Here is a 112220-nt window from a genome sequence, read left to right as displayed (position 1 = left end):
GCAGGCGCGCTACGCACGCTACCTTCTCCCGGCCCCTGGGCCTACACCGACGTACGCGCCGCCCCGCCGGGCCCCTCTTCGCGCGGCCGCCCGCGAGGACACCGCGGCACGGCTCACAGCGGGTATCCGTACTAGTAGGGCCCCCAAGGGGGCACTATGACGGGGTGGCCCGCACCAGGTCGACGTCCGTGGAAACCGTCTCGCCGGGACCGGCGCGACGGACCGCGCGTGCGCTGGGGCGGGCGCTGCACCTCCCCTTCACCGGCACGGCCCGCGGCATCCGAAAAGCGACCCATGCCCACGGCGCGGGCGAGTCGGGCCTCGGCAAGCTGATCGAGCTGCACGCGGTGAACGGCGCGGGCGATGTCATGGTCACCGTCGCACTCGCCTCCACCGTCTTCTTCTCCGTGCCGACGGACGAGGCGCGCGGCCGCGTCGCGCTCTACCTCGCCATCACGATGGCGCCCTTCACACTGCTCGCCCCCGTCATCGGCCCGCTCCTGGACCGCGTCCCGCACGGCCGCCGCGCCGCGATGGCGGGCGCGATGCTGGCCCGCGCCCTGCTCGCGCTGGTGCTCTCGGGTGCCGTCGCCACCGGCAGCGTGGAGCTGTATCCGGCGGCGCTCGGCGTCCTGGTGGCCTCGAAGGCGTACGGCGTGGTGCGAAGCGCTGTCGTGCCGCGTCTGCTGCCCCCCGGGTTCTCCCTGGTGAAGGCGAACTCCCGGGTGACCCTCGGCGGTCTCCTCGCGACGGCCGTGGCGGCGCCGGCCGGCGCCGGGCTCCAGGCCCTCGGCCCGCGCTGGCCGCTGTACGGCGCGTTCGTGATCTTCGTGTCGGGGATGTTCCTGTCGTTCTCGCTGCCCCGCAAGGTCGACTCGGCCAAGGGGGAGAGCAAGGCGCTGCTCGCCGCCGACGAGGAGCACCTGCATCTGCACGCCCGTGCCGAGGCCGCCGCCGACACCACCCGCAAGGGGCTCCTCGGGCTGCGTACGGTCGGCCCGGCCGTCACCCACGCCCTGGCCGTGAACGCCGCGCTGCGCTGTCTGTCGGGCTTCCTCATCTTCTTCCTTGCGTTCCTGCTGCGCGAGCATCCGCTGGGCGGGCAGAGCGCCGCCGTCTCGCTCGGGATAGTGGGCGTCGCGGCGGGCGCGGGCAACGCGCTCGGCACGGCCGTCGGGGCCTGGCTGAAGACACGGGCCCCTGAACTGATCATCGTGACCGTCGTCGCGGTGGTGCTGGGCGTGGCGATCACCTCCGCGGTGTTCTTCAGCCCGGTGGCGGTCGCCTGTCTCGGCGCGTGCGCGGGCTTCGCGCAGGCCCTCTCCAAGCTGTCGCTGGACGCGCTGATCCAGCGGGACGTCCCGGAGCAGGTCCGCACCTCCGCCTTCGCCCGCTCCGAGACGCTGCTCCAGGTCGCCTGGGTGATCGGCGGCGGCGTCGGCATCGCCCTGCCGCTCAACGGCTCGCTCGGCCTGACGGTGGCCGCGGGGATCGTGGCGCTCGGCTGGCTCTCGACGGTGCGGGGACTCCTCGCGACGGCCCGGCGCGGCGGGCCCCGCGGCGCCCGGGTCGTGTGAGCGCGCGGGCGGGTGCGCGCCGCGCCCACGACCCCCGCGTAACAGCACCCCCCGGCGTGCCCGATAGCCTTCGCCCATGACCTCCCAGCGTTCCTCGGCGCGTCGGCGCCGCTCCGTCGCCGCCCTTGGCGCCGTCTCCGCCGGACTCCTCGTCCTCTCGGCCTGTGACAAGCCGACGCCGCTGGCCACCGTGACGGTCGGCAGCGACTCGGTGCACACGGAAGCCTCCTGCTACAACGACGGCAAGGAGCTCAAGCAGTCGCAGCTGAAGTCCTGCCTCCAGGACAAGGACGTGAAGACCGTCAAGGTCGACCCCGACGAGAAGGTCCGCTTCGGCGTCGACCCGGAGGTCGCCGAGAAGGGCTGGACCCTGCTCATGAACGGCCAGCCGCTGACCGAGGCCAGCAAGAAGACGTACGTGGTCATCCCCGGCAGCGTCTTCTTCAACCAGCAGTACGGCGGCGGCGGCGACAAGTCGACCGTCAGCCTCCTCGAAGGCGGCAAGGGCGGTACGCAGAAGGCCACGGGCCTGTGGTCGTTCAAGTTCAAGAAGGACTCCTGACCTCCGGTCCGGTGCTCCACCCGCGTGTCCTGGTGGCCACCGCCGTCCCCGCCGAACGGGACGCGGTGGCCCGCGCGCTGTCCGCCCCCTGCGCCGTGGACGCCGTGGCCGTGGGCGTGGGCCCGGCGGCCGCCGCGGCGGGCACGGCCACCGCGCTCGCCCGGGCCGCAGCCGAGGGCCGGCCCTACCGCCTGGTCGTCTCGGCGGGCATCGGCGGCGGTTTCCCGCCGGACGCCCCCGTGGGCTCCCTGGTCGTCGCCGACGCCATCACCGTCGCCGACCTGGGCGCGCAGACCCCGGACGGCTTCGCGCCCGTCACGGAACTCGGCTTCGGCGCCGTCACCCATCTCCCGCCGCGTTCCCTCGTACGGGAGACCGCCGAGGCCTGCGGTGCCGCGACCGGCACCGTCCTGACCGTCTCCACCGTCACCGGCACCGCCGAGCGCGCCGCCGAGCTGCGGCTGCGCCACCCGCGCGCCCTCGCCGAGGCGATGGAGGGTTTCGGTGTCGCCGAGGCGGCCGTCGTGCACGGCCTGCCGGTCCTGGAGGTCCGCGCGGTCTCCAACCCCGTCGGCCCGCGGGACCGCGCGGCGTGGCGGATCGGCGACGCGCTGGCCGCGCTGAGCGACGCGTTCGGGAAGTTCGCGCCGGTACTGGAGAGTTGGAACCCCCATGACCACACCCATGACTGAGACCGGGTCGTCGCCGCTGCGCATCGCGTACTCGCCCTGCCCCAACGACACGTTCGTCTTTGACGCGTGGGCGCACGGCCGGGTGCCGGGCGCCCCCGAGCTGGACGTGACGTTCGCGGACATCGACATCACGAACGGCATCGCCGAGCGCGCGGCGACCTCGGCGCCGGCCGCCTCCGACGCGGACCTGGACGTCCTGAAGGTCTCGTACGCCGTCCTGCCCTACGTCCTCGACACGTACGCGCTGCTGCCCTGCGGCGGCGCGCTCGGCCGGGGCTGCGGGCCCCTGGTCCTGACCCGGGAGCCCGGGGTGGACCTGACGGGCAGGACGGTCGCCGTGCCGAGCGAGAAGTCGACGGCGTACCTGCTCTTCCGGCTCTGGGCGGCGGACACGCTCGGCGGCGCGGGCGTCGGCGAGATCGTCGTCCTGCCGTTCGACCAGATCATGCCCGCGGTGCGGGACGGCAAGGTGGACGCGGGCCTGGTCATCCACGAGGCCCGCTTCACCTATCAGAACTACGGCCTGCACCGCCTCGCCGACATGGGCGAGCACTGGGAGGCGACGACGGGCCTGCCGATCCCGCTGGGCGCGATCATCGCGAAGCGGAGCCTCGGCCCGGCGGTCCTCGAGCGGCTCGCGGGGGCGGCCCGCGCATCGGTCCGCATGGCCTGGGACGACCCGGAGGCGTCCCGCCCCTACGTCCTCGAGCACGCGCAGGAGATGGACCCGGCGGTCGCGGACCAGCACATCGGCCTGTACGTCAATGAGTTCACGGCGGACCTGGGCGAGGACGGCTACGCGGCCGTGCGGGGCCTGCTGACGCGGGCCGCGGCCGAGGGACTCGTACCGGCCCTGCGGCCGGACGCCCTGGCGTTTCCGTGAGACGCCGGGCGGGCCGCGAAGCCCGCCCGGCACACAGGGGTGCGGCTACACGTCCAACTGGTCGGCGACCGCCCGCAGCAGGCCGGCGATCTTCGCGCCCGACGCCTTGTCGGGGTAGCGGCCCTTCTCCAGCATCGGCGTGATGTTCTCCAGGAGCGTCGTCAGGTCCTGGACGATCGACGCCAGTTCGTCCGGCTTGCGGCGCTGCGCGGCCGCGACCGACGGGGTCGGGTCGAGAACCGTGACGGAGAGTGCCTGGTCGCCGCGCTGCCCCGCGACCACACCGAATTCCACGCGCTGGCCGGGCTTGAGTGTGTCGACGCCGGCGGGCAGTACGGAGGAGTGCACGAAGACGTCGCCGCCGTCGTCGCGGGAGAGAAAGCCGAAGCCCTTCTCGCTGTTGAACCACTTGACCTTGCCGGTAGGCACGTGAAGTCCTCGTCCTCGTACTCGTCGTACTCGTCTATGCCGGCCCGCCCCATCGGGAGACGACAGGGCGAAAACGGCTCTGGATAGCACTACAGCGGGTCGCCCGACCCGCCGGGACCAAGACTATTGGTCCGGGAGCCGGTGACAAGACGTCCCCGATCTCTTCCTTCGGCTTCCTCCTTCGGGCTGGGAACTACCCTGGTGGGGTGCGTGACAAAACCCAAACGAATTCGGCCGGGCCCGGCGACGGAATGGTCCGGATCGGAGCGATCGTCTTCTTCGTCGGCGCCGTGGCCACACTGGTCACGGTGGCCCCGCTGTTCCTCGGCACCGATCCCTTCCCGCCCCTCGCCTACGCGGTGTGCATGTTGATGGGCGTCGGCTTCCTCATCGCGGCCGCGGGCGTCCTGCGCGGCATCGCCGTGCAGCGGCGCCAGGCCAGGTCGGCGGCCGGCTAACCGCGCCCGGTGGCGTACGCGTCGAACCAGGCCCCGAACTCCGTCAGCCCGCCGAGGACCACGTCGGCGCCCGCCGCGCGCAGTTCCGCTGCGTCACACGGCCCCGTCGCCACCGCGACGGACAGCGCGCCCGCCGTACGCGCGCCGCGTACATCGCCGGTGTGATCGCCGACGTACACGGCCGCCTCGTGCTCACGCAGCGCCACGGCCTTCGCCTCCGCCCAGAGCCAGCCGATGACGGCGTCGGCCTCGATGCCGAGGTGCGCCAGGTGCAGCTTCGCGTTCGGCTCGTGCTTGGCGGTCACCACGATCGCGCGGCCGCCGCGCGCGCGGACCGCGGCCACCGCCTCGCGGGCGCCGGGCATCGCGAGCGTCGGCGCGATGGCGTATGTGGGATAGATCTCACGGTAGCGGTCGCCCATCTCCTGGATCTTCTCCTCGGGGAACCAGTACCGCAGCTCCTGCTCCAGCGGCGGTCCGAGGCGCGTGATGGCCAGCTCCGCGTCGATGTACGTTCCCGTCTCCGCGGAGAGCGCCTGGTAGGCGGCCTTGATGCCGGGCCGGGAGTCGATCAGGGTCATGTCGAGGTCGAAGCCGACGGTCAGCGCGCGTGAGGTCATGGTTCCCATTCTGCCGAGGCGGCCTCCCGCCCCACCTAGACTTAGCCAAGCCTTACCAACATTCCGCTTCCGCACTCCGAAACGAGCTCAGCCGATGCGTGTGCCCGTCCGACGTGCCGCCGTGCTCACGGCGGCCGTCGTGGCCCTGCTGCTCGCCGTCCTGCTCAGCCTCGCCGTCGGCGCCCGCGCCATCGCACCCTCCGCGGTGTTCGACGCGCTGCTGCACGGCGGGCAGAGCGACTCCGCCGAAGTGGTCCGTGAGATGCGGGTGCCGCGCACCGTGATCGGCCTGCTGGTCGGGGCGGCGCTCGCGCTGGCCGGGACGGTGCTCCAGGGCATCACCCGCAACCCCATCGCCGACCCCGGCATCCTCGGCATCAGCCAGGGCGCCTCGGTGGGCGTGGTCATGGCCATCGCCTTCGCCGGTGTCCACACGCTGACCGGCTACGTCTGGTACGCGTTCGTGGGCGCCGGCCTCGCGTCGGTCGCCGTGTACGCGATCGCGTCCGGCGGGCGGGGCGGGGCGACACCCGTGAAGCTGGCGCTCGGCGGCGCCGCCGTCAACGCCCTGCTGGTCTCGGTGACCACGGCGATCCTCACCACCAGGGCGTCGGCGCTCGACGAGTTCCGGTTCTGGCAGGTGGGGTCGCTCTCCGGGCGCGACTCCGAGATCGTCGGCCAGATCTGGCCGTTCCTGCTCGTGGGCCTGGTGCTCGTCCTCGCGGTCGCGCGGGGCCTCGACGCGCTGGCGCTCGGCGAGGACGTGGCCAAGGGCCTCGGCCAGAACGTGGCGGTGGTACGGATCGTGGGCGGCCTCGGCGCGACGGTCCTCACCGGCGCGGGAGTCGCCGCCGCCGGCCCCATCGCCTTCATCGGCCTCGCCGTCCCGCACATCGCCCGCGCGATCGTGGGCAGCGACCACCGCTGGGTGCTGCCGATGGCGGCGGTACTCGGCCCCGTGATGCTGCTCGTCTCCGACACCGTGGGGCGGGTGATCTTCCCGCCCAGCGAGGTGCCGGCCGGAGTGATGACCGCGCTGATCGGTGTGCCGTTCCTCGTGACGCTGGTGCGCCGGAAGGCGGTGGCGGCGTGAGCCTCGTGTCGACCCCGATCAGGCCGGCCGGATACGCCGTCGTACGCCTGGGCAAGGCGGCCTTCCTCCTGCACCGGCGCGCCGCCCTCGTCGCCCTCGGCCTCGGTGTTCTGCTCGCCGCGAGCTGTCTGGCGTACCTCTGCGTCGGCGAGTCGTACGTCCATCCCGTCGAGGCCCTGAAGGTCGTCCTCGGACAGCCCTCCGCGGACGAACTGGTGGTCGGCACGCTCCGTGAGCCCCGCATGGTCGTCGGCCTCCTGGTCGGCGCCGCGTTCGGCGTGGCGGGCGGGCTCATCCAGACCGTCGCCCGCAACCCGCTGGCCAGCCCCGACATCATCGGCATCAGCCAGGGCGCGAGCGCGCTGACCGTCGGCGCGATGACCTTCGGGATCACCTCGTACACGGTCCTGCCCTACCTCTCCGTGATCGGCGGCATCGCGGCGGCCGCCCTCGTGTACGTCTTCGCGTGGCGCGGCGGCCTGCACGCCACCCGCTTCGTGCTCATCGGCATCGGCTTCGCCATCGCCCTGCGCTCGGTGACGACGCTCTTCATGACCAAGGGCGACTACCTCGTCGCCCAGCAGGCACAGATCTGGATGACGGGCTCCCTCAACGGCCGCGGCTGGGCGGAGGCCGACCCCCTCGCGCTGACGTTGCTCGCACTCCTCCCCTTCATGTTCTGGGCGGCCCGCGCGCAGCGCTCGGTCACCATGGACGACGACACGGCGACGGCCCTCGGGGTGCGCCTGGGACACGTACGCCTCGGCCTCGTCCTGCTCGGTGTCGTCCTCGCCTCGGTGGCGACCAGCGCCGCGGGCCCCGTCGACTTCGTGGCGCTCCTGGCCCCGCAGATCGCCCGCCGCCTCACCCGCACCGCCCAGATCCCGCTGCTGTGCTCGGCGCTGACGGGCGCGCTGATCGTGGTCCTCGCCGACCTCCTCGCCCGCCGCGTCTTCTCGCCCACGGAGCTGCCGGTGGGCGTCCTGACGGCGGCGGTCGGCGCCCCGTACCTGATCTGGCTGATCGTCCGCAGCCGTTCCGTCCGCAATGGAGGCACCTCGTGACTGCCCGCCTTACGGCCCGCGAGCTGACCCTCGCCTACGAGGACCGCACGGTCGTCGACCGCCTCGACCTGGCGGTCCCCGACGGCGAGGTCACGGTGATCGTCGGCCCCAACGCCTGCGGCAAGTCGACGACACTGAGGGCGCTCGGCCGCCTCCTGAAACCGAGGACCGGCGCGGTCCTGCTCGACGGCGAATCCCTGGCCAAGCTCCCCACCAAGAGGATCGCCCAACAGATCGGCCTGCTCCCCCAGACACCCGTCGCACCCGAGGCGATCACGGTCGCCGACCTCGTCGCACGCGGTCGGCAGCCGCACCAGCACTGGTGGCAGCAGTGGTCCGACGAGGACGAGAAGGCGGTCACCGAGGCGATGGAGCGCACCGACGTGTCCGCACTCGCCGAACGCTCCGTCGACGAACTCTCCGGCGGCCAGCGCCAGCGCGTGTGGATCGCGATGGCCCTCGCCCAGGACACCGACCTGCTCCTCCTGGACGAGCCGACGACCTACCTGGACATCTCCCACCAGGTCGAGGTCCTCGACCTGGTACGCCAGCTCAACCACGACCGGGGCCGCACGGTCGTCGTCGTCCTGCACGACCTCAACCAGGCCGCGCGGTACGCCGACCACCTCGTCGCCATGAAGAGCGGCGAGGTCGTCGCCGAGGGCCCCCCGTCCCAGATCGTCACCGAGGAGCTCGTGCGCGAGGTCTTCGGCCTCCAATGCGTGGTGGTTCCCGACCCCGTGACCGGCTCCCCCCTGGTGGTCCCCGGGGCCCCGTGGTCCGCGCCCACGCCCGCCCGCACCACAACCTCCGCATAGCCGCACGAAAGGCATCCCATGAACCGCTCCCACTCCCCCTCCGCGCCCTCCCCACTGCGCCGCCGCGCGCTCCTCACCGGCTCCCTGGCCCTGACCGGGGCGCTCGCGCTCAGCGCCTGCGGATCCTCGGACTCCGGCTCCGGCGAAAGCTCGGGCAAGACGCACACCGTCAAGACGGCCATGGGTGACGTGCGGGTGCCCGTCAGCCCGAAGCGGGTCGTCGTCCTCGACACCGCCGAGCTGGACTCCGCGATCTCGCTCGGCGTCAAGCCGGTCGGCTCCACGCACGTCGAGGCGGAGTCGGGCTTCCTGAACTACCTGCCGAAGGACAAGGTCAGCGGCATCAAGGACGTCGGCGAGATGCTGAACCCCAACATGGAGGCCATCGCCGCGCTCGACCCGGACCTGATCCTCACCTCGAAGATCCGGCACGCCGCCAAGTACGACCAGCTCAAGAAGATCGCGCCGACCGTCATGACGGAGACGACCGGCTACCCCTGGAAGGAGAACTTCCAGGTACACGCCGACGCGCTGGGCAAGAAGGCCGAGGCGGAGAAGGTCGTCTCCGACTACCGGGCGCACGCCGGGAAGGTCACCGAGGCCATCGGCGGCCCCGCGAAGGCCAAGGCGACGAAGGTCAACGTCATCCGCTTCATGGAGGGCGCCGACATCCGCCTCTACGGCGAGCAGAGCTACATCGCCACGATCCTCAAGGACGTCGGCCTCGGCCGCGCGCCGATCTCCGCGAAGGCGAAGGACGGCTTCTCCTACGACCTCTCCCCCGAGAAGATCGACCTCGCGGACACGGACGTCATCTTCCGGTCGACGTACGGCGACCCGAAGAAGGCCAAGCAGACGCAGACCGTGGGCAGCGGCCTGTGGAAGAACATGAAGGCGGTGAAGTCGGGCAACGTCCACACCGTCGAGGACGAGCTGTGGATCCAGGGCATCGGCTACACGGCGGCGGACAGGATCCTGGACGAGCTGCAGGCGGACCTGACGAAGAAGAGGTAGGACCCGTTCCCTGTCCGTCACGGCCGTCGCCGCTGCGACCTCCACACCAGGAAGAGCGCGGAGGCGACGGCCGCGCCACGCAGCACCCAGGGCCACGCCTCGCCGATGGCATCGCTCATGTGCCCGTCCGGGATCGACTCGCCCCACTTGTCCGCCGTACGCCCCCACAGCCAGGTGAGTCCGCCGGCCACCGCGAGCCCCGGCATCCCGAACACGGCCCACTTGACCTCGGCGCGGGTGAGCCGGCGCGACAGGTAGGCGATGAGCCAGCCGCCGCCGAGGGCGGGCAGGCTGCCGAGGACGGCGCCCGCGAGGAGCAGGGCCGCGGCGAGCAGGAGCAGGGGGTTGGTGAATCCGGCGCCGTCGCCGCGGGCGGGCAGCCGGGGCAGCCAACGCCGCCGGTGCGCTTCCTCGACGGACTCCTCGGTGAACTCCTCCCGCGCCGGTGCGGCTTCGTCGCCGGGGGTGTCGTCGTCGGGGGAGGGCGGGGGCTTCAGTATCTCGGGGATCTCCACGCCGCCGACGAAGCCGGGGACGGTGTCGCCGCCGCCGAACGGACTGCTGTCCAGGCGCCACCAGTCGGGCTCGGAGCCGCTGGGTCCCAGTTCGTCGGAGCCGGCGAGGTGGGGTGGCGAGGGCCTTTCCACGAGGTCCTGCGGCACGTCCTTGGGGGCGCGCCGAGGCCGGGGCACGAGCCGCCACCCGTCCTTGCCGCCGGGCTGCCGCGGGGTGCGCTGCGTGGGGACGGCCGGGCGGGGCTTGGGGGGCTCCTGTACGTCCGCGTCACCGGGGGCGGCGCCGTCCGCCCCGTCCACGATCTCCTCCGGGGTGCCGAGGCCGGCGAGGATGCGGCGGATGGCGGCGGGGCTGTCGGCCGCGGCGGCGCGGCTGCGGTCGATCCGGGCGCGGAGGTCTGCGACCAGGCGCATGCGGGCGGCCGAGGGCAACTGCCGCTGCTGGGCCAGGTCTCCGACCCGGCTCAGATAGTCGTAGACCAGCTGGTCGCTCTCGATCCCCACGAAGTCCCCTCCGGGGCGGCTGCGTTGCCCTCCGACGTTACCGGTTCCGCGGGGGTGCCCCGCAACACGCCCCGTCACCCGGCGGCATCCCCCACCCCGCCGCTCCGCGCCGGATATCTCCCACCCACCCGCCCGTTACTCGGCGTCGAGATGTCGGGGTAGGGGCAAGGAGGGATGGGGCGCCGTCCACAGTCGAATGCGACCCCGAGGGAAGCAGGGAAACAAGGGCCGATGACGCCCCGCAGCGACTCGCGCGCGGCCGAGGGAGACGCGAGCCGACAACGCCCCACAATCACCCACACACCCCGGGGAAATGGGGGAACGACGACGGCCCGCAGTCACCCACACACCCCGAGGAAGTGGGGGAACGACGACGGCCCGCAGCCGCGAGCGCACCGGAGGGGACGTGGGGGTATGTGCGCGCGGAGCACAGTGGTGGTCATCAGGGCGAGCGAAGCAGCAAAGGCCCCGCGCCAAGATGGCGAGCACGGACATACCCCCACGGCCCCGCCCCCACAGACGCACCCCAGGCGCCCAGCACCGGCACCCCGACACCCCCGAAAACGGACATTCCGCGTACGCCACCCACTAGGGTCCCCACCCGTGAAGCCACGCCCCGCCGCGCTCTCCCCCCTCGCCCTCGCCCTCTCCCTAGCTCTCTCCCTCGCCGCGCTCGCCACCCTCTGCGCCACCCAGCACATCCCCATGGCCGACACCCTCGTCTACCGCGCCGAAGGCGAAGCCGTGGCCGCCGGCAGCGATCTCTACGGGTTCACCGTCACGGAGTGGGAACTCCCCGCCACCTACCCCCCGTTCGCCGCGATCCTCTTCGTACCGACGACCTGGCTCCCCCTCCCCGCCCTCAAGCTCACCTTCCTCCTCGGCAACACCGCCCTCCTGGCCCTCCTCGTCCACCTCTCCTGCCGCCTCACCGGCCTGCGCCCACGCGCCCATCACCTCTGCGCCGCCACCGCCGCCGCCCTCTGGCTGGAGCCCGTCTTCCAGACCATCGTCTTCGGGCAGATCAACCTCGCCCTGGCATGCCTGATCCTCTGGGACCTGACGAGGCCGAGGGACGCGCCCGGCAAGGGCTTCGCGGTGGGCGTGGCCGCCGGGATCAAGCTGACGCCGGCGGTCTTCATCGCGTACCTCTTCCTCACCGGCCGCGTCCGCGAGGCAGCCACGGCCCTGGCGGGCTTCGCCTCGACCGTGCTGCTGGGCGCGCTCGTCCTGCCCACCGCCAGCACCGACTTCTGGACGCGCCGCGTCTTCGAGACGGCCCGCGTGGGCAAGGCGTGGATCGTGGACAACCAGTCGCTCCAGGGCCTGATCGCCCGCGCCCTGCACGAGACGGACCCGGGCCTGGCCTGGTCACTCCCCGCGGCGGCGACGGCGACGGCCGCGGGCCTGCTCCTCACCCGCCGTACGCCCGCCCACGCCCTTCACGCCCCGCACGCCGTACTCCTGACCGCACTCACGACCCTGCTGATCTCCCCCATCAGCTGGTCCCACCACTGGGTGTGGTGCGTACCGCTCCTGGCCCTCCTGATCGCCGAGGGCAGACCCCGCCTGGCCGCGGCCGTGGCCGTACTCTTCACGGCCCGCACCTTCTGGCTGCTCCCGCACCAGGGCGACCTGGACCTCGCCCTGCCCTGGTGGCAGCAGCCGCTGGCGTCGCCGTACCCCCTCCTGGCCCTGGCGCTGCTGCCCCTGCTCAGGAAACCCCCGCAGCCCCCTCAGCTCCCGGCCAGCAGCTCATCAGCGTCGACGATCCGATACGCGTACCCCTGCTCCGCGAGGAACCGCTGCCGGTGCGCGGCGAAGTCCTGGTCGATGGTGTCGCGCGCCACGACGGAGTAGAACCGCGCCTCGTGCCCGTCGGCCTTGGGCCGCAGCACGCGCCCGAGCCGCTGCGCCTCCTCCTGCCGCGACCCGAACGTGCCGGACACCTGGATGGCGACGGTGGCCTCGGGCAGGTCGATGGAGAAGTTGGCGACCTTGGACACGACGAGGACCGAGATCTCGCCCTGCCGGAAGGCGTCGAAGAGCTTCTCGCGCTGCGCGTTGGTGGTCTCGCCCTTGATGACGGGCGCGTCGAGATGTTCGCCCAGCTCGTCCAGCTGGTCGATGTACTGCCCGATGACGAGGGTCTGCTCACCGGCGTGCTTCTTGACCAGCGCCTCCGTCACCTTCCGCTTCGTCGCGGTCGTGGCGCAGAAGCGGTACTTCTCCTCGGCCTCGGCGGTGGCGTACGCGAGCCGCTCGGTGTCGGTGAGGTTGACCCGGACCTCCACGCAGTCGGCGGGCGCGATGTAGCCCTGCGCCTCGATCTCCTTCCACGGGGCGTCGAACCGCTTGGGCCCGATGAGGGAGAACACGTCGGACTCCCGCCCGTCCTCCCGCACCAGCGTCGCGGTGAGGCCGAGCCGCCGCCGCGCCTGGAGGTCGGCGGTGAACTTGAAGACGGGCGCGGGCAGCAGATGCACCTCGTCGTAGATGACGAGGCCCCAGTCCCTGGAATCGAAGAGCTCCAGATGCGGATAGATGCCCTTCCGCTTCGTCGTAAGCACCTGATACGTGGCGATGGTGACGGGCCGGATCTCCTTCCGGGTCCCGCTGTACTCGCCGATCTCGTCCTCGGTGAGCGACGTCCGCTTGACCAGCTCGTGCTTCCACTGCCGCGCGGAGACGGTGTTGGTGACGAGGATCAGGGTCGTCGCCTTGGCCTGCGCCATGGCCCCGGCGCCGACGAGGGTCTTCCCGGCCCCGCAGGGCAGCACGACGACTCCGCTGCCGCCGTGCCAGAACCCTTCGACGGCCTGCTGCTGATAGGGCCGCAGCGCCCAGCCGTCCTCGGCCAGGTCGATCTTGTGTGCCTCGCCGTCGACGTACCCGGCGAGGTCCTCGGCGGGCCAGCCCAGCTTCAGCAGCGTCTGCTTGACCTGCCCGCGCTCGGAGGGGTGCACGGCGACGGTGTCGGGGTCGATCCGCTCGCCGACCAGCGGCTGGACCTTCTTGGACCGCAGGATCTCTTCGAGGACCGGCCGGTCGGTGGTCGTCAGGACGAGCCCGTGCGTGGGGTGCTTGGAGAGCGTGAGGCGGCCGTACCTCGCCATCGTCTCGGCGACGTCGACGAGCAGCGCGTGTGGCACGGGGTAGCGGGAGAACTCCACGAGCGCGTCCACGACCTGCTCGGCGTCGTGCCCGGCGGCGCGGGCGTTCCACAGCCCGAGCGGGGTGACGCGGTAGGTGTGGATGTGCTCGGGCGCCCGCTCCAGCTCCGCGAAGGGAGCGATGGCACGGCGGCAGGCGTCGGCCTGCTCGTGGTCGACCTCGAGCAGGAGAGTCTTGTCCGACTGGACGATGAGGGGACCGTTCACGCGCGTGCCCTTTCCTTAGGCCAAACGTCCAGTGTGCCTCATGCGCCAGTGATCAAGCGGTCCGTGCGACAGCACCGTGCCGCCTCCGCACTTGTTCGACGAGGGAGACCATCTCGGCGGTCCGCTCAGTGTCCCCGGTCTGGTGATACAGGTCCGCAGCGAGCTCCAGGTTCTCCAGAGCCTCACTGTTGCAGCCCTGCTGTAGAAGCGCTTCCGCCAGGCTCCTCAGCTCGTGTGCCAGACGATGATCGTCCTTGCTCTCCAGAAGCGCCTCCAGAGCCAATGTGTGCAATCGCACCGCCTTGCCCCACTTGCTCTGCCACTGGCGTACGAGGGCCATGCCCCCTAGGGCCGTCGCCTCACCATGCCGCTCCCCCAGGCGCCGGAAAGTGTCCAGCGCTTCCTGCTGTGCGGTGAGGGCGGCGTCCAGCTCTCCAGCGGCGGCCAGCGTGCCGGCGTAATTGCACAGCTCGACCGCCCTGTCATGGGGCAGGAGCAGACCGTCGGACATGTCCATCACGCGCTTGTGCAGTTCAAGGGCCTGTTCGGCTTTTCCCGCGTCGCGCGTCGCGCGGGCGAGACCAGCCAGGGCCTGGGCGTAACCGCGCAGGTCGCCCTGTTTCCGAAAGATCTTCGCTGCCTTCCGGAGAGTACGGGCGGCCTTCTTCCGGCTGCCCAGCTCGGTCAGCGTCTCTCCGATGTTGCTCAGAGCCCGCGCCACTCCGATCCGGTCACCGGCGCTCTCGGACAGCTGTGCCGCTTCGGTGTGGGCGGCCACCGCCTCTTCGAATCTGCGCTGTTCGTAGAGTGTTAGCCCCAGGTTGTCCAGCGCTCCGCCCAAGGCTCGGTGCTGCCGCAACCTCCGGAAGGTCTTGATGGCCTTGTGGTGGGTGCGAACGGATTTTCCCAGCCGGCGCTGGTTCATCAGCACCGCGCCGAGGGAGCTGAGCAGAGCGGCCCTGTGCCAACTGTCCTGACTACGTCGGCTTGACTGGATACCCGTGCTCAGTACCTTTTCGGCGTCCTCCAGATATCGCATCTCTGTCAGGAAGTGGGCGGCCGGGGCCGCGAGGGCCGTGCACACCAGGTCGTCGCCGACTTCGTGGGCCCAGGCGACCATCGCGACCAGGCCCCGTCTCTCGGCTTCCAGCCATCGCAGCGCCTCAGCGCGATTGCCGAAGCGGGACCCAGCCCTGGGTTGTGGAGTTGCGGGATCGAAGAGCCTCTCGCATGCCAGGGTGGCCATCTCATAGAAGTGCGCGAGCAAGCGCCCGAGACCTTCGTCCCACGAGTCGCCGTGCGACCTGAGCTGCTCCCAGGCATACAGGTGCACGAGGCTGTGCAGCTGCCAACGGCCGTACGGCTCTCGTGGCTCGACCAGGTTCCTGCGTACGAGGTCCTCCAGGAGCCGCTCCGATACCTTGCGGCCCTCGCCGTACAACCGCGCCGCGGCCTCGGTGGAGAAGTCCGGTCCAGGATGTAGGCACAGCAGCCGGAAGAACCTGGCCTGTTCAGGGGTGAGTCTTCTATAGGACAGCTCGAAAGCAGCGGCCACGGCGCGCTCCTCCCTGCTCAGCAGGGAGAGTCGGGAGTGCGTGTCCTCGATCTCGCGACGGAGGTGGGAAAGGGACCGGGCCGGCACGTCCACGAGCAGGGAGGCCAGGATGCGCAGAGCCAGCGGCAGGCCGCCGCACAGCGCGACAAGCCGCTCGGCGTCATCGGGCTCGTCGCCCACGCGCGAGTCCTCGGGCAGGGCTGTACGCAGGGCTTTGCCGAGCAGGTCCCGCCCCTCGTCTGCGGGCAGTGCCCGCAAGGTCAGGGCGAGCGCGTCCAACTCTGCGAGGGAGTGCCGCGCGGACACGAGCGTGGCCGTGCGCCCGTCGCTCGGCAGAAGGTGGCGGATCTTGTCCGTGGCAGGGACATCGTCCAGAACCACCAGGACCCGTCGTCCGGCGTCGGCCAGCGCGCCGAGCGCGGAACGGTAGGCGTTGGCACGTTCTTCGATCCGGGAGGGTATGTGTTGTGGAGGGATGCCGAGCGCGCGCAGCAGAGTGCCGAGTGCACGTTTCGGCGACAGCTTGCTCTCTGTGTCGTAGCCGTGCAGATCGGCGTAGAGCACCCCGCCGGGGAACCAGCCCTCTTCCCGCAGCGCCCGATGGGCTGCCTGGAGCAGTAGTTCGGTCTTGCCCGTCCCGGCGAGTCCCGTCACTGCCACGGTTGCGGTCATATCGATCAGCGCCGCCGGGTCCAGAGCCGCCAGGACCTGGTCCACTTGGCTGCGGCGGCCCGTGAACGTGGCGGATGCCGTCGGGAGTCCGGCGAGCATGGGATCGGGACGGTCCGGGAGCGTCATAGTGACGTACTGGCCCTGGACGACGAAGCCGAAGAGGACGCCTCCGTCGATGTGGTTGTCGACGCTGTGGATGATGCGGGTCATTCCCCGTCCTGTCGGAGGCGGGCGACAGCCCGGCTGTAGGCGAGAACCTCGGCCTTGGTGAACATGTCCTGGTTCTCTTCGGTGACCATGTAACCGACCTCACGGCCTGCGTGGAAGAAGACAGGGTCGATCCCCAACTCCTCCGCCATGCCTGCCATGTCCAGCATCATGCGGTCGATGTCCTCCCTGGTGATGGGAGTGGGTTCAGAAGCGTCGAGGTCGAAGATCAGCGGATCACCCGGGCCCGGCTCTCGGCCGAATTTCTGCCGAAACGAGTCCACCTGAAGTTCCAGAAGCTTCCGGGTGCCGGCCGACAACCGTGTCACGGAACTGCCGTCCGCGTTCCAGATGGTCTCGGCCGGTCCGTCGCCCCGGTGTGGCGCGCCCCCCGACCTGTCGCACTTGCCCCGCACCTTGCGCTGCACTGCCTCACGCACGGCCTCACGCCGCTCGGCCCATCGTTCGTCCGGCTCCCCTCGTACCCATTCTGGATCTTCCGAGCCATCCATCTGCTCGATGTCGTCCTCCGCGCCCCGGGCGGCGCAACTGATGTGCATCCGGGCCTGCGTGCCGGCTCGGTCCAGCATGTCCGGAGTGATCGATCCTGCTCGTGTGTCCACTACGGCCACACCCAGCTCGAAAGCCATGCGCGGCAGGGCGAGTCCGGGGGAACTGGTCCAGAGCAGCGTCTCAGACGGGATCGGCCGGGTGAACGCGGGGACGGTGAAGAGGCATCCAAGAGTGTCTGACACGGACATCCCGAGCTCGGGGGCGACAAGCAGGATGTCGAGCACCGGCACCAACGGCGATTTCTCGTCCAGGGAGAGCGCCCAGGCCCAGGCGTGTTTGCCGATGTCGTCCAAAGGCTCGCCGGGGTTCGCCAGAAGTGCCGCGTACAGCGCCGGCAACAGCGCGCCGGATTCCTTTCTCACCGGTAGCCCAGCGTCGTGGAACCGCCGTAGCCCGGCGCGGAGAATGGCCTGTGGAGTGTCCTCGCCCCACCAGGCATCGTCCTTGGACTTCCAGAACCGCTTGATCCGCTCTTCGGCCTCCGCCGGTGGGTCGGGAAGCCGCATGTCCGGGGAAGGACCGGAGATCACGCGGCTTCCCCGGAGGGCAACCTCGGGCAGGAGGCGCTTGGGCAGACGGCGCCGGTCGAGTCCCGCGGCTTCCAGCCGACCGACGAGCGCCAGCATCAGCTTCCCGTTGTCCAGCGGCAGCCCGAGCTCCGCACTCAGCGCGACGGCCTCACGGACGAAACGCTCGATCGCCTTGCCGTGCACGGTCCCCCGTAAGAGGCGCAACCAGGCGTCGCGCGCGTTGGCGAACAACAATTCGTCCGCGAATGTCTCCCTTGAGTGCATCGCCCCCAGGAACAGCGCGTCCAACGGGTCGATCTGCTGGTACCAGTACGGGGCCGTGCCCTCCTGCTGAGTGAGGCCCAGAACTCCGTAACCACACGCATATGCGGCGGCCAGACTGAAGTTGTCGGGGTCGTTCACACACAGCAGGCGGGCGATCGCCGCGTCACCGAGCGCCTGCGGGTCGTCACCGCCCGGCACACCCTTCGAGCCATCCGAGGCCACCCGTCGTGCCCGTTGCTCGCGCTTCTTCCTGGATGCTTTGCCCACTCCGCCCTCCCTGGTGCAAGGATGGCGCATCGCGGTCGACGCTATGTCGAAATCCCGGTAGGCGAGCCTCCGAGGTCAGGAGCCAGCCGCATCCGAGGGAGATTCGGCCCCGTCTCCAGCGAACAAGTCGTCGATACTCTCGGCATGGACCGACCGGTCCAGCCAGCGGTTGAGCGTGTCGAGGTCGGTGCAGGTGCTGACGTGCTCCCGGGCACCCTCGGGAATGTCGACTCCACGCACCTCCAGGACACGAAGGATGGCCTTGGCCTCGCCTCTGGCCACGCCTTCTTGCTTCCCTTCTTCCCTGCCCTCTTCCTTGCCCTCGAGGTAGGCGGTCTCGCGGACCGTACCGCGTCCGGGGAAGTAGGTGACGAAGGTCATCAATTCTCTCCATTTCTCTCCGGCACGGGAGTTCCCCAGGCCGACGTCCAGAAGGTCGTTGTAGTAGGTGGCGGACTTCTTGTCGGACGCCTGCACGGCATGGGCCAGCACTTCCAGTATGGCGGTGATGCCCGGGCTGCTGCTATGCGTCAAGGCCGCGAAGGTGGCCATAGCCAGGTTCTCTTCCACGGCTCTCGGTTCGGTGATCATCGGTACGTTGTCCGGGCCGACAACCAAGGGATAAGTGCTCTGGGCGGTCCAGCCGCGTGCTCCACAACTGAATGGCCCCACAGCCCACTTCGCGGTGGCGCGGCTCTTGCACACCACGAGCAGGAGGACCGGCAGACGGAACTTCGCCCGGAGGTAGGACACGTAGTACGGCCAGCTCGTCTCCTTGTCCGTGTCGTGGCGTCCCTGTGCCTCGATGGCGAGGAGGAAGTCGTCGCCATCGGAGGGCTGGACGCGCAGCACGCTGTCCACGCGGCGCTCCAACGGCAGGAGTTCCGTCGCATCAGGGGTGAGGACGTCCACGGCCGCCTTCTCCGGGAAAGGCAGGTTGAGCGCGTTGAAGACCGGGACGAGGATCTCGGGCCGGTCCTGGAAGATCCGGTGCGACGCCTCGTGGGCTGATGTGACCATGAGAGGAACCTTCGCGGGAGGTGGGGCACGATGTCCTGGCATTCGGGGGCGTTCACCCTTTCGGGAGTGGGAGGGGTGTTCGCTTGGGAGCGCGGCTATGCGCGGAGCGAAAGGACGGGGCAGGGGCTGGGCACCATGGTGGGTTCGTCCGCCTCGCGCACGGCCGCATGGTGGACAACCCCGACAGCGTCGGCATGCCTACGGGAGGGCGGAGACCCGCTGGGCGCTTGGGCCCCGGCATCGAGCTGCGGACCACGGAGTACGACATCGAGGCCACCGTCGCCCACGTGAGCAGGGAGTGCGGCTAACGGGGCCGTCGAGTAGGCCGACCACTATCTGCTGGTCCGGGCCACCGACGCCGACGCCCTCGCGGCGTTCGGGCCGCAGGACGGGCGGCGGGCGGACAGGCCGGGTGGCTCGGTAGGGGCGTGAGGGCGGATGTGGGGGTGGTCGACCCGCTAACGTGAACCGGATGAGCACCGACGAGTCGCAGCCCACGGACAGCGCCACCGCGAGCGCATCGGCGCGCCCGGCGGACACACCACGCTCCCTCGCCGAAGCGCTCCGCTCCCGCGCGGACGACGCTCTGGCGGGGCTGCTGCACGCCCGCCCGGACCTGCTCAACCCGGTTCCCACCGATCTGACGCAGCTCGCGACGCGGGCCGGCACACGGGCCTCGGTGGTGCGCGCCCTGGAGCGGCTCGACCGGTTCGCGCAGCAGGTGGCGCAGACCCTGGCGGTGGCCCCGGAGCCCACGACGTACGACGAGGTGCTCGCTCTCCTCGCCGGTGACGACGGGGACCCGGCCGTGGCGAAGGCCCTGCCCGGCGCGCTCGGCACCCTCCACGAGCAGGCGCTGGTCTGGGGCCCCGACGACCGTCTGCGCCTGGTGCGCACCGCCCGCGAGCTGCTCGCCCCGGGCCCGCAGCACCCCTCCCCCACGGGTCTCGGCCCGACCGTGGCGGAGGCCACGGCCGGCATGTCGCCCACCCGCATCCAGGAGATCGTGGCGGCGGCGGGCCTGCCCACCACCCACGATCCGGTGTCGGCGGTGGAGTCCCTCACCGCGCTCTTCACGGACCGCGCCCGCATGTCGGCGCTGCTCGACCAGGCCCCCGCCGAGTCGGTGGAGGTGCTGTCCCGCCTGGTGTGGGGGCCGCCGTACGGGCAGGTCACCGCCGATCCGGCCCGTCACCTGCGGTGGCTCCTGGACCGGGGGCTGCTGCTGCCGACCGCGCCGGGCACGGTCGTCCTGCCCCGCGAGGCCGCCCTGCACCTGCGCGCGGGCCGCGCGCACCGCGCGCCCGAGCCGACGCCGCCGCCGGTCGTGGCGGCGCGCGACCACCGTCCACAGGTTGTGGACGCGACGGCGGCGGGCCAGGCGTACACGGCGCTCGCCACCGTCGAGGAGCTGCTGAAGGAGTGGGACGAGGGCGGCCCCGCCGTGCTGCGCGCGGGCGGCCTGAGCGTGCGCGACCTGAAGCGGACGGCGGTGGCGCTCGACCTGCCGGAGCCGCTGGCCGCGTTCTGGGTCGAACTGGCCTACGCGGCGGGCCTGATCGCCTCCGACGGCGAGGCCGACGAGCGGTACGCGGCGACGCCCGCCTACGACGAGTGGCAGGAGCTGCCCGCCCCCGAGCGCTGGGCGGCCCTCGCCACGGCCTGGCTGTCGGCGACCCGCACGGCGGGTCTGATCGGCGGCCGGGACGGCAAGGACCGCACGCTGTCGGCGCTCGGCCCGCACCTGGACCGCTCGGCGGCCCCGGAGGTACGCCGCCGGGTCCTCGCGCTGCTCGCCGGGCTCCCCGAGGGCGCGGAGCCCGACGCGGACTCGCTGCTGGCCCGGCTGCGCTGGGAGCGGCCGTCCCCGGCCGCGCAGGACCTGCGTTCCCGTATCGCGGGATGGACGCTGAACGAGGCGGAGCTGCTGGGCGTGACGGGGCGCGGGGCGCTGTCGACGCACGGCAGGGCGCTGCTGGGCGTTGACGACACCGAGGCCCCCGGCGGCGACGTGCCCGCCCGGGCCGCGGCGGCATCCCGCCACCTCGCCCCGCTCCTGCCCCAACCGCTCGACCACGTCCTCCTCCAGGCCGACCTCACCGCCGTGGCCCCTGGCCCGCTGGAGCGGCCGCTCGCCGAGGCCCTCGCCGTCCTCGCCGACGTGGAATCGAAGGGCGGCGCCACGGTCTACCGCTTCACGCCCGGCTCGGTGCGCCGCGCGCTGGACGCGGGGCAGTCCGCCTCGGACCTGCACGCGTTCCTCGCCGCCCACTCCCGTACGCCGGTTCCGCAGCCCCTCGCGTATCTGATCGACGACGTGGCGCGCCGCCACGGCCATCTGCGCATCGGCGCCGCCTCCGCCTACGTACGCTGCGACGACGAGGCGCTGCTCAACGAGATCCTGGCCGACAAGCGCTCCCAGGGCCTGCGGCTGCGCCGCCTCGCGCCGACCGTGCTGGCCGCCCAGGCGGACCCCGGGGCGCTCCTCGAAGGCCTGCGGTCGATGGGCTTCGCGCCCGCCGCGGAGTCCGCGGAGGGCGACGTCCTGATCACCCGGGCGCACGCCCACCGCACGCCGCCCCGCTCGGCGCCCGAGCCGGTGCCGGAGGGGCCGCCGGTGCCCGACGACACCCTCATCGCGGCGGCGGTGCGGGCGATCCGCGCGGGTGACCTGGCCTCGACCGCGCCGCGCAAGGAGGTCCACGAGACGCCGAGCGGTTCGCTGCCCCGCACGACGTCCGCGGAGACCCTCGCCACGATGCAGGCCGCCGTGATGACGGGGGAAGCGGTGTGGATCGGTTACGTCAACGCCGAGGGCGCCGCGAGCCAGCGGGTGATCGCGCCGGTGCGGGTGGAGGGCGGTTTCGTCACGGCGTACGACCACACGGCGGACGAGGTCCGCACGTTCGCCCTCCACCGGATCACGGGCGTGGCGGAGCTGGCGGACGACGAGTGACCATCGGGGCCATTCAGGTGCGGCTGGACGGGGGCTGAGCGCGCAGTCCCCCGCGCCCCTGACGGGACGCACAACGCCCCGTCCGTCAGGGGCGCGGGGCCGCCCGCGCCCCTGACGGGGCGCCCACCAACGCCCCTGAAAGGGGCGCGGGGAACTGCGCGACCAGCCCCCACACACCCGCACCCCGAAAACCACGTGCACCGCCCTCCACCCCCCGCCTAAGATGCCCCCTTCCCCGGCCTCCCCCGCGGAGCGCCGCCGCCCGGACGGAAACCGGCCGGCAGCAGCAGCACCAGACCCACCCCGCTGAACCGCCGGAGGCACCCGTGCAGGCGCACGACCACACCGACCCCCTCGCCCACGAGCGCGCGCACCTCACCGCGTCCCGCGCCGCCCTGCGCGCCATGCGCGAGGACGCCGAGGCCCTCGACATCCGTGACGTCACCGCGAACTGGGTGAACGCCGCGGTCCTCGAACGGCAGCTCGACGACCGCATCAAGTCCCTCGCCGACCTCGCCCACACCCCCCTCTTCTTCGGCCGGCTCGACTACCTGCACGCCCCCGGCGCCCAGCAGGCGGAGGGCGCCGAGGGCGAGCGGTTCTACATCGGGCGGCGGCACGTGCACGACGCCGACGGGGACCCGATGGTCATCGACTGGCGCGCGCCGGTCTCGCAGCCGTTCTACCGGGCCTCCAAGAAGGACCCGATGGACATCGCGCTGCGCCGCCGCTTCGGGTACACGGCCGGCGACCTCACGGCGTACGAGGACGAGCACCTCAGCGACGCCACCGAGGACGAGCGGGCCAGCGAGCTGCTCCAGCGGGAGATCGAGCGGCCCCGCGTCGGCCCCATGCGGGACATCGTCGCGACGATCCAGCCCGAGCAGGACGAGATCGTCCGCAGCGGGCTCGGCGGCAGCGTGTGCGTGCAGGGCGGGCCGGGGACGGGCAAGACCGCCGTCGGCCTGCACCGCGTCGCCTATCTGCTGTACGCCCACCGGGAACGCCTCGCCCGCACCGGCACCCTCGTCATCGGTCCGAACGCCTCCTTCCTGCACTACATCGAGCAAGTGCTGCCCGCGCTCGGTGAGTTGGAGGTCAAGCAGGCCACGGTCGACGACCTCGTCGCCCACGTGGAGGTGCGCGGCACGGACGACACCGCCGCCGCCCTCGTCAAGGGCGACGCCCGCATGGCCGAGGTGCTGCGCAAGGCCGTGCGCTCACACGTCACCCTGCCGACCGAGCCCGTCATGGTCGTACGCGGGTCCCGCCGGTGGCGCGTACCCGCGTACGAAGTCGAGGAGATCGTCCGGGAGTTGCTCGCGCGCGACATTCGGTACGGGGCCGCCCGTGACGCCCTGCCGCAGCGCATCGCCCACGCGGTGCTCGTCCGCATGGAGCAGTCGGGCGAGGCCCCGGACGACCGCGTGCAGGACGCCGTGGCGCGCAACCCCGCGGTGAAGGCGGCCGTGAAGGCCCTGTGGCCGCCGGTCGATCCGGCGAAGCTGGTGCTGCGGCTGCTGTCCGACGCGGAGTTCCTCGCGGAGCACGCCGAGGGGATCCTGGACGCGGACGAGCAGAAGGCACTGCTGTGGACGAAGCCGCCGAGGAGCGTGAAGTCCGCCAAGTGGTCGGCCGCCGACGCGGTGCTGATCGACGAGGCCCAGGATCTCGTCTCGCGCACGCATTCGCTCGGGCATGTCGTGCTCGACGAGGCGCAGGACCTCTCCCCCATGCAGTACCGCGCGGTGGGGCGGCGGTGCACGACCGGTTCGGCGACGGTCCTCGGCGACCTGGCGCAGGGCACCACGCCGTGGGCGACGCGGAGTTGGGCCGAGGCGCTCGGCCACCTCGGCAAGGGCGACGCGGTCGTGGAGGAGCTGACGGCCGGTTTCCGTGTGCCGCGCGAGGTCATCGCGTACGCGTCGCGGCTGCTGCCCGCCATCGCGCCGGGGCTCACGGAGGTCGCCTCGGTGCGGGAGTCGCCCGGCTCGCTCGCGGTGCGGGAGGTGGCGGATCTGGACGCGGCCTGCCTGGAGGCCTGCGCCGAGTCGCTGCGGCGGGAGGGGTCCATCGGGCTCATCGCGGCGGACGCGCGGGTGCCGGCGCTGGGCGAGGCGCTGACGGCGGCCGGGGTCACGTACCTCTCCCCCGGCGAGGAGACCACGCCCGACACCCGGCTGACCCTGGTGCCCGCGTCCCTCGCCAAGGGTCTTGAGTACGACTATGTGGTGCTGGACGAGCCCGCCGCCGTGGTCGACGGCGAGCCCGACGAGCGGACGGGGCTGCGCCGCCTGTACGTGGCGCTGACCCGTGCCGTGTCCGGTCTGATCGTGGTGCACGCGGCGCCGCTGCCGGATCAGCTGGCCTAGGGCCTGTCTGACAATTCCCGCCTGCCTCGCGACGCCATGCACGCACTCTCGCCGCACCGGGCGCAGAGCCAAGTACATCCAGTACGAGGCCCTACGCCCGGCACGCCGAGAGCACGCACCTGACGCCGCGAGGCCGCCCTCCGGGCGACGACGGGAATGGTCAGACAGGCCCTAGCGGGGCCTTTCTTCGGCCTGGGTGCCGGGCAGGTGGGTGACGATCAGCACGAGCCCCGCCAGCGTCACGACACGGGTGGCGGCGTCCAGGCCGTTCCAGGCCTCGGACTGCCACATGGCGAACCACTCGCCGCCGACGCCGATGAATCCGGCGCCGAAGAGCAGCAGGACCATCAGCAGGCCGGCGGTACCGAGGCGCCGCGCGGCCCGGTAACCGGCGCGGTGGCGCAGGGCCTTGGCCCACAGCACGGTCGCGGCGGCGAGGACGAGCGCGGCGACGGTTTCCCAGACGATGATGGCGACGTACGCGGCGTCCTGGAGCGCGGCGGACTCCACCGCGCGCCACATCAGGTCGTCGTCCTTGAAGGTGGTGTCCATCGCGAGGACGTGGCGCACGAACTGCTGGTTGGTGCCGAAGTCCGTGATGTTCCCGAACGCGACGAGTGCCATGTAGAGCGCGACGGTTCCGGTGAGCGCGGCGGCGGCGACGGGCAAGGCGCGACTGCTGGATACGTTCATGAACTCCCCTCCCTCTCCCCCCAGTTGTACCGCAGCCCCCACCGAAGCCCCGCAAGGGCCACGGCCCGCCCCCACCGAAGCCCCCCAAGGGGCGCGGGGAACTGCGCGAGCAACCCCCACCGACCCGCACCAAAAGAACGGCCGCATCTCGCCTGCGACCGCGACATGGCCGATCGCGCAGTTCCCCGCGCCCCTGACGGGGCCCGAGACGCCCCCCCGCCGCCGAAGCCCCCGGCAGGGGGGCGCGGGGAACTGCGCGACCAGCCCCCACCCACCCGCACCCGGCGGACAAGTAACCGCTACGCGTCAACCGCCGCCCGCCACTCCGCCACCGCCCCCGCAGAGACCCCCGCCCCCCAGCCACCCGGCCTCGCCGCGCCCCCGATGTGGAACGCGTCGAGTCCCGCCGCCTTCAGCCCCGGCAGATGCTCAAGCCGCAGCCCGCCCCCCACCAGGAGCCGCGGCTCATATCCCGGTTCACCCCGCCGCGCCGCCTCGGCGACCAGCGTCGGCATCCCCTCGTCGACGCCACCCGCGGCTCCCGCCGTGAGGTACGTGTCGAGGCCCGGCAGCTCCGCCAGCTGCTTGCGCAGGGCGTCACGGTCGGCGGCCCGGTCGATCGCCCGGTGGAACGTCCAGCGGCAGCCGTCGAGCGCGGCCACCAGCGTCTCGACCGCGGCGAGGTCGGGCCCGCCCGCCTCGTCGAGGAAGCCGAGGACGAACTCGTCGGCGCCCTCCGCCCGCAGCTCACGGGCACGGCGTACGAGCGCGTCGACGTCCCCGGCGGCGAACCCGTCGGCGAGCCGCAGCATGACGCGCAGCGAGATGTCGACGCTGGACCGGATCGCGGCGAAGGTCTCACGCGACGGCGTGAGCCCGTCCGCGGCCATGTCGGTCACGAGTTCGAGGCGGTCCGCGCCTCCCGCCTGGGCGGCGACGGCGTCCTCGGCGTCGAGGGCGATCACCTCCAGGACTGCACGCTTGCTCATGGATGTCTCTTCCTTCTCGGCCCGCACAGGTCTAGTCCAATTGATGTCCACCCTACGCGCAGAACACCCCGGCGCGAGCGGAGTCACTCGCGCCGGGGTGAACAAAAGTCAGCGGAACACGTCAGGACAGCGGCTTGAACCCCCTCAGCCGCAGGCTGTTGCCGACCACGAAGACCGAGGAGAAGGCCATGGCCGCGCCCGCGATCATCGGGTTGAGCAGCCCCGACGCGGCCAGCGGCAGCGCGCCGACGTTGTAGGCGAAGGCCCAGAACAGGTTCGACTTGATCGTGCCGAGGGTGCGCCGCGAGAGCCGGATCGCGTCCGCCGCGGCCCGCAGGTCACCGCGTACGAGCGTCAGGTCTCCCGCCTCGATCGCCGCGTCCGTACCCGTGCCCATCGCGAGACCCAGGTCTGCCTGGGCGAGCGCCGCGGCGTCGTTCACGCCGTCGCCGACCATGGCCACCGAGCGGCCCTCGGCCTGGAGCCGCTTGACCACGTCGACCTTGTCCTGCGGCATGACCTCGGCGATCACGTGCTCCGGCGAGATGCCGACCTCCGCGGCCACCGACGCCGCGACCGCCTTGTTGTCACCGGTCAGGAGGATCGGGGTCAGGCCGAGCGCCCGCAGCCGGCTGATCGCCTCCGCGCTGGTGTCCTTCACCGCGTCGGCGACCTCGAGGACCGCTCGCGCCTCGCCGTCCCAGGCCACCGCGATGGCCGTACGCCCGGCCGCCTCGGCCTCGGCCTTGGCCCGCTCCAGCTCGACGGGCAGGTGGATGGCCCACTCCGCCAGCAGCGCCGCACGCCCCACCAGGACCGCGTGGCCCTCCACGACGCCCTGCACACCGAGCCCCGCCACGTTCGCGAAGTCCTCGGGGGTGGGCAGCGGACCCGCCTGCTCGGCGGCTCCGGCCGCGACGGCCCGGGCGATGGGGTGCTCGGAGGAGTGCTCCAGGGCGCCCGCGAGCCGCAGGACCTCGGAGACCTGGGTGCCGGAGGCCGTGTGCGTGGCGAGCAGCTTCATCTTGCCGGTGGTGACCGTGCCGGTCTTGTCCAGGACGATGGTGTCGACCTTGCGGGTGGACTCCAGGACCTCCGGGCCCTTGATCAGGATGCCGAGCTGGGCGCCGCGCCCGGTGCCGACCATGAGCGCGGTCGGGGTGGCGAGCCCGAGGGCGCAGGGGCAGGCGATGATCAGGACGGCCACGGCCGCGGTGAAGGCGGCGGTGAGACCGGCGCCGTTGCCGAGCCAGAAGCCGAGGGTGGCGAGCGCGAGGCCGATGACGACCGGCACGAAGACCGCGGAGATCTTGTCGGCGAGGCGCTGGGCGGCGGCCTTGCCGTTCTGCGCGTCCTCCACCAGCTTGGCCATGCGGGCGAGCTGGGTGTCGGCGCCGACGCGGGTGGCCTCGACGACCAGGCGTCCGCCGACGTTGAGGGTGGCGCCGGTGACCGTGTCGCCCTCGCCGACCTCGACGGGCACGGACTCGCCGGTGAGCATGGAGGCGTCCACGGCCGAGGCGCCCTCGACGACCTTGCCGTCCGTGGCGATCTTCTCGCCGGGCCGCACCAGGAAGCGGTCGCCGGTCCTCAGGTCGCCCACCGGGATGATCTCTTCGCGGCCGCCGTCCCGCAGCACGGTGACGTCCTTGGCGCCGAGCTGGAGCAGCGCCTTGAGCGCGGCGCCGGCCTTCCGCTTGGAGCGGGCCTCGAAGTAGCGCCCGGCCAGGATGAAGGCGGTGACGCCGGCCGCGGCCTCCAGGTAGATGTTCCCGGCGCCGTCGCTGCGCGCGATGGTCAGCTCGAAGGGGTGGGTCATGCCGGGCGTGCCCGCGGTGCCGAAGAACAGCGCCCACAGCGACCACAGGAACGCCGCCGTGGTGCCGACCGAGATCAGCGTGTCCATGGTGGCCGCGCCGTGCCGGGCGTTGGTGAAGGCCGCCTTGTGGAAGGGCCAGGCGGCGTAGGTGACGACGGGCGCGGCGAGGGTGAGGGAGAGCCACTGCCAGTACTCGAACTGGAGGGCGGGGACCATCGCCATCGCGATCACGGGCACGGAGAGCAGCACCGCCGTGATCAGCCGCTCGCGCAGTGGCCGCAGGGCCTCGTCGGCCCGCCGCTCCTCGCCGTCACCGTCACCGTCCGGTGCCGAGGCGGCCTCGTCGCGTGGGGGCGCGGGTTCCTCGGCCGTGTACCCGGTGGCCTCGACGGTCGAGATCAGATCCTGTACGGAGATGTCCTCGCCGCGGTAGCTGACCTTGGCCTTCTCGGTGGCGTAGTTGACGGTCGCCTCGACGCCGTCCATGCGGTTGAGCTTCTTCTCGATCCGGGCGGCGCACGAGGCGCAGGTCATGCCACCGATGGCGAGTTCCACTTCTGCGGTGGAAGCCGCCTCGGGGGTGCCGGGAGTGGTGGTGGACATGTCTGCGGGCTCCTCGTGACGTGGGCGGAGGGGGGGACGGGCGGGGGTCAGACGCGGCCGACGTAGTCGTAGCCGGCGCCCTCGACGGTCTCGGCGATGCGCGCGTCGTCCGGCTCGGCGTCGGTCGTGACGGTGACCAGGCCCTCCGGGATGCGCACCTGCACGGCGGTGACGAAGTCGAGGCCGCCGACGACGTCGGTGACGACTCCCTGGCAGTGCGCGCTGTGGACGCCGTCGACCTTGTACGTGGTGGTGAGCGCGGCCATGGGGTGCCTCCTGCGACGTAGGGGGCCGATACCCGGGGTGGGTACCGGTCAACGAGGTCATTTATACCCCTGGGGGGTATCGAACGCAAGGGGAGCCCGAAGGCGATCGACACTTGACTTCATACCCCCAGGGGGTATCTTCAGATGCATCGGGACATCAAGGCATCAAGGCATCGACATTCAGGGAGCCGTCATGAACACCGGACTGAAGATCACCGCATTCGCCGCCGCCGTTGCCGCGACCTTCGGTACCGCGTACGGCGTGGGCCAGGCCGTCGACCCCGTCACGGACAGGGCGCCGACGGCCGGGCACGGCGCACACGACGGCGACCGGCGGGTGGGCGGGAAGACGGGCGGCGAGGAAGACGGCGCGTCGGCGCACGGCGGGGCCGCCGCCGGTGGTCTCCAGATCTCCGAGCGCGGCTACACCCTGGACCTCAAGACCTCGCGGGTAGGTGCGGACCGCAGGGAAGAGCTGCGCTTCGCCGTCGTCAAGGACTCCACGGGGCGCAATGTCACCGCGTACCAGAAGGAGCACGACAAGGAGCTGCACCTCATCGTCGCCTCACGCGATCTGACGGTCTACCGCCACCTGCACCCCACCCGCGCGGCGGACGGCACCTGGTCGACGAAGGTCGAGCTGCCCGAGGCGGGCGGCTACCGCGTCTTCGCCGACTTCCGCCCCGAGGGCGCGGAGGAGGGCCTGACGCTCGGCGCCGACCTCGCGGTGGCGGGCGAGTCCGCGCCGAAGAAGCTGCCCGCGCACGGCACCACCGCGACGGTGGACGGGTACGACGTGACGATGAAGGGCGAGCTGAAGACGGGCAGGGGCGGCGACCTCACCCTGAACGTGGCGAAGAACGGCAGGCCGGTGACCGATCTCCAGCCCTACCTGGGCGCGTACGGCCACCTGGTGGCCCTGCGGTCGGGCGACCTCGCCTACCTCCACGTCCACCCGAACGGCGAGCCCGGCGACGGCAGGACGAAGGCGGGCCCCGGCGTCTCCTTCACGGCGACGGCGCCGAGCGCTGGGGCGTACCGGCTCTTCCTGGACTTCAAGCACGAGGGGAAGGTCCGCACGGCGGCGTTCACGGTGCACGCGGCCGGCGGCGACGAGCGCGCGGAGAAGGGGGAGAAGACGGAGAAGGCGGAGAAGGGTGGGAGCGAGCACGGCGAGAAGGACGGCGGCCACCGGCACTGACCGCCGCCTCACCCCCTCACACCCGTACCCCGAAGGTCAATCGCCCTTCGGGGTACGGGTGTTGCCGCTCGGCGCGACGGCGGCCAGCTCGTCCACGCTGCCGGACATGACGGCGCGGACGTGCTGGGTCAGATGCTCGGCCGGCCAGTCCCACCAGGCCAGTTCGAGGAGCCGCTCGACGTCCTCGTCGCTGAAGCGGCGGCGGATCAGCCTGGCCGGGTTGCCGCCGACGATGCCGTAGTCCGGCACGTCGTCGACGACCACCGCCCCCGACGCGATGACCGCGCCGTGCCCGATCCTGACGCCCGGCATGACGGTGGAGCGGTAGCCGAACCACACGTCGTTGCCGACGACCGTGTCACCGCGTCCCGGCAGCCCGCTGATCAGGTCGAAGTGGTCGCTCCAGGACCCGCCCATGATCGGGAACGGAAACGTCGAGGGCCCATCCATCCGGTGGTTGGCGCCGTTCATGATGAACCGCACGCCCTCGCCGAGCGCGCAGTACTTGCCGATGACCAGCCGCTCGGGGCCGTAGTGGTAGAGGACGTTGCGGGTCTCGAAGGCGGTCGGGTCGTCGGGGTCGTCGTAGTACGTGAAGTCGCCGACCTCGATCAGCGGTGACTTCACGAGCGGCTTGAGCAGCACCACGCGCTCCTGGCCCGGCATGGGGTGCAGCACGTTCGGGTCGGCGGGGACGAGGGGTGCGGCGGGGTCGGGTCCGGGGTTCATGCCTCACATGATCCACGTCAGTCGAAGAGCGACAACTCCTTTTCCGCGGCGCCCGCGAGCTCGTAGCGCGTCCCCGTCAGGGGCCGCCCCGCGCAGAGCCGGATGAGGGTCGGCGCGTCCCCGATGTAGCGGGCCGGGGGACGACGCCCGTCCGTGGCGCCGAGGACCAGCGGCTCGTCCCGCCCGTCCACGTCCGCGTGGACCGCGAGTCCCGGTGCCGCCGCGCTGTACGAACTCCTGCTGTGCAGCTCGAGCAGCGCCAGCGCGTCCGGGAGGCCGTCCCCGCCGTACGCCCCCGGCTCGCCCCACGCCTCGCGGATGTCGCCCGCGTGCACCCACTCGCCGAGTGCGATGCCGTCCAGGATGCCCTTGGCCGCGGCCATCACGGGCCCGGCCTCGGTCATGCCGCGCTCCAGCTCGTCCACGAGGCGGGAGGAGGACCAGTCGGCGCGCTCGGCGATGTCCCGTTCGTTGCTCTCCGCGCTGAACACGCCTTCCTCGAAGCGGTTCTCCACGACCCGCATCAGCGCGGAGCCGCAGTGCGCGACGACATGCCGCACGGTCCAGCCGGGACAGCAGGTGCGCAGTGCGAACGCCTCGTCGGGCGCGGACCTCAACAGCGGGATCAGGGCGTCGCGTTCGGTACGGAGCAGCCGTCCGGCGCGCTCGGGCTCGTAGTGCTCGTCAGGTGTGGTCGTCGTCATGACCGAAGCCAATCGTCCGCGGCCGCGCATGGCAACGGGCGGACTGGAATCACCCGGCCCGCCCGAAGCCCCACGTGCCCCGTCCGAAGCCGTCTCAAGCCCGTCCGGCGTTTTTTGAGCGCGAGTACGGCGCAGCCGACGACGGACGCCCACCGCGCTACGCGTCCACCGGCACCGCCTCCCCCTTCGCCGGCGCGGACTCCCTCCGCATCACCAGCAGCGTGACCAGGCCGCCCACCGCCGCGAGGCCCGCCGCACCGGTGAACGCCGCGCTGAACCCGTCCGTCAGCCTGGGCAGGTCGCCCAGTTCGCCCGCGCCCCGCGACGTCGCGAGCGCGGTGAGGGCGGCGAGGCCGAGCGCCGAGCCGACCTGGTAGGTGGTGTTGACGATGCCGGAGGCGAGACCGGCCTGCTCCTGCGGGGCGCCGGACATGGCGGCCATCATCGCCGGGATGTAGGCGAGGGACATGCCGAGCGCGGCGACCAGCGAGGCGGGCAGGACGTCGATCACGAACGAACCGGTCGGGCCGGCCTGGGCGAGCCACAGCAGACCGGCCGCGAGGACGAGGAGCCCGGTGCCGATCAGGTTCTTCGCGCCGAAGCGGCCGAGGAGCCGGGCGGTGACGGCGGTCATGAAGACCATCAGGAGCCCGGTCATCGGCAGCAGGGCAGCGCCGCTCGCGAACGCGCCGTACCCCATGACCTGCTGGAGGTAGAGGTTGAGGAAGTACCACATCGGGATCCACGCGGCGCCGAGCAGCGTCATCGCGAGGTTGGCGGAGCCGAGCCGCGGCACGCGCCACACCTTCAGCGGCATGAGGGGCTCGCGGACGGACTTCTGGACGACGAGGAAGAGGGCCAGAAGGGCGGCGGCGCCCACCAGTTGCAGCACGGTCCCCGCCGAGCCCCAGCCGGTCTCCGGCGCGCGGACGACGGCGAAGACGGCGAGCGCGAGACCGGCGGTCACCGAGACGGCGCCCAGGATGTCGACGGAGCCGCGCCTGCCCTCGACGGCGGGCAGCAGGCGGGTCGCGGCGAGCGTGGCGAGGCCGATCGGGACGTAGATGATGAAGACCCAGGGCCAGCTGAGCCACTCGGTGAAGACACCGCCGAGGAAGACGCCCGCCGTGCCGCCCGCGGGAGCGGCGGCGCCGTAGAGCGCCATGGCCTTGCCCAGCTCCTTCGCGTCGTGCCCGAAGAGCAGCATGAGCAGCGTCATGGCTGCGGGCGCGATCAGCGCGCCGCCGACGCCCTGCACGGCGCGTCCGGCGACCTCGACGGCGGCGGACTGCGCGGCGGCGGCGAGGACGGACCCGGCGATCAGGACCACCCATCCGGCCACGAAGACCTTCCGCGCCCCGAGCAGGTCGGAGAGGCGCCCGCCGAGGAGCAGCAGGCCGCCGAAGGCGATGACGTACGCGTTGAACACCCACTGGAGCTCGCCCTGGGAGAACCCCAGGTCCCTCTGCATCTCGGGGAGCGCGACCCCGATGATCGAGGTGTCCATGATGACCATGAACTGCGCGGTGGCGAGCACGAACAGTGCCCACCAGCGCATGGGATTGACGGTTTGCATGGCTGTTTCCCCTCCACGGATGTACCGGCCGATACCCCCCAGGGGTACCACCCGGACCGACGTCGGGGACCGTAACATACCCCCTGGGGGTATTCCATCGTTAGAGTCCCCCCATGGCCGACCACCATCACGACAAGGACCTTCGGGGCCGCTGGCTCACGACGCTGCTGCGCGCACGGGACACCGACGAGTGCGTCTACGACCCGTACCGGTTCGCCGACAACCTCCTCGCCCGCTGGGCCGAGCCCCAGCGGCGCTACCACACCGTCGACCACCTGACGGCGGTCCTCGACCACATCGACGTACTGGAGGACCACGCCGACGACGCCGAGCTGGTGCGGCTCGCGGCCTGGTTCCACGACGCGGTGTACGCGCCGGACCGCTCCCAGAACGAGGAGCGCTCCGCCCGGCTGGCCGAACGCGCCCTCCCCGAGGCCGGACTGACGGCCGCCCAGACGGCGGAGGTGGCCCGCCTCGTCCGTCTCACCGTCACCCACGACCCCGCCGAGGGCGACCGCAACGGCGAGGTGCTGTGCGACGCCGATCTGGCGATCCTCGCGGCGGCCCCGGACGCGTACGCCGCCTACGCCGCGGCCGTCCGCGAGGAGTACGCCTTCGTGCCGGACGAGGCGTTCCGCACCGGCCGCGCGGCCGTCCTGCGCCAACTCCTCGGCCTGCCCCACCTGTTCAGGACGCCGTACGGCGCGGCCGAGTGGGAGACGGCGGCCCGCGAGAACCTCATGACGGAACTGGCACTGCTGGACGCCTGAAAATTGCCGCGCGCCGGACCGGCACACTCCGTACGCTCCCCCCATGCTTCTCATGGGTGGGGACAGAGTCGAGGAGGCCGTCGCGCACACGGCCGAGGTGCTGCGCGCGGCGGCCGACCGTGACTGGAGTGCGGCGGCGGGCGGGCTCGACTGGAGCGGCCTGCAGACGGCGGAGCACCTGGCCGGTTGCCTCGTCGCGTACGCGGGGCAGTTGACCGGCCGCGCCACCGGCGGCTATGTGCCCTTCGAGGTCACGTTCGACGAGGGCACGGACCCCGAGGGCGCGATCCGGGCGATCGAGGCGGCCGCGGGCATCCTCGCGTCGGTGGTCCGCACGGCACCGCCCGGCGTCCGCGCCTACCACCCCTACCCCCACGGCAGCGCGGACGCGGCGGGCTTCGCCGCGATGGCCGTCGCCGAGATGCTCCTGCACACGTACGACATCGCGCGGGCCCTCGGCGTCGAGGCGGAGCCGCCCGAGGAGCTGTGCGCGGCGGTGCTCGGCCATCTCTTCCCGCACGTCTCGCCCGCCGGCGGCCCGCCGTGGCGGGTCCTGCTCTGGGCCACCGGCCGCGGCGACCTGCCGGGGCGCGCGCCGGTCACGCGGTGGCGCTGGCACAACGGCCTCTCCCTGCCCGCGGGCCCGGTCTCGCTGTGTGAGGTGTCCCCCGCGGCCGCCGCGGACCTCGCGGCGGGCGGCACGGGCGGGCTGGCCTGGATCGAGGGCGGCCCCTTCCACGGGACGCGGGGCGCGGCCGGGCGGGTGGCGAAGTCGTACGCCGAGGGGGTGCACCGGCCCGAGTGGGGCCTGTACGCGCTGGTGCGCGCCGAGGACGGCCTCGCCATCGGCGGCATGGGCTTCCACGGCCCGCCGGACGACGAGGGCTGCGTGCAGGTCGGCTATGACCTGGCGGAGGGCGCGCGGGGCCACGGCTATGCGACGGCCGGCCTGCGGGTGCTGTCGGAGTGGGCCCTTGCCCGCCCCGAGGTCACCTCCCTCCTGGCCCTGACCGACCCGGCGAACACGGCGTCCCAGGGCGTGCTGACCCGCGCGGGGTACACCCGTCTGCCGGACCGCGACACCGCGTGGGCGTACGGGATGCGCCGGGCCTGAGCCGCGCCCGCGCGGGGGTGTTCACCGGGCGGCGGCGGCCCCGCCCAGCGCCAGGCGCACCGGGTCCCGCGTCTGCGTCCCTTCCGCGTACGCGGCGGCGTAGGCGTCCTCGCCGAGGGCGGCGCGCAGGCGGTGTTCGGCTTCGACATGGGCGACGTGGAGCGGCTTGAGCCCCGTCAGCGCGACCCCTGTCGTGCGCAGGAGCCGGGCCGCCGCCCCCATCAGCCGCGCCGCCCGGCCGTGGTCCCCGGTCGCGGCGGCGGCCCAGGCCAGCGCCTCCACGCCCCAGACGGGCCCCCACCGGTCACCGATGGCCCACTGGCGGCGCAGCGAGTCGCGGAACAGGCCGAGGGACCGGTGGGCGTCGCCGTGCCGCAGCTCCGCGAGGCCCATGCCCCACAGCCCCCAGGAGTGGGCCCAGCCCGCGCGGTGGGCGTCGGCCTCGGCGGCGTACTCGCGCCCGGCGGCGAGGGCGGCCCCCCGCTCGCCGAGGAACGCCGCGGCCATGGCCCACATCATGGTCGCCATGTGCGCGTCGCCGACCTGGCCGCCCGCCCGAAAGCGTTCCCTGGCGTGGGCGAGGAGCGCGATGGAGTCGGCGTCGCTGTGGGCGAGCAGGGCGAAGGCGCCCTCCATGTACGCCAGTACGGCCGGGGTCACGCCGTCCTCGGCCGCCCCGCCGAGCCGCACGGCCTCGGCCAGGAAGCGTTCGGCGGCGGGCTGGTCCCCCTGGCACAGCGCGATCCAGGCGGCGAGCGCGAGACCGCAGGACCGCAGCGGGACGGGGGCCTCGGGGGCGAGGTCCAGCGCGTGGGTGAGCCAGTGCCGGCCCTCGCCGAGGGAGCTGCTGAAGAACCAGTACCGGGTGCGGGTGAGGTTCGCGGCGATCTCGAGGCCCGCCGCGGCGTCGCCCTCGCCCGTGACGCTGAAGTCGAGGGCGGCCCGGAGGTTCGGCGACTCCAGCCGCAACCGGGACAGCCAGGCGACCTCACCGGGCCCGCACCACTGAGCGGCGGCCCGCGCGGCCAAGGACCCGTAGTGCGCGCAGTGCCGCCGCCGCAGCGGCACCTGCCGCCCCGTCTCCCTGAGCCGCCCCTGCCCGTACTGTCGCAGCGTCTCCAGCATCCGGTACCGGGCGGGCGACCCGGTCGTGTCCACGGTGAGCACCGACTTGTGCACCAGGGCCGCCAGCACGTCCACGACGTCCTCGCGGGCGGGCCCGCCCGCGAGGACACCTGGGGCGCGGGAGGCGTCCTTGCGGGCGGGCTCCACCCAGGAGGCGCCCGTGCAGGCGGCGCCCTCCTGCCCGAAGTCGCGGCAGGACACGGCCTCGCCGTCCGGATCCTCCGGGCACACCGCCTCCGCCGCCGCCAGGTCGAAGCCGCCCGAGAAGACCGAGACCCCGGCCCACAGCCTCCGTTCGCGCTCGTCGCACAGGTCGTGGCTCCAGTCCACGACGCCGCGCAGGGTGCGCTGGTGGTGGGGGCCGTTGGCGGAGAGGAGACGGAACCGGTCGTCGAGGCGGTCCAGGACCTCCTCGGCGGAGAGCGTGCCGAGGCGGACCGCGGCCAGTTCGATCGCCAGGGGGATGCCGTCCAGGCGGCGGCACAGGCGGCCCACCGCCTCCTGGTTGCGGGCGGTGATCCGGAAGTGCGGCGCGCACGCCTCGGCGCGGTCGGCCAGCAGCCGCACCGCCTCACAGCGCGTCAGCGAAGGCGCCGCGCCCCGCTGCCGGGGAACGCCCAGGGGCGGTACGGGCAGCAGGTACTCCCCCGGGGCCCGCAGCCCCTGGCGGCTCGTGGCGAGCACCCGCAGTCCCGGCGCCGCGCCCAGCAGCGTGCCCAGCAGCTCGGCGGCGGCTTCGGCGACGTGCTCGCAGTTGTCGAGGACCAGCAGCAGCTGCCGCTCCCGCAGATGTTCGACGAGGACTTCCGTGCCGGGCCGCAGGGACTGGTCGGGGATGCGGAGCGCCTCGGCGACCGCGCGGTCGAGCAGGCGCGGTTCGGTCAGCGGCGCGAGGTCGGCGAGCCAGGCGCCGTGCGGGAACGCCCACGCGGCCTCGGCGGCGGCGCGCAGGGCGAGGCGGGTCTTGCCGACGCCGCCGGGCCCGGTGAGCGTGACGAGCCGGGCGCTCTCCAGGAGCGTGCGGGTCTTGCGGAGCAGTGCCTCACGCCCGACGAACGTCGTCGTCTCGGCGGGCAGGTTCCCCTTGGCCCGAGGACCCCGCGGGGCCGGCGGCGCGCTCAGCGCGGGGTCGGCGGTGAGGATCCGCTGGTGCAGCCGCCACAGCTCGGCGCCCGGGTCGACGCCCAGTTCGTCGAGGAGCAGCGCGCTGACGGTGGCGTAGCAATCGAGGGCCTCGCCCTGGCGTCCGGAGCGGTAGAGGGCGAGCATCCGCTGGGCCCAGAAGCGCTCCTGGAGCGGGTGGGCGGCGGTGAGCTCCCGCAGCCGGGGCAGTACGTCCGCGTGCCGCCCGAGCAGGAAGTCGGCGTCGGTGCGCAGCTCCAGCGCGCTCAGCCGCCGTTCGTCCAGCGCGGGGACGACCTCCAGGGCCAGCCGCTCCGACGGTACGTCCGAGAGCGGCCGGCCGCGCCACAGGGCCAGTGCCTCGCCGAGCAGCGCGGCGGCCCGCTCGGGCGCGTGCGCCGCGGCGGCGGCGCGGGCCCGGTCGACCAGGGTGTCGAAGCGGTGCAGGTCCAGGGCGCCTTCGGGGACGTCGATGACGTAGCCGCGCGGGCAGGTACGGATCGGCTCGGCGGCGGCGGCGGAACCCAGCGTGCGCCGCAGCCGCAGCACGTAGTTCTGCAGGGCGTTGCGCGCGCCGTCCGGCGGTTCGTCCCAGAGCCGGGCGATGAGGGTGTCGGTGGGGACGACGCTGCCCGCGTCGACGAGCAGCGAGGCCAGCAGGGCCCGCTGTTTCGCGGCCCGCACCGCCACGGGTCTGCCGTCGGCGAGCACTTCCAGAGGCCCGAGGATCCGGTACTCCAGCTCCGCGTTCTCCACCCCAGCTGTCACGTTCCGTCATGATTCCAGCACCGCGCGTGAGTGTCGAGTGACCGTCAAGTGACCGCCGCGACAGGGCCGCTCGGCAACATCGCAGTCATGGAGGAGCGGCCCGCGTCAGGCGCGCCGCCACCGCGATCCAGAAGGAGACCGGGACATGACCAAGTCTCGCCGCTTCACCCCTCTCGCCCTCAAGCTCGCGGCCGTGGCGGTCGCGACGCTGCCGGTCCTCGCCGCCGTCACGCCGGGGGCGGCGGCGGCCCCGTCTGGACAAGCCAAGGCCCCGGCCGGGGTGATGAACGCCCTCACGTGCACCACGGACACGGACGGCTGGACCGGGCACGCGCACTGCAAGAACAACACCAACCAGGTGCGGGCCTTCCGTGCCGTCGTGGTCTGCGGTGCGTGGCCGGACGCCAGGGGAGCCTGGAAGACCCTGCATCCGGGCGGCTCCGACGTGTCGAGCGCCCGCTGCTTCGGCGGCACGGGCGTCGGCAGCGTGAGCTGGCAGGAGGGCTGACCCGCGGCTAGCGGGTCCTGAGCGGAGGGGCGCCGTCACCACGGGGGTGCGGCCGGTACGGACGGCGCGGGCAGCGCGCGTCCCGTACGGGACGTATGACGTGACGGCGCCCTTCCTCATGAGCACCCGGAGTGCCGAGTCGAGCATCCAGGAATGCCGGAGCCCTCGGCGGGCGTTGGACCTGTTCATGCCGACCTCTGACCCCGTCGCGCGGCCGGACGCCGGCGATTCCCCCACGTCCATGCCCACGGGCCCCCGCACGCCCACCCGCATGCCCCTGGCCGTCTACATGCTCGGCCTGGCCGTCTTCGCCCTCGGCACCAGCGAGTTCATGCTCTCCGGGCTGCTGCCGCCCATCGCCGACGACATGGACGTCTCGATCCCGCGCGCGGGCCTGCTCATCTCCGCCTTCGCGGTCGGCATGGTCATCGGCGCCCCGCTGCTCGCCGTGGCGACGCTGCGCCTGCCCCGGCGCACCACCCTCATCGCGCTCATCACGGTCTTCGGCCTGGGCCAGGTCGCCGGCGCCCTCGCCCCTTCGTACGAGATCCTCTTCGCGTCCCGCGTGGTCAGCGCTCTGGCCTGCGCCGGGTTCTGGGCGGTCGGCGCGGCCGTGGCGATAGCGATGGTCGACTTCGGGCAGCGCGCCCGCGCCATGGCGGTGATGATCGGCGGCCTCTCCATCGCGAACGTCCTCGGCGTCCCGGCCGGCGCCTTCCTCGGCGAGCACTTCGGCTGGCGCTCCGCGTTCTGGGCGGTCGGCGCGGCCTCCGCGGTCGCGCTCGTCGGCGTCCTCACGCTGATCCCGCGCATCCCGCTGCCCGCCGAGAAGCCGCGCCTCAAGAAGGAGATCGCGATCTACGCCGACCGTCAGGTCTGGCTCTCGGTCACGATCACCGCGTTCGCGGCGGGCGGCGTCTTCTGCGCCTTCTCCTACCTCTCCCCGCTCCTGACGGACGTGGCGGGCCTCTCCGACGGCTGGGTCCCCTCCGTCCTCGGCCTCTTCGGTCTCGGCGCCCTGGTCGGCACGGCGATCGGCGGCCGGGTCGCGGACGCGCACCTCTTCGGGGTGCTGCTCAGCGGCATCGCGGCGTCCACGGTCTTCCTCGTCGCGCTGGCGCTGTTCGCGGCGACCCCGGCGGCGGCGATCACGCTGTCGTTCCTGCTCGGAGTCAGCGCGTTCTACACGGCCCCGGCCCTGAACGCCCGCATGTTCAACGTCGCGGGCGCCGCCCCGACCCTGGCGGGCGCGACGACGACGGCGGCGTTCAACCTCGGCAACACCGGCGGCCCCTGGCTCGGCGGCACGGTCATCGACCTGGACTACGGCTACGCGGCCACGGCGTGGGCGGGCGCGGCCATGACGGCGACGGCGATCGCGGCGGTGGCGGTCTCCCTGCGCCTGCACCGCAAGACTCCCGGCCGCGTGGTCACGTCGTCGACCCCGGCCTCCGCCCCCACCCGGGCCACGTCATCCGCCCCTTAGGCCACCGGCGTCACACCGACCGCCCCTTGGGCCTGCGCAGCCCCGCCCCCGTCAGCCTGCGCACCAGTTCCTTCGACCCCACCTCGACGGCCCCCGCGCGCACCGCGTCCTCGTACCGCTCCGAGGGGATGTCGTAGTGGTCGCCGTCGAAGGCGCGCCGCGGTGCGCCGATGGCGGCGGCGAAGGCGTGCAGTTCCTCGTGCGAGACGTCGCTGACCAGGTGGGACCACATGCGGCCGTGGCCGGGCCAGGTCGGCGGGTCGATGTAGAGCGTCATGTCAGTTTGCCCACGGGGGCCACCACGACGCCCGCCTTGCCGCACACCCAGTGCGGGTCGGGCCCCAGCTCCGGTTCGACGTCGAGGGCGTGCGGGTCGCCCTCGACGCAGACAGGGCACAGCGGCCAGCGCCCGTAGCGCTCAAGGAGGGCGTCCTGCACGTCCTGGGCGACGAGCCCGGCGACGTACGAGATGCCCTCGGGCCACTGCTCGACCCACCAGCGGCGGTGCGCCACCGACTCCTCGACGAGCGAGACGACCTCGGCCTCGGCGACCTCACGGGCGACGAGGTCGGCGAGGACGAGTGCGCGGGCGGCGTGCAACGCCTGCTCCAGGGGGTCGATCGTGTCCATGGAGCCATTGTCACCCGATGCGCGCCGTACCGGGTCTTGACCGCCTCCACCGGTGAAAATACCTTTCAGAGGTGACCAACGAAGTGAAGGAAATTTTCGCGGGCCCCGCTCCCCCGGCCCCCGCCGCCCTCGCGGCCAAGGTCAGGACCCTCGCGCCGTCGATGACCCGCTCCATGCAGCGCGTCGCCGAGGCCGTCGCCGACGACCCCGCGGGGTGCGCCGCTCTCACGGTCACCGGCCTCGCCGAGCTCACCGGCACCAGCGAGGCGACGGTCGTCCGCACCGCCCGCCTCCTCGGCTACCCCGGCTACCGCGACCTGCGGCTCGCGCTCGCGGGCCTCGCCGCCCAGCAGCAGTCGGGCCGGGCGCCCGCCGTCACCGCGGACATCGCCGTGGACGATCCCCTGGCGGACGTCGTCGCGAAGCTCGCCTACGACGAGCAGCAGACCCTCGCCGACACCGCCGCCGCGCTCGACATGGTGCAGCTCGGCGCCGCGGTGGCCGCGCTCGCGACCGCGCCCCGCGTCGAGATCTACGGCGTCGCCGCCTCGGGCCTGGTCGCCCAGGACCTGGCCCAGAAGCTCCTGCGCATCGGCCACATCGCGCACGCCCACTCCGACCCGCACCTGGCCGTCACCAACGCCGTGACGCTGCGCGCCAAGGACGTGGCCATCGCGATCACCCACTCCGGTTCCACGGGTGACGTCATCGAGCCGCTGCGGGTCGCCTTCGAGCACGGCGCCACCACGGTCGCGATCACCGGCCGCCCCGACGGGGCCGTCTCGCAGTACGCCGACCACATCCTGACCACCTCGACGGCGCGCGAGAGCGAGCTGAGGCCGGCCGCCATGTCGTCCCGCACGAGCCAGCTCCTCGTCGTGGACTGCCTGTTCGTCGGTGTCGCCCAGCGGACGTACGAGACGGCGGCGCCCGCGCTCGCCGCCTCCTACGAAGCGCTCGCGCACCGCCACAGCCCGCGCGGCGGCAGCAGCCGCTGAGCGGGGCGGCCGCGACCCCGCCCACCATCCACCCCCCACGGACACGAAAGAGCTGCCACCACCATGACCTCCATCGAAGACTACGGAGAGCTCCGCGCCCAGCTGGCCACCCTCACCACCGAGGCGTTCCGGCCCGAGCTGTCCGAGATCGACCGGCTGGACACCCTGGAGATCGCGCGGATCATGAACGGCGAGGACGCCACCGTCCCCGCGGCCGTGGCCGAGCGACTGCCCGCCATCGCCGCCGCGATCGACGCCACCGCCGAGCGCATGGCGGGCGGCGGCCGCCTGATCTACGCGGGCGCGGGCACGGCGGGCCGCCTCGGCGTACTCGACGCCTCCGAGTGCCCGCCCACCTTCAACACCGACCCGAGCGAGGTCGTCGGCCTCATCGCGGGCGGTCCTGGCGCGATGGTCGAGGCGGTGGAGGGCGCGGAGGACAGCAAGGAACTGGCCGCCGCCGACCTGGACGGCCTGCGCCTCACGGCGGCCGACGTGGTGGTCGGCGTCTCGGCCTCGGGCCGCACCCCGTACGCGATCGGCGCGGTCGAGCACGCCCGTGCGCGCCACGGCGCGCTCACCATCGGCCTGTCCTGCAACGCGGACAGCGCGCTGGCGGCCGCCGCCGAGCACGGCATCGAGGTCGTCGTCGGCCCCGAACTCCTCACCGGCTCCACGCGGTTGAAGGCGGGCACGGCCCAGAAGCTCGTCCTCAACATGATCTCGACGATCACGATGATCCGCCTCGGCAAGACCTACGGGAACCTCATGGTGGACGTACGCGCGTCGAACGAGAAGCTGCGCGCCCGTTCCCGCCGCATCGTCGCCCTCGCCACGGGCGCCGCCGACGAGGAGATCGAGGCCGCGCTCGCCGCGACGGACGGCGAGGTGAAGAACGCGATCCTCACCATCCTCGGCGGAGTCGACGCCGCGACGGCGGCGGACCTCCTCACCACGTCGAACGGCCACCTGCGCGCGGCCTTGGACCACTCCCGGACCGGCTGAACCAGGGAGCAGGTGTACACACCTGTGCGTACACTCGAGGCATGAGCGAGAACGTCACCATCCGGGAAGCCCGCGCCCACCTCGCCGAGGTCGTCGACAAGGCTGAGGCCGGCGAGGTGACCGTGCTGACCCGCAAGGGAAAGCGTGTCGCCGCCCTGGTGCCCATAGAGGTCCTGGACGCGCTGGACGAAGCGGCCGACGAGCTCGCGGCGCGCGAAGCCGAGCGGCACCGTGACGACCCCACCGTCGGCATGGCCGAACTCCTGGCGGACCTCTTCGAGGGGGGCGGCGGCAAAGCTGCGGGCGATGCCGCGTGAAGTACGCCTTCCGCTTCACCACGCACGCCCAGCGCCAGCTTCGGTCCGTCGACCGGCAGCAGGCGCTGCGCATCCTCACGGCCCTCGCCGCGCTGGGCGACGACCCATACCGCGACGACGCCGACACCAAGAAACTGACGGGGCACGACGGCTTGTACCGGTTGCGCATCGGCAGCTTCCGCGTGGTCTATGAGATCCAGAACGACGTACTGGTCATCCTCGTCGTCCATGTCGGCAACGGCCGGGACGTGTACCGCGCCATGTGAGCCGAAGCGCTCCGCTCATCGCGGCCACGCTTGGGCCCGCCGGTTCAGCTCCCGCACCTTGGCCCGGAGCACGTCCTCCGGCGGCACGTCACCGACCGACTCCGGCGGGCAGTCCCACTCCCGCCCATCACCCAGCGGCCGCAGCTGCACGAGGCCGCCTTCGTGGCCCATGACCTGACCGACGCTGCCGTCCCGGTGGTCCACGGCGTACGTCCCCGTTGTTGTGGGTCGTGATTGACGAGGCCGCGCTCAGGCGCGCCGTGGGCGGCGGGCAGGTGATGGCCGAGGCCGAGGACGCCTGACGACCCGGCCCCGAAGCTCAAGCCACCAGCCCCGAGCGCTGCTTCTACGGAACGGGAGGCGGGTCTCAACCCGCCCTCCCTCCCCCGGAGTTGACATGATCGCGCACTTTCCGCGTCCGGCTTGCCACGCACCGTGACGAAGCTCTAGCGTGCCCACATAACGAACAACCCCCGCCAGGTGCTGCGAACACCTGCGGGGGTCTGACCACGAGATCGAATCGAAGGTTCGACCCATGGCTGACGCCCAGCTTAGTGCTGCCCCCCGCTCGACGCACGCGACCCCGCACCCGTCTCCGCATCCCATGGCGAGTCCGGGCTACGGCAAGCGTTCGACGCCCGGCCAACCCCCGCGCACCAACCACGACTTCGCGCACCTGCCGCCCCGTGAGGCGGCCATCGCCGCGTACGTCGACCGGCTTCCGGACGGCGCGGACATTTCCGTGAAGACGCTGGCCAAGGAGCTGCCGTACGGACAGTGCGCGCTGCGCACGGCGTTGAACAGAATCCAGGCGGCGGGCCACCTGCGGCGCGGCCGGGAACACGTGCGCGGCACGGGCAGCGCCCGCTGGATCACCCGAACGTGGTTCTCCCGCACCGCGAGGGACGACGACTGGTGGACGGCGTTCACGCGGGGCGGCGTACCGGAGGAGCCCGACCCGGACGGACCACCCCGGCGACAGCCGACCCGCAGCCGCGCGTTCATCCTGCTGGCGGCGCTCGGTAGGACCGCGCCCGCGCTGTCCCTCTCGTACATCGACTGCGTACGCCTCGAACCGCAGGTCACGCAATGGTTCGAGCGCGGCGCCACCGAACCGGACATCGTGCGCGCCCTCACCGCGGGCCTCCCTACGCCCATCCACAGCCCCGCGGCCCTGGTCCGCAGCCGCCTGACCTCCAAGCTGCCCCCGGAGCCCCCACCGCCCCGCCCCACCCTCCGCATCCTCGAATGCGCCCACTGCGGGACCCCCGGCCGCCCCGAGGCCCTGCCGGGCGGCACCTGCGGCCCCTGCCGAGGCGAACCGACGCCCACCACGGCAGCGGCCCTGCCCCCCGAAGCCGTCCGCGCCCACGTGACGGCGCTCCGCACCGCCGCCGACTCTCCACACGAAAGGACACACGCATGAACGCTTCCACGGTCCGACGACATAGGTCCGGGGCACGATGGAAGGGAGGAGGCACCACCATGACCCCTGGCACCGATGAACGCCCGCAGATGTCCGTCGAAGACTTCGAGGAGCTGGTACGCCGAGCCCCGGAAACCGTCCGGAACAGGCTGGAGTTCTATGGCGGCAGGCTGCGCTTGAAGCACGGCCCGATCGATGTCGAGGACTTCGAGGAACTCGCTCGTGTGGCCCCGGAGACGGTCACGCTCGAACTGATCAACGGAAAGCTAGAGGTCAAACCCGTGCCGGACCAGCTCCACGGGGCCATCGTCATGTGGCTGCTTCGGCAGTGTATGCAGCAGCGTCCCGAGCTGGCGCTCTACCCCGAACAGGGGCTCAGGGTCCCGACATACCGCAATGGGCGGGCCAGGGCCGACGGCGCCCTCGCCCCGTTGGACCACTTCATCGACCAGGAGGGCGAATGGGCCTCTCCGGAGGGCGTCCTCATGGCCGTCGAAGTCACCTCGCACGACAACGACACGGACCGGCGTGACCGCCTGGAGAAAGGACGGGCCTACGCCTACGTGGGCATCCCCGTCCACCTCCTCATCGACCGGGACAACGACACCCTGGTCGTCCACAGCGCCCCGCAGAACGGCGTCTACCAGAACCGCCGCCCGTACCACTACGGCTCCACGGTCCGTCTCCCCTCCCCCGTCGCCATCACCCTGGAAACCGAGAAGCTGAAGGACTACGTCACCTGACCATGACGGAAACCGGAAACGCCCGAGGGCGGCACCCCTTCCTGAGAAGGAGTGCCGCCCTCGAAACGTGAACGTCAGGACAGTGATCAACCAGAGGTCGATCAGAAGTCCATGTCACCGCCCGGCATGCCGCCGCCGGCCGGGGCAGCGCCCGCCTTCTCCGGCTTGTCGGCGATGACGGCCTCGGTGGTGAGGAACAGCGCGGCGATGGAGGCGGCGTTCTGCAGGGCGGAGCGCGTCACCTTCGCCGGGTCGAGGATGCCCTCGGCGATCATGTCGACGTACTCACCGGTCGCGGCGTTCAGACCGTGGCCGACCGTCAGGTTCCGCACCTTCTCGACGACGACGCCGCCCTCAAGGCCGGCGTTGACGGCGATCTGCTTCAGCGGGGCCTCAAGGGCCAGCTTCACAGCGGCGGCACCGGTGGCCTCGTCGCCTTCGAGCTCCAGCTTCTCGAAGACCTGGGTGGCCTGGAGCAGGGCCACGCCACCACCGGCGACGATGCCCTCCTCGACGGCCGCCTTCGCGTTGCGAACGGCGTCCTCGATGCGGTGCTTGCGCTCCTTGAGCTCGACCTCGGTCGCGGCACCGGCCTTGATGACCGCAACACCGCCGGCGAGCTTCGCCAGGCGCTCCTGCAGCTTCTCGCGGTCGTAGTCGCTGTCCGAGTTCTCGATCTCGGCGCGGATCTGGTTGACGCGGCCCTGGACCTGGTCGCTGTCACCGGCACCGTCGACGATGGTCGTCTCGTCCTTGGTGATGACGACCTTGCGGGCGCGGCCGAGCAGGTCGAGACCGGCGTTCTCCAGCTTGAGGCCGACCTCCTCGGAGATGACGGTGCCACCGGTGAGGATGGCGATGTCGCCGAGCATGGCCTTGCGGCGGTCACCGAAGCCCGGGGCCTTGACGGCGACGGACTTGAAGGTGCCACGGATCTTGTTGACGACCAGGGTCGACAGGGCCTCGCCCTCGACGTCCTCGGCGATGATCAGCAGCGGCTTGCCGGACTGCATGACCTTCTCGAGGAGCGGAAGGAGGTCCTTCACGTTCGAGATCTTGGAGTTGACGATCAGGATGTACGGGTCGTCGAGCGACGCCTCCATACGCTCCATGTCGGTGGCGAAGTACGCCGAGATGTAGCCCTTGTCGAAGCGCATACCCTCGGTGAGCTCCAGCTCCAGACCGAAGGTCTGGGACTCCTCGACGGTGATGACGCCTTCCTTGCCGACCTTGTCCATGGCCTCGGCGATGAGCTCGCCGATCTGGGTGTCGGCGGCGGAGATGGAGGCCGTCGAAGCGATCTGCTCCTTGGTCTCGACATCCTTCGCCTGCTCGAGGAGGGCGCCGGAGACGGCCTCGACGGCCTTCTCGATGCCGCGCTTGAGGGCCATCGGGTTGGCACCGGCGGCCACGTTGCGCAGACCCTCGCGCACCAAGGCCTGGGCCAGGACGGTCGCGGTCGTCGTGCCGTCACCGGCGACGTCGTCCGTCTTCTTCGCGACCTCCTTGACCAGCTCGGCGCCGATCTTCTCGTACGGGTCCTCGAGCTCGATCTCCTTGGCGATGGAGACACCATCGTTGGTGATCGTGGGGGCGCCCCACTTCTTCTCGAGGACGACGTTGCGACCCTTGGGGCCCAGGGTCACCTTGACGGCGTCGGCGAGCTGGTTCATGCCGCGCTCGAGGCCGCGCCGTGCCTCCTCGTCGAACGCGATGATCTTGGCCATGTGAAGTGGTCCTCCCGGACGATGGGGGTCCCCCCTGCTCCCGCAAGGAGCTTGGGGGAGGAAACGCATCAAACGGATCGTGCTGGCGCCCGCGACGGACGGACCGTGTGCCGTGTGGTTCCTTGCCCCACGCGGCCCTCGGACCTCACCGACCCGACCCAAGTTCTGTCACTCTCACTCGTAGAGTGCTAAGCCCAATGATTAGCACTCGACCCCTGCGAGTGCAAGCGCCTCTCCCGGATCTCCGGGTCATGCCGGGGCGCGACCGGGCGCACACGAGGGGCCCGTACCCCAGTGGGATACGAGCCCCTCGCGATGCTTGCTTCGGTGGTCGATCGCGCCGAGCTAGACGGCGAGCTTGACCATGTCCGCCTGCGGACCCTTCTGGCCCTGCGAGATCTCGAACTCGACTCGCTGACCTTCTTCAAGGGTGCGGTAACCGTCCATCTGGATCGCGCTGTAGTGGACGAAAACATCCGCACCACCGTCGACCGCGATGAAGCCGTACCCCTTCTCCGCGTTGAACCACTTGACGGTGCCCTGAGCCATGCCTAACTCCCCTATTACTGGCCCTTGCACAGGACCGCACTTCGCGGACCCGGGTCAGACCTCACTCCCATGGATGGGGGTGTGCGCCGGAACGCGTCGACCGCCGCTGAATGTATCTGTCCAACTGCCGTCTGCAACAGGTCAGTCGGACGAGAATTCTGGGCACGCCCGATCGGCGATATGCGGAGAATTCGCCGGAATCCAGGGCAAGTCGGGCCCGTCAAATGCCACGAAAGGCTCAAAGAGGCGGTTCGCTTTGGCTACTTCTTGTCGGCCCCGGGCCGACTTCGTATATGCACTCGGCACAAACGGCGAAGCAGCTTTCCCAACTGTACCGCGCTCAACCATGCAGAATTGCCCCCTCCGTTTGTGAGCGGGAGAGGGCAATTCAGATTACGCAGGGAACTTGCGGAAAAGGATCACCCGCCGGCGACCGCCGGAATGATCGACACGCCCGCGCCGTCCGGAGTGGCCGTCTCCAGGCCCTGCTCGAAGCGGACGTCATCGTCGTTGACGTACACGTTCACGAAGCGGCGCAGCTTGCCCTGGTCGTCCAGGACGCGGGCGGCGATGCCGGTGTGGTTCTTCTCCAGGTCGGCGATGACCTCACCGAGGGTCGCCCCCTCGGCGGCGACCTCGGCCTGCCCGCCGGTGTAGGTACGGAGAATGGTGGGAATCCGGACGTTGACGCTCATGAGGTTCACCTTCGAGATACGGGAGTGGGCGCCCCTGAAAGGGGCGCGGGGAACTGCGCGACCGGCCACGACGGCCCCGCGGCCGGAAAGGAAAGCTCAGGCCCTACGGCGGTTAACCGGCCAAGCCCGCGGAGCGAAACGCCTCAAGGCTGGGCTTGATCGTCGCGGTGGCCTGCGAAGTCTCAGCGACAGCGTCCAGTGTCTTCAGGCCATCTCCGGTGTTCAGCACCACCGTGGTGAGCGCCGGGTCGATGAGCCCCGCCTCGATCAGCTTCTTGGTGACGCCCACCGTCACACCCCCGGCGGTCTCCGCGAAGATCCCCTCCGTGCGCGCCAGCAGCTTGATCGCGTCGACGACCTGCTCGTCGTTCACGTCCTCCACAGCACCGCCCGTACGCCGCGCGATGTCGAGCACGTACGGCCCGTCGGCGGGGTTGCCGATGGCCAGCGACTTGGCGATGGTGTTCGGCTTCTGGGGGCGCACCACGTCGTGGCCGGCCTTGAACGCCGCCGACACCGGCGAGCAGCCCTCCGCCTGCGCGCCGAAGATCTTGTACGGCTTGTCGGCCACGAGGCCGAGCGCGATCAGCTCCTTGAGCCCCTTGTCGATCTTCGTGAGCTGCGAGCCCGAGGCGATCGGGATGACCAGCTGGTCGGGCAGCTCCCAGCCGAGCTGCTCGCAGATCTCGTACGCGAGGGTCTTGGAGCCCTCGCCGTAGTACGGCCGGAGGTTGACGTTGACGAAGCCCCACCCCTCGCCCAGCGGGTCGCCGATCAGCTCGGAGCAGAAGCGGTTCACGTCGTCGTAGTTGCCCTCGATGCCGACGAGCTCGCCGCCGTAGACCGCGGCCATGACGACCTTGCCCTGCTCCAGGTCGTGCGGGATGAACACGCAGGAGCGGAAGCCGGCGCGGGCGGCGGCGGCGCCGACGGCGCCCGCGAGGTTGCCGGTGGAGGAGCAGGACAGGGTGGTGAAGCCGAAGGCCCTGGCCGCCTCCAGCGCCTGCGCGACGACGCGGTCCTTGAAGGAGTGCGTGGGGTTGCCGGAGTCGTCCTTGACGAACAACTTGCCCTGCTCGACGCCGAGTTCCCGCGCGAGGTTGTCGGCCTTGACGAGCTTGGTCCAGCCGGGGTTGAGGTTCGGCTTGTCGGCGACGTCGGCGGGGACGGGGAGCAGCGGGGCGTAGCGCCAGATGTTGGCGGGCCCGGCCTCGATCCGCTTGCGCAGGGCTTCCGGGTCGCCGAGGGGCAGGTCGTACGCGACTTCGAGGGGGCCGAAACACTCGGCGCAGGCGAAGATCGGGCCGAGCGGGAAGCGCGTTCCGCACTCGCGGCAGGAGAGACCCGAGGCGGGACCGAGGTCAACGGTCGGGGCGGGGGTTTCGGTGGCGACAGTCTGCACAGCCATGGAGGCGAGGCCCTTTCTCCTCATCTTCCCCGCGGCGCATCTCGCCGCGAGACGGAATTGGCACCTTCCCTAGCCGGGAGCCTCGCGGCGCTGATCACTTCTGATCGCACACGAGACCGGCTGGAGGGTTGCCGGGGCTTCAACGGGCCGTATCCCTCTGCCCCTCTGGATGAGCGGTATTCGATTGTGGGTTTCAGTTGTGGATCGTTGCCGATCACGTGACGGTGACCCCGACATGCGATGGTCACCGGCGTTGTTCAAGACTGTAACCGAAGCCCTGGACCCTTGAGATAGTCGTCCGAACCGCGAGATGGATCACATACGGGAGGACCCTGACCGTGCTGGAAGAGGTCGAGCGCTGGCTGAACAGGCGTTCCTGGTCGGTCGCCGACCGCCCCTTGGACCGGCTCGTCGCCGCCAAGCGCGCGTCCGGCGTGACGGTGAGCGTCGTGCTGCCCGCCCTCGACGAACAGGAGACGGTCGGCGCGATCGTCACCGAGATCCGCCGCGCGCTGATGGAGCGCGCCCCGCTCGTCGACGAGCTGGTGGTGATCGACTCCGGCTCCTCGGACCGCACGGCAGAGGTGGCCCGGGAGGCCGGTGCCAAGGTCGTCCACCGGGACGAGATCCTGCCGCGTGTCGCGCCGCTCCCCGGCAAGGGCGAGGTGCTGTGGCGCTCGCTGCTGGTGACGGGCGGCGACATCTTGGCGTTCGTCGACGCGGACCTCAGGGAGTTCTCCGCCGACTTCGTCTCGGGGATAGTCGGCCCGCTGCTGACCGACCCGGACGTGGCGTTCGTGAAGGCCATGTACGACCGGCCGCTCGGCGAGGCCGCCGGTCAGGGCGGCCGGGTGACGGAGCTGATGGCGCGGCCGCTGCTGAACATGCACTGGCCGCAGCTGGCCGGTTTCGTGCAGCCGCTCGGCGGTGAGTACGCGGCCCGCAGGTCCCTCCTGGAGCGGCTGCCGTTCCCCGTCGGATACGGCGTGGAGCTGGGGCTGCTCGTGGACGCGCTGCACACGGTGGGCCTGGACGCGCTGGCGCAGGTCGACGTCGGGGTGCGCAAGCACCGCCACCAGGACGGGCAGGCGCTCGGCCGGATGGCGGCGGCGATCTACCGGACGGCGCAGGTACGCCTCGCGCGCGGACATCTCGTACGGCCCGAGCTGACGCAGTTCGAACGGGACGAGGAGGGCGGGCAGGGCTTCGTGCCGCGCACCCACGCCGTGGACACCGAGGAACGGCCGCCCATGACCGGCATCGCCGAGTACGCGCACCGACGCGTGGCGTGAGGCCGGGAACCGTACGTTTGCCCGCCGCCTGGACGGGCTACGTTTTGCCACATGGTGTCCGATCCGGCTCAGTCAGCAGCAGCGCAGGTACTCGTCGCGTCCAACCGCGGCCCCGTCTCGTACACAGTGGGAGAGGACGGTGAACTGACCGCCAAGCGCGGCGGCGGCGGCCTCGTCTCCGGCCTGAGCGCCATCGGCGACTCCTCCGAGGATCCCGCCGCCCTGTGGGTGTGCGCGGCGCTCTCCGAGGGCGACCGGGAGGCGGTGCGGCGCGGCGTCGGCGAGCCGGGCGTGCGGATGCTCGACGTCGACGCGGGCTCCCGGGAGGGCGTGCACGCCGCCGCGTACAACGGCATCGCCAACTCGGTCCTGTGGTTCGTCCACCACATGCTCTACCAGACGCCCCTGGAGCCGGTCTTCGGCCCGGAGTTCCGCGCGCAGTGGGCGGCGTACGAGACGTACAACCGCGCGTTCGCCGAGGCGCTGGCCGCGGAGGCGGCGCCCGGCGCGGCGGTCCTCGTGCAGGACTACCACCTGACGCTGGTCCCCGGCATGCTCCGCGAACTCCGCGAGGACCTGCGGATCGGCCACTTCTCGCACACCCCGTGGGCGCCCGCCGACTACTTCCGGATGCTGCCGGACGACGTGGCCGAGCAGGTACTGCGCGGCATGCTCGGCGCCGACCGGCTCGGCTTCCTCACCAGCCGCTGGGCGGACGCGTTCACGGAGTGCTGCGTGCGCGTGCTCGGCGGGACGTCGGGGACGCGGATCGGGGTGCACGGCCTCGGCGCCGACGCCGACTTCCTGCGGGAGCGCTCGCGGCGCGAGGACGTCGAGGAGCGGATGGCGACGCTGCGGCGGCAGGTGGGCGAGGGCCGCAAGACGGTCGTGCGGGTGGACAGGACCGAGCTGTCCAAGAACATCGTGCGCGGCATGCACGCCTACCGCGAGCTTCTGGAGACCCGCCCCGAGTGGCGCGAGCGGGTCGTCCACATCGCCTTCGCCTATCCCTCGCGGCAGGACCTCGCGGTGTACCGCGACTACACCGCGGAGGTCTCACGCGTCGCCGACGAGATCAACTCCGCGTACGGCACGCCCGACTGGACGCCGGTGCTGCTGCACGTCGACGACGACTTCGCCCGCTCCCTCGCGGCGTACCGCCTCGCGGACGTGGCGCTGGTCAACCCCATCCGCGACGGCATGAACCTCGTCGCGAAGGAGGTGCCGGTGGTCTCCGACGAGGGCTGCGCGCTGGTGCTCTCCCGGGAGGCGGGTGCGTACGAGGAGCTGGGCGAGGACGCGATCGGCGTCAACCCCTACGACGTCTCGGCCACGGCGGAGGCGTTGCACACCGGTCTTTCGATGCCGGCCGGGGAGCGGGCCGAGCGCACCAAGCGTCTCGCGGCGGCGGCGACGGCGCTGCCGCCGGCCCAGTGGTTCCTGGACCAGCTGCGGGCCCTCACCGGCTGACGGCCGCCGCGATCGACGACAGCAGTCCCACCACGCCCGCCGGGCCGTCCACCACCAGGTCGGCCCGGTCGGAGAGTTCGGTGACCTCCGCGCTGCCGCTGCACACGAGCAGGCCCGCCACGCCGTCCGAGCGGAGTTTCTCGACGGCGGCGAAGGCGGGCAGGTCGCCCAGGTCGTCGCCCGCGTAGAGCACGGACTCCGCGCCGACCTCGCGGAGGTAGGCGGCGAGGGCGACGCCCTTGTCCATGCCCGGCGGCCGCAGTTCGAGGACCATGCGGCCGGGCTCGACGATCAGGCCGTGCCGGGCGGCCAGCTCGGTGAGCGGTGCGCGCAGCGTGTCGTAGGCGGCCTGCGGGTCCTGCGCGCGGCGCGTGTGCACGGCGACGGCGCGGCCCTTCTCCTCTATCCAGGTGCCGCGCCAGGCGCCGATCTCGTCGAGGAAGCCCGGCAGCTCGGCGCGGACGGCCGCGACGCCGGGGTGCGGTTCGGCGGCCTGGACGGTGCCGGTGACCGCGTCCCAGCGCTCGGCGCCGTAGTGCCCGAGGACCACGAGGTGTTCGAGTCCCGTGACGCCCGCGAAACCGCCGTAGCGCACGGCGACGCCCGCCGGGCGGCCCGTGACCACCGCGACGGATCGCAGGCGCGGGGCGAGGGCGGCGAGCGCGGGCACGGCGTCCGGGTGGGCGCGGGCCTGCTCGGGGTCGGCCACGATGGGGGCGAGTGTGCCGTCGAAGTCGAGGGCCACGACACACCGTTCGGGCCGCGCGAGGAGCGCGGCGAGGCCGTCGCGGCCCGCCGGGGTCACGGGTTCCGGCAGTCCGGGACGCCCGTGCCGGTCGGGCTGCGCGTACGTAGGGTCACCCATGGGCCCGACCTTAACCGTGTCAGCGCTCCTCGCGCCGCGACTCCCGCACCCGGCGCAGCCGATTGACCGTAATCGGGTCGTGCGCGAGGGCCCGGGGATCGTCGAGGAGCGCGTTGAGGAGCTGGTAGTAGCGCACCGGCACCATGCCGAGCTCCTCACGGACGGCGCGTTCCTTCGCGCCGGGGCCCGGCCAGTCGCGCCGCTCCAGGGCGAGGACGGCACGGTCCCGCTCGGAGAGTCCCTGGCCCGGGAGTTCGTCGTGGGTCATGCCCCCACGCTATTCCGCGTTCTCCGCGGCCGCCGCCCTGCCCTGGATCCGGCCGAGGATCATGGAGGGGTTGCCGTCCTTGGCGACGGTCTTGCCGATGTCCTTCTTGATGTCGGCCGAGACCTGCGCCCACGACGTCTTGCCCACAGGGTAGAGCTGGGAGGTCGGCAGCTCCTTGAGGAACTTGCCCAGCTCGGTGTGGCCGCGGTCCTTGGACATCGCGTCGAACGCGGAGGTCGTCACGGGCAGGATGTCGTACTCGTTGGAGAAGTCGAGCACGTTCTTCTTGCTGTAGACGAAGTCGAGGAACTTGCCGGCCTCCTTGCGGTGGCCGTTCTGCTTGAACGCCATCATCCAGTCGGCGACGCCCATCGTGGCCTGCGCCTTGCCGTTGACGCCGGGCGCCGGCACCATGCCGAACTTCACGCCCTTCTTGGCGGCCATCTTCATCAGCGTCGGGTGGCCGTTGAGCATGCCGACCTCGCCGCGCGAGAACGCCGCGAACGCCTCGGCGCGGTTCATCTCTCCGGGCGCCTTCGGCCCGGTCAGGCCCTTGCCGACCAGCTCGTCGCGGAGCCAGGCGAACGTCTTGGCGTTCTGCTTGGAGTCGATGTCGTACGAGCCGACGTTGTCGGTGTAACCGCCGCCGCCGCTCAGCATCCACATCAGCGTCTCGGCGGGCGCCTCCTCGGGGCCCAGCGGCAGCGCGTACGGGATCTTCACGCCGCGCGCCTTGAGTGCCTTCGCGGCGGCCTGGAGCCCGCTCCAGCTCTGCGGCGGGGTGAGGTTGGCCTCCTTGAACAGCTTGGTGTTGTAGAACAGCAGGCGCGTGGAGGAGGCGAACGGCATGCCGTACTGGATGCGCTTGACCTCGCCGGCCTGGGCGAGCGGGGCCATGAAGTCGGCCTGGGTGGCGATGGAGAGCAGTTCGTCGGCTTCGTAGAGCTTGCCCTGCGCGGCGTAGTCGGCGTACGCGCCGATCTGCGCCAGGTCGGGGGCGTCGCCCTTCTTGACCATCTCCTTGACCTCGCGGTCCACGTCGTTCCAGGACAGGACGGTCACGTCGACCTTGATGCCGGGGTTGTCGGCCTCGAAGTCCTTGCTGAGCCTGTCCCAGTACTTCTTGGAGCTGTTCGCCGCGGAGTCGCCGTAGTCGGCGGCCACCAGCTTGAGGGTGACGTCGCCGGAGTCGCCGGGACCGCCGCAGCCGGCGAGTACGCCCGCCATGCCCAGTGCGGCCACCGCCGCGGTCAGTCCTGTCACGCGCCGCTGCACAGCTGTCCCACCCTCATTGCTTTCGCGTACCGGGGCTTGTCCGCCCCACCGCTGTCGAACTGCGATTTTCCCCCGAGTTTCTCCCGGGTCCGAACACAAGGTCTACACCAGCCCAGTATCACTTGTGCAACGGACGGCCACGGACGTCCATTGCAGCCCCCGCCCCCTGCCTGCTAAGCACGTCACGGCCTGCCTGAGCACGTCACGGCCTGCTATGCACGTTCACGTTCACGTCCCGCACGACGAGGAGCCTTGCCGCATGTCGCGTACCGCAGCAGAAATAGCCACTCAGCCCGCCTGCTGGCACCGGGCGGCGGAGGCGGCGGCCTCCTTCACGGGGTTCCCACAGCCGGGTGAGCGGGTCGCCGTCACCGGGTGCGGCACCTCATGGTTCATGGCCCTCGCGTACGCGGCGCTGCGCGAGGCCGCGGGGCAGGGCGAGACGGACGCCTTCGCCTCCTCGGAGTTCCCGGCCGGGCGGCGCTACGACCGGGTGGTCGCGATCACCCGCTCCGGCACGACGACGGAGGTCCTTGAGCTGCTCGGGCGGCTGAAGGGCACGGTGGCGACGCTCGCGCTGACCGCCGACCCGAAGACGCCGGTCATGGACGCGGCCGACACGGTGGCGGTCCTGGACTGGGCGGACGAGGAGTCGGTCGTCCAGACCCGCTTCGCGACGACCGCGCTCGCCTTCCTGCGGGCCGGGCTCGGCGACGTGCCCGGCGTGAAGCCGGTGGCCGAGGCGGCGGTCGACGCGGAGCTGGCGGTGACCGAGCCGCTGCCCGCGGCGGTGCTCGGGGCGGAGCAGTGGACGTTCCTCGGGCGCGGCTGGACGTACGGCCTCGCGTTGGAGGCGGCGCTGAAGATGCGGGAGGCGGCGGGGGCGTGGACGGAGGCGTATCCGGCCATGGAGTACCGCCACGGGCCGATCTCCATCACGGGCCCCGGCCGCGTGGCGTGGATGTTCGGCACGCTGCCGGAGGGCCTTGCCGGTGACGTGGCCCGGGTCGGCGGTGAGCTCGTCGCCCGCCAGGACGCGGATCCGCTGGCCGACCTGATCCGCGCCCAGCGGCTCGCGGTGGCGCTGGCCGAGTCGCGCGGCTTCGACCCGGACCGCCCGAAGAACCTGACCAGGAGCGTGATTCTCGACTAGGGCCTGTCTGACAATTCGCGTCGTCGCCCGGAGGGCGGCCTCGCGGCGTCAGGTGCGTGCTCTCGGCGTGCCGGGCGTAGGGCCTCGTACTGGATGTACTTGGCTCTGCGCCCGGTGCGGCGAGAGTGCGTGCATGGCGTCGCGAGGCAGGCGGGAATTGTCAGACAGGCCCTAGCTCCCGCGAAGTGGACTAGACCTTTCGCCCTGTGACGGGCGAGACTGTATCCGTGAGACACGTCATCGCCCTCGATGTGGGCGGCACCGGAATGAAGGCCGCCCTGGTAGGGGCGGACGGCACCCTGCTGCACGCCGCCCGCCGCCCGACGGGCCGCGAGCGCGGCCCGGAGGCGGTCGTCGAGTCCATCCTCGGCTTCGCCGAGGACCTCCGCGCCCACGGCATCGCCCACTTCGGCGAACCGGCCGCGGCGGCGGGCGTCGCCGTGCCCGGCATCGTCGACGCCACCCGAGGCATCGCGGTCTACGCGGCCAACCTCGGCTGGCAGGACGTCCCCCTGAGGGACCTGCTCAGCGCCCGCCTGGCGGGCGTCCCCGTGGCCCTCGGCCACGACGTGCGCACCGGCGGCCTCGCCGAGGGCCGCCTCGGCGCGGGCAAGGGTGCCGACCGCTTCCTGTTCGTGCCGCTCGGCACCGGCATCGCGGGAGCCATCGGCATCGACGGCGCCATCGAACCCGGCGCCCACGGCTCGGCCGGGGAGATCGGCCACATCGTCGTACGCCCCGGCGGCCCGCCCTGCGGCTGCGGCCAGCGCGGCTGCCTGGAGCGCCTCGCCTCCGCGTCCGCGGTGAGCACGGCGTGGGCCGAGGCGAGCGGCGACCCCGAGGCGGACGCCGCGGACTGCGCCAAGGCCGTGGAGTCCGGCGACCCGAGGGCCCAGGAGGTCTGGCAGGAGGCGGTCGACGCCCTGGCCGACGGCCTGCTCACCGCCCTCACTCTGCTGGACCCGCGCACCCTGATCATCGGTGGCGGCCTGGCCGAGGCCGGGGAAACGTTGTTCACGCCGCTGCGGGCCGCCGTGGCGGCACGCGTCGTCCAGTTCCAGACGCTGCCGGACATCGTGCCCGCGGCCCTCGGCGACACCGCCGGATGCCTGGGCGCCGGCCTGCTCGCCTGGGACCTCATCGACGGGGCCGCGCCCACCGGCCCCGGTCCCCACCCCGACCCGAACCCGAACCCGACCCCACGGAGGTAACCACCTGATGGCCACTCGCCAGGTTCTCGCCGGTGCCCAGGTGGTACTGCCCACCGGAACCGTCACCAACGGCCGCGTGACCGTGGACGGCACCCGCATCGCCGAGAACGCCCCCGCCGACACGCAGGCGCACGCCGACACCCTCGACCTCACCGGCCACTGGGTGGTCCCCGGCTTCGTCGACCTCCACAACCACGGCGGCGGCGGCGCCTCCTTCACCTCCGGCACCGTCGAGGACGTACTCAAGGGCGTTCACACGCACCGCCTGCACGGCACGACCACCCTCGTCGCCTCGACCGTCACCGGCGAGATGGACTTCCTCGCCGAGCGCGCCGGACTCCTCAGCGAACTGGCCGAGCAGGGCGACATCGCCGGCATCCACTTCGAGGGCCCCTTCATCTCCCCCTGCCGCAAGGGCGCCCACAGCGAGGACCTGCTGCGCCACCCCGACCCCGCCGACGTACGCAAGCTGATCGACGCGGCCCGCGGCCGGGCGAAGATGCTCACCCTCGCCACCGAACTGCCCGGCGGCCTCGACTCCGTGCGCCTGCTCGCCGAGCACGGCGTCATCGCGGCCATCGGGCACACCGACGCCACATACGAGCAGACGGTCGAGGCCATCGACGCGGGTGCCACCGTCGCGACGCACCTCTTCAACGCGATGCCGGGCCTCGGCCACCGCGCGCCCGGCCCCATCGCCGCCCTCCTGGAGGACGAGCGGATCACCGTCGAGCTGATCAACGACGGCACGCACCTGCACCCGGCCGCCCTGGAGCTGGCCTTCCACCGCGCGGGCGCCGACCGCGTCGCGTTCATCACGGACGCGATGGACGCGGCGAGCTTCGGCGACGGCCGGTACATGCTCGGCCCGCTGGAGGTCGAGGTGAGGGACAGCGTGGCGCGGCTCGTCGAAGGCGGCTCCATCGCGGGCTCCACGCTCACCCTCGACCGCGCCTTCAAGCGCTCGGTGAGCGTCGACGGCATCTCCGTGGAGGACACCGTGCGCGCCCTGTGCGCCAACCCGGCGCGGCTCCTCGGCATGGCCGACACCGTGGGCTCCCTGGAGCCGGGCAAGGACGCGGACCTGGTGGTCCTGGACGCGGACTTCGACCTCAAGGGCGTGATGCGCAAGGGCGAATGGGTGGTCAGCCCCGCCTGATCGCGAGGTGGTCGGCCCTCACCCCTGGGCCAACCGCCTTCTGTTTGGCATGATCAGAACCGGCGAAAGAGCGGCAGCGCACAGGCACTTCGGGGGTGGTATGAGTGATGCTCACCGTCACGTTGAACGCGGCACTCGACCTCACCTACCGCGTGCCCGCCCTCGTCCCGCACACCACGCACCGCGTCACCGAGGTGATCGAACGCCCCGGCGGCAAGGGCGTGAACGTCGCCCGCGTCCTCGCCGCCCTCGGCCACGAGGTGACCGTCACCGGCTTCGCGGGCGGCGACACCGGACGCGTCCTGCGCGAGCGCCTGGCCGACGAGCCGCGCGTGACGGTCGCGTTCGCCCCCGTCGCGGGCACCACGCGCCGCACCCTCGCCGTGGCCGACGCGGCGACCGGCGACACCACCCAGCTCAACGAACCGGGCCCGGCCGTCACCTCCGCCGAGTGGGCCGCCTTCCTCGGCTCCTACGAGGAGTTGGTGCGCCGCCCCGGCACGACGGCGGTCGCGCTCTGCGGCAGCCTGCCGCCCGGCGTCCCCGTCGGCGCGTACGCCGTGCTCGTACGCGCCGCGCGCGCCGCCCACGTCCCGGTGCTGCTCGACACCAGCGGCGAGCCGCTGCGCCGCGCCGTCGCGGCCCGGCCCGACATCATCAAGCCCAACGCCGAGGAACTCGCCGAGCTGACCGGCTCCCACGAGCCCGCGCGGGCCACCCGCGACGCCCGCCGCAGGGGCGCGCACGCCGTGGTCGCCTCGCTCGGCGCCGACGGCCTGCTGGCCCTCACCCCGGACGGCGGCTGGCAGGCGCGGCCCCCGGCCCCGGTGCGGGGCAACCCCACGGGCGCGGGTGACTCGGCGGTCGCCGGACTGCTCTCCGGGCTCGCCGAGGGCCTGCCCTGGCCGGACCGGCTGGCACGCGCCCTGGCCCTGTCGGCGGCGACCGTGGCGGCCCCGGCGGCGGGCGAGTTCGACCGGGCGACGTACGAGGACCTGCTGCCCCGGGTCACGGTGACCGGCCGCCCCGCGGCGGCCTGACACCGAACCTACTGAGAAGCGCCCGCCAAGAGCCGTATCCGCACCGCCGCACAACGGGGCGCAGCGCCCCGGGATTTGGGGAGCATCGTGCCACTGGTCAGCACCGGCGAACTCGTGGAGCAGGCCCGCGCCGCGGGTCATGGCGTCGCGGCGTTCAACGTCATCACCCTGGAGCACGCCGAGGCGATCGCGCTGGGCGCCGAGCGCGCGGGCACCCCGGCGATCCTCCAGATCTCCGAGAACGCGGTGAGGTTCCACGGCGGCCGGCTCTCGGCGATCGCGGCCGCGACGGCGGCGGTGGCCCACGCCTCCCCGGCCCGCCTCGCCCTCCACCTGGACCACGTGACGGACGTCGAACTGCTGCGCGCCGCCCACCCGGAGGGGTTCGGCTCCGTCATGTTCGACGCGTCGAAGCTGGCGTACGGCGAGAACGTGAAGGCGACGGCGGACGCGGTGCGCTGGGGCCACGAGCGGGGCATGTGGATCGAGGCCGAGCTGGGCGAGGTGGGCGGCAAGGAGGGCGAGGCGCCGCTGGACGCGCACGCGCCCGGGGTGCGCACGGACCCGGCGGAGGCCGCCGCGTACGTCGCGGACACGGGCGTGGACGCGCTCGCGGTGGCCGTCGGCTCCACGCACGCGATGACGGAGCGCACGGCGTCCCTGGACCACGAGTTGATCGCGTCCTTGGCGGCAGCCGTCCCCGTGCCCCTGGTCCTGCACGGCTCAAGCGGCGTGCCGGACGCGGAGATCCGCCGGGCCATCGCCTCCGGCATGGTGAAGATCAACGTCGGCACGGCACTCAACACGGCGTTCACGGGTGAGGTGCGCGCGTACCTGAAAGGCGATCCGAAGGGCGTCGACCCCCGGAAATACCTCGTCCCGGCTCGCGAGGCGATGGCCGGGACGGTGGCGGGGTTCCTGGGGCTGCTGAAGCCGCCCCGGGAAGACGGGCGTTGAGGCTCAGCTGCCGTCGGCCTCCATGAGCCACATCTGGTCGATGTTCGCGCCGGTCGTCCCGCACAGGTCGCTCTGGGCGCAGGTGAGCGTCACCGTGTTGGTGCCCTTGGTGAGCTGGACAAGCGCCCACGTGCGCGTCCAGCCCTTCTCCCAGTCGCCTTCCTTCGCGTGGGCGAAGTTCTCCATGTTCAGGGGACGGGTCTGCTTGTTGCCGTTGACGAGGATGGTGGCGTTGGAGTCCTTGCCGGGCACGCCGTAGTTCACCCACAGCTTGTAGGAGCCGGCCTTGGGGATGCCGTTGACGGTCCAGGTGACCTGGGCGCCGACCTTGTCGAACCCGGCCACGTAGACCCCGCCGCCGGCCTTGGCGCCCGGCACGTCGGAGGCCGTCGTCGTGCCGCCCTCCAGCTTCAGGGCCTGCGCGTCCGTCTTCGGCAGCTCGGTCTTCTCCTTCGGCTTCTTCGTCGGCTTCTCGCTGGGCTCGACGGACGCGGCCTGCGACGGCTTGCCGCCGGCCTCCTTGCCGTCGTCCTTCTCGTCGCCGCCGCCGAAGAGCATGGCGGCGCCGATGCCGATGGCGACGACGGCCACCACCGCGATGGCCGCTATCAGCAGCCCCTTGGTGTTGGGCCCCCGGCCGCGGCCGCCGCCCGCGGGCGCGTACTGCGGCGAGGTGACGGGCGCGCCGCCGGGCTGCGCCTCGGGCGCGGTGTAGTGCGCGTTCGGCCGGCCGTACGCCTGCTGCGGCTGCTGCGGCGGGACCTGCTGGCCGTACGTCTGCTGGCCGTAGCCCTGTGAGTACGGCCGCCGGTCGCCGACGGCTCTGACGTGGTTGTACGAGGACCGGGGACCCGGGTACCCATAGCCGCCCCCGCCGCTCGGCGGGGTCGCTCCGGCCGCCTGTCCGTCCTCGTACAGGTAGCCGAACGGATCGTCGTCGCCCTGCGGCGCGCTCGGCGTGTTCTCGCCGTTATTGCCGGGCGTCATTCCCAGGTCACTCCCTCACATCGCTGACGCGGGGAGCCTACCCGGTCCGGCTGGTGCCAACGGGTGGCGTTGACCTCATCGAGACCGTCAGCCGGCCCGCCGCTGCTGCTTGGCACGAGAGCGTTTCTCCACGTACATCCGCTGGTCAGCGGAGTGCAACACTTCGTCCGCCGACATCCCGCAGTGCGCCCAGCCGATGCCGAAACTGGCCCCCACCCGGACCGCCCTGCCGTCGACGCGGATCGGCGGGATGATCGCGTTCCGCAGCCGGACCGCGAGGTCCTGGGCGTCGGCGCGGCCGAGGCCGTCGGCGAGGACGACGAACTCGTCACCGCCGAGCCGCGCCACCGTGTCCCCGTCCCGCACCCCGTTGGTGAGCCTTCTCGCCACCTCGATGAGGACGGCGTCGCCGGTGTGGTGCCCGAACCGGTCGTTGATCGACTTGAAGCCGTCGAGGTCGCAGAAGAGGACCGCGAGCCCCTTGGTCCCGTCGTCGACGTCCCCCTCGCGGCCCTCGGGGGCGATGGTGTGGACGTGGTGGTCGAAGCCCTCGTCGTGCTGGTTCGAGGCGTGCCCGAAGTCGAAGCCGTGTTCGTAGGCGGCGTCCAGGGAGTCCACGGCGCTCGGCCGGCCCGCGTGCGGCCTGCGGCACAGGCGGGCGCTGAGCCGGGACCGCAGCTCGGCGGAGTTGGGCAGCCCGGTGAGCGAGTCGTGCGAGGCCCGGTGGGCGAGCTGCAGCTCGCGCCGCTTGCGCTCCTCGATGTCCTCGACGTGTGTGAGCAGGAACCGGGGCCCGTCGGCGGCGTCGGCGACGACGGAATTGCGCAGCGACACCCACACATACGTCCCGTCGCGCCGCGCGAGGCGCAGCTCGGCCCGGCCGCCCTCGGCGGAGGTGCGCAGGAGGGTGCCGATGTCCTCGGGGTGCACGAGGTCGGAGAAGGAGTAGCGCCGCATGGCGGAGGCGGGCCGCCCGAGGAGGCGGCACAAGGCGTCGTTCGTCCGCAGGAGCCGGCCGTGCTGGTCGCCGCCCATCTCGGCGATGGCCATGCCGGAGGGGGCGTACTCGAAGGCCTGCCGGAAGGACTCCTCGCTGGCCCGCAGTGCCTGCTGCTCGCGCTCCAGGCGGACCAGGGCGCGCTGCATGTTGGCGCGCAGCCGGGCGTTGCTGATCGCGATGGCGGCCTGGAAGGCGTACATCTGGAGGGCCTCGCGGCCCCAGGCGCCGGGCCTGCGGCCGTTGCGCGGGCGGTCCACGGAGATCACGCCGAGCAGCTCGCCGCCGGCCGCGCCGGTCGCGTACATGGGGGCGAAGAGGCGGTCGGCGGGGTGCCACTCGTCCTCGAAGCGGGGCTCGGGGCCCTCGGTGTACCACTGCGGGACGTCGTCGTCGTCGAGGACCCAGCCCTCGGTGTACGAGATGAAGCGCAGGGCGCCCCACGGCTCACCCATGGCGAGGCGGCGCTCCCAGGCGTCACGGGAGCCGACGCGGCCGGTGATGAGGGCCTCGGCGGCGGTATTGCCCGCGAAGGCGGCGACGACGAGGTCGCCGTCGGGGCGCACGAGATTGACGCAGGCCAGTTCATAGCCAAGGCCGTTGACGACGCCGTCGGCGACGGTCTGCAGCGTGTCCGCCAGGCTCCGGGCCGTGTTCAGCTCCGCTACCACCTGATGCAGCTGCCGCAGGGTCGCAAGACGGACGTACGGCTCCGACTCGGTCTCCATGCTCGTTCTCCCCGAGACCTCGACAGCAATCCAGGATGCGCGGCGCCCGCAGTGACTTTCTGTGCCCTTGTGCCCTCAGTGTCTTATTGCCACCGTCACTGAATCACAGCGAGCTGCCCACTCGGTACACAGGGTCAACAAAATATGGGTCCTGTGACTCAAGTCACAGGTGGGGCGCCGCCGTTGGTCCAGTCCCTTGGTCTGGTCCACTGCCCCGCGCGACACTGGGTGCCACCCCTCTCCGCCTCGGGTCCTAGGACCGGCCTCGGCCCCGGGGCCGATGTGGTGCCGGGGGCGTCCGGGCTAGCGTCGCCACTGTGGCTCACGTATTGAAGACTCCCCCGGCCCCGCCTTCCTCCCGCCACCCGTCCCCGGATGGGCATGCTGACGGGGTGAGCAACGACGAGTTCCGCGCGGCGATGTCCCGTCTGGCGGCGGGCGTGGTCCTGGTGACGGCGCGCGAGCCGGGCCTGGACCCCGACGACCCGGACGCCCCCGCGGGCGAGGACGTGGGCATGACGGCGACCGCCTTCCTCTCCGTCTCGCTGGACCCGCCCCTGGTCATGGTGAGCCTGCGCGAGGGCTCCCGGATGGACGACCTGCTCGCCGAGCAGCCGCTGTGGGCGGTCTCGGTGCTCGCGGAGAGCCAGCGGCACGTCGCGGGGCGTTTCGCGATGAAGGGCCGGATCAGCGACCGGCTGCTCTTCGAGGACATCCCCTACGTGCGGGGCACGGAGTCCGGCGCCCCGCTGATCGGCGGCGCGCTGTCGACCCTGGAGTGCCGCACGGAGCAGACGGTGGCCGCGGGCGACCACACGCTGGTGATCGGCCGCGTGTTGACTGCGTCGCTGCCGGCGGGGGAGGGCGGGCCGCTGCTGTACTTCCGGGGTAAGTACCGGCAACTGGGCTGAGCCCTGACCCTGCGTCGCCCCCGTAGGGGCCGCGGAAGGCCGCGGACGCGACTGCGGCTTGTTCGTGGTCGCTCGCGCAGTTCCCCGCGCCCCTGACGGGGCACCAGCCCCCCGCCCCGTAGGGGGCGCGAGGAACGGCGCGCTCAGCCCGCGAAAAGCCGCAGACGCGTCTGCCGATGTCCCGGCAGACGCGTCTGCGGCCCCTTTGTGGTCGCTCGCGCAGTTCCCCGCGCCCCTGACGGGGCCCTAGCCCCAGCCCTGCCCGGAACGGCCCCGCTTCGTCTCGCTGCGCTGCTTCTTGTTCCGGAGCCTTCGTTCGTTGATGCCCCGCGGGACCTTGGTCGCGCGCCGCGGCTTCGGTGGTGGGGCGGTGGCCTCGGCGAGCAGGGCGGCCAGCCGGGTCGCGGCCATCTCCCGGTTCCGCCACTGCGAGCGATGCTCGCTCGCCCGTACGCTGACGACGCCGTCGACGAGCCGGGAGCCGAGCCGCTCCAGAGCACGCCGCTTCCACACCTCGGGCAGCGCGTCGGTGTTCGCGAGGTCGAACCGCAGCTCCACCTGGGAGTCGCTGGTGTTGACGTGCTGGCCACCCGGCCCTGACGACCGCGAGAAACGCCACATGAGCTCGGCCTCGGGCAGGGAGACGGAGCCGCGGATGACATGGGGACCGGACATGTCCCCCATGGTCCCGCGTCTGTCGGGCTCACGTCACGCCCTTTTAGGGGAACGTAAAGAAAGTAAAGCCATGCGGAACCTTGGGGACCCCGGTCGGCGTTGGTACCAGTGAAGGTAGCTTCGTCCCCAGTACGAAGCCCGTACGCACTGACTTTTCACGCGGTGCGTCGTAAACGAGGGAAGGGACTCCCAACAATGGCAGTAAGCCTGTCCAAGGGTGGCAACGTCTCGCTTACCAAGGAGGCTCCGGGCCTGACCGCCGTCACCGTGGGGCTCGGCTGGGACGTCCGCACCACCACCGGCACCGACTTCGACCTGGACGCCTCCGCCATCGCGGTGAACACGCAGGGCAAGGTCTTCTCCGACCAGCACTTCGTCTTCTTCAACAACAAGGCGACGCCGGACCAGACCATCGTTCACACCGGTGACAACGTCACGGGCCAGGGCGAGGGCGACGACGAGCAGATCAACGTCAACCTCGCGGGTCTGCCGGCCGACATCGAGAAGATCGTCTTCCCGGTCTCGATCTACGACGCCGAGAACCGCTCGCAGAACTTCGGCCAGGTGCGGAACGCGTTCATCCGCATCATCAACCAGGCCGGTGGCACGGAGCTCGCCCGCTACGACCTCTCCGAGGACGCCGCCACCGAGACCGCCATGGTCTTCGGCGAGCTGTACCGCAACGGCGCGGAGTGGAAGTTCCGCGCCGTCGGCCAGGGCTACGCCTCGGGCCTGGTCGGCATCGCCCAGGACTTCGGCGTCAACGTCTGAGCCGACAGCTCCGGCTGATCACGATCCCCAGAGGGCCCCGGCACGTGTGCCGGGGCCCTCTGGCGTGCGCGGAACCACGGCGGTCACCGGAAAGCCCCAGAGAGCCACTACTATGATTTCCGTAATAGTCCGTGGACCCGAAGAGAAGGGTGGAGCATCCGTGGCCGCCACCGCGTGGACCCGCGCCGCGCTGCCCCTGTGTCTGCTCGGCATCCTCGACGGCGAGGAGAAGAGCTACGGCTACGCCCTGCTCGGCCGCCTCGCCGACGCGGGACTCGAAGGAGTCAAGGCCGCGACGCTCTACCCCGCGCTCACCCGCCTCGAAGAAGAAGGCGCCGTGGCCGTCGAGTGGGGCGCGGGCGAAGGCGGCCCCGGACGGAAGTACTACCGGATCACCGAGGAGGGGCGGGCGAGGCTGCGGCGTGACCAGGCCGCGTGGGGTGACTTCACCCGGACCGTCGCCTCGCTCCTCGGCAAGGGGGACGACAGTGGGCAAGACTCGTACGGCTGAGCTGGACTGGGCCCGCGAGGAGGACCAGGAGTGGGCCGACACCGTCCACGTACGGCTCGCGCTCGACCACGACGTGCCCCTCGGGCTCACCGAGGAGGCGCTCGCCGAGGCGCACCAACTGGTGCGTGAGGCCGGGCTGCCGGCGCACGAGGTGCTCGGCGCCCCGGAGGCGTACGCGTCCGCCGTCGCCGCCGAGCGCGTCAGCGAGGAGCACCGGGCCAGGACCGACGCGCACGGCATGACGCCGGGCGAGGGCGTCCGCGCCGCCTTCGGAACGCTCGGGTGCGTCGGGTTCGTCCTGTGCGTCCTGTACTGGATCGAGGACGGGCTGTGGGTGACGGGCAGTTGGGCCTCGGTCGCCATGAGCTCGACGGTCGTGGCCGTCGTCTCGCTCGGCGCCCTCGCCCTCGGCGCCCGCGCCGCCGGCCGGATCCGGGGCGTGTGGGGCATGTGGGGCTTCCTCGCGTGGGCCGCCTGCGCCCTCGCCGGTGGGGCCGCCGTCGCCTCCGCCACCCCCGACCGGCACTTGTTCGACGTGCCCGTGCCGGTGCTGATGGCGGGCTGCGCCGCCTGGGCCGTCGGGGCCTACGCGTTCCCGGACGCCACCCTCGACCGCTGGTTCACACCGCGTCCGCACGCCGACGACGAGCAGTGGCTGGCGCGGCTCGAAGGGCTGCTGCGCGGACGGCACGCCATGCCGGCCGCCGAGGCGCGCGGCCATGTCCGGGAGGTGCGGCAGCATCTCGCCGGGGGGACGGGCGGCGAGCGCGCCGAGGACGTCTTCGGTGACGTCGAGGTGTACGCCATGCGGCTCGCCGAAGGGCCCCGCAAGCGTCAGCGGCTCGCCCGCCGCAAGCTGTACCGCGCGGCCGCGCTGGCCGGGATGTTCGCCGTGCTCGCCGTCGACGAGGCCCTCGAAGCGGGCCGCTTCTCGGGCTGGGTCGCCTGTTACGTGGGCGCGTCCGGCTGCTGGCTGTGGACCATGTTCGCCGAGTGGCGCGAGGCGCGCGGACAGGCCGGGGCAGACCCGTCCCGCTAGCCTGCCGCGCATGATCCTCGAACCGCTCACCGCCGTCGACGGAGCCCTGCCCGGTCACATCCTCACCGAGGTGACCGGGCTGTACGCGGCGAACCGGGACTTCTTCGCGCTCAGCGGGGACTTCCCCGACCCCGACGGCATCCGCGTCGAGCAGGTCGCCAAGGCCCTCGCGGACGAGCTGGCCCACCCCGACGCGGAGGTGCTGCTCGCCCGCTCCGAGGGGCGGCTCGCCGGTGTCGTCATCACCCTCGCCCGCCATCCCGATCCCGCCGATCCCGACCCGTGGATCGGACTGCTGATCGTGGCCGCGGAGCTGCACCGTACCGGCGTGGGCCGGGAGTTGGTGCGCCTCGTCGAGGACCGCTTCCGGGCGGCGGGGCACGCGGCGGTGCGTCTCGCCGTCCTGGAGAACAACCCCGCCGCCCTGCGCTTTTGGACCGCGCTCGGCTATCTCGTCATCGGGCACCGCGAGGACCGCGCCCTGCACCGGCCGTGCGCGGTCCTGCGCAAACCCCTGTGAGCACGCCTCAGGGGTGGTCGGGCTTGCCCTCGCCGTACAACCAGTCGCCCCAGATCCGGCTGACCTTCTCGCGCGCCTCGTCGCTGCCCGCGTGCTTCTCCACGTACTCGGTGAAGTCCCTGGTGTCCGCGTTCTTGTGCCGGTACGTCTTCGCCCAGCCCTGCACGATGTCGTAGAACGCGTCGTCGCCCACCGCCCGGCGGATCTTGTGGATGACCATCGCGCCGCGCTCGTAGACCGGCGCGTCCGAGATGTGCGCGGCGTCCGTCGGCTTGGCGGGCGGGAAGTCCCAGATCGCCTCGTTGTCCTCGGAGTCCTCGTAATAGTCGCCCTCGTACAGCGCGTCGAAGGTGTCCTGCGCGCTGTCGCCGCCCTGGTCCTCCTCGTACAGCCACTCCGCGTACGTCGCGAAGCCCTCGTTGAGCCACATGTCCCGCCAGGACCTCGGCGTGACGGAGTCGCCGAACCACTGGTGGGCGATCTCGTGGACGATGAGCCCGGTCTCCGGGGGGCCGGGGAAGACGGGCCGGGTCTGCGTCTCCAGGGCGTACGCGGCGTCCTCCTCGCGGTCGACGATCGCGCCGGCCGAGGAGAACGGGTACGGCCCGAAGTTGTACTCCGCCCACTCCAGGATGTCCGGGATCTTCGCGAGCGCCTTCTTGCCCGCCTTCGCCTGCGAGGGGTCGACGGCCGTGATGACCGGCAGCCCGTCCTCGGTCGCCGTCGTCTTCATCTCGTACTCCCCGACGGCCACGGTCGCCAGATAGCTCGCCATCGGTTCGGCGCTGTGCCAGGCGAAGGTGGTGCGGCCGTTCTTGGTCGACTCGCGCGTCAACTCGCCGTTGGAGACGGCCGTCAGCCCCTTGGGGACGGTGATCACTATGTCGTACGAGGCCTTGTCGCTCGGGTGGTGGTTGCCGGGGAACCACGCCATGGAGCCGGCCGGCTGGCCGAGCGCGAGCGCGCCGTCCGCCGTCTTGAGCCAGCCCTCCTCGGAGCCGTCCGCGTCGGTGATGGTCTCGGGGGTGCCGGAGTAGCGGACGGTCGCCACGAACGTCTCGCCCCGGTCGAGTTCGTCGGCCGGGCGGACCCGCAGCTCCTGGCCCGCGCGCTGGAAGCGGGCCGCCTTGCCCTCGACGGTGACCGCGGAGACGTCGAGGCCCTTGAGGTCGAGGTTGAAGGAGCTGAGGTTCTTCGCGGCGCGGGCGGTGATCTCGGCGGTGCCGGTGAGGTGGCGCCCGTCGGGGTCGTAGCCGAGGGTCAGGCCGTAGTGCGTGACGTCGTAACCGCCGTTGCCCAGCTTCGGGAAGTACGGGTCGCGCACGCCGTCCGCCCCGGGAGTGCCGTCCACACCCGCGCCGGCGCACCCGCTGACGGCGACGAGCAGCGCGAGGGCGCAGGCGACGGTACGGGGACGGGGCACGGTGGCGGCTCGGGCGGCCGGAGATCGCAGGTCCACGCCGGTGATCTTATGCGGCAATTGTTCGGTGTTGGGCCGGCCGGCCCTGACGCGGTGCCCCCGACGGGAAGCCCGGAGACCACAAACCCCGGGCGCCTGGGGCACCGCGAGGTCAGCGGGCGAGGGCTGTCACGCCCGCTCGCGCGAACTTCTCGTCCAGGTCACCGCTCGGGGCGCCCGCGACGCCGATGCCCGCGATGGGCGCGCCCTTGGCGGTCACCGGGGCGCCGCCCGCGAGGAACAGCGTGCCGGGGATGTCCTTCAGGTTCGGGGCCTGCTCCAGGCGCTTGGCCAGCTCGGAGGTGGGCGCGTTCCAGGAGACGGCGGTGTAGGCCTTCTTCTCGGCCGATTCGTACGACTGCGGACCCGCGCCGTCACCGCGCAACGTGACGACGGTGTTGCCGTTGCGGTCGACGACGGCCACGGTGACGCGCTGGTTCTCCTTCTTCGCGGCGTCCAGCGCGGCCTGCGCGGCCTTCGTGGCGGCGGCCACCGTGAGGTGCGTGGAGTGGGTGAGGTTCTTGTCGCCCGCGTCGGCGGTGACGGCGGCCTTGGTGGCGGCGTCGGGGGTGCCGGCGCTGGCGGAGACGGCACCGAGGGTCCCGGCACCGAGGGCGGCGACGGCGACGGCACCGGTGAGGACGCGGGTACGGCGGGAGAGCTTCTGCATCGGGACTCCTGGTGGTGTGGACTGCCTGACGTGTGGTGACGCCTCAATCCTCAGCCGGGACCCACCCCACACCCCTCGGCGTACCGGCTGGGAGCCGGACGCCACCCGGCCGACAACGGGGTCAGCCGATCGGTTGACCCGAGCGTGGCCCCGCCGGGCCACAATGAGGATGTTCGCCCAGTTCAGCGCACGCGTCACGGCATCACGACGAGAGGGTGGCCCACAGTGGACCGACACAGGCCGACCCCGCACCCGCCAGGCCCGGCCTCAGCTCCAGTCACCCTTCGCTCCCACCCGACGGGCACCGCACCCGACCCCGACGCCCGCTGGCTGGCAGCCGTCATGCACGCCGCGTTCTTCCTCCTCCTCGGCGCCTCGCTGGCCCGCTTCCTGCTGCGGCACCCCGGTGAGCCGCGCACGCCATGGATCATCGCGCTCTCGGTGACACTCGCGCTGCTGTACGCCCTGCCGTCCCCCGTCGCCGCGCTGACGCGCAAGGACCCGGCGTCGTACTCCTCGGGACCGGCGCTCGGCGCGGCGCCGGGTACCCGCCGCCTCCTGTGGCTCGGCACGGTGGTCACGGTCTGGGTGGTCCTCGTCGTGCTCGCGCCGAGCTTCGCGTGGTGCGCGGTGCCGCTGTTCTACACAGGGCTCCGTACGCTGCCGACACGCGCCGCGCTCGCCCTCGTGGCCGCCCTGACGGCGTTCGTCGTCGCGGCGCAGCTGGAGCTCGCGGGCCGCTTCGACCCGAACCTGCTGCTCGCGCCACCGGCCGTGGCGGCGGTGGCCGCCGCCGTCTTCGTCCACATGCAGCGCCAGGCGGCACATCAGCGCAGGCTCATCGACGACCTCATCCGCACCCGCCGCGAACTGGCCGCCACCGAACGCCGCGAGGGCACCCTCGCCGAACGCCAGCGCCTGTCCATGGAGATCCACGACACCCTCGCCCAGGGCCTGTCCAGCCAGCAGATGCTGCTCCAGGCCGCCGACCGCCTCTGGGACACGGACCCGGCCAGGGCCCGCACCCACATCCGTACCGCCGAGTCGATCACGGAACGAGGGCTCGCCGAGGCCCGCCGTTTCGTGCACGACCTGGCGCCCGCCGACCTCGCGGACGGCGGCGGCCTCGCCGAGGCCCTGCGGGCGCTCGCGGAACGGGAGTCGGACGCGAACCTGACCGTCCGCTTCCACGCGGAGGGCGCCCCGGTGCCGCTGCCCGACCGGGTCAGCTCGGCGCTGCTGCGTATCGCACAGGGCGCGCTGGCCAACGTACGCGAACACGCGGCCGCCACCACGGCGGCGCTGACCCTGACGCTCCTGGACGACCAGGTGGTCCTGGACGTGGCGGACGACGGCCGCGGCTTCACACCACCCGCGGCGGGGGAGGAGGCGGCAGGCGTACGAGGCCACGGCCTGCCCGCGATCCGCGCGCGGGCGGGCCAGCTCGGCGGCACACTGACCATCGAGTCGGCGCCGCGCGAGGGCACGGTCCTGTCCGTATCGATCCCGTTGGAGCCCCCGTCATGAACGTCATGAACGCACCGCGTCGGCCGGTACGTCTCCTGGTCTGCGACGACCACGTGGTCGTACGCGCGGGCCTGCTCGCCCTGCTCGGCAGCGCGCCGGACATCGAGGTGGTCGGCGAGGCGGGCACGGGCGAGGAGGCGGTCGCCCTGGCCGCCAAGCTGACGCCGGACGTGGTCCTGATGGACCTCCAGCTGGGCGAGGGCATCGACGGCGTGGAGGCGACGCGACGCATCACCTCACCCTCTCCCGGCGCCCCGCCCCACGTCCTGGTCCTGACGACCTACGACACGGACGCGGACATCACGCGGGCGATCGAGGCGGGCGCGACGGGTTACCTGCTGAAGGCGGAACGCCCCGAGGAGCTGTTCTCCGCGATCCATGCCGCGTCCCAGGGCCGCACCGCGCTCTCGCCGCCGGTCGCCTCCCGCGTCATGGCCCGCATGCGGGCCCCGAGGCCCACCCTCACGGACCGGGAGCGCGACATCCTCGGCCAGCTCTCGCGGGGCCTCGGCAACCGTGAGATCGCCCGCGCCCTGTTCATCAGCGAGGCCACGGTCAAGACCCACCTGGGCCGGATCTACGACAAGCTGGGCGTCGACACGCGAGCGGGCGCGGTGGCGGTGGCGAAGGAGCAGCGGCTGCTGCCGTGAGGGCGGCTCCGGCGTGACACCATCGACCCGTGCTCGACATCGGCTACGCCCTCTCCGCCCGCTTCCCGGACCCCCCTGAGCTGGACTACGGCCGGGCGGACGTCCACACCCTGCGTCACGACCTGTTCTGCGGGGACGTGTACCTGGCGGACACCAAGGCGGACCGGGAACTGTCCACAGCCTGGGGATGGGTTCCCGTACTGGACTTCGCGTGGGCGCTGTGCGACATCGTGGAGAGCCTGGACAAGGACCCGCTGGGCAGCCGGGCCTCCCGCCCCCAGTACGCGGAACTGGACTTCACGGAGTCCACGGACCGCATGCTCTTCGCGCGCCGCTTCGGCTGGGTGGACATCGAGGCGGACTGGATGGACCCCGAGGAGCCCCCGCTGAGCTTCTCCCACGCGGAGTTGCGGCGTGAGGCCCGCGACTTCCTCCACGACCTCATCGCGGACCTGACGGACCTCCACGACTCCCTAGCGGACAACCCCGCGATCTGGTCCCTCCAGTCCCGCTACCCCCGTATCCCCCCAGCAGGAACCTGACCGCCCCCGGCGCCCCCCAACCCGCCGCTCCGCGCCGAACATCCCCACCCACCCGCCCGTCACTCGGCATCGAGACACCGAGACACCGAGACAGGGACAGGGAAGGCCGACCACCCCCCGCAGCCAAACGCGCCCCGAGCCAAACAAGCCCCGCCGACGCCCCGCAGCGCCTCGCGCGCACCCGAGGCAGGACATGAGCCCCCGACGACCCGCAGACGCTCGCGCACCCGAGGGGACATAGGGACGACGACAGCCCGCAGCCGCCCGCGCACCCGAGGGCACGTCGGGCGGGGGCTCCGGGCACATGAGCCGCCACGCCCCACAGTCACCCACGCGCCGGAGGGAACACGGGGGCGACGACGGCCCGCAGCCGCCCGCACTCCCGAGGGAACACACGAGCCAACGACGGCCCGCAGCCGCGAGCGCGGCCGAGGGGACGTGGGGGTATGTGCGCGCGGAGCACAGTGGTGGTCACCAGGGCCCCGAAGCAACAAAACGCCCGCGCCAAGATGGCGAGCACGGACATACCCCCGCGGCCCCGCCCCCAAGACGCACCCCAGGCGAAAACCGGCACCCCCACCGGCCCACACCCAAGGCGACCACCGGCTACTCCCCCACCCCAGCCACCCGCACCCCCACCTCCGCCGCAAACCCCGCCGCCAACTCGATCAACTGCTCAGGACTGATCACCGCCCCGGCCAACGCCCCCAACCCCCGCGCAACATCCAGCTCCCCCACCGCCCGCAGATCCACGTCCTTCATCCGCACCCCACTGAAGTCCACCCGCCGCAGCACACACCCCCGAAACTCCACCCGCTCCAAGGACGCGAGCCCGAAGTCCGGCTCCACCAACACGCACTCCTCGAAGATCACATCCCGCAACCGCGCCTTCCGCAGATTCAGATAGTCGATCTTCCCGCCCCGCACCACGACCCGCTCCAGCACACTCCCGTGCAACTGCACGCCACCGAGCCGCGCGTCGACCACCTCCACATCCCGCAGCGACGCCTCCGCGAGATCGGTCCCCACCCCCCGCAACCCGGTCAGCACGGAGTCGACGAACCGCGCCCGCGCCAGCCGGGTCTCACCGACCCCGCACCCCGACACCGCGCAGTCCATGAACAGCGCCCCGCCCGCGTCCTGCCCCCCGAGTTCGAGCCCCCGGAACTCGACCCCGTCGTAATCCCCGTCGGGCTCCAGCTCCCCGCCCCCGAAGGGCCGCAGCGGCGGCAACCGCACCTCGGCCCGCCGAGCCTCCTTGACCACGCCCCCGCGCGCGGCACCCCGCGAGCCCTTCGCCACCTTCGCCTTCTGAGCCATGCCCCCATCGTGCCCGCCACCACTGACAACGCCACAACGCCCGCCCGTCCACCCACGTCCACCCACCCCACGCCCCCCGAGGGATGTCACATCCCCCCACCCCCCACCCGTCCACCTCATGAAGGGAACACCAGAACCCACAACCGACCCCGCACCCCGAGGGAGCCCCCGCAATGCCCCAAGCCACCCACCTGACCATCATCGGCGGCGGCTTCGCCGGCCTCACCGCGGCCATCACCGCCGCCGAGGCCGGCGCCCGTGTGACGCTGCACGAGTCCCACCACACCCTCGGCGGCCGCGCCCGCACCTCCGAGGGCCCGTACCGGACGAACGAGGGCCCGCACGCCCTCTACAACGGCGGCCCCCACTGGACCTGGCTCAAGCAACGCGACCTCATCGGCCCCCTGGCCCCCCTGCCACCCCTCGAAGGCACCCGGCTGCGCCTCCACCACCACGGCACGCTGCACCGCGTACCACCGCTCGCCATGCTCAAGCTGCTGCGCCGCAAGCCCGAACAGGCCCCGGTGGACCAGGATTTCGCCACGTGGGCGACGGCCCAGGTCGGCGAGGAGGGCGCACGCGCCGCCGCGCACTACGTCGCCGTGGCGACGTTCCACCACGACCCCGGGTCGCTCTCCGCCCGCTTCGTACAGGAACGCCTGCGCCGCGCGGCGAAGCTGCCTCCCGAGGCGCACTACCCCCGGGGCGGCTGGGCCTCGGTCATCGACCGCATGGCGGCGCTCGCCTGGAACCTGGGCGTACGCGTGGAGACGCTGGCCCGCGTCGACAGCCTCGCCGACGTCCCCCGCAACGGCCCGGTCATCGTGGCGACGTCCCTCGACGCGGCCCGCCGCCTCTGCGGCGACGACTCCCTGCGCTGGGAGAGCGGCCGCACCGCCCTGGTCGACCTGGCGTTCCGCACCCGCAAGGGAGACGCGTTCGCGGTGTCGGACCTGGACCGGACAGGCTGGGTGGAGCGATTCACCGCCCAGGACCGCACGCTGGCCCCGGCGGGCGAACAGCTCGTCCAGGCCCAGATCCCCCTCTCCCCCGCCGAGACGAAGGCGGACGGCGTGGCCCGCGCCGAACACCTGCTCGACCTCGGCTTCGACGGCTGGCGCGAACGCCTGACGTGGCGCCGCGCCTCGGTGGCGAACGGCCGTACGGGCGCACTGGACCGCCCCGGCACGACCTGGCGCGATCGCCCGAGGATCGACCGGGGCCACGGCGTCTACCTGGCGGGCGACCAGGTCGCGGCGCCGGGCCTGCTGTCCGAGGTGTCGTTCAACAGCGCGGTGGAGGCGGTGACGCTGGCGCTGACGAGGTCGAGGCTCGACCTCAAGTCCGCTTCGGGCTGACAGCCGGAGCCCCGAGGTCACGCGGCCGAAATCCACTCGTCGGCACAGCATCCGGGAACTACCGTCCGTTATATGGATATGGAACCTGTCCAACCCCCCACCCAGTCCACCCAACCCCCTGCCCAGCCCACTCACCCCCCTGCCCAGCCCACTCAATACCCCGCCCAATCCACCCACCCCTCCATCCGATTCGGCGACATCCCCGAGGCGGCGATCGACCGCGCCCTGTCCCTCGCGTACCTCGTCTTCCACGAGAGCCCGCAGGACGAGAAGCGCAAGCACCACCGCGACCTGCTGCTCGGCTGCGTCCGCGTCGGCGCCTACGACCAGGGCGAACTGGTCGGCTTCCTGGCGGCGCTCCCCTTCACCATCTCGGTGCCGGGCGGTGAACTGCCCTGCCCCGGCCTGACGTTCGTATCCGTGGCACCGACGCACCGCCGCCGCGGCGTACTCACCGGGATGATCAGCGAGCTGTTCGGAAAGCTCGTGGCCGACGGGGCGCCCATCGCCGCGCTGTGGGCGTCGGAGGACGCGATCTACGGCAGGTTCGGCTTCGGCCCGGCCACCCTCGGCAACACCGTGGAGATCGACTCCCGCCGCCCGCTGGCCCTGCGCATCGCCCCGGACACCCGCCCGCTGCGCCTGCTCGACCCGGCCGACGTCCCGGACGTGCTCGGCCCGTACCACGACCGCACTCTCACCGAGCGCCCCGGCCGTCTCGCCCGCACGGAGGCCTGGTGGCGCGAGGAGTGGATGGTGGAGGAGGACGAGGACGACGACGAGCTGTCACCGCCCCGCGTCGTCACCCTCGGCGACCCCGGCGGTCCGATCGCCGGTTACGCGATCTACCGCACCCGGACCCGCGACGACGCCCCCGGCCTTGTCCGCCTGGACGACCTGGAGGCGGACACACCGGCCGCCGCGGCCGCCCTGTGGCGCTATCTCGCCTCGATCGACCTGACGGGCGTGATCCGTGCCTGGGGCCGGCCCCAGGACGACCCGCTGCTCCTCTTCGCCGCCGACCGCGACCAGGTACGCGTCACGGGCCAGTTCCCCGGCCTGTGGGTCCGCCTCGTCGACGTACGCGCCGCGCTGACCGCCCGCTCCTGGGCGGCCCCGGTGGACATGGTCCTCGACGTGCGCGACGACCACGTCCCCGCGAACGCAGGCCGTCACCACCTGACGGCGACGGCGACGACGACCACGGCAGACGGCCACGCCACGTACGAGAGGACGGACCGCCCGGCGGACCTCACCCTCGACATACGCGACCTGGCCGCCTGCTACTTCGGCGGGACACCCGTGGAGTCCCTCGTCCGCGCGGGCCTCGCCCAGGAGCACACACCGGGCACGGCACGGGCGCTGGACGCGGCACTCCGCACGGCCCTGCTGCCGCACACGGTCGACGAGTTCTAAGGGGTCACGACCCGAGCGCGGTGAGCGCCTCGTCAGTCAGCCGGTACACGGTCCACTCGTCCTGGGGCCGCGCGCCGAGCGACTTGTAGAAGTCGATGGAGGGTTCGTTCCAGTCGAGGACGGACCACTCCAGCCGCTCATAGCCGCGCTCGACGCAGATCCGGGCGAGCTCGGTGAGGAGCGCCTTGCCGTGCCCGCCGCCGCGCGCCTCGGGGCGCACGTACAGGTCCTCCAGGTAGATCCCGTGCACGCCGCGCCACGTGGAGAAGTTGAGGAACCACAAAGAGAAGCCGACCACCTCACCGGACGCGTCGTCCTGCGCGATGTGCGCGAACGCCGCGGGCCGCTCGCCGAACAGCGCCTCGCGCAGCTGCTCCTCCGTGGCCTTCGCCTCGTCGGGCGCCTTCTCGTACGTGGCGAGGTCGCGGACCAGGGCGTGGATGACGGGGACGTCGGCAGGTGTGGCGGTACGAATCATGGGGGCAGGCTAGCCAGCGGCGGCCGGCCGGGGTCAACGCCGTCTCACCAGCCGGGCGTCCGCCCCACCGGGGGCAGGGCCCCTCACCGACCCAACAACCGCCGCGCGACCTCCATGTGGTCGGGCACCAGCGGCCGCCCGTCCTCGATCTCCCACAGCGCGTTCTGCAGCACCCGCCCGAGCGTCCAGGCGCGCGCCCGCTCCCGGTCGAGCCCGAGGACCTCGGTCATCGCGTCGAACCGCCACAGCACCTCATCGGGCTCGAACCGGTTGTCGAGGGCGGGCCACAGGTCGAACCCGGGGTCTCCGGCCAGCGGCTTGGGGTCGATGGCGAGCCACGGCTCACGCTCGCCGGCCAGGACGTTCTCGAAGTGGAGGTCCCAGTGGAGCAGCCGGTCACCGGCCTCGCCCAGCACCTCGCGCACCGCGCCCCCGCACCGCTCCACGAGCGTGCGCTCGGCCGGGTCGGGGATCGACTTCAGGGCGCCGGGCAGGTCGTCGACCATCCGCGCCGCGATGTCGCCGAGCCGCCGCATGCCGGCCGGAGCGGGCCCGGCGGTCAGCCGGGCGAGGAGCCGGGCGAGGACGAGGACGGCCTCACGGGTGTCGGCCATCGTGGACAGCATCCGCCGCGAATCCAGACGTTCGAGCAGCATCGTGCCGGTCCCGGCGTCGTGCTCCAGGAGCCGCACCGCCCCGTCCCCGTCCCAGATCCGCAGCGCGACCGGCTCCCCCTCGGTCTCCTCGTCGAGCACCTGGAACTTGACCGCGGCGGGCGTCCCGTCGGCGCGCACCACGGGCAGCACGAGCGCGGCCATGCCGTGCATCGGCTCCCCGTCCGGCGTCAGATCCCACCGCTCGACGAACTCCCGTACACGCGCGGGCAGTACGTCGATGAAGGCGCGCCCCGCGGCACCGGCGTACAGGTGCTGCGAGGCGACCAACTCGTCCGGAACACGAATGTCGATCACGCCCGGCACGCTACCGAAGACCGTCCGGTCGGCGTCAGGAAATTCCGGCCGCCTTCAGCTCCTTGGCGAACGCCGCCTGATCGTAGAGCGAGTCACCGGAGGCCTTCTCACCGTCGATGAGGACGGTCGGCGTGCCCTCGATCCCGTCGTCGGTGAAGGCCGTCATCGCCTCACCGACCCACTCCTTGTACGTCCCGTTGGTCACCGCCTTGTCGAAGGCGGCGCCCCGCAGCCCGTCGACCTTGTCGGCGATCTTCAGCAGGAAGGCGGGGGTGTAGGCGTCGTCCGACTCCTCCTCGGGCTGGTTGGCGAAGACGGCGGCGTGGTACTGCGGGAACTTGCCGGCCTCCACCGCCGCCCGCAGCGCGTTGGCCGCGTTCACCGAGCCGCTGCCGCCGAGGTTCTTGTCGAGGAACGAGGCGATCGTGTACTCGATCTTGACCTTGCCGTCGGCCACCGGCCCCACCAGTGCCTGTGCCCCGCCCTCCTCGAACTTCTTGCAGAACGGGCAGCGCGAGTCCTCGTACACCTTGACCGTATGCCCGGCCTTCGGGTCGCCGACGGTGATCACGCCGCCCTTCACCGAGGCGGCGACGTCCGCGAGCCGGGTGCTGGACGCCGGCGGAGCCTTCGCCTCGGGGGCGCCTGCGTCGGGAGCCTCGGAGCCGGGGTCCTTGGACTTCGGCGCGGCGGAAGAGGTCTTGTCCGCTCCGCCGCCGTTGTCACCGCCGTCGGGACCACAGGCGGACGCGGTCACGCCGATGAGTGCCGCGGCGGCCACCGCGGTGGCGACGCGCACGGTCCTGCGTCCGGCCTTGTGTACGGCCATGAGTTGAGCCCTCCCAGTTTGCGACACGTACCGCTCAAAGTATCGGAACCCATCCCGCGCCACCCCCTGCCCACCGCCCCCACCTGCGCAGTACCGTCCGCCCATGAGCAGCAGCACGACCCACACGGACAACGCGAACGGCCCGGTCAACGGCGGCATATCGTTCTGGTACGCGGACGACGGCCTGCCCACGGCGCGCGAACCCCTGACCTCCGACGCCACGGCGGACGTCTGCGTCGTCGGCGGCGGCTACACCGGCCTCTGGACGGCGTACTACCTGAAGAAGGCGGCGCCCTTCCTCCGCATCACCGTCCTGGAACAGAAGTTCTGCGGCTACGGCGCCTCCGGCCGCAACGGCGGCTGGCTCTACAACGGCGTCGCCGGCCGCGACCGCTACGCCAAAGTGCATGGCCACGAGGCAGCGGTCCGCCTCCAGCAGGCCATGAACGAGACGGTCGACGAGGTCGTCCGCACCGCGGCACAGGAGTCGATCGAGGCGGACATCCACCGGGGCGGCGTCCTCGAAGTCGCCTATACACCCGCCCAGTTGGCACGCCTGAAGGCCTTCCACGAGACGGAACTCTCCTACGGCGAGAAGGACCGCACGCTGCACGGCGCCCGCGAGACCGCCGAGCGCGTGCGCGTCGCGGGCGCCGTCGGCTCCACCTGGACCCCGCACGGCGCCCGCCTGCACCCGGTGAAGCTGGTCAAGGGCCTGGCCCGGACCGTGGAGGCCCTCGGCGTGACGATCCACGAGTCGACACCGGTCACGGAGATCAAGCCGAAGCACGCCCTCACCCCGTACGGCACCGTCCGCGCCCCCTACGTGCTGCGCTGCACGGAGGGCTTCACCGCCTCCCTCAAGGGCCAGCGCCGCACCTGGCTCCCCATGAACTCCTCGATGATCGCCACCGAGCCGCTGACCCCCGCCCAGTGGGAGTCCATCGGCTGGGAGGGCCGCGAGACCCTCGGCGACATGGCCCACGCGTACATGTACGCCCAGCGCACCGCCGACGGCCGCATCGCGCTCGGCGGCCGCGGCGTCCCCTACCGCTACGGCTCGAAGACGGACAACGACGGCCGCACCGGCCCCGCCACGATCGAGGCCCTGCACACCATCCTGACCCGCTTCTTCCCCCAGCTCACCGGCGTCCGCGTCACCCACGCCTGGTCCGGCGTCCTCGGCGTCCCCCGCGACTGGTGCGCGACGGTCACCCTGGACCGCGCGACGGGCCTCGGCTGGGCGGGCGGCTACGTCGGCTCGGGCGTCGCCACCGCCAACCTCGCCGCCCGCACCCTGCGCGACCTGGTCCAGCAGGACTCGGGCCAGGCGGGCCCCACCGACCTGACGACCCTCCCCTGGGTCAACCACAAGGTCCGCAAATGGGAACCGGAACCCTTCCGCTGGCTCGGCGTCCACGGCATGTACGCCACCTACAACGCGGCCGACCACCGCGAACGCACCACCCACACCACGACGTCCTCCCGCCTGGCCCGCCTCGCGGACCGGGTGGCGGGCCGCCACTGACCCCGCACCCCCCTGAACACACGAAGGCCCAGGTCACCTCGGGTGACCTGGGCCTTCGCCCCACGGAGCCCCCTGTCGGATTCGAACCGACGACCTACGCATTACAAGTTGTCCGATCTTGGTCCAGAGCCGTCCACGGGTGTCCGCCGTGAGACTCGCATTCCTGGTCAGAGGAGCTTCCAGACTCCACCAGACGTCGTCGGACCACCCCGAAACGAGCGGTGATTGAGACCGCAATTGAGACCATGACTTCGAGTCCCGAAGCAACTGCGGCGAGTGCCTAACCTCCAGCCGATGCACCTCTCACCTGCTGCGATGGTGCGCAGAGGTCCGTGATCGTCCGCCGTTGTTCGTCGGCGTTGTCACGCAGTTAGACACTCACCGCTGATGCCTCCTGGGGGCGTGCGGAGGAGCAGCATCTGATCCGTAGCTCTACAGAGATCGGTCAGCGGAGGTCATAGAGGGCACCGTTCGGCTCCTGGGAATGGTTGTCGATCGTGAGCGGTTGCGGGGGTCGCTGTACTTCGTTGCTGTACCGCTGGCTGCGAGGAGCACGTAGCGCTGCGGTCGCATAGAACCTTTGATCTATTTTGATGGCGTCCTCAGACCATTGTCAGTGGCGGGCCGTAGCATCACTTGATGGTGACCCTGTGGCACGCAGATGCTTGCAGCGGACGCGTGCTGTACAGCCGGGGCCAGCTAAGAGAAAATACGCAGGGGTGGGCAGCCCAACGAAAGCAGGGGGGAAGTCATGGCACGCGTCTCCGAGTACTACAGGTTGGGACGAACCCAGGGCACGCTTGATTTTGTAGACGTGGACACCGTAAATGACATTCGAGTATACGTAGATCCTGGGCTGATCCGGTATCTTGAGGACGACTGGGGCAAGCAATGCCTCAAAATGCTCGAAACCTTCTTCGATAGCGTGCTTGATTCCGTTCGCTCGAACGATAAGCGGCGAACGGTTTACCTGCTTAGCCAACTTCGGGAACCCAATGAGACGCACCTGGGCATCTCGCGTGGCCCGAGTGCAGGCAGGGGTTTCGGAAGCAAAATGGGGGCCGCGTTCGCGCAGAAGCTCGCGGAAAGTGAAGCTGCGAAAACTGGGCTAATCCAAGACCTCGAAGATACGGCATTCTTTATCGACAGTGTCGACATGGACATCGTCTCCGACATCACGACAAATATTATCCGCGGCCCGCTCATCACCTACACCCAGCAAATGGCGGAACTTTTCGATATCCCTCTGGAGGAAGATGTCGTGAGCGGACCGGTTTGGAACCCCAACACCTTGGAGTGGGAGAACGGCTTTACGGAACTGCCGACCCCCGATGGAAATAAGTTGCTCCTGGTGCCCAAGATGATCGTACGTCGCTCCATGCATATGTCTCGCAGCGAGTATTATCGGAACCATTTGGTGCCAGTGCTTCAAGAAGAGGAGGCCAAGGTCGCCCTTAGGGGTCTCGCAGATACAGTTCGCTCCCGCAGCAAGGTCATTGTCACCAAAAAGCAGATCAAGCAGAAGTACGGCAGCACAAAGCCTGACGTCACGCGCGAAACGCTTAAGCGGCCATCCGTGTATGAGCACTACCGGGCCATTAAGAGGGAAGTGGCCCCCCAGCCACTGTCCCACAAGGAACTGTCTGACACGGCTGACACGCCAATGCCCGACTACGAGCAGCTACTGCAAGCAGTTCTAGACGTTCCGCCGGGCAAGCCGGACGCAACGCGCTACCACGATGCCGTCGAAGCCCTGCTGACTGCCATCTTCTACCCCTCACTCTCTATGTCGGACAAGGAGAGTGAAATCCACGATGGGCGCAAGCGGATCGACATCACATACACAAATACTGCGAGGGACGGATTTTTCCGGTATCTGACTCGGCACCGGATTCAAAGCCGGTATGTGTTTGTCGAGTGCAAGAACTACGGCAAAGACGTCACTAACCCGGAGCTTGACCAACTCTCCTCTCGGTTTTCAACGCTCCGTGGCGAGTTCGGTATCCTTTCTTGCCGCTCATTCAAAGACAAGGACCTCTTCCTGCGCCGCTGCCGCGACACTGCCAGGGACGGGCGTGGTTACGTCATTGCTCTCGATGACGAGGATCTCAAAAGGCTTGTAGCGGACGTCTTGGCCGCCGTGAAACCTGCCCCCGTCGACCTGGATGGCGCCGAACCTGAGCCAATCCGCCGCGTGTCTGACTATCCGCTGCTCCATGAACGGCTCAAGCAATTGCACGGTTAAGTCGCTGCCCTCCAACACCCACCACTTAACCCAGCTTCCATCCCGTCCGCCGTCGACCCACACACTGTGGAGCGGGCGCGGTGCCGGGCGTCCAGGTGGAGCGCGCCACTGTACGAACGACCTGGACGCCCGGTGCCGTGTCTGATCGGCTCTGCCTGGGTCGACGGCGGACAGGATGGAAGCTCCCCTACGCACGCCCCTACGGGCCCGCGGCCGGAAGCGGTGCCCCCGCCCGTCCCGGTGCCGGCCGATCCCCCGCCGGAGGCATCAGGCTCTGACCGTGTCCGTGCGGACGGTGCTCAACTCATGGCTGCCGGGCCCTACCCATACGTGGGCGCGCGTCGGCGCAGCGCGGGCGGAGCGGGCCGGAGGCAGGAGCGTCGCCCGCGGCGGAGCCGGGAGCGCGCCCGGCGGAGCGGAGCGCAGCCGGGGCTTGATGAGGCAGGGAAAGTTGTATCGACAACTCAGCGTTCCCAATAGGCACGGCCGCAGGCGCTGCGCCATGCCCCGCTACGCTGGTACGCACCACCTCAGAATGGAGAGTGCGCCGCAGATGGGGCCGAAGACAGCCAAGGTCTACGAGACGATTCGTGCACGACTCGCCTCTGGCGAGTACGCCCCCGGCGACAAGATGCCCTCAGAGCGAGCCCTCTCGGAGGAACTCGGCATCGGTCGGACGGCGCTTCGGCAGGTGTTGGCCCGGCTCCTGGCCGAAGGTGCTCTAGAGGTTCGGGGACGGAGTTCGTACCGCGTACCCGGCGCCGTGAGCGTCACGACGCCTGATGGGCTAGAGCCGTGGCGCATCCATGGGGAGCGAGATCTTTACGACAACCGCTGGGTCAAGCTCCAGCTCTGGGATGTTGAGCCACCTGGCCTGGAGCGCTTTGAACACCATGTGGTGAAGCTCCACCACGTGGCCATCGCAGCGGTTCTGGACGATCAAGACCGCGTGCTGATGATGTGGCGGTATCGCTTCGTGCCGCAGCAATGGGGCTGGGAGCTTCCTGGCGGCATCGTGGATGAGGGGGAGGACCCCTCAGAAACGGCGCTGCGGGAAGTCGTGGAAGAGACGGGCTGGCGGCCGAAGTCCGTGGAGCACGTCGTCACGTACCAGCCCATGGTGGGCATGGTCGACTCGCCTCACGAGATTTTCGTGGGTCACGGGGCCGTACAGGTCGGTGCCCCAACGGATTTGGAAGAGGCAGGGCACATCGAGTGGGTTCCCCTTACCGACATCCCCGGGCTGATGGCCCGTGGTGAGCTGATGGGCTCAGGCACCCTCGTGGCACTCCTGCACATCCTGGCGAGCCGCGGCAAGCAAGGAGCTACAGCCGCGCGCTGAGCATGTCGACGCGGCGGCGTTGCCGCACCGACCCGGTGCGGCTCGCCAGCAACCGCGCTTGCCGTAGGTGGGTGTTCGCGTCGTCGTACTCGGCTCTCGTCAGATGCGCTTGCGCAAGGTCTGCATGGAGTCCGGCTTTTGCTCGCACAAAGGATGGGTCCGCCACCTCAAGTGCGTCGTACAGGCTGGTGACAGCGTCCCCGTCGCCGAGCAGAGCGAGGACGTTGCCGTGCCACCGGGTGAGGTGTGCGCCGTTGAGGAAGATGCTCAACATGTCCGGGTCGCGGTCCTCGGAACCTGACGGAATGCTCGCCGCGGCCGCGTCGAGCGCGCGTCGGCAGTCATCCGGCATTCCGGCATGGGCGCACATCTCCGCTTCCGCCGCAAACAGCCATGCCCGCAGACGGGGGGACCCTGCCTGCCCGAGAGTGCGTTGGGCGTCGCGAACCAGGTCGACGCCGAGCGCCGGCCGACCGGCCTCGCAGAGGACGTACGCCTGCTCTGCCATTGCGTGCGCGAGGTACATCGGGGCTTCGGCATCACGTGCCGCCCGCTTTGCGAGTTCGTAGTGTCGCCAGGCCCGTTCGACTGCTCCCGAGTCGATGGCCTGCCACGCTGCGAGGGTGGACGCCCCTGCGAGTGCAAGCGCGACGGGACGACGTGTGCTTGGAAGCACCGCGAAGTTCAGTGCGTCTTCGAGGGCACTGAGGTGCCCCGTCATCTGGTCTACGAGCCCGGACGCGCCAATCTGACGGTCCATGGTGCGCAGTAGCTCAGTCTGATCATTGAACGTCTTCACCATGGATTCGCCAACGCTACTGGCTGAGTCGATTCTGCTCAGCAGGTCGTCGTATCCATCGGCCATCGACGGGCCGACCGCAGGTGAACCACCGCGCAGCTCCCCGTCCGTGACCCCGAGAAGTTGGCGGAGCATCGCTGCATAGCGGTCCGAGATGGTGCGCTTGCCGTTCTCCCACTCGGACACGTAAACCCGCAAGCTCGCGGTTGATGCAACGTCTGTGACATGCCGTCGGGCGTATTGCTCAATCTCGCGAACCAGTCGCTCCTGAGACCAGCCGCGCGCCTTCCGCGCCACCCGAAGTCCTGTGCTCACGGCCACCGCCTGGCGATAGGTCCACTCGCTGACTTTCCCAGCATGCCCCACATTACCGCAGGTCAACAGGGGTTAACAGGACGGGAGTTAGGGCCTGTTGGCTACCGATTCCCCCACCCAGAGCGGTCTTGTAGAGGTGCACCACGGAGGGCAAACGCCGCTCGAATCGGGCGAACACCCTTGACTCTGGTGCGCACCAGATGCTTACCTTCTGGTGCGCACCAGATCGGGAGGTTGCCTCTGATCCGTAGTGCGCTGAGCAGAGGGCGAGGGCTTGCAGTCCCTGCTTGACCTGCACAAACGTCCGCCGGACTCGCTTGCACGCGGTTCCAGCGGCAGGGGAGACGTAGAAGTCCGTCGTCTTCACGGATCGATCGGTGTCATCGGCTAAGCCGTTGGTCTGACCCTCGGGCGTACACCCAGGGACCGGATCAGCGGGGACCCCGGTGATTGGGCTGCACCCGGTCCATGACAGGTAGCCATTCCAGGGAGATCGACTCAGCGAGTGACGACTGAGCGACGCGGTGACCGCGCGCCGTCCAAAGGAGGCGGAGCAAGGCGCATACGGGAGCCGCGAGACGACAGTGACGGGCAAGCCCGTCACTCGTCATGCGGGCAGGGCGCCGACCAGATATCTGCGGCCTGCCCGTTTGATGAGGGATCTTCGAGCTTCTTTCCTTCTACGGCGCGCGCCCCGGAGCTGGCACTCCGGGGCGCTATTCGGGCCGTTCCCATCGCATCTGATCTCAGAGGAGTACGACCCATGAAGTGCATCGTTGCTGGTCATACCGCCGTTACCGCGAAGGAGTTCGCGGAGCTGGCGCTGGGCTTTGCCGAGCATGCAGCGGGCTTCGACCCGGAGCTGTTCACCGGCATGGCCGACGAGACCGAGCAGGAGCGGGCGGCACGGCTGACCGTGGCCCGTGACGTTATCGCGGAGCTGCGGGAGGTCGACCCGGTCGCCGCGGCCTACGCCCAGGCGCTGCTGAAGGCGAGCGACCTGCCCAAGCAGGCGCCGCGGCCCCGGCGGGCGCGTAAGGCGTCGGTACGGCGGTCGGGTGTCTGCGGTGCGCAGTACGGGGCGGTGGCCGCATGATCCGCATCGTCACCACGGCCCGCCTGGAACAGCTCGACTTCGACGCCCGTGCGGCCCACGAGCGTGCCCGGGAGGCGAACGGAGCGGCGAACGCGGCGTTCGGCCAGCACGCCCGGGAGCTCTACGCGGTCACCGACCGCGCGAAGCGCGCCGAGGCCACCGTCTCCGACACGAGTGACCTGTTGGCGCACTCAGTCGATGAACTGGCCGCGGCGCAGGAGGAACTGCTCCTGAAGGACATCGAGATCCGCCGGCTCCGTGCCGAGCTGGAGGCCGGACTGCGGGAGGGGCAGGCGCTCACGGTGCTGCTCCACTACGGCGCCCCGCACACCGTCTACGCCTCGCAGGAGGACGCCTACGCCGACACGGCCACCCACGGGGTGCCCGCGGACGCGTGGGTGCCCGCCGGTGAACGCCCGGCGTCCCAGTGCAAGTGGCGGCTGTCGACGTTCATCTACGACGCCACCGCCCGCGGGTTCCGCCGGGCGTTCATGCCCGCGCCGGAAGCGCTCGGGGGTGTCGCGTGAACGCTGTTCAGACCCGTTCAGCGGAGCGCGCGCTGTCGGGCGGCACCTGGTTGATCGTGTCCGGAGCCATGCTGTACTCAATTCTCACCGTCACCCCGCTGATGGCCGCGCACACGGCCCAAGAATGGGACTGGACGGCCCCGATCCTGCCGCTGGTGGTGGATGCCGCAGTCGTCATCGTGGTCAAGCTCGATGACGTGCTGGCCCGCTTGGGCGGGCACGGCGGGCGCTGGCCGACCGTGCTGCGGTGGATGACCGGCCTGATGACACTCGCCCTGAACACCGCCGACTCCGCACTGAAGAAAGACCTGGTCGGCGTGGCTGTCCACGCGGTCGCCCCGCTCCTGTTGATCGTTACAGCCGAGACGAGTCTGGCCTACCGGCGCGCTCTCGCGGCCGCTGCGGCGGCCTTGAACGCGGCACAGAAAGCCGAGCGCGAGCAGGCCGAACAGGCGGCCAGGGAACGGGCTGAGCAAGCCCGCCAGCAGGCCCGGGAGGAACGCGAGCACACCGCGATGCTGGCGCGTGAACAGCGCGAACACGAAGCCGCCTTAACCCGTGAGCAGGCCGAGCGCGAAGAGCGCCGGGTCCGCGAAGAGCGCGAGGCGCGAGAGCGTGCCGAGGCCGCTGAGCGGGAGGCTCGTGAACGCCGTGAACGCGAGCGTGAACAGCGTGAACACGACCGCGAGAGCCGTGAACGCCAGGCCCGCGAACGTGCCGAAGCGGCACGTCGTGAGCTTGCTGAGGCGGCCGCTCGTGAACAGCGTGAACAAGCTGAGCGCCGCGCCCGTGAACGCGAAGCACTGCTTGCCCGCGGTCCCGCCCCGGGCAAGCTGCCCGAAGATGAGGCGCGCCGGATCGTGGCCGCAGCGTTCGAGGCAGGGGTCAAGGTGCGCGAGGCTGCGGAACTGTGCGGCTGGTCGGTGGGCTGGGTCTCGTCCCGCTTCGCCGAACACCGCGATCCCACCGCCAGCACCGGTGGTGCGGCGCTGGCCATAGCGGGCCGGGGATGAGCACCGCCTTCAGCAAGTGCTTCGACCCCACCGGCGCCCGCTACGGCATCCCCACCTACCCCTGGCAATACGCCCCCGCCGGCTTGGCCACGCGCCGGCAGCTACGGGAGCGCGGGCTGCGGCCCGGGGGTCAGCCGGTGGCCGGGCAGGTGATGTTGCGCCACCGCGGCCGCAAGAGCGGCGCCAAGGTCGCTTTCCTCTACCGCATCGACCGGGCCGCGCCGGTGCGACCGATGACCTCCCGCAAGTGGGGTGCGCTCGCACTGGCCATGCTCGCCCGCCGCACCTGCCCCGTCTGCCGTGTGGTCTACAGCTACTGCCTGCCCACCTCGCTCGGCATGTGCGTCCTGTGCGCGGATACCGACCGGCAGCACACTGCCTGACCTGCACAGCACCCCTATCCGATCCCTCACCGCGAGGAGTCTTTGCTGTGTCCAGTCGTACCCGTACCCGCCGCGCCGTGAAGGTGCCCGCCGGGGCCACCACCGTGCGTATCCCGCGCCAGCGCGGCCGCCGCTCTGGTCAGCCGTTCATCGTGGTCGTCCCGGACCGCCCGTCCCTCTCCCGCGAGGCGTTCGGCTTCCTTGGACGCGTCCTGTGGAAGCACCGCCGCAGCCTGGCCCCGCTCGTGCTGGCCGTCCTGGCCGTGCCCGTCACCGCCGTACTGCACGTGCTGGCGTGGTGGTCCGGCCTCGTGCTCGCGCCGCTGGCCGCCGGGCCGCTGGTGTGGCTCGTCGTCATGCAGCGGAGCCGCCCCGCCACCCGCGGGGTGCTGGGCTGGCGCATCGGCCTGGCCCTGCTCGCCACCGCCGCCACCGCATGGCTGGCGCTCGCCGCCGCCTTCGGTCCGCTCGCCGGCCCGCTGGAGCTGGTCTGGCTCCTGACCCTGTTCGGCGCGCAGACCGCCTGGCTCGTCGTCCGCCGCACGCACTGACCTGAGGAGAGATTGCCAGATGGCTCGCAGCAGCTTCTACCCGAGGTCCAATTGCTTCGGCGGCCCGGACAAGACCAACAAGTTCGCCAACGCCGGTGCCGCCGCCGGCGGATTCGTCGGCGCCATGGGCGGCAGCTTCGTCCCGCCGATCAACGTCACCGTGAACAACAACAAGAGCGCCACCCGTTCGAACGGCGGCGGCCACTCCAGCTCGCTCCTGCCGGCCCCGGAGTTCACTTCGCCGGCGCAGGTGCGCAACTACTGCAACACCCTGCGTGCGGCTGGTGTGACGCTGTCCATCGAGGTCGCCATGGCCGCCGAAATCCTCAAAGGCGTGCTCGCCGCGGTTCCGGACCCGGAGGGCAAGGCGTTCGGCTCCCGCATCCGGGCCGCGAAGGTGGCCCGCAAGCTAGCCAGGTCCGCCGACGATCTGCGGGATGCGGCCAAGAGCGCCGCTGCCGCGTACTCGGTCTTCCAGCAGCAGTACGAGGAAGAGATCAACCGCGTCCGTCACCGCGCCCGCAAGCCGCAACAGCCCGTCATGAACTGGGCCCAGCAGTAAGGGAGGCGAAGCCATGGTGAAGCATCGCGACAACGAGCAACACGACCTGTTGCAACTGATGGAAGCACAGCGCGGCAACGCCGACGGCGGCGGCATCGGCGCCTACCTGCTCCACCGGGCCAAGCCCCATCTCCCGCCGTGGCTCGGAGTGGGCGGCGTGGGCCTGGCTGGCGTGCTGGGTCACCTGCGGTGGGCGGAGAGCACGCCGGCCGCGGTCGGGCTCACCCTGACCTCGGTGGCGGTGTCCGGTGGCGCCTACCTGATCGGCAAGACCACCAGCAAGCAGCGCCGCCTGCACACCGCGCTGACGACCGGTCTCGGCTCCGCGTGGCTGACCGCCGCGTGCCTCGCAGGCCCCACCGCCGGGCCGCTGGACGACCTGTACCTGATGGGCGGCCCGGCGGTCGCGCTGTCGTGGAACGTGCGGGTGCTCATGCGCCACAACCCCGACGGCTCCGGTGAGAACTCGGATGCAGGCCTGCTGGAGAAGGTCGGGCTGGCCCGCACACAGCTGGGTGCGGCGAAGGTGGAGCCGAACCGCGTCACCGTCCCCTACGCCGCCCCCGCGGGGGAGGCGACCAACGAGGACGTGGCGAAGGCGCTGCCCAAGCTCGCCGGCGCGCTGGACGTGCCGCCCAACGCGGTGCGCCAGCGCAGGGACCCTGACTCCGCGCGCCGTGGGGAACTGGTCATCGTGCCCACCGACATGCTCAAGCAGGTGACCTGGTTCCCCGGCCCCTCCGCCCCGGGCGGCTCGATCGCGGACCCGCTGGTCATCGGCGTCTACGACGACGGTTCCCCGCTGATGCTCACCCTGCCGCAGGCCATCCATCTGCTCATCATGGGCGTGACCGGCGCGGGCAAGACCGAAGGCGCCCTGGATATCCTCACGGAGGTCCTCACCAGGTCGGATGTGGCGGTGTGGCTGTCCGACCACGTCAAGAAGGGCCAGGATCTCGGGGAGGTCTTCCCGGCGTGCGACTGGGTGGCCACCACCCCGCAGGACACCGAAATCATGATCGAGGCCGTGAAGGCCGCGATCCCCGCCCGCACTGAATGGCTCGGCGCCCACAGCTACCGCTCCTGGTGCCCCGAGGCCGCCGAAGTGCAGAACGATCCGGCGCACTCCTGCCGCAACGACGGCACGGCGTGCGGTTGCGTGGGCATGGCCTACCTGGTGACCTGGTTCGAAGAGGCCGCCAACACCCTGGCGCGCCTGGATGACGACGTGTTCACCACCATCGCGCAAGAGGCCCGGTCGGCCGGTATCTCGCTGATCATCTCCATGCAGCGGGCCAGCGGCTACCAGATCAGCACCGACACCCGCGCCTCCCTCCCGTCCTCGCTGTGCTTCGGCGTGGACGACAAGGACGCCGGCTTCGCGCTGCCTGGCGAAGTCCTGGAGGCGGGCGCCAACCCGGGGGCGTGGAAGAACCGCAAGCCCGGCTACTGCTACCTCGTTGCCGCCGGCATCGAAGAGGAGCTGTACGCCAATCCGGCCCGCACCTTCCGCAATGACCCGGTGACGCTGGAATGGGTGACCCGCGAGTTCGCCGGCCACCGCATGCCGCTCGACACGGTCACCGCCGGCGCCGCCGCCAGCGTCGCGGGCCGTGCCTACACCGACCGAACCCGCCCGGAAAACCCGCTCGATGTTCCGCAGGAGGACGACATGGACGACGAGCAGGGCGCCGGCGTGGACCCCGAGGACGAGCACATCGATCCCGAAGCCGAACTGCCCGACAACCAGCCGGGCGACGACCAGCCGCTGTTCGGGCAGGAGAAGGGCCACAAGCCCGACCCGGAGGAGGCCCGTCGGCTGTTCGCCGACGCGCTCGCACAGTTCGAGGCGGAGGGCCGCATGGTCGTGGGCCCGAAGGACTTCACCGACTGGTGCGACGCCCACCACCTGTCCCGCTCCTGGGTGTCCCTTCGGCTGAAGGACGCCGCTCTGGACGGCCGTCTGGAGGCCACGAATCAGACCGGCCGGTGGCGCATCGTCCCCGCCCTGGCGGCGGCGTAACACCCCGTAACGCGTTACGGCCGCCTAACACCCAAACCCCTAGGCAGATGCGGTGTTACGCACCCCTCACACCACGCCGTAACGCCTCGTAACAGCACCTCACACCGTGATCCCGCGGGCCCGCGCCACACCTCTGACGCGGGCCCGCGACCCATGCGAGGGAGACCCCATGGACCACCCCGAACACTCCACGGCCATCGAAGTCCGCCACCCCCTCCCCATCACGCCCGCCGACCCGTACGCGGCGGCCCTGGTGCCCGCGACGCCGGTCGTCGAACGCCAGCCGATCGTGTGGGTGCCCGACGCCTACGGGCGGATGGTCCCCATGCCCAAGCACCTGGCCCCGCCCCCCGTGCCGGCCACCGAACCGCGCGACCTGCGCCCGCTGCCGCTGCTCGACCCCACCGCGCAGCGCTTCATCGGCGCCGGCATCGGCGGCGGCGCGCTCTCCGCCGGCGTCGGCTACGGCATCGGCCAAGTCGTCTCCGCCGCCGCCGGCTTCACCTCTGGCGCCGGCATGTGGCTGCTGATCCTGCTCGCCTTCGTTCTGCGGGCCCCCGCCCGCACGGCTGGCGGTGGGAGCACGGTCCACGTGCGAAAGGCCGTCATCAAACGCAGCCACTTCTACGGCTGACCGCGGGAGGCACCATGACCTACCGCGGCAGCATGCCCACCGCTTTCCTCCTGAACGGGAAGATCCAGCCGACGGAATACCGGCGCTGGGCCGACGCCCGCAGGCGCTTCGCCCGCCGGGAGAAGGACCGCAAGAAGGTCGAGCGGCTCATGGAATCCATCCCCCACCACGGACTCCGCGAGCCGATCCTTATCGGGATCAGTGACCGCTACCCGGACGTGTACGTCGGCGACGGACACCACCGGGCCGTGGCCGTCATGGACCTTCGGCTCCGCTCCTTCCCCTTCCGCTGGTACTGGATCAAGAACTCCGGCGTCCACATCGAACGCGAACCCTTCCCCTTCCACCTCCTGCACGACCACGTGAAGGAGTAGCGCCATGACCTGCCGCTACTGCACCGGACACCACCCCACCCGCATCGACGCCTACCCGGCCGGCAACCCCCGCGCCTCCCTCGTGGCCGCACACCGCGCCACCGAGGCCCGCGCCGACGCCCCCGGACCGGTCCACGTCCACTACGACGCCACCACCGACACCTTCGCAGTCATCCGCACCACGCCCCTGGAGACCAGCACATGAGCACTTCAGTGATCGACGACGGAACACACGACCCCGCCCGCGAACTGCGGGAAGCAGCCCAGAAGCTGCGCACCCTCGCCCTCGCCGCCAGCACCGCCACCGACGGCACCCCTACCGCGAACTGGAACGTCAAGTACAAGGAGTTCCACACCGGGCACGGCCTCCTCTGCGGCGACTACATCACCAACGGCCGTGGCGAGCGCGTCGGCTGGCCGCTCCTGCACCGAGGTGGCAGCCAGTACCGGCCGACCTACATGGCGCCACAGCACGCCGAGTACGCAGCCGCCGTAGGGCCCTCCGTCGGCCTCGCCCTCGCTGCCTGGCTCACCGAGGCCAGCACGACACCGTCCTGCATGTCCGACAGTGCCCTGGCCCTGGCCCGCGCCATCAACCACCCCGCCACCTGACCGATCAGAAAGGACACCGCACATGTCGTTCGGAGAGACGCCGATCACCGTGATCGGCAACCTGACCGCCGACCCGGAACTGAAATTCACCGACAACGGCGCCGCGCTCGCCAAGTTCACGATCGCGGCGACCCCGCGCGTCTTCGACCGCGACGCCAACCAGTGGAAGGACGGTCAGGCGACGTTCTTCCGGTGCGCCGCTTGGCGCCAGCTTGCCGAACACGCTGCGGACTCCCTGACCAAGGGCTCCCGCGTGGTCGCGCACGGGCGCATTCGCCAGCACGACTGGAAGACCGACACCGGTGAGAACCGCTCGATGCTCGTCATGGAAGTCGACGAGATCGGCGCCAGCGTCCGGTTCACCACCGTCACCATCAACGCCAGGCGCCCCGCACAGTCCGCTCCGACGGCCGGCGACGACGCCTGGAACACCGCTGCTGCGGTCGTCAAGCAAGAGGGCGACGAACCGCCCTTCTAGCAGAAGGGGATCTTCCAGTCGGCGGGGTCCAGGGATTCCACGCCCCATTGCCTGTGCTGGAAGATCCGGAATGGGGGCTGGTGGTCTGTGCTCCAGTCGGTGGCCGCCGCCTTCGCCAGGTAGTCGGCGTTGAAGCCACGGAAGACGGCGGCTCTTACACGGATCGTGGGCGGCACCTTGGTGTTGAAGCAGGTGGAGCGCAGGTCGTGCTGGAACCAGGCCCGGCGGCGCGGGTTGAGAACTTCGACCTGCGTGAACTCGATGCGCTCCACCCAGACCTCGTAGCGTCGGCGCAGGTCGTCGAGTTCGTCGCGTAATCGTCCTCGGCCCGGGTGCCGTCCCGGGCGCCAGGTGCCGGGGTTGAGTGAGGCGGTGGCGAACTCCAGCGGTGTGCGCTCGCCTTTGCCGAGGTTGCACGCTACGCAGGCTGGGACGAGGTTGTGCAGATCATCGTCCCCGCCCCGTGCGTAGGGGATGACGTGATCTTTGACCTCGGAAGGGGCCAGGCAGTACACGCACCGTCCGTCGTGCGCGGTCAGGACCGTGAGTTCTTCCCAGAGCGGGAAGTAGCGCCGTCTGGGCCGTTCGGCGCGACCCGGGTCTGGCGTCAGCTGCGTAGTCACCTGTCTCTCCTAGGCCAGGTCCTGTCCGGTGCGGGCGGATGGCACCAGGGACGCCGTCGCGTGCCGGTGGACCTCCCAGTGCGCGCGCAGCCACCTGCGGTGGCCGGAGGCGAGAGGAACGGTCAGCGGTGCTCCCGCCAGCGCCGCGTACGCCGGGTAGGGCCGCAGTTGCACGGCTACGTCCACCGTCCAGCTGAGGGGGTTGACGGCCAGGAGACCGAGGTCGAAGAGGCGGTGCAGGTCCCGGCGCAGCAGCAGCCCGCCGTCGCTGTGGTGTTCGCCGCTGGCCGCGTAGCTGTAAAGGTGGGCGGCCTCCAGCACCGCCGCCGGGGCGGGGCCGGTGATGGCGCAGGTCTCACCGTGTGCGTGCAGGAGCTGGCGGCGGAAGGCGGCCTGTCCCAGCCGGGCGCGCACGGTGGTCTGCCGGTGTCCGCCGGCGATGGCGCGCTGCGCGTTGTCGGCGATGTCCACGCTCGTGGTCGCGCCGGTCGCCTCGATCGCCTCCCTCAGTGCTTCCCAGCGCATCGAGCGCAGGCTGTGCTGGGTGCGGGGGTTGTCGCACAGCGCGCGCAGTTCAGCGCCGCTCAGCACCCCGGGCATGTCGACCCACGCCGCTCCGTGGCGTGAGCGGTAGGTCGTCACGGTCTTGCTCGCGGCCGTGGGGACATCGAATCTCGCCTGGCACTTCAGGCAGGCGTACACGGGCCGCTTCGTCTTGCGCGGCTGGAAGTCCGACTTGCCGCACTCGGGGCAGCGGTAGACCTCTTTGACGGCCTGTCCGGTCTCGATCCCCTCGATCACGGAAACGCCCAGCAGCGCCGCCTTGTCCCACACAGCGATCACATCCCCAACGGCCAGGGACGCGTGATGCGGGACCGAGCTGTCCCAGCTGTAGTGCTCCGACGGCAGATCGTCATAGCCGCCGTTTCCCCCGTGTTTGCGGTTGTCACCCGCCGCCAGAACCAGCCAGGCCGTGGCCAACGCTCTCCCCTTTCCCTCCCTTACACACCCGGGCCGGCCGCGCTCTGTCCAAAGCCCGCGGCCGACCCGGCTCCTCACCACTCGTCAGCAAGGAGGAACCCAGCATGAACCACCCCACTGACATTCGGTACACCTCCGGCTCACCGCCCCGCATCGTTGGCCTGTGCGCCGGCTATGGCGGCCTGGAAGCCGCCGTCCGCGCCCACATCGGCGGCCGCATCGTGGCGTTCGCGGAGAACGACCCGTACGCCGCCACCGTCTACACCCACCGGCACCCGGGCGTGCCGAACCTCGGAGACATCACCGCCACCGACTGGGAGCGTGTCCGCGACGTGTACGCCCCGGACGTGGTGGGCGCCGGTTTCCCCTGCCGCAACACCTCCAACGCCGGACGAAGGGATGGGATCAATGGGAAGTGGTCGCGGGTCTGGAAAAACGTCGCTGAGGCTGTGGGCGTCCTTCGACCGCGCCTCGTCTTCCTGGAAAACGTGGCGGCGCTCCGCTCGCGGGGGCTGGACGTCGTCGCCCAGGACCTGGCCGCGCTCGGGTATGACGCGCGGTGGACATGTCTACGAGCTGGTGACCGAGAAGTCGGCGCCCCGCACCCGCGCGACCGCTGGTTCGCCGTCGCCTATCCCGCTGCTGAAGACCCCGACCTCACAGCTTGGGGTCAACGGCGGCCCTCAGCCGCCGGCCAAGCGCAAGGCGGGCGGGCACGGGCCGACGCTGGAGGACGAGGTGGTCTTCCTGCTCCCTCCCCCGCCCAGCTTCTGAGGCTGCTGCCCACTCCCAAGGCCTCCGACGGGCCGCACGGCGGCCCCAACCAGCGCGACACGAACGGCAACTACTACCTGCCCGGCCAGGCCGTCCGACTGGACGAGCGGTGGACCGCGACCGACAGCACCGACTACGGGCCCGCCATCCGCCGCTGGGAGCACGTCACCGGGCGCCCGGCACCATGCCCGACCGAGCCCGGCGGGCGCGGCAACCGCCGCCTGGCCCCTGCCTTCGCCGAATGGATGATGGGCCTGCCGGCGGGCTGGGTCACCGCCGTGCCCGGCATCCCCCGCAAGGAACAGCTCCGCATCATCGGCAACGGCGTGGTGCCCCAACAAGCCCGCCACGCCTACGGACTGCTGCTCGGCTCCACTGCGGCCACGCCGCAGGACATGTTGGGGGAGGCGGCATGACCAGCCTTGCTCTGTACGCGTGGGCCCTGGAAGCCGTCCGCCGCGGCTGGCACGTCCTGCCGCTGCGCCCCGGCAGCAAACGCCCCGCCCTGCACGGGGAAGCCGCCTGCCCCCGAACCGGCGAGTGCGCGGCCGGGCATCGCAAGTGGGAACAGCGCGCCACCACCGACCCCGCCCGCATCCGCGCCGCCTGGACTGCGGGCACGTTCAACATAGGGATCGCCACCGGCCCCTCCCACCTGGTCGTCATCGACCTGGATCTACCCAAGGCCGGGAAGGACAACGGCTGTTCGGACGCGCCTAGCGGCGCGACGACCTTTACAGCGCTCTGCGAGCGCGCCGGACAGCCGACGCCCACCACCTACACGGTGCGGACCGCCAGCGGCGGCCTCCACCTGTACTTCACCGCCCCCGACCACATCCGTCTGACCAACACCGCCCGCACCCTGGGCCCGCTGGTCGACACCCGCGCGTGGGGCGGCTACGTCGTCGCCGCGGGCAGCACCGTCGGTGACCGCACCTACGAGGTCATCGATCCGGCACCGGTCGCGGAACTACCCGGATGGCTGCACCGGGCTCTCACCCCCGCACCGCGGCCCGGCCCGGCGCCCGTCATCGCGGCGGCCCGCAACGCCACCCGGTGTGCGCAGGTCGCCCTGGAACGCGAGCAGGCCGCCATCGCGTCGGCCCCCAAGGGTTCGCGGGAGCACCGGCTGTTCACCGCCGCCCGCTCGATGGGGCGCTTCGTGGCATGGGGCGACATCTCCCGCCACGAGGTCGAGACGGCTTTTCAGGCAGCGGGGGAGGCGGCCGGCCTAAAGGCGTACGAGTGCCGCTCGACGCTGCGCAGCGCCCTGAACTGGTCGATCCGCACCGCCCGCCCGCGGGAGACGGCATGACCCCCGCCACCCCCGCCACTGAAAAGCCCTTCCCCATCACCGCACAGCGCTGTGCGCGCCCGCATCGGGCAGGCCCCGGCCGCGGCCGTGGCGCGGAGGTCGACGCCGAAGGCGTCCTTTCAGCTCTTCCTCCCAACCCGCCGCCGCCCGCCGCCTGCGGGGATGGCCGGTATCCCGTGGCGTGGCTGCGCATCACCGCCCCCTACGGCGCCACCCCCACCGCCACCTCCGTGTGCCTGTGCGGCCGTGACCGGTCCGCGGTCGGCCGCCGCAAGGTGCTCGCCCTCATCACCGACCACGCCGCCCACCGCGACGCCTGCCCGCTCCGCACTCCCCAGGAAGGGAGGAACGCCGCATGACCAGCCCCAACCCGCCCGCGCCGTCCATCGACGGGGCCGCCCTGCTCGATGAGGTCGAAGCGTTCCACCGCCGCTTCAACATCTTCCCCACCGAACACGCCTACGTTGCCGTCACCCTGTGGGACGCGCACGCCCACCTCATGGACGCACTCGACGGCACCGCCCGCCTGGCCTTCCTCAGCCCCGAACCGGGCTCGGGGAAGTCACGTGCCCTGGAGATCGTGGAAACCCTCACCCCGCGCGCGGCAACCACCGTCAACGCCTCCGCCAACGCCTTGTTCCGGCTGGTCGCGGCCGACGGGGGCACCCCCACAATCCTCTTCGACGAGATCGACACCGTCTTCGGTGCGAAGGCCGGCGGGAACGAAGAGGTCCGGGGGTTCCTCAACTCCGGTTACCGGCGCGGCGCCAAGTCCCTGCGTTGCGTCGGTGACGGATCGAACCAGACCACGGAATGGTTCTCCTCGTTCTGCGCCGTGGCCATGGCCGGACTCGGCTCTCTGCCGGACACGATCCTGACCCGCTCGGTCATCATCCGCATGCGCAAAAAGGCCCCCAACGAGAAGTGCGAGCCCTACCGGCGCCGCACCCACGAGAAGCAGGGCCACGCCCTGCGCGACAAGCTCGCGGAGTGGACCGCGACCCTGCACGAGCAGGTTTCCGAGGCGTGGCCCGAGATGCCCGAGGGCGTCTGCGACCGGCCGGCCGACGTGTGGGAGCCACTCCTTGCGGTCGCCGACGCGGCCGGCGGCCACTGGCCCGAGCGTGCCCGCGCCGCCTGCGTCGCGCTCATCAAGGCCGCCACGGAAGGCGACGAAGCATCCCTTGGGGTGCGGCTGCTGACCGACCTGCGCGACCAGGTGTTCTGCGGCGCCGACCGGATGCCCACCGCCGCCATCCTCGAAATCCTGCTCGGACTGGATGACGCGCCATGGGCCGACATGAGCGACGACGGACACACCAGCAAGCCGTTGACCGCCCGTGCCCTGTCCAAGCTCCTGAGCCAGTACGTACGCCCCGACAACACCCCGATCCGCCCCCGCGGCATCCGGGTCGGCAGCGGCACCCCTAAGGGCTACTACGCGGAAGACCTCAGCGACGCGTGGGCGCGCTACTGCCCCCCTCCCCCCGCAGAATCCGCAACAACCGCAACGTCCGCAACATCGCAGGTCAGCAGAGGTGAATCTGTGGCGGAAGCCCTCTTCGAGAGCCGCCACATGTCCGCGGAAACCGACACGCGCCCGCTCCGCAGCGTCGGCTGACCAGCGCATCCCGACAGGTGCCGCCTCGCCCGCACGTGGCGGCACCTATCCGCAACAGATTCGGCATCCGCCACAGATACAAGCCGCTGACCAGCAATGTTGCGGCGTGGCGGATGTTGCGGATTCCCAGAAGGCCAAGAAGGCACCCGCCGAGGAGGCACCCGGATGAGCACCGCTGCCCGCCCCGTCGAAGTCGAAGCTCTGCTCTATACCCCTGAGGAAGCCGCCACCGCGCTCCGCTACGGCCGGTCCACCGTCTACGAGCTGATGGCCGCCGGGGCCCTCAAGTACGTCAAGGAAGGCCGCACCCGCCGTATCCGCCGCCGGGACTTGGAGGCATACGTGGACGGCCTCGAATCACTGCCCAACTGACCTGTCCGAATCCGAGGCGGCCCCGGAGCACGAGCCGGGGCCGCCTCCTGCATGGAGGAGCCCATGAGCCCCCGCAAGCCCAACAACGAGTCCTCCATCTACTTCGGCGCCGATGGTTGGTGGCACGGCCGCGTCACCATGGGCGTGAAGAACGACGGCAGCCCTGACCGCCGCCACCGCCGCGCCAAGACCGAACCCGAGATCAAGCGCAAGGTCAAAGAACTGGAACAGCAGCGCGATCAGGGTCGTGCGACCAAGGCCGGTCGCGCGCCGACCGTGGCCACGTGGATGGAGACCTACCTCACCGACATCGCGAGCCTGAAACTGAAGCCGCGGTCCCTCGACGACTACTGGTCCAAGACGCGCAACGACATCATCCCGGGTGTCGGGCAGCACCGCATCGACAAGCTGCAACCTGAGCACCTGGAACGGATGTACCGCGCCATGCTCGACGCCGGCCACGCTCCATCCCACGTGCTGAAGGTGCACCGCATCCTGTCCCGCGCCCTGAAGATCGCCCACCGCCGCCGCATGATCAGTGAAAACGTGGCCACGCTCGTGGACCCGCCCACCGTCGACGAAACCGAGGCGAACCCCTTCACTCAAGAGGAGTGCAAGGCGTTCCTCGAAGCCGCTGCCAAGCGGCCTACCTTCATGCGGTGGATCGTCGGGGTCGGCATGGGCTTCCGGCAGGGCGAGACGCTCGGTCTGCGCTGGCCGTACGTCGACCTGGCAGTAGAGCTGTTCCACCCCAAGTGGCAGCTTCAGCGCCTCACGTGGCGGCACGGCTGCGACAACCCGCACATCTGCGGGGCCCGCCTTCACCGCTTCACCGCGTGCCCGCCGAACTGCACCACACACAAGGGCTACAAGCGGGGGTGTCCCAAGCCCTGTACCAAGACGTGCACGAAGCATGCGAGCGCCTGCCCCCAGCGCAAAGAGGGCGGTCTGGTCTTCACCCGGCCCAAGACCAAGAAGAGCCAGAACCCCGTTCCGATCCCGCCCGCCTTCATCCCGTATCTGCATGACCACAAGGCACGTCAGGAGGAGATGCGGGCCGCAGCGGCAGAGCTGTGGGAGGAGCACAAAGTAGTGTTCGCGCGGCCGGATGGCCGCCCGCTCGACCCACGCCAGGACTACGAGGAGTTCAAGGAACTCCTCGCCGAGGCCGGCATCGACGATCGTCGCCTCTACGACGGGAGCCGTCACACCGCCGGCACGATCCTCAATGAGTTGGGCGTCGACATGCCCACGATCATGGAGATCCTGCGGCACACCCAGATCAGTCAGACACGGCGCTACGTGAAGGGGCGCTCCCACCTCTCGAAGGACGCCATGCGTCGCATGGGAGAGACCTTCATGCCGCCCATGTCTGTGATCTTGCCCCGCATGGGAGGGAACCCCGTGGAATCCGGCCCCACTGAGACCAGAACTGAGACCCCCGACACCCGCGCGGCCCGCTCGCGGCGCCGCCGCCGTATCCGTTAAAAGCAAAAGCCCCAGGTCACGGCGAGTGAGTCCTGGGGCTTCCACAGAGCCCCCTGTCGGATTCGAACCGACGACCTACGCATTACAAGTGCGTTGCTCTGGCCATCTGAGCTAAGGAGGCGCGCACGGCGCTGTGCGGATCGTGCCCGAGCAGTGTAACCAACACCGCCCCCGCACCCGTCGAAAATATCCGCGACCACCGACGAGCACCTTCGAGAACGGACAAGAACGCCACGCCCCGACTACTGACAGACCACAGACCTCCGGGGTACGGTCACGACCAGTTCACTCACGTGGACTACACCACTCCCTCTACTCGGATCGTCCGGCACGTTCCTGCCGGTGAAGGGGGCCCTCACCATGGCCACTGTTACGTTCGACAAGGCGACCCGCATCTACCCGGGCGGCGACAAGCCCGCCGTCGACGGCCTCGACATCGAGATCGAGGACGGCGAGTTCCTCGTACTCGTCGGCCCGTCCGGCTGCGGCAAGTCCACCTCGCTCCGCATGCTCGCGGGGCTCGAGGACGTGAACGCCGGCGCCATCCGCATCGGTGACCGCGACGTCACGCACCTGCCGCCCAAGGACCGGGACATCGCCATGGTGTTCCAGAACTACGCGCTCTACCCGCACATGACCGTCGCCGACAACATGGGCTTCGCGCTCAAGATCGCCGGCGTCAACAAGGCCGAGATCCGCCAGAAGGTCGAGGACGCGGCGAAGATCCTGGACCTCACCGAGTACCTGGGCCGCAAGCCCAAGGCGCTCTCCGGCGGTCAGCGCCAGCGCGTGGCCATGGGCCGCGCCATCGTGCGTGAGCCCCAGGTGTTCCTCATGGACGAGCCGCTCTCCAACCTCGACGCCAAGCTGCGCGTGTCGACGCGTACGCAGATCGCGTCGCTCCAGCGCCGCCTCGGCATCACCACCGTCTACGTCACCCACGACCAGGTCGAGGCCATGACCATGGGCGACCGCGTGGCGGTGCTCAAGGACGGGCTCCTCCAGCAGGTCGACTCGCCCCGCAACATGTACGACCGCCCGGCGAACCTCTTCGTCGCGGGCTTCATCGGCTCCCCGGCCATGAACCTCGTCGAGGTCCCGATCACGGACGGCGGCGTGAAGTTCGGCAACTCCGTGGTGCCGGTCAGCCGCGAGGCCCTGAGCGCCGCCGCCGACCGCGGCGACCGCACGGTCACCGTCGGCGTCCGCCCGGAGCACTTCGACATCGTCGAGCAGGACGGCGCCGCCGCGAAGTCCCTCTCCAAGGAGAGCGCGGACGCCCCGGCCGGCCTCGCCGTCTCCGTGAACGTCGTCGAGGAGCTCGGCGCCGACGGCTACGTCTACGGCTCCGCCGAGGTCAACGGCGAGCACAAGGACCTCGTGGTCCGCGTGAACGGCCGCCGGGTCCCGGAGAAGGGGGCCCAGCTGCACGTCGTACCGCGCCCGGGTGAGACCCACGTCTTCTCGACGTCGACGGGCGAGCGCCTCTCCGACTGAGCCCACCCCGCCCACCGAGGGGCCCCGCGCGTCGGCGCGGGGCCCCTCGGCGTATCCGCCGGCCCGGAAGGCGGCGACCGCGTTGTCGATGTTGTCGACAAATACCCCGGCACACCGGTCATTTCGCCCACACCACGTCAACACCGCGCAAGCAAAACCTTCTTGGCTGTCGCTCGACCGGGTGACTAAATGTCTCCAAATCATCACCTAGCGCTACGCTGCCTCGCGTGACGCACTCCGCCAACTACACCCAGAAGCCGCGCCGAGCCCACCGTGGCCCCGCCCACCGCATCGGCCGCACGCTCGCTCTCGTCCTGCCCGTGATGCTGGTGCTTTCCGGGACCCTCGCGGTCACCAGCGTCAACTGGTCGGGGAACTCCTCGGAATCGATGCTCACCGCATCCGCCGACGACCTCTCCGTGCCGGCGAAGTCCCGCGCCCCGCAGGACATCCTGCGCGACCGGCTCCTCCTTGAGCTCCAGGAGAAGGACCCCGGTGTCGCGCTCACCCACCTCCAGCGGGAGGTGACCCGCCACCCGTCGCTCGCCCGCCACTGCGTCGCCCTCGCCAAGGCCCTCGGCCGCGCCGCCGTGCGGAAGTACGGGCCGACCCGCGCCCAGTCCTACTCCAGGCCCGTCTGCGACACGTCCTTCGCGTCGGGCGTGGCCGCCGCCCATCAGAACGGCTGATCGGAACGGCTGAGCACAACGGCTGAGCGGGGCGGCGCCTACCGCCGCGTAGGGTTTCCGGCATGACCACGCTGAACCCCACGCAGGCCGTAGTCCTGGCCGGAGGCCAAGGCTCCCGCCTCCGCCCGTACACCGACGACCGGCCCAAGCCGATGGTCGAGATCCCCGGCACGGGGACCCCGATCATCGGCCATCAGCTTGCCTGGCTGGCCGCAGAAGGCGTGACCGACGCCGTCGTCTCCTGCGGCCACCTCGCCGAAGTCCTCCAGGAGTGGCTGGACTCGGCCGACCTGCCGCTGAACGTCACCACGGTCGTCGAGAAGGAACCGCTCGGCCGCGGCGGCGGCCTCAAGTACGCCGCCCGCCACCTCCCGCACGCGGACCAGCCCTGGTACGCGACGAACGGCGACATCTGGACCCGCTTCTCGCTGCGCGACATGGCGGCCTTCCACGCCGAGCGGGACGCCACCGCGACCCTCGCCCTGGCCCGCCCCCGCATCCCGTGGGGCGCTGTCGAGACCGACACGTTCGGCCACATCACGGACTTCGTCGAGGCGCCGCCGTCCCCGTACCTCATCAACGCGGGCGTGTACGTCTTCTCCGCGTCCTTCACCGCGCTCCTGCCGGACCTCGGCGACCACGAGCGCACCACGTTCCCGCGCCTGGCCCGCGAGAAGCGCCTCGCCGGCTTCCCGCTGCCGCAGGGCGCCTACTGGCGCGCGATCGACACCGCGAAGGACCTCACCGAGGCCGCCAAGGAACTGGCCGCCCAGGCCCGTTGACCCCCGCGCTTCCGCCCGCTCCCCGTACGTACGCCGAAGGGGCCCCGCACCGTGTGTGCGGGGCCCCTTCGGCGTACGTACCACCGACTCACGGACTCAGTTGCCGAGGACACCGCCCAGCAGCCCGCCCGGCTCCTCGGCCCCGCCGGAGCCGCCCGAGCCTCCGGAGCCGCCCGTGCCGCCCCCGGTGCCGCCACCGGTGGTCGACGGCCCCGCGGTCGAGGCCGACGGCTGCTGCTGTTGCTGTTGTTGCTGCGGCGCCGACTGCTGCGGCGGGGCCTGGCCCGTGCTGCTGCCCTGCGTCTGGCTCGGCTGCCCCACCCCGGCCGCACCGGTCTCGGGGGCCGCGTCCGGGACCGTCGCGCCCTGCGAGGGACTCGCGGAGCCGCCCTCCCGCGTCGGCGACCCGGAGGAGGCGGAGGGGCTCTGCGACCGCTTCTCGCGCCGCTTCTTCGCGGGGTCCTCGGGGAGCGGGGAGCCCGGCAGCACGTTCCTCGGGGCCTCGCCGGGGCCGGGCACGGTGACCCGGTCCGCGTCGCGCACCGCGCCGCCGAGCAGCGAGCCGAGGAGCAGCGTGAGGCCGATGACGACCGCCCCGACGAGCCCGCCGCGCCGCAGCACGCGCCGCCGCAGGTCCCAGATGTCGGCGCGCGGCCCGAGCCTGCGCCAGGCCTCTCCCGCGAGGCGTCCGTCGACGGAGTAGACGGGGGCGCCCGCGATGATCAGCGGCGACCAGGCGGCGAGGTAGATGATGTCCGGCGCGTCGTAGGCGGGGACGGTCTTCCAGCTGACGGTGACGATGAGCGCGGCGGAGAGCAGCACGCCGATCGAGGCGGCGACCCGCTGCCAGAGCCCGAGCACCGTCAGGACGCCGACGACGACCTGGAGGAAGGCGATGCTGAGTCCGGCACCCACCGGGTGCTGGAGGGCGAAGTCGCGCAGGGGCTCGGCGAGTTCCCAGGGGTGCAGCGAGGTGAGCCACTTGACCATGGAGCCGCGTCGGCCGCCGTCGAAGTAGACGGGGTCGCAGAGCTTGCCCATGCCGGCGTAGATGGAGATGAAGCCGAGGAAGACGCGCAGCGGGAGGAGGACGACGCCGAGGTTCATCCGGCGACCGGGGTAGTAGGCGTGCCGGACGGGTTCGGCGCCCTGCCGCCGCCTGCGCTCCTCGGCCGTGTCGTCGGCATCGTCGTCGACGTCGGCGCCGTCCACGCCGGTGTTTCCGTCGCCGTACGCGTACTCGTATTCGTACGCGCCGAACCGCTCGTCCTCTTCGGCGAGCCGCTCGTCGTAGTCGCTGCTGGGCATCCGCATCTGCGGCAGCAGCTGGGTCTGGGGGGCGGATCCGGCGGTGGGTGTCGCGGCCGTCCTGGAGGCCTGGGGGCCGTCGTCGAGGGCGACGCGCGGGATGACCTGGGTGGCGCCGCCGTCGTCGTAGGGGCCTGCCTCTTCGGCCGAACGGCGCACGCCGCTGCCGCGCACGGCTTGCAGCAGTCCGGTCGCGCCGGGATCGCCGGGCGCGGACTTCCCGCTCCAGACGACGGGCGCGCGGCGCTTGGCGGCGGCCCCCACGGCGGGGATGCGCACCGTCTCGTCGGAGAGACCCAAGTGCCGTGAGATACGCGGGGATTGGATGCGCCCAGCGGCGGGGAGCTGCACGCGGAAGCTCGCGTGCGAGACGATGACCTGCGCCGGGTCGCTCGGCACCTTCACCATGCTCAGCGCGGGAGCTTCGTCGAAGCCTGACGAGCTTCCCCCTGTGGGAGTGCGGGGTGTTCTGGTGTCCACACTCATCTAACCGAGTGACGTGTGGTTAGGACACTGCCTTGACCGCGCAGAAATGTCCGGACCGCGTCAAAAGATCACCGCGGCCCGGACATCGAGGCATACCTACGCGCGGCGGCGGGCCGCCTCGTAGAGCACCACACCGGCGGCGACCCCCGCGTTCAACGACTCCGCTCCACCCGGCATCGGAATCCGCACCCGGAAGTCGCAGGTTTCGCCCACCAGGCGCGAGAGGCCCTTGCCCTCGCTGCCGACGACGATGACGACCGGGCCGCTGAGCGCCTCCAGGTCGCCGACCTCGTGCTCGCCGTCCGCCGCGAGGCCGACGACGGCGATGCCCGCCTTCTTGTACGCCTCCAGGGCGCGCGTCAGGTTCGTGCAGCGGGCGACCGGCGTCCGCGCGGCCGTGCCGGCCGACGTCTTCCAGGCGCCGGCCGTCATGCCGGCGGCGCGCCGCTCGGGCACGACGACGCCGTGGCCGCCGAACGCCGTCACGGAGCGGACGATCGCGCCGAGGTTGCGCGGGTCCGTCACGCCGTCGAGCGCGACGATCAGCGGGTCGTCGCCGGTGTCGTGCGCGGCGGCGACGAGGTCCTCGGGGTGCGCGTACTCGTACGGCGGGACCTGGAGGACGAGGCCCTGGTGGTTGAGGCCGTTCGTCATGCGGTCGAGCTCGGGGCGCGGGGCCTCCATGAGGTGGATGCCGCCGCGCTCGGCCGCGAGCTGGAGGGCCTCGCGGACCCGCTCGTCGTTGTCGATGAACTGCTGGACGTAGAGCGTGGTGGCGGGCACGCCGTCGCGCAGCGCCTCGAAGACCGGGTTGCGGCCGACGACCATCTCGGAGGACGACTTGCCGCCGCGCCCCTTCGGCGCGGGGCGGCGGCCCGCGGCCTTCTTGGCCTTGGCGGTGGCGATGCGGTTCTTCACATGCCCCTTGCGCGCCTCGGCGGGCGGCGTCGGACCCTTGCCCTCAAGGCCGCGGCGCCGATTGCCGCCGCTGCCGACCTGCGCGCCCTTCTTGCCGGACATGCGGCGGTTGTTAGCGGCCATGACCTACCTGTCTGTCGTGTTGCGGGTGCGCGTACGTCCGTACGCGCGAGGGTGTACGTCTATGAAGTGTGCCGCCCACGAGGCCGGGCGGCACATCAGCGGTGCCGGTCAGCGCGGACCGAGCGTCCAGCGGGGTCCGCTCGGGCTGTCCTCGATGACCAGGCCCGACTGGCCGAGCTGGTCGCGGATGGCGTCGGCGGTGGCCCAGTCCTTGCGGCCGCGGGCGGCCTCGCGCTGGTCGAGGACCAGGCGTACGAGGCTGTCGACCACGCCGTGGAGGTCTTCGCCGCGGTCGCTCTCGCCACCGGCCCAGTGCGGGTCGAGCGGGTCGAGGCCGAGGACGCCGAGCATGGCCCGCACCTCGGCGAGGCGCGCAACGGCGGCTTCCTTGTCGTCGGCGGCCAGCGCGCTGTTGCCCTGGCGGACCGTGGTGTGCACGATGGCGAGCGCCTGCGGGACGCCCATGTCGTCGTCCATGGCGTCGGCGAACGCGGGCGGCACCTCGGCGGCGGGCTCCACGGTCCCGCCGGCCTTCTCCACCACGCGCTGCACGAAGCCCTCGATGCGGGCGAACGCGGACTCGGCCTCGCGCAGGGCCTCCGGGCTGTACTCGATCATCGAACGGTAGTGCGGGGTGCCGAGGTAGTAGCGCAGGACGATGGGCCGCCACTCCCTGACCATCTCGGAGACGAGCACCGAATTGCCCAGCGACTTGGACATCTTCTCGCCGCTCATGGTGACCCAGCCGTTGTGCACCCAGTACCGCGCGAAGGTGTCGCCGAAGGCCTTGGCCTGGGCGATCTCGTTCTCGTGGTGCGGGAAGATCAGGTCGATCCCGCCGCCGTGGATGTCGAACTCGGTGCCCAGGTACTTGTGCGCCATCGCCGAGCACTCCAGGTGCCAGCCCGGACGGCCGCGGCCCCACGGGGTCTCCCAGCTGGGCTCCCCCTCCTTGGCGGCCTTCCACATCGCGAAGTCGCGCGGGTCACGCTTGCCGGTCTCGCCCTCGCCGGACGGCTGGCGCAGGTCGTCGAGGTCCTGGTTGGAGAGTTCCAGGTAGCCGGGGAAGGACTTCACGTCGAAGTAGACGTTGCCGTCGGCCTCGTAGGCGTTACCGCGCTGGATGAGGCCGCGCATCATCTCGACCATCTCGGTGACGTGGCCGGTGGCGCGCGGCTCGTAGGTGGGCGGCAGGCAGCCGAGCGCGTCGTAACCGCTGTTGAACGCGCGCTCGTTCTCGTATCCGATCGACCACCAGGGGCGGCCCTGCTCGGCCGACTTCCTGATGATCTTGTCGTCGATGTCGGTCACGTTCCGCACGAACGTCACGTCGTAGCCGCGGTAGGCGAACCAGCGGCGCATGATGTCGAAGTTCAGGCCGGAGCGGATGTGCCCGATGTGCGGGGCGGCCTGCACGGTGGCACCACACAGGTAGATCGAGACGCAGCCGTCGTTGAGGGGGCTGAAGTCACGGATCTGCCGGGCGCTGGTGTCGTACAGGCGAATCGTCACCACTCCAGGGTAGTGGGCGCGGGACAGTGCCCCACGCCCCCTGCCCCACAGGGCGACGCAACCGTGACGTACGGCCGTCCTCAGACCCGCCCGACGACCTTGCGCGGCGAGATCCGCACCACGACCCGCGGGGAGTCGTTCACCGAGTCGGGGTTGAACTCCGCGTACTTCTTGCCCGTGTACTTCAGCGACAGCTCGTCGATCAGCTCCTGACCGCCCTCCGTCGTCATCTCCGCCGTGCCGCGGATCTCCGCGTACGTGTACGGCGCGTCGAAGGGCTGGAGCAGCACCGTCACGCGCGGATCGCGGCGGAGGTTCTTCTCCTTGCGGCGGCCGAGCGTGGTGGAGAACAGCACGTCGTCGCCGTCCCGCTTCACCCAGACCGGCGACAGCTGGGGGCTGCCGTCGGGCTGGATGGTGGCGACGGTGATGAACGACGGGGCGTCGAGAAGGGCTTTGAGCTGGTCGGACAGTGCGGCGGACATGGCTTCACTCCTTCGTGGACAGCTGGCTGCGAGAGCCTCGCCTGTACGAGCCATACACCTACCCGATATACGCGGTGTCCGCCTCAGGGTGCGGTGCGGACCACCAGCGCGGTGGCGATCGCGGCGAGTCCGTCGCCGCGGCCGGGGAAGCCCAGGCCGTCGGTGGTGGCCCCGGAGACCGAGACCGGCGCGCCCGCCGCCCCGGAGAGGACCTTCTGCGCCTCGTCACGGCGCTTGCCGATCTTCGGGCGCGGGCCGATGACCTGCACCGCCACATTGCCGATGGTGAACCCCGCGTCCCGCACGATGCGGGCGGCCTCGGTGAGGAGGGCCAGGCCCGAGGCGCCGGACCACTCGGGGCGGCCGGTGCCGAAGTGCGCGCCGAGGTCGCCGAGACCGGCCGCGGAGAACAGCGCGTTGCAGGCGGCGTGCGCGACGACGTCGGCGTCGGAGTGTCCGGCGAGTCCGGGCCCCTCGTCCTCCCACTTCAGGCCCGCGCACCACAGCTCGCGCCCCTCTTCGAAGGCGTGGATGTCGGTGCCGATGCCGACGAGGGGCAGTACGGGGGCCGGGGCAGGCGTCTCAGAAGCCATCGTTGGCCCTCCTGCGGGCGAGCACGGCCTCGGCGAGGACGAGGTCGAGGGGCCGCGTGACCTTGAAGGCCTCCTCGTGGCCGGGCACCACGACGACGGGCAGGCCGAGCTGTTCGACCATGCTCGCGTCGTCCGTGACGTTGTCGGTGACGCTCTCGTGGGCGCGCACCAGCGTGGCGCGGTCGAAGCCCTGCGGGGTCTGCACGGCGCGCAGCCTGGCCCGCTCGGGGGTGGCGACGACGGGCTCGGCCTCGCCCGGCTTCGCGGCCGGCTCGACCTGCTTGACGGTGTCGGCCAGCGGCAGCGCGGGCACCACGGCGGGCGCGCCCTCGCGTACGGCCCGGATGACGCCGTCGACCGTGTCGACGGGCACGAGCGGACGGGCCGCGTCGTGCACGAGCACGATGTCGATGCCGGGCGGCAGCACGTCCAGGCCGGCCCGCACGGACTCCTGGCGGCTCTGCCCGCCGGGCACGACGACGAAGTCGGTCCGCTCGGGCAGGGCGTGGTCGTCGAGGAGGGTCTTGACCTCGGCGGCGCCGTCCGGCGGTGCCACGACGACGACGAGGGAGACGGCCCGGGAGGCCGCCATGGCGCGGATGGCGTGGATGAGCATCGGGGTGCCGTTGAGCGCACGGAGCGCTTTGGGGGCGCCAGGGCCGAGGCGCACGCCCCGTCCTGCCGCGGGAATGACCACCGCGGTACGGGATTCGCTAGACATCGGTTCCGTTCAGGTTTGTGTGCTCGGCCGACGTGGGTATGGCCACACCGTGCCGGGCGCGACATCTTGACCGGACCCTTCCGTGACATCTGGTCGAGCCAGCTGCCCGGGCCCGGCACGCCAACACGGTCCTTGGGGGGCCGCCACCACGTCTGCCCGGGTTCGAACAACATCTGGGCAACTGTGGGCAACGTCTTCGCACAACATCTGGGTACGAACATGCCGCAGCGCCCGGCGACTCCGGTTAAGGGTCAGCGGGCACCGCGGCATCGTTGCGCCATGGGACAGCCGGGGCATGCGCCTCAGGCCGTCCGCGTCAGGACGCGAGGACCTCGTCCAGCAGGGCCTCGGCCTTGTCCTCGTTCGTGTTCTCCGCGAGGGCGAGCTCGCTCACCAGGATCTGCCGAGCCTTGGCGAGCATGCGCTTCTCGCCGGCGGACAGTCCACGCTCCCGCTCCCGACGCCACAGGTCACGCACGACTTCCGCGACCTTGATGACATCGCCGGAGGCGAGCTTCTCGAGATTTGCCTTGTAACGACGCGACCAGTTCGTGGGCTCCTCGGCGTACGGCGCGCGCAGTACCTCGAAGACCCGGTCCAGCCCGTCCTGACCGACCACATCACGCACGCCGACGAACTCCGCATTGTCCGCTGGCACACGCACCGTCAGGTCGCCCTGGGCGACCTTCAGCACCAAGTAGGTCTTGTCCACGCCTTTGATCTGGCGAGTTTCGATGGCCTCGATCAGCGCGGCCCCGTGATGGGGATAGACCACGGTGTCGCCAACCTTGAACGTCATGTGACAGGTACCCCTTCCGTGGCTATCCATCCTAACACGAGAATCGCCTCTTCTGAATGGCGTTTTCGCAGGTCAGGGCATATCTCGGGGCTTGACAACAGCAACAGTGACGTGCTGCGGAGGGCCGCCGGAACCGGGTATTCGCAGGTCGGAGCGGCTCTTCGGGGAGGGAGAAACGTGGGCGATACGCACCCCTCAAGAGCGCCCGAAGAGTCCGATCGTCCCGGTTTGCGCCGTTCCAAGCGGTGAACTTTCGCTGCTCCGTTCGGTGGGCGGAGAGGTGTCCGGCACATCGCTCGGCGTGATTCCGGAATTGATCAAGCCGTTCGGTGATCAATTCTCCGGGCGGCCGCGCATTCTTTGCCTTCCTTACCGGAAATCCGCCGGACGGGCCCGGCCGACACCTGCCGGCGGTTATGTGAATGGCGAACGACGGGGCAATGAAGCGGGCGGGGCGAACAGGCGCGGTGATAGACCCGGCGGCCGGTTCCACGACCGCTCCCGCTCCCGGTTCCGCGACCGGGCCGGCACAGGCTCGTGGCGCGGAGAGGCGGGTCGGGTGCGGTGGCGCGGGAACGGCTCGGTAACCTAAGCGCGCTGACACACCCTTAGGGCGGCTTTACGGCCGCCCGCCCTCCCTTACCGCCCCCGTTCAAGGAGTTGCCGCCGCCGTGAGCCGCAGCCTTCGACGCGGCGCCCTCGCCGCCACCGCCATCGCGTTCTCGCTCGCCTCGCTCGCCGCGTGCGGCGCGGGCAACAACGCTCAGACGCTGGGGGTCAGGCCGGACCACGCCGCGACCTCCGTCGGTGACATCAAGATCCAGAACGCCACGGTCATCACACAGCCGGACCTGAAGGCCAAGGGCCCGGCCGTCGTCTCCGCGACGATCTTCAACGGAGGCACGACCGACCAGACCCTCGAGTCGATCACGGTCAAGGGTGTCGACGAGAAGGTCGAGATCACGCCCGCCAAGGGTGACAAGGCCGCCGAGAAGAACGGCCGACTGACGATCCCGGCCGGCGGCTCGGTCGTCATCGGTGGCAAGGACAACGCCTCCGCCGTCCTGCCCAGCGGCCGCGAAGCGGTCAAGGACGGCGACGCGCAGCAGGTCACGTTCGCCTTCAGCAAGACGGGCGACGTGCAGCTGGAGGCCTTCGTCGTGCCGGCCGAGAGCTACTTCACCAAGTGGGGCCCGACCGAGGTGCCGCAGGCGCCGGGCGCCGGGGCGGAGAAGTCCGCGAAGCCGGGGCAGTCCGGGAAGCCGGGCGCGTCCGGTGAGCCGTCGGATCCCGCGGGCTCCACCGACCCGTCGGGGCACGCCTCCGACGCCGTCGGCACGGACCCGTCGGACGCCGCCTCGCACGGCGCGGACACCGGCAACGGCACGGGTACCGGTACCGGCGCCGAGCACTGATCGACGTACGTACGAGAGAGGGCGGGAACCCCACCGGGTTCCCGCCCTCTCTCACGTCTCACGGCCCGCCGCTCGCGGTCTACGGCTCGAACTTGTAGCCGAGGCCGCGGACCGTCACCAGGTAGCGCGGGGCCCCCGGGTCCGGCTCGATCTTCGCGCGCAGCCGCTTGACGTGGACGTCGAGGGTCTTGGTGTCCCCCACGTAGTCCGCGCCCCAGACGCGGTCGATGAGCTGCATACGGGTCAGGACACGGCCCGCGTTGCGCAGGAGCATCTCCAAGAGGTCGAACTCCTTCAGCGGCAGGTCGATCTTGGAGCCGGAGACGGTGACCACGTGGCGGTCGACGTCCATGCGGACGGGGCCCGCCTCAAGGGCCTGCGGAGCGACCTCCTCCGGCTCGCCGCGGCGGCGCAGGACCGCGCGGATGCGGGCGACCAGTTCGCGCGAGGAGAAGGGCTTGGTGACGTAGTCATCGGCTCCTATCTCCAGACCGACCACCTTGTCGATCTCGCTGTCCTTGGCGGTGACCATGATCACCGGGACGTTGGAGCGGCTGCGCAGCTGACGGCAGACCTCGGTGCCGGGCAGGCCCGGCAGCATGAGGTCGAGCAGGACGAGGTCGGCGCCGTTGCGCTCGAATTCGTCGAGTCCGTCCGGGCCGGTGGCCGCGATGGCGACCTCGAAGCCCTCTTTGCGGAGCATGTAGGAGAGAGCGTCGCTGAAGGATTCCTCGTCCTCGACGACGAGCACTCGGGTCACGGAAGGACCTCCGGGGCAGGAATGGGTTCGTACGTAGTGGTCTCGTCGGTCGGGGCGGTACCGGCTCCGGCGCCGGTGCCACCGCCGTGACCTGGTCCGCGGTCGCGGTGCGCGGCCGCCTCCGGCAGCCGCAGGGTGAAGGTGGAGCCCTGTCCCTCGGAGCTC

Annotated in this window: 111 protein-coding genes, 1 tRNA gene, 1 pseudogene and 1 riboswitch (1 of these 114 cut by a window edge); of the genes and pseudogenes, 66 read left to right on the top strand and 47 right to left on the bottom strand. The window is 71.3% G+C overall.

Annotated elements, in window-relative coordinates:
• Positions 1–188 precede the first annotated feature (188 nt).
• The 4 genes from ACF062_RS30630 (at position 189) to ACF062_RS30615 (ending at position 3714) form a co-directional block, all read left to right on the top strand.
• Positions 189–1577, top strand: a complete 1389-nt coding sequence (locus ACF062_RS30630; protein ID WP_392143022.1) for an MFS transporter — start codon at positions 189–191, stop codon at positions 1575–1577.
• Between the two features lie 76 nt (positions 1578–1653).
• Positions 1654–2139, top strand: a complete 486-nt coding sequence (locus tag ACF062_RS30625) for a DUF2771 domain-containing protein (RefSeq protein ID WP_223775306.1) — start codon at positions 1654–1656, stop codon at positions 2137–2139.
• The gene (locus ACF062_RS30620; protein ID WP_392142870.1) at positions 2109–2831 is read left to right on the top strand and encodes a futalosine hydrolase; all 723 of its coding nucleotides are present in this window, start codon (positions 2109–2111) and stop codon (positions 2829–2831) included. Before ACF062_RS30625 ends, ACF062_RS30620 begins: the two co-directional genes overlap by 31 nt.
• Positions 2824–3714, top strand: coding sequence for a 1,4-dihydroxy-6-naphthoate synthase (locus tag ACF062_RS30615; protein ID WP_392142869.1), 891 nt, complete (start codon positions 2824–2826; stop codon positions 3712–3714). Before ACF062_RS30620 ends, ACF062_RS30615 begins: the two co-directional genes overlap by 8 nt.
• 45 nt (positions 3715–3759) lie before the next feature.
• Here the strand turns inward: ACF062_RS30615 and ACF062_RS30610 are convergent, their stop codons facing one another.
• A complete protein-coding gene (locus ACF062_RS30610; protein ID WP_392142868.1) occupies positions 3760–4143 on the bottom strand; it encodes a cold-shock protein in 384 nt (127 codons plus the stop codon).
• Positions 4144–4349: 206 nt separating this feature from the next.
• Between ACF062_RS30610 and ACF062_RS30605 the strand changes: the two genes are divergently transcribed.
• A complete protein-coding gene (locus tag ACF062_RS30605) occupies positions 4350–4601 on the top strand; it encodes a hypothetical protein (protein ID WP_223775308.1) in 252 nt (83 codons plus the stop codon).
• Here ACF062_RS30605 and ACF062_RS30600 read toward each other — a convergent pair.
• Entirely contained in the window at positions 4598–5221 is a 624-nt protein-coding gene (locus ACF062_RS30600) for an HAD family hydrolase (RefSeq protein ID WP_392142867.1), read from the bottom strand. The genes ACF062_RS30605 and ACF062_RS30600 overlap by 4 nt on opposite strands.
• Before the next feature lie 10 nt (positions 5222–5231).
• On the opposite strand from ACF062_RS30600, the gene ACF062_RS30595 reads away from it, so the two are divergent.
• Genes ACF062_RS30595 through ACF062_RS30580 form a run of 4 tightly spaced genes read left to right on the top strand, consistent with a single transcriptional unit; the run spans position 5232 to position 9210 of the window.
• The gene (locus ACF062_RS30595) at positions 5232–6314 is read left to right on the top strand and encodes a FecCD family ABC transporter permease (protein ID WP_392143021.1); all 1083 of its coding nucleotides are present in this window, start codon (positions 5232–5234) and stop codon (positions 6312–6314) included.
• Positions 6311–7378 carry a FecCD family ABC transporter permease gene (locus ACF062_RS30590; protein WP_392142866.1) on the top strand — a complete coding sequence of 356 codons (1068 nt, stop codon included), beginning with the start codon at positions 6311–6313 and terminating at the stop codon, positions 7376–7378. The genes ACF062_RS30595 and ACF062_RS30590 overlap by 4 nt, the downstream gene beginning before the upstream one ends.
• Positions 7375–8196 (top strand): ABC transporter ATP-binding protein, encoded by an 822-nt coding sequence (locus tag ACF062_RS30585; RefSeq protein ID WP_392142865.1) that lies wholly within the window; start codon positions 7375–7377, stop codon positions 8194–8196. Before ACF062_RS30590 ends, ACF062_RS30585 begins: the two co-directional genes overlap by 4 nt.
• A gap of 18 nt (positions 8197–8214) precedes the next feature.
• Positions 8215–9210, top strand: coding sequence for an ABC transporter substrate-binding protein (locus ACF062_RS30580; protein ID WP_392142864.1), 996 nt, complete (start codon positions 8215–8217; stop codon positions 9208–9210).
• Between the two features lie 17 nt (positions 9211–9227).
• Here ACF062_RS30580 and ACF062_RS30575 read toward each other — a convergent pair whose 3' ends face one another.
• On the bottom strand, positions 9228–10229 hold the full coding sequence (locus ACF062_RS30575) for a hypothetical protein (protein WP_392142863.1): 1002 nt from the start codon (positions 10227–10229) through the stop codon (positions 9228–9230).
• 603 nt (positions 10230–10832) lie between these two features.
• On the opposite strand from ACF062_RS30575, the pseudogene ACF062_RS30570 reads away from it, so the two are divergent.
• Positions 10833–11936 (top strand): annotated as a pseudogene (locus ACF062_RS30570) (glycosyltransferase 87 family protein); the annotation flags it as partial.
• 29 nt (positions 11937–11965) lie between these two features.
• On the opposite strand, the gene ACF062_RS30565 reads toward ACF062_RS30570, so the two are convergent.
• The 4 genes from ACF062_RS30565 to ACF062_RS30550 form a co-directional block, all read right to left on the bottom strand.
• Positions 11966–13609, bottom strand: a complete 1644-nt coding sequence (locus ACF062_RS30565) for a DNA repair helicase XPB (protein WP_392142862.1) — start codon at positions 13607–13609, stop codon at positions 11966–11968.
• 52 nt (positions 13610–13661) lie between these two features.
• Positions 13662–16046: a tetratricopeptide repeat protein gene (locus tag ACF062_RS30560; protein WP_392142861.1), complete on the bottom strand. Its 2385-nt coding sequence runs from the start codon at positions 16044–16046 to the stop codon at positions 13662–13664.
• Positions 16043–17677, bottom strand: a complete 1635-nt coding sequence (locus ACF062_RS30555) for a hypothetical protein (protein WP_392142860.1) — start codon at positions 17675–17677, stop codon at positions 16043–16045. The genes ACF062_RS30560 and ACF062_RS30555 overlap by 4 nt, the downstream gene beginning before the upstream one ends.
• 75 nt (positions 17678–17752) lie before the next feature.
• A complete protein-coding gene (locus ACF062_RS30550) occupies positions 17753–18697 on the bottom strand; it encodes a hypothetical protein (RefSeq protein WP_392142859.1) in 945 nt (314 codons plus the stop codon).
• Positions 18698–19169: 472 nt separating this feature from the next.
• On the opposite strand from ACF062_RS30550, the gene ACF062_RS30545 reads away from it, so the two are divergent.
• On the top strand, positions 19170–21653 hold the full coding sequence (locus ACF062_RS30545; protein WP_392142858.1) for a helicase-associated domain-containing protein: 2484 nt from the start codon (positions 19170–19172) through the stop codon (positions 21651–21653).
• 326 nt (positions 21654–21979) lie between these two features.
• Positions 21980–24025: a HelD family protein gene (locus tag ACF062_RS30540; protein WP_392142857.1), complete on the top strand. Its 2046-nt coding sequence runs from the start codon at positions 21980–21982 to the stop codon at positions 24023–24025.
• Positions 24026–24196: 171 nt separating this feature from the next.
• On the opposite strand, the gene ACF062_RS30535 is transcribed toward ACF062_RS30540, so the two are convergent.
• From ACF062_RS30535 to ACF062_RS30520, 4 genes are all read right to left on the bottom strand, one after another.
• The gene (locus ACF062_RS30535) at positions 24197–24718 is read right to left on the bottom strand and encodes a DUF2165 domain-containing protein (RefSeq protein WP_392142856.1); all 522 of its coding nucleotides are present in this window, start codon (positions 24716–24718) and stop codon (positions 24197–24199) included.
• 299 nt (positions 24719–25017) lie between these two features.
• Entirely contained in the window at positions 25018–25707 is a 690-nt protein-coding gene (locus ACF062_RS30530) for a copper homeostasis protein CutC (protein ID WP_392142855.1), read from the bottom strand.
• 121 nt (positions 25708–25828) lie between these two features.
• Positions 25829–28129, bottom strand: coding sequence for a heavy metal translocating P-type ATPase (locus ACF062_RS30525; protein WP_392142854.1), 2301 nt, complete (start codon positions 28127–28129; stop codon positions 25829–25831).
• 47 nt (positions 28130–28176) lie between these two features.
• Positions 28177–28395 (bottom strand): heavy-metal-associated domain-containing protein, encoded by a 219-nt coding sequence (locus tag ACF062_RS30520; RefSeq protein WP_392142853.1) that lies wholly within the window; start codon positions 28393–28395, stop codon positions 28177–28179.
• A gap of 193 nt (positions 28396–28588) precedes the next feature.
• Here ACF062_RS30520 and ACF062_RS30515 point away from each other — a divergent pair, with 193 nt between their 5' ends.
• Positions 28589–29596 (top strand): hypothetical protein, encoded by a 1008-nt coding sequence (locus tag ACF062_RS30515; protein ID WP_392142852.1) that lies wholly within the window; start codon positions 28589–28591, stop codon positions 29594–29596.
• Between the two features lie 36 nt (positions 29597–29632).
• Here the strand turns inward: ACF062_RS30515 and ACF062_RS30510 are convergent, their stop codons facing one another.
• The 3 genes from ACF062_RS30510 to ACF062_RS30500 all read right to left on the bottom strand — a co-directional run bounded on the left by ACF062_RS30510 (position 29633) and on the right by ACF062_RS30500 (position 32605).
• The gene (locus tag ACF062_RS30510; RefSeq protein WP_392142851.1) at positions 29633–30325 is read right to left on the bottom strand and encodes a CatB-related O-acetyltransferase; all 693 of its coding nucleotides are present in this window, start codon (positions 30323–30325) and stop codon (positions 29633–29635) included.
• Positions 30326–30342: 17 nt separating this feature from the next.
• Positions 30343–31029, bottom strand: a complete 687-nt coding sequence (locus ACF062_RS30505) for a maleylpyruvate isomerase family mycothiol-dependent enzyme (protein WP_392142850.1) — start codon at positions 31027–31029, stop codon at positions 30343–30345.
• Positions 31030–31186: 157 nt separating this feature from the next.
• Positions 31187–32605, bottom strand: coding sequence for an MFS transporter (locus ACF062_RS30500; RefSeq protein ID WP_392142849.1), 1419 nt, complete (start codon positions 32603–32605; stop codon positions 31187–31189).
• Positions 32606–32718: 113 nt separating this feature from the next.
• Between ACF062_RS30500 and ACF062_RS30495 the strand changes: the two genes are divergently transcribed.
• Both ACF062_RS30495 and ACF062_RS30490 read left to right on the top strand, forming a co-directional pair.
• Positions 32719–33375, top strand: coding sequence for a hypothetical protein (locus ACF062_RS30495; protein WP_392142848.1), 657 nt, complete (start codon positions 32719–32721; stop codon positions 33373–33375).
• 43 nt (positions 33376–33418) lie between these two features.
• Complete coding sequence (locus ACF062_RS30490) at positions 33419–34489, top strand: GNAT family N-acetyltransferase (RefSeq protein ID WP_392142847.1); 1071 nt, start codon at positions 33419–33421, stop codon at positions 34487–34489.
• 21 nt (positions 34490–34510) lie between these two features.
• On the opposite strand, the gene ACF062_RS30485 is transcribed toward ACF062_RS30490, so the two are convergent.
• Positions 34511–37504 (bottom strand): BTAD domain-containing putative transcriptional regulator, encoded by a 2994-nt coding sequence (locus tag ACF062_RS30485; protein WP_392142846.1) that lies wholly within the window; start codon positions 37502–37504, stop codon positions 34511–34513.
• A 145-nt stretch (positions 37505–37649) separates the two neighbouring features.
• Here ACF062_RS30485 and ACF062_RS30480 point away from each other — a divergent pair, with 145 nt between their 5' ends.
• Positions 37650–38012, top strand: a complete 363-nt coding sequence (locus ACF062_RS30480; protein WP_392142845.1) for a hypothetical protein — start codon at positions 37650–37652, stop codon at positions 38010–38012.
• Positions 38013–38283: 271 nt separating this feature from the next.
• Positions 38284–39498 (top strand): Cmx/CmrA family chloramphenicol efflux MFS transporter, encoded by a 1215-nt coding sequence (locus ACF062_RS30475; protein ID WP_392143020.1) that lies wholly within the window; start codon positions 38284–38286, stop codon positions 39496–39498.
• Positions 39499–39508: 10 nt separating this feature from the next.
• Here ACF062_RS30475 and ACF062_RS30470 read toward each other — a convergent pair whose 3' ends face one another.
• Together ACF062_RS30470 and ACF062_RS30465 are read right to left on the bottom strand one after the other, a co-directional pair.
• On the bottom strand, positions 39509–39775 hold the full coding sequence (locus ACF062_RS30470; protein WP_392142844.1) for a DUF4031 domain-containing protein: 267 nt from the start codon (positions 39773–39775) through the stop codon (positions 39509–39511).
• The gene (locus ACF062_RS30465) at positions 39772–40128 is read right to left on the bottom strand and encodes a hypothetical protein (protein WP_223775331.1); all 357 of its coding nucleotides are present in this window, start codon (positions 40126–40128) and stop codon (positions 39772–39774) included. Before ACF062_RS30465 ends, ACF062_RS30470 begins: the two co-directional genes overlap by 4 nt.
• Before the next feature lie 71 nt (positions 40129–40199).
• Between ACF062_RS30465 and ACF062_RS30460 the strand changes: the two genes are divergently transcribed.
• The 4 genes from ACF062_RS30460 (at position 40200) to ACF062_RS30445 (ending at position 42714) form a co-directional block, all read left to right on the top strand.
• Entirely contained in the window at positions 40200–41126 is a 927-nt protein-coding gene (locus ACF062_RS30460; RefSeq protein ID WP_392142843.1) for a MurR/RpiR family transcriptional regulator, read from the top strand.
• A 63-nt stretch (positions 41127–41189) separates the two neighbouring features.
• Positions 41190–42131, top strand: coding sequence for an N-acetylmuramic acid 6-phosphate etherase (gene murQ / locus ACF062_RS30455; RefSeq protein ID WP_392142842.1), 942 nt, complete (start codon positions 41190–41192; stop codon positions 42129–42131).
• A 41-nt stretch (positions 42132–42172) separates the two neighbouring features.
• Positions 42173–42448 carry a type II toxin-antitoxin system Phd/YefM family antitoxin gene (locus tag ACF062_RS30450; RefSeq protein ID WP_223775334.1) on the top strand — a complete coding sequence of 92 codons (276 nt, stop codon included), beginning with the start codon at positions 42173–42175 and terminating at the stop codon, positions 42446–42448.
• Positions 42445–42714 carry a type II toxin-antitoxin system RelE/ParE family toxin gene (locus tag ACF062_RS30445; protein WP_392142841.1) on the top strand — a complete coding sequence of 90 codons (270 nt, stop codon included), beginning with the start codon at positions 42445–42447 and terminating at the stop codon, positions 42712–42714. The genes ACF062_RS30450 and ACF062_RS30445 overlap by 4 nt, the downstream gene beginning before the upstream one ends.
• Positions 42715–42729: 15 nt before the next feature.
• On the opposite strand, the gene ACF062_RS30440 is transcribed toward ACF062_RS30445, so the two are convergent.
• Positions 42730–42918 (bottom strand): hypothetical protein, encoded by a 189-nt coding sequence (locus tag ACF062_RS30440; RefSeq protein ID WP_392142840.1) that lies wholly within the window; start codon positions 42916–42918, stop codon positions 42730–42732.
• A gap of 26 nt (positions 42919–42944) precedes the next feature.
• On the opposite strand from ACF062_RS30440, the gene ACF062_RS30435 reads away from it, so the two are divergent.
• The 3 genes from ACF062_RS30435 to ACF062_RS30425 all read left to right on the top strand — a co-directional run bounded on the left by ACF062_RS30435 (position 42945) and on the right by ACF062_RS30425 (position 44883).
• Complete coding sequence (locus tag ACF062_RS30435) at positions 42945–43016, top strand: hypothetical protein (protein ID WP_392143019.1); 72 nt, start codon at positions 42945–42947, stop codon at positions 43014–43016.
• Between the two features lie 302 nt (positions 43017–43318).
• On the top strand, positions 43319–44140 hold the full coding sequence (locus ACF062_RS30430; protein WP_392142839.1) for a hypothetical protein: 822 nt from the start codon (positions 43319–43321) through the stop codon (positions 44138–44140).
• A 59-nt stretch (positions 44141–44199) separates the two neighbouring features.
• Positions 44200–44883, top strand: a complete 684-nt coding sequence (locus ACF062_RS30425) for a Uma2 family endonuclease (RefSeq protein ID WP_392142838.1) — start codon at positions 44200–44202, stop codon at positions 44881–44883.
• Positions 44884–44984: 101 nt separating this feature from the next.
• Here the strand turns inward: ACF062_RS30425 and groL are convergent, their stop codons facing one another.
• The 4 genes from groL to thrC all read right to left on the bottom strand — a co-directional run bounded on the left by groL (position 44985) and on the right by thrC (position 49262).
• The gene (groL, locus tag ACF062_RS30420; protein ID WP_223775341.1) at positions 44985–46610 is read right to left on the bottom strand and encodes a chaperonin GroEL; all 1626 of its coding nucleotides are present in this window, start codon (positions 46608–46610) and stop codon (positions 44985–44987) included.
• Between the two features lie 345 nt (positions 46611–46955).
• A complete protein-coding gene (locus tag ACF062_RS30415; protein ID WP_005315736.1) occupies positions 46956–47159 on the bottom strand; it encodes a cold-shock protein in 204 nt (67 codons plus the stop codon).
• Positions 47160–47578: 419 nt separating this feature from the next.
• Positions 47579–47854 carry a ubiquitin-like small modifier protein 1 gene (locus tag ACF062_RS30410; protein ID WP_128432056.1) on the bottom strand — a complete coding sequence of 92 codons (276 nt, stop codon included), beginning with the start codon at positions 47852–47854 and terminating at the stop codon, positions 47579–47581.
• A gap of 112 nt (positions 47855–47966) precedes the next feature.
• Positions 47967–49262 carry a threonine synthase gene (thrC, locus tag ACF062_RS30405; protein ID WP_223775342.1) on the bottom strand — a complete coding sequence of 432 codons (1296 nt, stop codon included), beginning with the start codon at positions 49260–49262 and terminating at the stop codon, positions 47967–47969.
• A 17-nt stretch (positions 49263–49279) separates the two neighbouring features.
• A riboswitch (SAM riboswitch) is annotated at positions 49280–49438 on the bottom strand.
• Between the two features lie 162 nt (positions 49439–49600).
• On the opposite strand from thrC, the gene ACF062_RS30400 reads away from it, so the two are divergent.
• Together ACF062_RS30400 and ACF062_RS30395 are read left to right on the top strand one after the other, a co-directional pair.
• A complete protein-coding gene (locus ACF062_RS30400; protein WP_392142837.1) occupies positions 49601–50554 on the top strand; it encodes a glucosyl-3-phosphoglycerate synthase in 954 nt (317 codons plus the stop codon).
• 51 nt (positions 50555–50605) lie between these two features.
• Positions 50606–52024, top strand: a complete 1419-nt coding sequence (locus ACF062_RS30395) for a trehalose-6-phosphate synthase (RefSeq protein WP_392142836.1) — start codon at positions 50606–50608, stop codon at positions 52022–52024.
• Here ACF062_RS30395 and otsB read toward each other — a convergent pair.
• The 3 genes from otsB to ACF062_RS30380 are packed head-to-tail and all read right to left on the bottom strand — an operon-like array spanning position 52014 to position 54384.
• Positions 52014–52889, bottom strand: coding sequence for a trehalose-phosphatase (gene otsB, locus ACF062_RS30390; RefSeq protein WP_392142835.1), 876 nt, complete (start codon positions 52887–52889; stop codon positions 52014–52016). The two genes, ACF062_RS30395 and otsB, sit on opposite strands and share 11 nt — an antisense overlap.
• 19 nt (positions 52890–52908) lie before the next feature.
• A complete protein-coding gene (locus ACF062_RS30385) occupies positions 52909–53157 on the bottom strand; it encodes a DUF3263 domain-containing protein (RefSeq protein ID WP_392142834.1) in 249 nt (82 codons plus the stop codon).
• A 9-nt stretch (positions 53158–53166) separates the two neighbouring features.
• Positions 53167–54384 carry an ABC transporter substrate-binding protein gene (locus tag ACF062_RS30380; protein WP_392143018.1) on the bottom strand — a complete coding sequence of 406 codons (1218 nt, stop codon included), beginning with the start codon at positions 54382–54384 and terminating at the stop codon, positions 53167–53169.
• Between the two features lie 307 nt (positions 54385–54691).
• On the opposite strand from ACF062_RS30380, the gene ACF062_RS30375 reads away from it, so the two are divergent.
• The 5 genes from ACF062_RS30375 to ACF062_RS30355 all read left to right on the top strand — a co-directional run bounded on the left by ACF062_RS30375 (position 54692) and on the right by ACF062_RS30355 (position 59952).
• Entirely contained in the window at positions 54692–55585 is an 894-nt protein-coding gene (locus ACF062_RS30375) for an SIS domain-containing protein (protein WP_392142833.1), read from the top strand.
• Between the two features lie 227 nt (positions 55586–55812).
• Positions 55813–56796, top strand: coding sequence for an ROK family protein (locus ACF062_RS30370; RefSeq protein ID WP_392142832.1), 984 nt, complete (start codon positions 55813–55815; stop codon positions 56794–56796).
• A 7-nt stretch (positions 56797–56803) separates the two neighbouring features.
• Positions 56804–57955: an N-acetylglucosamine-6-phosphate deacetylase gene (gene nagA, locus ACF062_RS30365; protein ID WP_392142831.1), complete on the top strand. Its 1152-nt coding sequence runs from the start codon at positions 56804–56806 to the stop codon at positions 57953–57955.
• Positions 57956–58059: 104 nt separating this feature from the next.
• Complete coding sequence (locus ACF062_RS30360; protein WP_392142830.1) at positions 58060–58995, top strand: 1-phosphofructokinase family hexose kinase; 936 nt, start codon at positions 58060–58062, stop codon at positions 58993–58995.
• An 87-nt stretch (positions 58996–59082) separates the two neighbouring features.
• Entirely contained in the window at positions 59083–59952 is an 870-nt protein-coding gene (locus tag ACF062_RS30355) for a ketose-bisphosphate aldolase (RefSeq protein WP_392142829.1), read from the top strand.
• A 3-nt stretch (positions 59953–59955) separates the two neighbouring features.
• Here ACF062_RS30355 and ACF062_RS30350 read toward each other — a convergent pair whose 3' ends face one another.
• Both ACF062_RS30350 and cdgB read right to left on the bottom strand, forming a co-directional pair.
• Positions 59956–60939: a carbohydrate-binding protein gene (locus tag ACF062_RS30350; protein WP_392142828.1), complete on the bottom strand. Its 984-nt coding sequence runs from the start codon at positions 60937–60939 to the stop codon at positions 59956–59958.
• Between the two features lie 87 nt (positions 60940–61026).
• Entirely contained in the window at positions 61027–62664 is a 1638-nt protein-coding gene (gene cdgB, locus ACF062_RS30345) for a diguanylate cyclase CdgB (RefSeq protein ID WP_223775352.1), read from the bottom strand.
• Positions 62665–63083: 419 nt separating this feature from the next.
• Between cdgB and ACF062_RS30340 the strand changes: the two genes are divergently transcribed.
• Positions 63084–63575, top strand: coding sequence for a flavin reductase family protein (locus tag ACF062_RS30340; protein ID WP_392143017.1), 492 nt, complete (start codon positions 63084–63086; stop codon positions 63573–63575).
• 246 nt (positions 63576–63821) lie between these two features.
• Here the strand turns inward: ACF062_RS30340 and arfB are convergent, their stop codons facing one another.
• On the bottom strand, positions 63822–64259 hold the full coding sequence (gene arfB, locus ACF062_RS30335; protein ID WP_320590607.1) for an alternative ribosome rescue aminoacyl-tRNA hydrolase ArfB: 438 nt from the start codon (positions 64257–64259) through the stop codon (positions 63822–63824).
• A gap of 186 nt (positions 64260–64445) precedes the next feature.
• On the opposite strand from arfB, the gene ACF062_RS30330 reads away from it, so the two are divergent.
• From ACF062_RS30330 to ACF062_RS30315, 4 genes are all read left to right on the top strand, one after another.
• The gene (locus ACF062_RS30330) at positions 64446–65021 is read left to right on the top strand and encodes a TerD family protein (RefSeq protein ID WP_392142827.1); all 576 of its coding nucleotides are present in this window, start codon (positions 64446–64448) and stop codon (positions 65019–65021) included.
• Between the two features lie 160 nt (positions 65022–65181).
• Complete coding sequence (locus tag ACF062_RS30325; protein ID WP_223775353.1) at positions 65182–65532, top strand: PadR family transcriptional regulator; 351 nt, start codon at positions 65182–65184, stop codon at positions 65530–65532.
• Positions 65510–66571, top strand: coding sequence for a hypothetical protein (locus ACF062_RS30320; protein ID WP_392142826.1), 1062 nt, complete (start codon positions 65510–65512; stop codon positions 66569–66571). The genes ACF062_RS30325 and ACF062_RS30320 overlap by 23 nt, the downstream gene beginning before the upstream one ends.
• A 10-nt stretch (positions 66572–66581) precedes the next feature.
• Positions 66582–67091, top strand: a complete 510-nt coding sequence (locus ACF062_RS30315; RefSeq protein WP_392142825.1) for a GNAT family N-acetyltransferase — start codon at positions 66582–66584, stop codon at positions 67089–67091.
• 7 nt (positions 67092–67098) lie between these two features.
• On the opposite strand, the gene ACF062_RS30310 is transcribed toward ACF062_RS30315, so the two are convergent.
• Positions 67099–68514 (bottom strand): M1 family metallopeptidase, encoded by a 1416-nt coding sequence (locus ACF062_RS30310; RefSeq protein ID WP_392143016.1) that lies wholly within the window; start codon positions 68512–68514, stop codon positions 67099–67101.
• 148 nt (positions 68515–68662) lie between these two features.
• Complete coding sequence (locus tag ACF062_RS30305) at positions 68663–69220, bottom strand: heme-binding protein (protein WP_392142824.1); 558 nt, start codon at positions 69218–69220, stop codon at positions 68663–68665.
• A gap of 342 nt (positions 69221–69562) precedes the next feature.
• Here ACF062_RS30305 and ACF062_RS30300 point away from each other — a divergent pair, with 342 nt between their 5' ends.
• The 3 genes from ACF062_RS30300 to ACF062_RS30290 are packed head-to-tail and all read left to right on the top strand — an operon-like array spanning position 69563 to position 71939.
• Positions 69563–70747 (top strand): sensor histidine kinase, encoded by a 1185-nt coding sequence (locus ACF062_RS30300; protein WP_392143015.1) that lies wholly within the window; start codon positions 69563–69565, stop codon positions 70745–70747.
• Between the two features lie 5 nt (positions 70748–70752).
• Positions 70753–71397 (top strand): response regulator, encoded by a 645-nt coding sequence (locus ACF062_RS30295; protein ID WP_392143014.1) that lies wholly within the window; start codon positions 70753–70755, stop codon positions 71395–71397.
• Between the two features lie 29 nt (positions 71398–71426).
• Positions 71427–71939, top strand: a complete 513-nt coding sequence (locus tag ACF062_RS30290; protein ID WP_392142823.1) for a hypothetical protein — start codon at positions 71427–71429, stop codon at positions 71937–71939.
• A gap of 606 nt (positions 71940–72545) precedes the next feature.
• Here ACF062_RS30290 and ACF062_RS30285 read toward each other — a convergent pair.
• Positions 72546–73259, bottom strand: coding sequence for a pentapeptide repeat-containing protein (locus tag ACF062_RS30285; protein ID WP_320590602.1), 714 nt, complete (start codon positions 73257–73259; stop codon positions 72546–72548).
• A gap of 173 nt (positions 73260–73432) precedes the next feature.
• Here ACF062_RS30285 and ACF062_RS30280 point away from each other — a divergent pair, with 173 nt between their 5' ends.
• Both ACF062_RS30280 and ACF062_RS30275 read left to right on the top strand, forming a co-directional pair.
• On the top strand, positions 73433–74617 hold the full coding sequence (locus ACF062_RS30280) for an NAD(P)-binding protein (protein WP_392142822.1): 1185 nt from the start codon (positions 73433–73435) through the stop codon (positions 74615–74617).
• A 72-nt stretch (positions 74618–74689) separates the two neighbouring features.
• Positions 74690–76033, top strand: coding sequence for a GNAT family N-acetyltransferase (locus ACF062_RS30275; protein ID WP_392142821.1), 1344 nt, complete (start codon positions 74690–74692; stop codon positions 76031–76033).
• Positions 76034–76037: 4 nt separating this feature from the next.
• Here ACF062_RS30275 and ACF062_RS30270 read toward each other — a convergent pair whose 3' ends face one another.
• The 3 genes from ACF062_RS30270 to ACF062_RS30260 form a co-directional block, all read right to left on the bottom strand.
• On the bottom strand, positions 76038–76511 hold the full coding sequence (locus ACF062_RS30270; protein WP_392142820.1) for a GNAT family N-acetyltransferase: 474 nt from the start codon (positions 76509–76511) through the stop codon (positions 76038–76040).
• A gap of 83 nt (positions 76512–76594) precedes the next feature.
• Positions 76595–77491: an aminoglycoside phosphotransferase family protein gene (locus ACF062_RS30265; protein ID WP_392142819.1), complete on the bottom strand. Its 897-nt coding sequence runs from the start codon at positions 77489–77491 to the stop codon at positions 76595–76597.
• A gap of 25 nt (positions 77492–77516) precedes the next feature.
• Positions 77517–78311 carry a thioredoxin domain-containing protein gene (locus ACF062_RS30260; protein WP_392142818.1) on the bottom strand — a complete coding sequence of 265 codons (795 nt, stop codon included), beginning with the start codon at positions 78309–78311 and terminating at the stop codon, positions 77517–77519.
• Positions 78312–78414: 103 nt separating this feature from the next.
• Between ACF062_RS30260 and ACF062_RS30255 the strand changes: the two genes are divergently transcribed.
• The 3 genes from ACF062_RS30255 (at position 78415) to ACF062_RS30245 (ending at position 83426) form a co-directional block, all read left to right on the top strand.
• Positions 78415–79839, top strand: a complete 1425-nt coding sequence (locus tag ACF062_RS30255; protein ID WP_392142817.1) for an NAD(P)/FAD-dependent oxidoreductase — start codon at positions 78415–78417, stop codon at positions 79837–79839.
• A 751-nt stretch (positions 79840–80590) separates the two neighbouring features.
• Positions 80591–82084 (top strand): hypothetical protein, encoded by a 1494-nt coding sequence (locus ACF062_RS30250; protein ID WP_392142816.1) that lies wholly within the window; start codon positions 80591–80593, stop codon positions 82082–82084.
• Positions 82085–82637: 553 nt separating this feature from the next.
• Positions 82638–83426 carry an NUDIX domain-containing protein gene (locus ACF062_RS30245; protein ID WP_392142815.1) on the top strand — a complete coding sequence of 263 codons (789 nt, stop codon included), beginning with the start codon at positions 82638–82640 and terminating at the stop codon, positions 83424–83426.
• Here the strand turns inward: ACF062_RS30245 and ACF062_RS30240 are convergent.
• Positions 83410–84540 carry an XRE family transcriptional regulator gene (locus tag ACF062_RS30240; RefSeq protein WP_392142814.1) on the bottom strand — a complete coding sequence of 377 codons (1131 nt, stop codon included), beginning with the start codon at positions 84538–84540 and terminating at the stop codon, positions 83410–83412. The two genes, ACF062_RS30245 and ACF062_RS30240, sit on opposite strands and share 17 nt — an antisense overlap.
• Positions 84541–85303: 763 nt before the next feature.
• Between ACF062_RS30240 and ACF062_RS30235 the strand changes: the two genes are divergently transcribed.
• The 12 genes from ACF062_RS30235 (at position 85304) to ssb (ending at position 92793) form a co-directional block, all read left to right on the top strand.
• Positions 85304–85636: a hypothetical protein gene (locus ACF062_RS30235; RefSeq protein WP_392142813.1), complete on the top strand. Its 333-nt coding sequence runs from the start codon at positions 85304–85306 to the stop codon at positions 85634–85636.
• Positions 85633–86163 (top strand): hypothetical protein, encoded by a 531-nt coding sequence (locus ACF062_RS30230; protein ID WP_392142812.1) that lies wholly within the window; start codon positions 85633–85635, stop codon positions 86161–86163. Before ACF062_RS30235 ends, ACF062_RS30230 begins: the two co-directional genes overlap by 4 nt.
• Positions 86160–87176, top strand: a complete 1017-nt coding sequence (locus ACF062_RS30225) for a DUF2637 domain-containing protein (RefSeq protein WP_392142811.1) — start codon at positions 86160–86162, stop codon at positions 87174–87176. Before ACF062_RS30230 ends, ACF062_RS30225 begins: the two co-directional genes overlap by 4 nt.
• The gene (locus tag ACF062_RS30220; protein WP_392142810.1) at positions 87173–87559 is read left to right on the top strand and encodes an RRQRL motif-containing zinc-binding protein; all 387 of its coding nucleotides are present in this window, start codon (positions 87173–87175) and stop codon (positions 87557–87559) included. The genes ACF062_RS30225 and ACF062_RS30220 overlap by 4 nt, the downstream gene beginning before the upstream one ends.
• A gap of 47 nt (positions 87560–87606) precedes the next feature.
• Entirely contained in the window at positions 87607–88110 is a 504-nt protein-coding gene (locus ACF062_RS30215) for a hypothetical protein (RefSeq protein WP_392142809.1), read from the top strand.
• Between the two features lie 19 nt (positions 88111–88129).
• Positions 88130–88672 (top strand): plasmid transfer protein TraA, encoded by a 543-nt coding sequence (traA, locus tag ACF062_RS30210; protein ID WP_392142808.1) that lies wholly within the window; start codon positions 88130–88132, stop codon positions 88670–88672.
• A 13-nt stretch (positions 88673–88685) separates the two neighbouring features.
• Positions 88686–90695 (top strand): plasmid transfer protein TraB, encoded by a 2010-nt coding sequence (traB, locus tag ACF062_RS30205; protein ID WP_392142807.1) that lies wholly within the window; start codon positions 88686–88688, stop codon positions 90693–90695.
• A gap of 169 nt (positions 90696–90864) precedes the next feature.
• The gene (locus ACF062_RS30200) at positions 90865–91329 is read left to right on the top strand and encodes a hypothetical protein (RefSeq protein WP_392142806.1); all 465 of its coding nucleotides are present in this window, start codon (positions 90865–90867) and stop codon (positions 91327–91329) included.
• 32 nt (positions 91330–91361) lie between these two features.
• Positions 91362–91703 carry a ParB N-terminal domain-containing protein gene (locus ACF062_RS30195; protein WP_392142805.1) on the top strand — a complete coding sequence of 114 codons (342 nt, stop codon included), beginning with the start codon at positions 91362–91364 and terminating at the stop codon, positions 91701–91703.
• Positions 91704–91707: 4 nt separating this feature from the next.
• Entirely contained in the window at positions 91708–91908 is a 201-nt protein-coding gene (locus tag ACF062_RS30190) for a hypothetical protein (protein WP_392142804.1), read from the top strand.
• Positions 91905–92315: a hypothetical protein gene (locus ACF062_RS30185; protein ID WP_392142803.1), complete on the top strand. Its 411-nt coding sequence runs from the start codon at positions 91905–91907 to the stop codon at positions 92313–92315. Before ACF062_RS30190 ends, ACF062_RS30185 begins: the two co-directional genes overlap by 4 nt.
• Before the next feature lie 22 nt (positions 92316–92337).
• Positions 92338–92793 carry a single-stranded DNA-binding protein gene (gene ssb, locus ACF062_RS30180; RefSeq protein WP_392142802.1) on the top strand — a complete coding sequence of 152 codons (456 nt, stop codon included), beginning with the start codon at positions 92338–92340 and terminating at the stop codon, positions 92791–92793.
• Here the strand turns inward: ssb and ACF062_RS30175 are convergent.
• Both ACF062_RS30175 and ACF062_RS30170 read right to left on the bottom strand, forming a co-directional pair.
• Complete coding sequence (locus tag ACF062_RS30175; protein WP_392142801.1) at positions 92790–93416, bottom strand: HNH endonuclease; 627 nt, start codon at positions 93414–93416, stop codon at positions 92790–92792. The genes ssb and ACF062_RS30175 overlap by 4 nt on opposite strands.
• A 9-nt stretch (positions 93417–93425) precedes the next feature.
• Positions 93426–94397, bottom strand: coding sequence for an HNH endonuclease (locus ACF062_RS30170; RefSeq protein ID WP_392142800.1), 972 nt, complete (start codon positions 94395–94397; stop codon positions 93426–93428).
• A gap of 104 nt (positions 94398–94501) precedes the next feature.
• Between ACF062_RS30170 and ACF062_RS30165 the strand changes: the two genes are divergently transcribed.
• The 6 genes from ACF062_RS30165 (at position 94502) to ACF062_RS30140 (ending at position 99967) form a co-directional block, all read left to right on the top strand.
• A complete protein-coding gene (locus ACF062_RS30165) occupies positions 94502–95587 on the top strand; it encodes a DNA cytosine methyltransferase (protein WP_392142799.1) in 1086 nt (361 codons plus the stop codon).
• Positions 95584–96486: a bifunctional DNA primase/polymerase gene (locus tag ACF062_RS30160; protein ID WP_392142798.1), complete on the top strand. Its 903-nt coding sequence runs from the start codon at positions 95584–95586 to the stop codon at positions 96484–96486. Before ACF062_RS30165 ends, ACF062_RS30160 begins: the two co-directional genes overlap by 4 nt.
• Positions 96483–96845, top strand: a complete 363-nt coding sequence (locus ACF062_RS30155) for a hypothetical protein (RefSeq protein ID WP_392142797.1) — start codon at positions 96483–96485, stop codon at positions 96843–96845. Before ACF062_RS30160 ends, ACF062_RS30155 begins: the two co-directional genes overlap by 4 nt.
• Positions 96842–98107, top strand: a complete 1266-nt coding sequence (locus ACF062_RS30150; RefSeq protein ID WP_392142796.1) for a DUF3631 domain-containing protein — start codon at positions 96842–96844, stop codon at positions 98105–98107. The genes ACF062_RS30155 and ACF062_RS30150 overlap by 4 nt, the downstream gene beginning before the upstream one ends.
• A 165-nt stretch (positions 98108–98272) precedes the next feature.
• Positions 98273–98479, top strand: coding sequence for a helix-turn-helix domain-containing protein (locus ACF062_RS30145; RefSeq protein ID WP_392142795.1), 207 nt, complete (start codon positions 98273–98275; stop codon positions 98477–98479).
• A gap of 63 nt (positions 98480–98542) precedes the next feature.
• Positions 98543–99967 carry a tyrosine-type recombinase/integrase gene (locus ACF062_RS30140; RefSeq protein WP_392142794.1) on the top strand — a complete coding sequence of 475 codons (1425 nt, stop codon included), beginning with the start codon at positions 98543–98545 and terminating at the stop codon, positions 99965–99967.
• A gap of 47 nt (positions 99968–100014) precedes the next feature.
• Here ACF062_RS30140 and ACF062_RS30135 read toward each other — a convergent pair.
• Positions 100015–100088 (bottom strand) — tRNA-Thr (locus tag ACF062_RS30135).
• Between the two features lie 239 nt (positions 100089–100327).
• Here ACF062_RS30135 and ACF062_RS30130 point away from each other — a divergent pair.
• From ACF062_RS30130 to ACF062_RS30120, 3 genes are all read left to right on the top strand, one after another.
• Positions 100328–101464, top strand: a complete 1137-nt coding sequence (locus tag ACF062_RS30130; protein WP_392142793.1) for an ABC transporter ATP-binding protein — start codon at positions 100328–100330, stop codon at positions 101462–101464.
• 227 nt (positions 101465–101691) lie between these two features.
• On the top strand, positions 101692–102153 hold the full coding sequence (locus ACF062_RS30125; protein ID WP_223775369.1) for a hypothetical protein: 462 nt from the start codon (positions 101692–101694) through the stop codon (positions 102151–102153).
• 62 nt (positions 102154–102215) lie between these two features.
• Positions 102216–102935 carry a nucleotidyltransferase family protein gene (locus ACF062_RS30120; protein WP_223775370.1) on the top strand — a complete coding sequence of 240 codons (720 nt, stop codon included), beginning with the start codon at positions 102216–102218 and terminating at the stop codon, positions 102933–102935.
• A gap of 96 nt (positions 102936–103031) precedes the next feature.
• On the opposite strand, the gene ACF062_RS30115 is transcribed toward ACF062_RS30120, so the two are convergent.
• From ACF062_RS30115 to ACF062_RS30085, 7 genes are all read right to left on the bottom strand, one after another.
• Positions 103032–104729 (bottom strand): DoxX family membrane protein, encoded by a 1698-nt coding sequence (locus tag ACF062_RS30115; protein WP_392142792.1) that lies wholly within the window; start codon positions 104727–104729, stop codon positions 103032–103034.
• 96 nt (positions 104730–104825) lie between these two features.
• The gene (gene rlmB, locus ACF062_RS30110) at positions 104826–105770 is read right to left on the bottom strand and encodes a 23S rRNA (guanosine(2251)-2'-O)-methyltransferase RlmB (RefSeq protein WP_223775372.1); all 945 of its coding nucleotides are present in this window, start codon (positions 105768–105770) and stop codon (positions 104826–104828) included.
• A gap of 108 nt (positions 105771–105878) precedes the next feature.
• Complete coding sequence (cysS, locus tag ACF062_RS30105) at positions 105879–107282, bottom strand: cysteine--tRNA ligase (RefSeq protein ID WP_392142791.1); 1404 nt, start codon at positions 107280–107282, stop codon at positions 105879–105881.
• A gap of 80 nt (positions 107283–107362) precedes the next feature.
• Positions 107363–107767: a PPOX class F420-dependent oxidoreductase gene (locus ACF062_RS30100; protein WP_223775374.1), complete on the bottom strand. Its 405-nt coding sequence runs from the start codon at positions 107765–107767 to the stop codon at positions 107363–107365.
• 83 nt (positions 107768–107850) lie between these two features.
• Positions 107851–108360: a 2-C-methyl-D-erythritol 2,4-cyclodiphosphate synthase gene (gene ispF / locus ACF062_RS30095; RefSeq protein ID WP_392142790.1), complete on the bottom strand. Its 510-nt coding sequence runs from the start codon at positions 108358–108360 to the stop codon at positions 107851–107853.
• Positions 108350–109081, bottom strand: a complete 732-nt coding sequence (gene ispD / locus ACF062_RS30090) for a 2-C-methyl-D-erythritol 4-phosphate cytidylyltransferase (protein WP_392142789.1) — start codon at positions 109079–109081, stop codon at positions 108350–108352. The genes ispF and ispD overlap by 11 nt, the downstream gene beginning before the upstream one ends.
• Before the next feature lie 316 nt (positions 109082–109397).
• Positions 109398–109880 (bottom strand): CarD family transcriptional regulator, encoded by a 483-nt coding sequence (locus ACF062_RS30085; protein WP_003953493.1) that lies wholly within the window; start codon positions 109878–109880, stop codon positions 109398–109400.
• A 671-nt stretch (positions 109881–110551) separates the two neighbouring features.
• Here ACF062_RS30085 and ACF062_RS30080 point away from each other — a divergent pair.
• On the top strand, positions 110552–111295 hold the full coding sequence (locus ACF062_RS30080) for a copper chaperone PCu(A)C (RefSeq protein WP_392142788.1): 744 nt from the start codon (positions 110552–110554) through the stop codon (positions 111293–111295).
• Positions 111296–111374: 79 nt separating this feature from the next.
• Here ACF062_RS30080 and ACF062_RS30075 read toward each other — a convergent pair whose 3' ends face one another.
• Positions 111375–112055 (bottom strand): response regulator transcription factor, encoded by a 681-nt coding sequence (locus ACF062_RS30075; RefSeq protein WP_127911779.1) that lies wholly within the window; start codon positions 112053–112055, stop codon positions 111375–111377.
• Positions 112052–112220: the 3' portion of an ATP-binding protein gene (locus ACF062_RS30070; protein ID WP_356580120.1), read on the bottom strand. Its footprint extends 1160 nt past the window's final position; 169 of the gene's 1329 nt are visible here — the last part of the coding sequence; its start codon lies off the right edge, out of view — the gene reads right to left on this strand; the stop codon is at positions 112052–112054. Before ACF062_RS30070 ends, ACF062_RS30075 begins: the two co-directional genes overlap by 4 nt.

Origin of the sequence: Streptomyces sp. NPDC015345, assembly GCF_043078805.1 — a bacterium.
Lineage (GTDB): Bacteria > Actinomycetota > Actinomycetes > Streptomycetales > Streptomycetaceae > Streptomyces.
The sequence above is the reverse complement of the archived record's forward strand: the minus strand, read 5'-3'. Positions and strand labels throughout refer to the sequence as shown.

Bases quoted from the DNA above. Each gene is read 5' to 3' on its own strand.
- ACF062_RS30625 (WP_223775306.1), top strand. From the start codon at position 1,654: ATGACCTCCCAGCGTTCCTCGGCGCGTCGGCGCCGCTCCGTCGCCGCC.
- ACF062_RS30615 (WP_392142869.1), top strand. From the start codon at position 2,824: ATGACTGAGACCGGGTCGTCGCCGCTGCGCATCGCGTACTCGCCCTGC.
- ACF062_RS30600 (WP_392142867.1), bottom strand. From the start codon at position 5,221: ATGACCTCACGCGCGCTGACCGTCGGCTTCGACCTCGACATGACCCTG.
- ACF062_RS30580 (WP_392142864.1), top strand. From the start codon at position 8,215: ATGAACCGCTCCCACTCCCCCTCCGCGCCCTCCCCACTGCGCCGCCGC.
- ACF062_RS30560 (WP_392142861.1), bottom strand. From the start codon at position 16,046: ATGACCCGCATCATCCACAGCGTCGACAACCACATCGACGGAGGCGTC.
- ACF062_RS30550 (WP_392142859.1), bottom strand. From the start codon at position 18,697: ATGGTCACATCAGCCCACGAGGCGTCGCACCGGATCTTCCAGGACCGG.
- ACF062_RS30545 (WP_392142858.1), top strand. From the start codon at position 19,170: ATGAGCACCGACGAGTCGCAGCCCACGGACAGCGCCACCGCGAGCGCA.
- ACF062_RS30535 (WP_392142856.1), bottom strand. From the start codon at position 24,718: ATGAACGTATCCAGCAGTCGCGCCTTGCCCGTCGCCGCCGCCGCGCTC.
- ACF062_RS30530 (WP_392142855.1), bottom strand. From the start codon at position 25,707: ATGAGCAAGCGTGCAGTCCTGGAGGTGATCGCCCTCGACGCCGAGGAC.
- ACF062_RS30525 (WP_392142854.1), bottom strand. From the start codon at position 28,129: ATGTCCACCACCACTCCCGGCACCCCCGAGGCGGCTTCCACCGCAGAA.
- ACF062_RS30520 (WP_392142853.1), bottom strand. From the start codon at position 28,395: ATGGCCGCGCTCACCACCACGTACAAGGTCGACGGCGTCCACAGCGCG.
- ACF062_RS30515 (WP_392142852.1), top strand. From the start codon at position 28,589: ATGAACACCGGACTGAAGATCACCGCATTCGCCGCCGCCGTTGCCGCG.
- ACF062_RS30510 (WP_392142851.1), bottom strand. From the start codon at position 30,325: ATGAACCCCGGACCCGACCCCGCCGCACCCCTCGTCCCCGCCGACCCG.
- ACF062_RS30505 (WP_392142850.1), bottom strand. From the start codon at position 31,029: ATGACGACGACCACACCTGACGAGCACTACGAGCCCGAGCGCGCCGGA.
- ACF062_RS30500 (WP_392142849.1), bottom strand. From the start codon at position 32,605: ATGCAAACCGTCAATCCCATGCGCTGGTGGGCACTGTTCGTGCTCGCC.
- ACF062_RS30495 (WP_392142848.1), top strand. From the start codon at position 32,719: ATGGCCGACCACCATCACGACAAGGACCTTCGGGGCCGCTGGCTCACG.
- ACF062_RS30490 (WP_392142847.1), top strand. From the start codon at position 33,419: ATGCTTCTCATGGGTGGGGACAGAGTCGAGGAGGCCGTCGCGCACACG.
- ACF062_RS30480 (WP_392142845.1), top strand. From the start codon at position 37,650: ATGACCAAGTCTCGCCGCTTCACCCCTCTCGCCCTCAAGCTCGCGGCC.
- ACF062_RS30475 (WP_392143020.1), top strand. From the start codon at position 38,284: ATGCCCCTGGCCGTCTACATGCTCGGCCTGGCCGTCTTCGCCCTCGGC.
- ACF062_RS30470 (WP_392142844.1), bottom strand. From the start codon at position 39,775: ATGACGCTCTACATCGACCCGCCGACCTGGCCCGGCCACGGCCGCATG.
- ACF062_RS30465 (WP_223775331.1), bottom strand. From the start codon at position 40,128: ATGGACACGATCGACCCCCTGGAGCAGGCGTTGCACGCCGCCCGCGCA.
- murQ (WP_392142842.1), top strand. From the start codon at position 41,190: ATGACCTCCATCGAAGACTACGGAGAGCTCCGCGCCCAGCTGGCCACC.
- ACF062_RS30450 (WP_223775334.1), top strand. From the start codon at position 42,173: ATGAGCGAGAACGTCACCATCCGGGAAGCCCGCGCCCACCTCGCCGAG.
- ACF062_RS30430 (WP_392142839.1), top strand. From the start codon at position 43,319: ATGGCGAGTCCGGGCTACGGCAAGCGTTCGACGCCCGGCCAACCCCCG.
- ACF062_RS30425 (WP_392142838.1), top strand. From the start codon at position 44,200: ATGACCCCTGGCACCGATGAACGCCCGCAGATGTCCGTCGAAGACTTC.
- groL (WP_223775341.1), bottom strand. From the start codon at position 46,610: ATGGCCAAGATCATCGCGTTCGACGAGGAGGCACGGCGCGGCCTCGAG.
- ACF062_RS30415 (WP_005315736.1), bottom strand. From the start codon at position 47,159: ATGGCTCAGGGCACCGTCAAGTGGTTCAACGCGGAGAAGGGGTACGGC.
- ACF062_RS30410 (WP_128432056.1), bottom strand. From the start codon at position 47,854: ATGAGCGTCAACGTCCGGATTCCCACCATTCTCCGTACCTACACCGGC.
- thrC (WP_223775342.1), bottom strand. From the start codon at position 49,262: ATGGCTGTGCAGACTGTCGCCACCGAAACCCCCGCCCCGACCGTTGAC.
- ACF062_RS30395 (WP_392142836.1), top strand. From the start codon at position 50,606: ATGGTGTCCGATCCGGCTCAGTCAGCAGCAGCGCAGGTACTCGTCGCG.
- otsB (WP_392142835.1), bottom strand. From the start codon at position 52,889: ATGGGTGACCCTACGTACGCGCAGCCCGACCGGCACGGGCGTCCCGGA.
- ACF062_RS30385 (WP_392142834.1), bottom strand. From the start codon at position 53,157: ATGACCCACGACGAACTCCCGGGCCAGGGACTCTCCGAGCGGGACCGT.
- ACF062_RS30380 (WP_392143018.1), bottom strand. From the start codon at position 54,384: ATGGCGGGCGTACTCGCCGGCTGCGGCGGTCCCGGCGACTCCGGCGAC.
- ACF062_RS30375 (WP_392142833.1), top strand. From the start codon at position 54,692: ATGTCGCGTACCGCAGCAGAAATAGCCACTCAGCCCGCCTGCTGGCAC.
- nagA (WP_392142831.1), top strand. From the start codon at position 56,804: ATGGCCACTCGCCAGGTTCTCGCCGGTGCCCAGGTGGTACTGCCCACC.
- ACF062_RS30350 (WP_392142828.1), bottom strand. From the start codon at position 60,939: ATGACGCCCGGCAATAACGGCGAGAACACGCCGAGCGCGCCGCAGGGC.
- cdgB (WP_223775352.1), bottom strand. From the start codon at position 62,664: ATGGAGACCGAGTCGGAGCCGTACGTCCGTCTTGCGACCCTGCGGCAG.
- ACF062_RS30340 (WP_392143017.1), top strand. From the start codon at position 63,084: ATGTCCCGTCTGGCGGCGGGCGTGGTCCTGGTGACGGCGCGCGAGCCG.
- arfB (WP_320590607.1), bottom strand. From the start codon at position 64,259: ATGGGGGACATGTCCGGTCCCCATGTCATCCGCGGCTCCGTCTCCCTG.
- ACF062_RS30330 (WP_392142827.1), top strand. From the start codon at position 64,446: ATGGCAGTAAGCCTGTCCAAGGGTGGCAACGTCTCGCTTACCAAGGAG.
- ACF062_RS30315 (WP_392142825.1), top strand. From the start codon at position 66,582: ATGATCCTCGAACCGCTCACCGCCGTCGACGGAGCCCTGCCCGGTCAC.
- ACF062_RS30305 (WP_392142824.1), bottom strand. From the start codon at position 69,220: ATGCAGAAGCTCTCCCGCCGTACCCGCGTCCTCACCGGTGCCGTCGCC.
- ACF062_RS30300 (WP_392143015.1), top strand. From the start codon at position 69,563: ATGCACGCCGCGTTCTTCCTCCTCCTCGGCGCCTCGCTGGCCCGCTTC.
- ACF062_RS30295 (WP_392143014.1), top strand. From the start codon at position 70,753: ATGAACGCACCGCGTCGGCCGGTACGTCTCCTGGTCTGCGACGACCAC.
- ACF062_RS30285 (WP_320590602.1), bottom strand. From the start codon at position 73,259: ATGGCTCAGAAGGCGAAGGTGGCGAAGGGCTCGCGGGGTGCCGCGCGC.
- ACF062_RS30280 (WP_392142822.1), top strand. From the start codon at position 73,433: ATGCCCCAAGCCACCCACCTGACCATCATCGGCGGCGGCTTCGCCGGC.
- ACF062_RS30275 (WP_392142821.1), top strand. From the start codon at position 74,690: ATGGATATGGAACCTGTCCAACCCCCCACCCAGTCCACCCAACCCCCT.
- ACF062_RS30270 (WP_392142820.1), bottom strand. From the start codon at position 76,511: ATGATTCGTACCGCCACACCTGCCGACGTCCCCGTCATCCACGCCCTG.
- ACF062_RS30260 (WP_392142818.1), bottom strand. From the start codon at position 78,311: ATGGCCGTACACAAGGCCGGACGCAGGACCGTGCGCGTCGCCACCGCG.
- ACF062_RS30255 (WP_392142817.1), top strand. From the start codon at position 78,415: ATGAGCAGCAGCACGACCCACACGGACAACGCGAACGGCCCGGTCAAC.
- ACF062_RS30250 (WP_392142816.1), top strand. From the start codon at position 80,591: ATGGCACGCGTCTCCGAGTACTACAGGTTGGGACGAACCCAGGGCACG.
- ACF062_RS30245 (WP_392142815.1), top strand. From the start codon at position 82,638: ATGGGGCCGAAGACAGCCAAGGTCTACGAGACGATTCGTGCACGACTC.
- ACF062_RS30235 (WP_392142813.1), top strand. From the start codon at position 85,304: ATGAAGTGCATCGTTGCTGGTCATACCGCCGTTACCGCGAAGGAGTTC.
- ACF062_RS30230 (WP_392142812.1), top strand. From the start codon at position 85,633: ATGATCCGCATCGTCACCACGGCCCGCCTGGAACAGCTCGACTTCGAC.
- ACF062_RS30220 (WP_392142810.1), top strand. From the start codon at position 87,173: ATGAGCACCGCCTTCAGCAAGTGCTTCGACCCCACCGGCGCCCGCTAC.
- traA (WP_392142808.1), top strand. From the start codon at position 88,130: ATGGCTCGCAGCAGCTTCTACCCGAGGTCCAATTGCTTCGGCGGCCCG.
- traB (WP_392142807.1), top strand. From the start codon at position 88,686: ATGGTGAAGCATCGCGACAACGAGCAACACGACCTGTTGCAACTGATG.
- ACF062_RS30200 (WP_392142806.1), top strand. From the start codon at position 90,865: ATGGACCACCCCGAACACTCCACGGCCATCGAAGTCCGCCACCCCCTC.
- ACF062_RS30195 (WP_392142805.1), top strand. From the start codon at position 91,362: ATGCCCACCGCTTTCCTCCTGAACGGGAAGATCCAGCCGACGGAATAC.
- ACF062_RS30190 (WP_392142804.1), top strand. From the start codon at position 91,708: ATGACCTGCCGCTACTGCACCGGACACCACCCCACCCGCATCGACGCC.
- ACF062_RS30185 (WP_392142803.1), top strand. From the start codon at position 91,905: ATGAGCACTTCAGTGATCGACGACGGAACACACGACCCCGCCCGCGAA.
- ssb (WP_392142802.1), top strand. From the start codon at position 92,338: ATGTCGTTCGGAGAGACGCCGATCACCGTGATCGGCAACCTGACCGCC.
- ACF062_RS30165 (WP_392142799.1), top strand. From the start codon at position 94,502: ATGAACCACCCCACTGACATTCGGTACACCTCCGGCTCACCGCCCCGC.
- ACF062_RS30160 (WP_392142798.1), top strand. From the start codon at position 95,584: ATGACCAGCCTTGCTCTGTACGCGTGGGCCCTGGAAGCCGTCCGCCGC.
- ACF062_RS30155 (WP_392142797.1), top strand. From the start codon at position 96,483: ATGACCCCCGCCACCCCCGCCACTGAAAAGCCCTTCCCCATCACCGCA.
- ACF062_RS30150 (WP_392142796.1), top strand. From the start codon at position 96,842: ATGACCAGCCCCAACCCGCCCGCGCCGTCCATCGACGGGGCCGCCCTG.
- ACF062_RS30145 (WP_392142795.1), top strand. From the start codon at position 98,273: ATGAGCACCGCTGCCCGCCCCGTCGAAGTCGAAGCTCTGCTCTATACC.
- ACF062_RS30140 (WP_392142794.1), top strand. From the start codon at position 98,543: ATGAGCCCCCGCAAGCCCAACAACGAGTCCTCCATCTACTTCGGCGCC.
- ACF062_RS30130 (WP_392142793.1), top strand. From the start codon at position 100,328: ATGGCCACTGTTACGTTCGACAAGGCGACCCGCATCTACCCGGGCGGC.
- ACF062_RS30120 (WP_223775370.1), top strand. From the start codon at position 102,216: ATGACCACGCTGAACCCCACGCAGGCCGTAGTCCTGGCCGGAGGCCAA.
- ACF062_RS30115 (WP_392142792.1), bottom strand. From the start codon at position 104,729: ATGAGTGTGGACACCAGAACACCCCGCACTCCCACAGGGGGAAGCTCG.
- rlmB (WP_223775372.1), bottom strand. From the start codon at position 105,770: ATGGCCGCTAACAACCGCCGCATGTCCGGCAAGAAGGGCGCGCAGGTC.
- ACF062_RS30100 (WP_223775374.1), bottom strand. From the start codon at position 107,767: ATGTCCGCCGCACTGTCCGACCAGCTCAAAGCCCTTCTCGACGCCCCG.
- ispF (WP_392142790.1), bottom strand. From the start codon at position 108,360: ATGGCTTCTGAGACGCCTGCCCCGGCCCCCGTACTGCCCCTCGTCGGC.
- ispD (WP_392142789.1), bottom strand. From the start codon at position 109,081: ATGTCTAGCGAATCCCGTACCGCGGTGGTCATTCCCGCGGCAGGACGG.
- ACF062_RS30085 (WP_003953493.1), bottom strand. From the start codon at position 109,880: ATGACGTTCAAGGTTGGCGACACCGTGGTCTATCCCCATCACGGGGCC.